Genomic DNA, 115,343 nt, shown 5'->3' on the forward strand with positions numbered 1-115,343 from the left:
ATATGATACAAGGTGCTTTTTCTTTGGCTTGGCGGAACAAATCGCGTACCCTTGAGGCACCCACACCCACAAACATTTCTACGAAATCAGAACCTGAAAGTGAGAAGAAAGGCACGTTGGCTTCACCTGCTACGGCTTTTGCCAACAAGGTTTTACCTGTACCGGGTGAGCCTACCAATAAAGCTCCTTTGGGGATTTTACCTCCCAATTTGGTGTATTTCTGAGGATTTTTAAGGAAATCTACAATTTCCATTACCTCTACTTTAGCTTCTTCAAGACCTGCAACATCGTTAAACGTTACATTCACTTGGGTGTCTTTATCAAACAGCTGAGCTTTTGACTTACCAATATTGAATATCTGTGAGCCGGGACCACCACCAGCACCACCCATGCGGCGCATAAAGTACAGGAATATTACTACGATAATAAGTATAGGCCCGAAAACGCTAAGGAAATCCCACAACAAGTTACGGCGGGTTTCTGCCTCAGGGTATACCTTTTCGGCATCAGAGAAACCTGTTTGTGTTTTATCCAAGTCGGCCTTAAAGGCTTCGTAGTTGGATATTTCCATTTGAAAATGGGCACGGTCTTCACCAAACAACCCTCCGGTTGATTTTAGTTTCTCTTTGTATTTTTCGTTTTTAAGCGCGTCTTCGGTAAGGTATATCTCTGCTATTTTCTCATTCACAACCACAATACGCTTAATATCATGGCTTTTCAGCATCTCAAACACCTCTTTAGGGTTGGTTTGTTTGGGGCTGTTGTAGCCGGGATAGAACAGCATTACTAATAGCAACGAAGCTACGATGGCGTAAATCCAGTACAGGTTGAAGCGGGGACCGCCACCGGGACCTACAGGAGGTTTTGGGGTTTTTGGCAGTTTATTGAATGGATTTGTGTTGCGATTTTTATTGCCCTCAGTTTTTTCAGGGCGTTTCACGTTTTCGTTATCCTGCATTATCGTTTTTATGACTTGTTAACGGTAGCTTTTGAGAAATGTTCGGATGTTTCTAAAAGCTCCAAAATTATCTAATATAATCCGGTTTAAAAAAATCAAACTTACAAAGCCCGATACACAAAAACCAATCCACGTGGCAGTATGTACCGATAAAAAGTGAAATTAAGCGGATGAAACGTTGCAATGGTTTGCCATTTGCTGCCATTGTTAAAAAAATCTGCAACTTTGGCAGTGTTTAATTATCTACCTGTTTTTGCGTAAACGTAAAAAGCCGGCTACTAATCCCGCAAATACCAATATTGGCAGCAAGTAGTTGAACAGCGGGCGAATAAAGGGTACGCGGCTTTCGTAGCGTATCATTGCCTTCTCTTCGGGCGCTATGGATGCCTGCATAGCATCAAACTCCTGTACAAAGTTTTCTTTATCGGTAAGCGGGGGTAATAAATACCATTTACCGGTTGGGTACTCTTTGCTGTTTTTGATGGTAAACTCAACGTCTTTATCGTTTATTATCACTACCCTATCCACTTGCTTGTTTTTAAGGAGTATAAAAAACTTGTCTACCCCTAACTTTTCAGGAGGTTTTGAACACGAAGTAAAAACCAATAACAAGGTAAAAAGGACAGAAAGGTATTTCATCGGGGGGCGAAGATAGGGTAAAGCCTTGTAGCAGTTTTGACAAAACTATCGACAGGTATAAAACCTATCGCTTTGGAATTATACAGCGCGGCAGGGTTTTAAACCCTGCCGCGCTGAACAACCTTCGCAGAACAGGAATTTATTTCCTGTTCAACTAAACGACAGGTTAAAACCTATCGCTTTTGTAATTACCTCCCCGCGGAGGACTTAAGTCCTCCGCGGGGAGGTAATTGTAATAGAACCGGATTTTAATCCGACTGAAAGCATTTCGCTTATGAGGGGCATCTTTCAGCGTTTTCGAGCTTCCTACAAAACAATCTTCAATATTTCCCCTCAAACCATTATACATTCCTTAAAAACAATAATTTTGTGCGCAATCATTAACAAGTAAAAAACGGCTATGTACGATACCTTAAAACCCATATTGGAGCAAGAACTGCAAAACATTAAAGATAACGGGCTTTATAAAAAAGAGCGCATTATTATTTCGCCACAAGGAGCTGATATTAAGCTAAACACCGGGCAAGAGGTAATAAACTTTTGTGCCAACAACTACTTGGGACTTTCTTCTCATCCAAAGGTAGTTGCTGCTGCTAAGCAGTATATTGATTCGCACGGGTACGGTATGTCGTCGGTACGTTTTATCTGCGGTACACAAGACATTCACAAAGAACTTGAGCAAAAGATTGCTAAGTTTTTGGGTACTGAAGACACCATTTTGTACGTAGCGGCTTTTGATGCCAACGGAGGTGTGTTTGAACCTTTGTTTAATGAGGAAGATGCTATTATCAGCGATGAATTGAACCACGCCAGTATCATTGACGGGGTGCGTTTGTGCAAGGCTCAACGTTTCCGCTACAAAAACAATGATATGGCCGACCTTGAAGCTAAACTGATTGAAGCACAAGGTGCGCGCAACCGTATTATTGTTACTGACGGTGTGTTTAGTATGGACGGTACTATTGCCCAGTTGGATAAAATTTGCGACTTGGCTGATAAATACAAAGCCCTTGTGATGATTGATGAATCACACGCAAGTGGTTTTGTGGGTAAAACCGGTCGCGGTACGCACGAGTACTGCAATGTGATGGGTCGTGTAGATATTATTACCGGAACGCTGGGCAAAGCACTTGGTGGTGCATCAGGCGGTTTCACCTCAGGTAAAAAAGAAATTATTGAGATGTTGCGTCAGCGTTCTCGTCCTTATTTGTTTTCTAACACACTTGCTCCCTCTATTACAGGTGCCAGTATTGCCGTGTTGGATATGTTGAGCGAGACTACTGAGCTACGCGATAAACTGGAAGAAAACACCAAATACTTCCGCGAAGAAATGACCAAAGCAGGGTTTGATATTAAACCCGGCGTGCACCCTATTGTGCCCATCATGCTATACGATGCGGTAGTGGCTCAACAAATGGCCGATAAGTTGCTTGCAGAAGGTATTTATGTGATTGGTTTCTTTTACCCTGTGGTAGCTAAAGGGTTGGCGCGTATCCGTGTGCAAATTTCAGCAGGACACGACCGTCATCACCTTGAGAAAGCCGTAGCTGCCTTTACCAAGGTAGGCCGCGAATTGGGTGTATTGAAGGCAACCGCGTAAGCAAAATATCTCCTTGAAGCCATGGGGTTAAAACCCCATACTGATACAATTACTGTTAGAAAGAAGACTTAAGTCTTCTTTCTAACAGTAATCACAAAAGCAACAGGTTTTAACCTGTTATTGTAAATGCTGTTTAAATGTAACCCATACCCTCCTGATAACTGATAACCACTAACCAATACCCTTTTGAAACCAACTGCCGAAGTCATTCTTTCGCCCGCTTTAGTGCCTTACTACGATTTACAGGGCAAAGTAGTAGTGGTAATTGATATACTGCGCGCTACTACTACCATGTGTTATGCGTTTATGAACGGTGCGGAGCGGATTATACCCATTGAAAGTATTGAGGAGGCTAAAACGTATTTAGGCAAAGATTATGTGGTGGCAGCGGAACGTGAGGGATTGGTAGCTGAAGGGTTTACACTGGGTAATTCGCCGGAAAGCTTTACCCCCGAGATTGTGAACGGAAAAACCGTGGTATTAACCACCACTAACGGCACTTATACCCTGCACCAGTGCAAGGCTGCTGATAAAATTGTTACGGGTGCATTTACCAACATAAGCGCGTTGTGTAATTGGCTGGTAGGCTGGAATCAGCCCGTTGTTTTGGCTTGTGCAGGCTGGAAGAATAAATTTAATCTTGAAGATACGGTGTTTGCAGGGGCGGTATTACATACCATCCGCGAGCATTTTAATCTTGAAAGTGACAGCTGCGTAGCTGCATTGAACTTGTTTTTAACAGCATCGCAAAACCTTGAGGGATATATGCGCCACAGCAACCATGCCCAACGTTTTGAAAAGCTGGGAATTGATGATTTACCCACTTGCCTTAAACTGGATGTAACGGATATTGTACCGTTTTATAGTGAGGGGGTGTTAGTGCCGTTGAAAGTTTAGTTTTGATCAAACAAAACTTCTATTTTATTTTCCTTTTGAGGGGCAAAAGGAAACAAAACCCTTCGTCCTGTTAGGCGTTTTGTCAGCACACAAACAGCACCGTTATAAAATTTGCTGTTGCTTGGTAATTTTTAAACAGACAAAGTTCTCCACCCATTATTAGCTCTTAAAAATTACGCTATGCAACCGGCGCACAAACCTACGCTCAATTTTATAACTGCACACGCTTTACAGGACGTTATGCTGAGGCGAAAGCATAGAGGGCATTTGAGAAATATTCTTTTAAAACAAGGAAGCAGGGTTGGGGAAAGACAAAACAGGTCTTAGCAGCGGAGGGTTAGTTTGTGCGGTTGGGCAAGTTGTTTTGTCGGAGGTTGAGGGTTCCGTAGTTTTATAGAAAATTTCTCACAGCCTGCCTTTTTTTGGTTCTTTTTTGGGCAAGCAAAAAAGAACAAATTAAACTAAAACCTCTTCAATACCGCCTTCTTTACCCAAGAAAGACCTGCAAAACGGGCAGCTGCATTTACAATCCAAGGTTGTTTGTTTAGCAGGCGCATTAAGCGGTAGTTACGGCGCAGTTCTGCACCGTATTTTGCGTACACGGTATCATCGTACCCTTTTATAAATTCTACTGAAAAATTATTGTTCGTAAAGCATTCTGTGGCTTTTTGCGCAGCAAACATTCCGCTATATACGGCTTTATCAATGCCGTGGCCTTGTAAAGGGTCAATCAACGATGCCGCATCTCCTGCCAGCATATACCCCTCCCCGCTAATAGGGGCATTTTTACCACCTATGGGCAGACCAAATCCTTTTACTTCACCGGTTTGTATAGCGTTTGTAAACATTGGTGCTACGGCAGACTCGTTGGCAATTATACTATCCATCACCTCGCGCAGTTTAATATTGTGCTTGGCCGCTTCGCTGGCTACAATGCCAAACCCTACATTAAACGTATTGTTTCCGAGCGGGAACACCCAAAAATAGCCGGGCAGGTAGTTATTAAACAGGTAAAATTTATTGGTCAGGTTATCGCTGATAATCCCTGTGTAGTAGGCTGCAACAGCAGTGCAATAACGCTCGCGGTTGATGGGACTGTTATCAAGATACTTTGCTAATACTGAATTAGCACCGTCGCACCCGATAACAAAACGGGCTTGGATGTTCTCATCACTGTTCCGTTTTTTCAGCAACCACAAGTTGTTTTCTTTGGTTATCTGCCCCACTTCAAACCCTTCAAAAACTTCGGTAGCCGTATGTTTTTTTACTTGTGAGAACAGGAAACCGTCAAAATCCAACCGCGGTGAGTTGTAGGCTTCTGCTTTCCATTCAATATCAATTACCTTGTTATTAGGGGCAACAATCTGGCAATATTTAATAGACTGCTTCAGTGTTAGCTGTTGCAGTTCTTCATTAAAATCGGGGATAATTTGTCGCAGTGCTTTAAGTGTCGGGCCGGGTATGGCATCGCCGCAGGTTTTGTGGCGAGGGAAACCTGCCTTATCTATCAGGGCAACTTTTAAACCACTGTTTTTCAGCGTCAATGCTGCACTGCTACCCGCAGGGCCTGCCCCCAATATTGCTATGTCAAACAAATTTGCCAACGCACAAACATACAATTGCAAGCACTTCTAATAAAAGCTACTTCACACATAAAAATCAGAAAATTTATTTTCATACTGCCGCCAAGGGTTAAAACCCCTCGCTTTTGCAATTACAACAAGGAGTAGGACTTAAGTCCTACTCCTTGTTGTAATTTTGATAAATATGGTTTCACCCGTATTTAAAAAAAATACCGTTACTTTGTGCTTAGTCACCCTTACACCCCTGCATGGACTATTATAGTAGTTGGCTTATAATACTTATCACCGTTGCCCTTTCGGCCTTCTTTTCAGGAATAGAAATAGCTTTTATCACTGCAAGCAAACTGCGCATTGAGTTAAAAAGCAAACAAGGCTCTTTTATAGCCCGCATTCTTTCGGTGTATGTTAAAGAACCTTCACGGTTTATCAGTACTACACTGGTAGGCAACAACATTGTGCTGGTTATTTACGGTATTTTTATGGGTGCTGTTTTAGAAGGTGCCATCCGCGGAATTTTACCTGTAAGCTACCAAAACGAAGCTGTGATACTGCTGGTACAAACCTTTATTTCTACCGCTTTTGTATTGGTATTCGGTGAGTTCTTGCCCAAAATACTTTTTCGCTCTAACCCCGACCAAATGTTGTTTGGTTTTGCCTTGCTGTTTCAAGGGTTTTACTATCTGTTCATTCCCGTTTCAAGGTTGGTAGAGTGGATTTCGGTAAACATCATTGCCCTTGTAACCCGTGTACGCCCGCAAAAACAAAAAAGCTACGCTTTTACACGACTAGACCTTGACCACTACATTACCGAGAGTGCTAATATGGATTTGGAAGAGGACGCCGATATTGATGCGGAAATGTTTAAAAACGCCCTCGACTTTGATAAGCTAAAGGCAAGGGATTGCATGGTGCCTCGCACCGAAGTGGTGGCTATTGAGTTAGAAGAACCGATTGACGAACTGTATAAACTTTTTTTAGAGAGCGGCCATAGCAAAATACTGGTGTACAAAGACAGTATTGATAACATTATCGGCTATGTGCATCAGGTGGATATGTTTAAACATCCTAAACAGATAAAGAACATACTTATCCCGATTATCATGGTTACTGAATCGGCACCGGCCAACGAGTTGCTGAAAAAATTTACTGCCGAACGTAAAAGTATCGCACTGATACTGGATGAATTTGGAGGCACAGCAGGGATTGTTACTCTTGAGGATGTGATTGAAGAGATTATTGGGGATATTGACGATGAACACGATGTGGAGGAGTTGCTTGAAAAAGAATTGGGCAACGGTGAGTATGAATTTTCAGCAAGGTTGGAAGTGGATTATCTGAACGAAAACTATACGCTTGAGATACCCGAAGGGGATTATGACACCTTGGGCGGGTTTATTATCTCGCACCACGAAGACATACCCGACGCAGGTGAAACCCTTACTATTGAGCATTTTGAAATTACCATTCTGAAAAAAGAAGGTGCCCGCATTGATGAGGTACGGTTAAAAGTATTAGAGCAAGAGGAGTAAGTCAAAATGCCTTTTGGTTAAAAATTCGCTACCTTTGCAGCGTTATGACAACCGACCAATATAAAGATTTAAAGGGCCGTGTAGAGGCCTTGAGGAGGTATCTTTGACGTTGATGCCAAGCTTAAATTAATTGCAGAAGAAGAAGAAGTAAGTCACCGTCCCGAATTTTGGGACGACCCCAAAAAAGCCGAACAACATCTTAAAGCCATAAAAACCAAAAAGGTTTGGACGGATGCTTTTGCCGCTGTGCAACAAAAACTTGACGACATGACCGTTTTGTTTGAGTTTGCCCAAGCAGGCGAGGCAGGGGATGACGAGCTTGACCCCCAATACAAAATTACACTTGATGCCGTTGAAGACCTTGAGTTTAGGAATATGCTAAGCGGAGAGGAAGACCAGTTGAGCGCCATTGTGAACATAAATGCAGGTGCCGGCGGAACTGAGAGCCAAGACTGGGCCGAGATGCTGATGCGTATGTATATTATGTGGGGCGAGAAAAACGGCTACAAAGTAACCGAGCTTGATTATCAAGCGGGGGAAGGTGCTGGTATAAAATCATGCTCATTACAAATTGATGGAGAATTTGCCTACGGTTATCTAAAGGGCGAGAACGGTGTACACCGTTTGGTGCGCATATCGCCGTATGATGCCAACGCACGTCGCCACACATCGTTTTCATCAGTATATGTGTACCCGGTGGTGGATGACAGTATAGAAATTGAGATTAACCCTGCCGATTTGGAAGTTACCACAGCCCGCTCAGGCGGTGCAGGCGGCCAGAACGTGAACAAGGTTGAAACCAAGGTAATGATGAAGCACATACCCTCGGGCATTGTGGTTGTTTGTCAGGTAGAGCGCAGCCAAAGCGCCAACCGCGAACGCGCATTGCAAATGCTGCGTTCACAATTATACGAGGTAGAAATTCGCAAACGCAACGAGGCAAAAGCCGCCGTTGAAGCCGGTAAGAAAAAAATTGAGTGGGGCTCGCAAATACGCAGTTATGTATTGCACCCATACAAACTGGTGAAGGATGTGCGAACCGATTATGAAACCAGCAACGCACAAGGGGTGCTTGACGGCGACCTTGACGGTTTTATAAAAGCCTACCTAATGGAGTTTGGCAGCAAAAAATAATGTTATTTTGCGTTGCAAACCTATGCATCGCATTTATAAACCACTGTTTCTGTGCAGCTTGATAGTCCTTTGCAAGGCACTATCGGCGCAACCTTTTAAGCGCGGCAACTTTGCTCTTGGCTAGGCACACCAAACCCAATTGCTCGGAAAAAGCACCGCGTTTGAAAATATCTACGGCATAAATGCCTCCTACTTTTTAACAGACAGATGGTCGATGGAGTACAGCATCTCGTACGTGGTAGACCCATTTGGACCTAATTATTTTAAGCTGTATGGTGGTGGGGCTGTAGCAGGCTTTGGTGCTATATATGCTTCTAACAACAACTTTGATGACGGCTATTGGGCACTGCTACTTCTTACGGCAGTAATTCCTGAAGGGGTAAGTTACCATATCCCCATCAACGACAATGTGGCGATAAGCCCCTATGTAAATTTACTTACAGTTGATTTATCAAGTACCTATTGGCGCATGAGTAACACCTTGGGTGCACGCGTTAATTTGGTTGTAAAAGATAAACTGAACCTTGCGCCCTTTGCCTACACCACTGTTCAATACAGAGGCAACTCAGTAGGCGGCAGTGTGGGTGGTTTTGGTGTGGGAGCTATGGCTCGCTGGGTGTTTTAGAACTTTACCCCAACATTTTCACAATACAATAATCCTTTAGATAAAGCCCTCACTTGAAATCAAGTGAGGGTTTTATAGGAATTAACCCATTGAGTGAAAAGCCACACGGTTACCTTCGGTATCCATAAATATGGCCATGTGTCCGTTTTCGCCAATAGATGTTTTTGGCATAAGTACTTTACCTCCTGCTGTTTCTACACGGTTTAAGGGAGTATTAAGATCATCACCGCCATTCAGGTACACCAAAGCACCTTCAGCGTTTGGTTTATTACCGTCGCCGTGAGTGATACAACCGCCAACACCTTGTTGGTCGCTCGGAAAAAATGCCATTTTAATACCTTGCATATCCATTTCTTGCATCTCGGTATTAAATACTTTGCCGTAAAAATCTTTTGCGCGCTCGAAATTGTTGGTGGGTAGTTCGAACCAGTTAATTGCGTTTGCCATAGTTTTTTTGTTTTAAAATTAGTTGTTTGATTTTGATGAAGCAAAGGTATTTGCCCGATAAATTGAATACTGTTAAAAAAAGTAAAAAACGTATATTTCAAAACTAACTATAAAACGTATATATAATTGATAAACAATATATTATTATTGAATTTTATATGTTTTAAATGGCTAAACATCAAGAGCTTTTTACCCTAATAAAGTCATTAAGTCGTAATGAAAAACGTTACTTTAAGCTGTATTGCGGCAGCATGGGCGATGGCAGCAATTACCTACGGCTGTTTAATTCAATTGACAAACAAGCACAATACAATGGCGCTTCGCTAAAAAGGGAGTTTGCAGGTGAAACATTTGCTAAACAGCTTCACACAACAAAAAACTACTTGCGGGTATTGATTCTTAAAAGTCTTCGAGATTTTCATGCAGGTATCTCTAAAAATGCAGAGTTGAAAGATTTATTGCGAAACGTTGAAATACTGTTTAATAAAGAGTTGTTCGACCTTTGCAAGAGTGAACTTTCTCGTGCTGAAAAACTGGCCGCTGAATATGAACTGAATGCCGGAATGTTTGAAGTACTGGAGTGGAAGCGCAGGATTGAGCAGCAGGCACACCCCAATAGTTTTGAACTGTTTGAAAGCACTTTGGTAAGACAACAACAGGCTATTGAGGCACTTTTTACAACAAACCGGTATTGGCAGCTTACCAACAACTTAACGGCGCGACTTTCGGCCGGAAAAACTCCCGATAGTCCTTATGACAATCTGCTGAACGATGCCTCCAATGCCCGAACCATTGAAGAAAAGGTGCTCCATTATAATTCGCTTTACTTTAAGCACCTCGTCGCAGGTAAACCATCCGACGCTGAAGCTTCGCTATTTACGTTGTTGGCTTTACTCGAAGAAAACCCCAAACACCTGCAACACAATATGAGTTTATACGCCTCATCGGCCAATAACCTTATTAGTTTTCTTGTGTTTATGAAAAAGTATGACGCTGCATTGCAACTAATAGCCCGTGCAAAGGCCAACTACCAACAATGGAAACTGGTGAGCGAGAACAAAACCTTGTTGAAGCAACTGCTGCGTACCTATAATATTGAGCTTGAAATATACCGCGATGGTAAAAACTACACCGCTCAAAAAGATTACCTTGAGAATATAGATGCCTTTATTATAGAAAACGAAGGCAAAATGCCGCCTGAATATTTGTTGTCGTTCAGCTTTCAATTGGCCTATATAAATTTTATGCGCAAAGATTACAGCCGGGCATTGTATTGGGTGAACAGGGTGTTGAACAATCGGTTTGAAGGGCAACGCTCGGATTTGCAAATACAAGTTCGCCTGCTAAATCTGATGATTCATTTTGAGCAGCAAAACATATTTGTATTACGCCACTTTGTTGATAGCACCAAACGGTATGTGAACAAAGTAGCCGTAATACAACCGCACGAACTGACATTGTTAAAATTCTTTTCTAAAATCGGGCAGGCATTCCCCAATCAGTACAAAGCCCTGTTTGCCGATTTGTATTCACAATTGTTTCCTGCAAATACCGATGCAGAAACACCTTCAACAGTGCTGGAGTTTATTGATTATAAAACTTGGATTGAAGAAAAGACAGCTTCTTGATTTAAGCAAAAGCCACCCCTCTGCGCATCGGGGGCTAATGATGACAGAGGGGCCTAAGGAAAAAGCTCTTAACCTAACCTACCTTAGTATTTCTAACCAATTTAAGAAGGCTTTTGCTTCATTCTTGCAAATGATACCTCTATGACCATTGAAAGAAAACACTTGTTGCATCGGCAAAATAATTTGACAAAAAAAATTCTATCTTGCTTGTAAACCTTTCACAAACTTTCCAGTCAAAAAAAACAAAACCACCCCAAGGGGTAAAACCTATCACCTATGAACAGACGGGATTTTTTAACCAAACACATAAAAACAGCTACAACTGCGCTGGCGGTGGATGGTAACCAGCCGGGTAAAAAGCCAGAGGAAATGTACCAAAACCAAACGCTACCAACCGACCTTGAGTTAGCAGCCACCGGTGTAAGTACGTTTACCGGAACTTGGACACCGGCACTGGCAGCCCATTTATTGCGCCGTGCAGGTTTTGGGTTTAATAAACAAATGCTGGATGCTGCGGTAACTGCCGGTATGAATGCCACGGTTGATGCCCTGCTGAATGTGAACACCACTCCCCCCTCTCCCCCGCTTAATAATTATAGTACTGCACAAAACAACGACCCCAATGTGCCTTTGGGGCAAACGTGGGTAACTGCCGCACCTGACCCGAATTTCAATTTCCAGCGTGAACAATCGTTGCGCTCATGGTGGACGGGGTTGATGCTGCAGGACGGAACAGTGCGGGAAAAAATGACCTTGTTTTGGCACAACCACTTTGCAACTGAGCTGAATATTTACGGCGATGCCCATTATGGCTATAAGCATCTTGCCTTGTTGCGCAGTTTTGCTACGGGAAACTTTAAAGATTTTGTGAAGGCAGTAACTACCGACCCTGCTATGTTGCGTTACCTGAACGGAAACGTAAATACAAAAACTGCCCCCGATGAAAACTACGCCCGCGAATTGCAGGAGCTGTTTACACTGGGTAAAGGACCCGATAGTAAGTACACCGAGGCTGATGTGAAAGCCGCTGCCCGCGTGCTTACCGGATGGCGAGACAGCCGCACCAGTATAAACTCGTTTTTTGATAATACCCGCCACGATACCGGAAACAAACAGTTCTCATCGTTTTATAATAACAAAACCATTACGGGTAAAACGGGAGCAGCCGGAGCGCAAGAAACCGACGAACTGATTGAAATGATTTTTGAGCACAACGAGGTGGCTCGTTTCATTTGCCGTAAGCTGTACAAGTTTTTTGTGTACTATGTGATTGACCAAGACATTGAAAACAATGTGATTATCCCGATGGCTACTGAATTTGTGGCTAATAATTGGGAAATAAAACCTGTATTGGCATTGCTGTTTAAGAGCGAACACTTTTATGATGCCTACAACCACGGATGCGTGATAAAACCACCCACGGATTTTAACATAGGCTTGCTACGCCAATTTAATGTAAGCATTCCCGCACCTGATGTGCCCACAGAGTACCAATTTTTAAACTACCTGTGGGGAGTGAATGCTTTGATGCAGCAAAGTCCGCTTGACCCACCTAACGTTGCAGGTTGGCCCGCTTACTATCAAGAGCCGCAATACCATGAGTTATGGATAAACAGCGACACCCTGCCCAAGCGTAACCAAATAAGCGATTTGATGGTGCTGCTGGGCTACAAACGCAACGGCCATACATTGATAATTGATTCAATTGCCTTTGCCGACCAGTTTACCGACGCTGCCGACCCTAATAAACTGATTGATAACACCCTGCTAATGCTGTTTAGCATAGGGATATCGCAAACACAGAAAGATTTTCTGAAATCGATACTGCTTTCGGGGCAATCGTCAGACCACTATTGGAGCGACGTTTGGAATACCTATAAATCTACTCCCGGTGACACCAATAATACCAACATGGTGAAAACCCGCCTGCAAACTATGTTTAAGTACCTGATGAATTTGGCCGAGTACCAGTTATCATAACCCACTTTAATACGCATTATCATTATGAAAAGAAGGGATTTTATAAAAACTACCGCCCCTGCTGCACTTGCACCCTTTGTGGTGAACGGGTTGCCGATGAAGGCTTTTGGAGCTTCGCCCCTATTGAGCCTGATGGCACAAAGCAGCAGTCTTAACGGACGGGTGCTGGTACTTATACAACTGAACGGCGGTAACGACGGTTTGAATACTGTGATACCGCTTGACCAATATAGCAACCTATCAAATGCCAGAGCCAACGTATTGATACCCGATAACAAAGTATTGAAACTTAGCGGCCACGCTGCTACAGGGTTTCACCCGGCTATGGCAGGACTACGCACGATGTTTGATAACGGCTTGATGAGTGTAGTGCAGGATGTGGGCTACCCCAATCCCAACTTTTCTCATTTCCGTGCCACTGATATCTGGCTCACAGGTTCAGAAAGTAACCAATATTTAGATAGCGGCTGGCTGGGACGTTTCTTAGACGGACAATATCCCGGTTTCCCTGATAACTATCCGAGTGTTGATATGCCCGACCCATTGGCACTGCAAATAGGCTCGGTGGTTTCACCCGGTTTCCAAGGGCCTGATGTAAGTATGGGAATGGCCATCAGCAACCCCGATAGCTTTTACCAACTGATAACAGGCACTACCGACCCTGCACCCAACACACCTGCAGGCCATGAGCTAACCTATGTACGGTTGGTTAATCAACAAACCCAAAAATACTCTACAGCCATAAAAGCTGCCGCCGATTTGGCAACCAATAAATCAACTCTTTACCCAAGCAACAACAGCCTTGCCGACCAATTAAAGATTGTGGCGCGGTTGGTTGCGGGCGGGCTAAAAACACCCGTGTACATGACCAGTATAGGAGGGTTTGACACACACTCAGCCCAAGTGAGTACCACAGGCGGTAACGAAACAGGGTTTCATGCCAACTTGTTGAAACAAGTATCTGAGGCCATTTTTGCCTTTCAGGATGATTTGAAATTGCTGGGCGTTGATGATAAGGTAGCCGGTATGACTTTTAGTGAATTTGGCCGCCGTATTAAGTCAAACGCCAGTTTGGGTACCGACCACGGTGCTGCTGCGCCTTTGCTGGTATTTGGCAAAGGAGTGAACCCCGGTATTGTGGGCAACAACCCCACTATTCCGGCCAGTGTATCGGTAAACGATAATGTGCCGATGCAAAACGATTTTCGTAGTGTTTATACCAGCGTGCTAGCTGATTGGTTCGAAATCAGCGCCGCGGACATAAATGCTGCTATGCTGCAAACGTTTCCCATATTGCCCATCTTCAAAAAATCGGGCAGTAACAGTGTACAAACCGCAGCACTATTCTCGGGTGGCTTAAAACTAAGCCAAAACTATCCTAACCCCGCCGTTACCGAAACTGAAATTGAGTTTTTTACGGAAGGGGGAGCCGCTTTGTTGAAACTATATGACAACATGGGGCGCGAGGTGAGCACGATAGCCGAGGGTACTTACGGGTATGGCAAGCACAAGGTGAGGCTGAATGTGAGCGACCTTGCACCCGGTAATTATTACTACCAACTGCGCAATGGGGGAGCGCAGCAAACCCGCCACTTGGTGGTATATCGCTAGTCTATTATTCTTTCAAATAATAGCGAGTTTATTGATTGAGGTTGTCGTACTAAGCCGCGGCAGCCTCTTTTCATTTTTACTGTTTAAGGGAGAGTTTGATTTAACCTTAAAGTGTATTGGTTGATTAACCCTTTGATGCCAACTCTTGTTGCAGTGTAGATACTTGTGCGGGCAATTCCTTTTCCATTTCGTGTACAATATTCAGCAACGCTTCGCTTTGCAGTAAATCCAGTTCAGGCTGAGCTGCCCGCTGCAATATGCGGTTGATAGAATATAAGAAGCTCTCGTCTTTAACGTAATACTGCATATACTGCGATTCCAGAAAACCATTCCAAAAATTGCTGAAACGGCCTTTGCCTTCTTTGCCGCTGTGCGCCAAAAACTCAATAACAGTATCAAGCTGCACATTTTGTAATGATGCGTAAAACTCATCCAGCTTTTGGGGGTGATGTTGTATCAGCACTCTATCCAGCAACACTTCAAACAAAATATGGCTTAGAAACCACAAACGTTGGTTATGCCGCGGAAAGTTATGCAGCGCAAACAACTCATCAAGGCGGGATGTTTGGTGCTTAAAAAATGTTGAATTGTGAAACCTTGCGTCGGTATGATAATGCTGTTGGCTGCCCTTGTTCAACTGGTGAAGCGTAGGGTGCACGTCGCTGTCAAAATCAAGGTGGATATTGATGCGTTTAGCTCCATCGGCCACCCTTGCAAAATCAGGCATCAGCAACCCTGCATTGTAATAATGATTTTCGGGCTGGTGGTCAAAAAAGTAATGGGCGAAGTAGTTCAATGAAGAGGGGCTTTTAGCAATTAGCTTCCGGCCTTTAGCAAACAGCTAAAGGCCAAAAGCAAATAGCTGTTAATTATGCAGTAGCCGTAAGTTTTTTGCGCAAGTTGGTATCCAACAAGCTCAAAAAGTCTTCGGTGTACATGTAGTGTTCAGGTTTGGTATCGTTACCGTAAATGCACATTGCCAAATCTTTGGTCATGTGGCCGGCTTCAACAGTTTCAACACACACTTCTTCAAGGGCATGGCAGAATTTCACCAACGCATCGTTACCATCCAACTGGCCACGGAACTCAAGGCCGCGTGTCCATGCAAAAATGCTTGCAATGGGGTTAGTACTGGTTTTGTTTCCTTTTTGGTGTTCGCGGTAGTGACGGGTAACTGTACCGTGTGCAGCTTCAGCTTCCATTGTTTTACCATCAGGGGTAACAAGGGTACTGGTCATCAAACCTAGTGAACCGAAACCTTGGGCAACAGTATCGCTTTGCACGTCACCGTCGTAGTTTTTACAAGCCCATACAAAGTTACCGTTCCATTTAAGTGCACTGGCTACCATGTCATCAATCAAACGATGCTCATAAGTAATGCCTGCAGCCTTAAATTTATCTTTATACTCTGCTTGGTATATCTCTTCAAAAATATCTTTAAAACGGCCGTCGTATTTCTTTAAGATGGTGTTTTTGGTGCTAAGGTATAAAGGCCATCCTTTGCGCAACGCTTGTCCGAAACAAGCGTGGGCAAACCCGCGTATTGATTCGTCGGTATTATACATAGCAAGGGCTACACCGTCTCCTTTGAAATTATATACCTCAAAACTTTGAGGGGCGCTTCCGTCTTCGGGTGTAAAAGTTAGGGTAAGCTTACCTTTACCCTTAGTAACCAAATCCGTAGCACGGTATTGGTCGCCAAAACCATGACGGCCAACGCAAATAGGGGCAGTCCAATTGGGCACCAAACGAGGTACGTTTTGGCACACGATAGGCTCGCGGAAAATAGTACCGTCCAAAATATTACGGATAGTACCGTTTGGCGATTTCCACATTTGCTTCAAGTTAAACTCTTTCACACGCTCCTCATCAGGGGTAATGGTAGCGCATTTAATACCCACATGGTGCTCTAATATAGCATGGGCTGCATCAACGGTTACTTGGTCGTTGGTAGCATCACGGTGCTCAATGCCCAAATCGTAGTACTTAATATCCACGTCGATATAAGGAAGTATCAGTTTGTCTTTGATAAACTTCCATATAATGCGGGTCATTTCATCGCCATCCATCTCCACCACGGGGTTGGCCACCTTTATTTTTTCCATGCTGTTTATATTTTTTACTTGGTTAAAAAATCTGTTTCGTAATTCCTATGCAAACTTATAAGAATAAGCTGTTATATCAAACGTTCAGGGCATTTCTTCGGTTAGTTGTTCATTCTTAAAGGGTATCCGCTTACCGTCTTTTTTTGCAACAATCCAAGCGTCCTTAAAGCCCATTTCGCGCACGTCTTTTAAAAACGTTCTAGCCATGTCCAGTTCTCTAAATCTTCCCAAGGTCATCTTAGCATACCCTTCGTCCTCTACCCCTCTTAAATCGGCCAGATTTTTTTTGTATTTCGCTAAATCAAAATTTTTAAAAGCACCAATTTGAACTTCGTAAAATACACCTGTAACTGTATTACTGTTTTCTAACAAAAGTTCGTTTGCTTTTACCAAACTATCATTTGCCTTTTTTAAACTATCAAATGCAACTGTGTTATGTAATTGTTTTACTTGAACAGAATCTACCCCTGCCCCAATTGTGATTTTTTTGAGTGCCGGAAACCTGTCTTGCAAAAACGGAAAATACAATACCGCCCCTACTACAGCCACCACAAATAAAAAAAGAGCAAACCGCCCCACTATACTTGGCTCTTTATCGCCTTTGGGGTGTTCTATTTCTCCTTCTATTTCAAATTTTTGCAGGTCCATGGGCAACGATTTTCAAACCTACGGTGTTTTGCCTTTAAAAACCAACCTCCGCTCTCCACCGTTTTGGCTTGCATTGTTGAAAACCAATGCAGTATATTGCTAAGCAGTACACACTTTTATTGTGGAATAGTTTTTGGAGGTATTACATAGATTAATGAAAAACACGATTAAAATAGTTGCCTTATTTGTAATGGCTGCATCAGCGGTTTCCTTTAATTTTAAAGAGGAGCCAATGGAAGAATTGAAGTGGAATACTTGGAATACAGGTTACCCTTTGATACGCAGCAAGGATAAAATAGGCTTAATAGATGTGTATACTGATTGGTGCGGTTGGTGCAAAAGAATGGACAAAGACACCTATGCTAAAAAGGAAATCATAGACAAGATTAACAAAGATTTTGTGCCTATTAAGTTTAACCCTGAAGCTCAAGGTGTTTATTACATCGATAGTACTGCATACAGTGGCCCGCAGCTTTACGCTATGTTATCAAATAACAGCCCATCGGGTTACCCTACTACGTACTTCTTAATCCCTAAGGATGACGTTACATACATCCAAATTGTGGCGGGTTACCACAATGCTGAAGGTTTCAGTAAAATTTTGGATCAAATAAAATCAGGCGCTACAAAATAATTTCGGTAGCCTCCCCCTCTATATAAACTTTTTATTGAGATTGGTTTTTCGGCATTGTGCCCTTAAATTAGCACTGTGTCGTTAGCTAGTAAAATCAAAAGCAATGCAAAACTTAAAAAGTTTGTGCATTGGATGCTTATTCCTACCAACCAGGCAAGACCTCGTTTGTGGGTACAATGGCTTGTAAATCCTTTTTATCATAAAAAGGGTAAGGGTGCCCGTATATGCCGATATGTGCGTATGGATGTACTACCCTTTAACCATTTTGAAATTGGCGAATACAGCACCATTGAAGATTTTAGTGTGGTAAACAACGGCGTAGGGCCGGTGAGTATAGGCAGCAATACGCGCATTGGTTTGGGTAATGTGCTGATTGGCCCTGTGAAGGTAGGCAGTCAGGTTATTTTAGCCCAAAATGTGGTATTAAGCGGCCTAAATCATGGATATGAAGACATCAATACACCCATACGCCTGCAAAAAGTAACTACTGCCCAAATAACTGTTGAGGATGAAGTTTGGATTGGTGCTAATGCCGTTTTAACTGCCGGCATTACTATTGGCAAGCACAGTGTGGTAGCAGGGGGCAGCGTGGTTACTAAAGACGTGCCCCCCTATAGCGTAGTAGGCGGCAATCCCGCCCGGATATTAAAACAGTACAATCCCCAATCTAGGCAATGGGAGAGAGTATAACCGTTTTTTTCATCAGGCAGCTTTTCTAAAGCCTGAATTTTAAAATAATGTTAAGCAATTTTATGACGGGGCTGCAAACACAAAGGCTGCTTATTTAAAAAAATAAACAGCCTAATTGTCGGTAGTTTTTAGCCTAAGCTAATGCAATTGAAGGGCGCACAAGTTGTTTTAACCATTCTTGTTTATCGCAAACAAGGGTATGGAAGTAGTGTTTAATTTACTTATGCAAGTAATAACTATCGTTTTTTAATTACCACAACTTATATTTGTAAGCAACTATTTAGGGTTGTAATACTATGGTTGTACTAATTGCAGAAGAAATAAGACGTTTACGAATGTCAAAATCGTTCAGTCAAGACTATATGGCGGAAAAGCTTGGCATAACCCAACAAGCATACTCTAAAATCGAAAATCAGGTATCAGAAGCATCGCTGAGCCGCTTGCAGCAGATAGCGCAGATACTGGATGTGCCTCTGCCGCACTTGCTTGGCCTGACTGAAGAAGAAATGAGTAACGGCTCAGTAACTCCCAGCGAGCGAAAGGTGTATCACGAGATCATTGTGAATCAACAAAAAATTATTGAGAAGCAGGAAGAAACTATCCGTACAATTTCGGCTTCGTTGGTGATACTGCAAACGGGTGGCAGTTTCAGACCCAATCATTAAAAATTTGAAATTTTTGTTATTTTAAGGCTATTTATTCTATCATTTGATATCAGTTGTAACAAAAACATGCTTTTCTTAAAAAAAACATAGGTCAAAACCAATTTTTTTAAACTTTCCTTCATAAAAATCAGTAACAGCTACTAAAAATGGTTGATTTTTACAGGATTGCAAAAAAATAAACCCGATTATTTTTTAACCGGGTTTATACTTTATAAATGAAAGGTTATTAGACTTATTTAAGGTTGCCCACCATGTCTTCAGGACGCACCCAAAGGTCGAACTGCTCTGATGTCAACAGGCCTAAGTCAATAGCAGCCTGCTTAAGTGTAGAACCTTCTTTGTGAGCTTTTTTAGCAATTTTAGCGGCATTATCGTACCCTATATGAGTATTTAATGCAGTAACTAACATTAGTGAGTTATCAAGATTCTTTTTAATGTCAGCAAGGTTAGGTTCAATACCTACAGCACAGTTATTGTTAAACGATACGCAGGCATCACCTATTAAACGTGCGCTGTGCAATACGTTTGCAGCAATAAGGGGTTTAAATACGTTCAACTCAAAATGACCGTTGCTACCTCCAATGCTCACCGCAACATCATTACCCATAACCTGTGCGCACACCATGGTTAATGCTTCGGGTTGGGTTGGGTTTACTTTGCCGGGCATAATTGATGAGCCGGGCTCGTTATCAGGTATCAAAATCTCACCAATACCGCAACGGGGTCCGCTACTAAGCATACGGATATCGTTTGCAACCTTCATTAAAGCCACTGCAGCACGTTTCAACGCACCGCTCAACTCTACCATACCATCATGGGCGGCAAGGCTTTCAAACTTGTTAGGAGCCGTTATAAACGGATAACCGCTTAGTTGTGCAATCTTATCCGCTACTTTTTCGGCATAGCCGGCAGGCGCATTCAAGCCTGTACCAACTGCTGTTCCGCCAAGTGCAAGCTCACGCACTGCTTCAAGGGCATTTTTAACTGCGCGGATGCTATTGGTTATTTGTTGTGCATAACCGCTAAACTCTTGTCCCAAAGTAAGCGGGGTTGCATCCATAAAGTGGGTGCGACCAATTTTTACTATATTTTTAAACTCCTCAGCTTTTTTTGTTAAAGTATCACGCAACATCTCCATACCGGGCAGGGTTATCTCAACCACTTGCTTGTATGCCGCAATGTGCATTGCTGTGGGGTAGGTATCGTTGCTTGATTGTGATTTGTTTACATCATCGTTGGGGTGAAGTACTTTCTTCTCATCCAAAAGGTTTCCGCCATTTACTACGTGGCCACGGTTAGCTACAACCTCATTCACGTTCATGTTGCTTTGGGTACCGCTACCGGTTTGCCAAATTACCAATGGAAACTGGTCGTCAAGTTTGCCTTCCAAAATCTCATCGCAAACTTTGCCTATCAGCGCAGCTTTATCAGTACCTAAAACACCTAAATCAGCATTAGTAAGTGCAGCAGCTTTTTTAAGTATGGCAAATGCCTTTATAATCTCAATAGGCATTTTATCGCCGGGGCCGCCAATTTTAAAATTTTGAAGTGAGCGTTGGGTTTGTGCTGCCCAATAAACGTTAGCGGGCACTTGTACTTCGCCCAAACTGTCGCGTTCTATCCTATAGTCCATCTGGTTTTTATTTGATTATGAAAAGATGCGCAAAAGTAAGAATTTGGTTTTGGTTATGGGGCAAAACAGGGGCTTTTTATAACATATCGCGTATGTTACAATTTATGTTTGCTGCACATTGAAAAACAGCCGATTAGAATATGCCAAAGATTTTTTTGCGCGGCTTTTTGATAAGAGTATTCAATACCATTTTGCGCTCGTAAGTGTAGGTAGAAGGCCAATTAAACGACTCTGCACCGGTTTTTACAGCAACTATACCATCAAAGTCGCCAAACTCATCGTAAAACACTAAACGGCCTGTTTTCTCTTCTATCAGCATACGACCCTGAACTTTGGCCGAGCCGCTATGGATGGCTGAAAGTCCCAGTGCCTTCATCATATTATCCGAGCCTGTAAAAGTGCCTTCGTGAGAACTGAAAAAGAGTTCGAAGCATTTTTGACCCAATGTATCCACACGATTACCGATGGTAACTTTAAACAAGTGGTTAATCACTAAATCAAACCCTGCATGGAACAGCGTATCGGTTCGCTTCATCATCGTATCACCAAGTGCGCTGTTTAAGTAGCCAATGTTAAACATCAGATTTTTGCTGCGGTTATACATGTACTTAAAATCACGGGTTTGTTGCAACTGTGCGTTTATCTCAACGGTTGGCCCTAAAAAGCCCCCCTTCCTGTCGTATTGAAATATCACCTTCACCAAAGGGGTTTTTCCCATGTTGGTCATGGTATCAATAATGCCGTTGGCTTTGCGTATTGAATCTTTACGGAAAAAGTTAAAAATCTTATAGTCTACCAACTGGTAGTCTTTCTTTTTTTCAAGAATGTCTTGCTCAATATCCAGTGTGGCGTCAGAGATTACCCACTCGGTTTCATCAATACTATCGTTGCCCTGTATTACTTTATACAGTTCGTCGACGCTACAGTTATAGGTAGCCGTGTATTTTTTTGACAGATTTATACGGCGCAACTTTATTTGTTGCGCAGTGGCATCGGCCAAAAAGCATAAAACAAAAAACAATCCCAATAAATACTTGAACATCACGGGCACAAAAAAGTCAAAAAAACGTTAATCAGCAAACGAAAGTTATACCTAAAAATTGCATTTGCAACATTTGGTTACAAAATAGGGTTATTCTATCACAAAAACCTGCCCTTTTTGCGGTATCTCAACATGGTTCAATCCTTCGGCCACCAAATTCTTTTGCAAAGCCATCATGCTGGTTTCTTCGCCGTGTACCAACAAAATCTTTTTAGTACGGGAACCATTCACCTGTTTTATATAGCGCATCAAACCTTCATTATCAGGGTGGGCACTAAACGCATCTGTTTTATGTATGGGTGAAAAAACAGGCAACTCGCGGTTCTTAATTGCAATAGTTGGCTGGCCTTGTAACAAACGGTACCCCAAAGTACCTTCGGCACAAAAGCCTGCAATCAAAATATGGGCTTTAGGGTTGCTTATGTTATCACGAATGTGTTGTTGAATACGTCCGCCTTCGACCATACCCGCCGCCGAAATGATAATGCAGGGGTCGTTGTGGTGTTTCAACCAATCACTGTCCTTTGCATCGGGTACAAATTCTAATTGGTCAAACTCAAACAAATCATTGTACTGCCTGTAAAACTCTTGTGCCTCAGCACTAAGGGTGTGTACAAATTTATGGTGGTGCTTGGCCGTTTTTATAGCCAAGGGACTATCAACAAATATCTTTACGCGGGGTAGCTTACCCTGCCTGAAAAGCTGGTGAAACGTAAATGCAATGGCATGGGTACGACCCACGCTAAATGCCGGAATAATTAACCTGCCGGGATAATCAACACAAGCAAGGTTGGTATAATGCAGCAGTTCATCACCGGGGGTGCGCTGGGCTATGTGCTTTCGGCCGCCATAGGTGCTTTCTGTAACCAGATAATCCACCTCAGGCATAGCTTGAGGGTCTGGCACCAATTGGCCGCCGTAATTACCCAAATCGCCTGTGAACCCTATGCGGGTTTCCTTCCCTCCTACCTCAACTTTAATAAAGGCACTCACCGCGCCTAATATGTGGCCGGCATTATAAAAGGTCAGTTCTGCCTCGGGGGTAATACTAAACGGTTTTCCCAACTCCACCGTTACCATACTGCCAACGGCTTGCTTAAGATGCTTAAGGGTGTAAGGAGTTTTAACCGTTGTTCTTTTCTTTCCCCTGCCGGTTCTCTTTTGCCTTTCCGACTCCATGATATTCAGGCTGTCGGCAAGCAAAAGTCCCGTAATATCAGCCGTAGCCGGTGTACAGATTATTTGCCCGTTGAACCCGTGCTTCACCAATGTGGGCAAATTGCCACTATGGTCGATATGGGCATGAGTAAGTATCACCGCATCAATCATTGCGGGAGAGAAAGGAAAATCTATATCGCTTAATGAGCCGAAACGCTTTTGCTGATCATAATCCAACCCACAATCCACCAATAAATTATAACCGCCGGGCAATTGTAGCAGGTGCATACTTCCCGTAACCTGCCTCGCGGCTCCCCAAATAGTCAACTTCATATTTTTGCAAAGGTAAGGTTAAACGGTGGTTATTACTTTACTATATAAAGTAAACCCGTATAATTGACATATTGATAACCTACTGAGGGCGGAATATTACCTCGCAGGCTTTTGATGCGGCTATCTGTTCAGCCTTCTTTTTAGAAAAATCTTCTCCCCTGCCAAACTCTTCTCCATCAATTACCACGCTAACCAAATAGCTTTTTTGCTTGCCTTGCCTGCGTTCTTCAAGAGCTTCAAAAGCAATGGTTTTACGGTTCTTTTGGCACCACTCAATCAATTTACTCTTAAAGTTAATCTCTTTATCGGCAAGGTGATGGATATCGATGTGCGGGTTGATAATACGTTTACTGATGAATTTTTTGGTAAAGTCGTATCCCTTATCCAAATAAATAGCTCCGATTAGTGCCTCAAAAGCGTTGCCGCTAATGGCACGTATAATCTGGCGGTTGCCGCGGATGCTTTTGTCGTACTCAAGATAATCCTCAATACCAATCTTGCGGGCAAGTTCGCACAGGTTCTCACGGCTTACTATTTTGGCGCGTAACTCAGTAAGAAATCCTTCTCCCTTAGTAGGATAGGTAGAAAACAGCACTTCGGCTATTATTGAACTAAGTACCGCATCGCCTAAGTATTCAAGACGTTCGTTGCTTATCCTGCCTTCTTTCACGTCGTAACGTGTTGAAGCAGAGTGATGCCTGAACGCTTGCTTATACAAATCGGCATTACGGGGCGTAAAGCCCAATAAATTTTTTAAGGATTTTACAAAGGGCTTGTCGTGGCTTTTTAACAGTTTAGAAAAAAGTACCAAGGAGCCTTACGATGTATATTTTTTGAGAATGACTGTGGCATTGTGGCCGCCAAACCCAAAGGTATTGCTTAGTGCATAGTTTACCTCGCGCACTTGGTGTGTGTTGAAGGTAAGGTTCAGGCCGCTGTCAATATCAGGGTCGTCGGTAAAATGGTTAATTGTGGGGGGGATAATCCCTTTGTTAATTGCCAACAAACAAGCCAATGACTCAATGGCTCCTGCTGCACCCAGCAAGTGTCCGGTCATACTTTTGGTGCTGCTTATGTTCATGTTATAAGCATGGTCTCCAAATACTTGTTTAATAGCTTTTAACTCGGCAACATCACCCAATGGGGTACTGGTACCGTGCACATTCACATAATCAATGTCTTGAGCAGTGATGCCTGCATCGGCAAGTGCGCTCTTCATTACCGCAATTACACCCAACCCTTCAGGGTGAGGAGCCGTAATGTGGTAAGCATCAGCGCTCATACCTCCGCCAACAACCTCAGCATAAATTTTGGCACCGCGCGCTTTGGCGTGTTCCAATTCTTCAAGCACAAGGGTAGCACTGCCTTCGCCCAATACAAAACCATCACGGTCTTTATCAAACGGGCGCGATGCTGTCTTATAGTCATCGTTGCGCTCGCTTAGGGCTTTCATTGAGTTAAAACCGCCCACAGCAGGTTCGTTCACACAAGCCTCGCTGCCACCGGTAATTATAGCATCGGCTTTCCCAAGCCTGATGTAATTAAATGAATCAATTACAGAGTGATTTGAAGTAGCACAGGCCGATACAGTAGCGTAGTTAGGCCCGCGGAAACCATATTTCATAGATATGTGTCCTGCTGCAATATCAGCAATCATCATAGGTATGAAAAATGGGCTAAAGCGCGGAGTTCCGTCGCCTTTAGCATAATCAACCACTTCATGAAAAAAACTGGTAAGACCGCCAATACCGGTTCCCCAAATAACACCAATACGGTCTTTGTCTACTTTTTCAAGGTCAAGACCGCTGTCTTTAACAGCTTCGTCACTGGTAACTACAGCATACTGGGTGTAAGGGTCCATTCTACGTGCTTCCTTTTTATCAATAAAGTTATACACGTCGAAGTTTTTCACCTCGCAAGCGAATTTCGTTTTGAATTTTGAAGCATCAAAACGGGTAATGGGGCCGGCACCGCTTACCCCGTTTTTTAAACCTTCCCAATATTCGGGAGCGCTATTTCCAAGCGGGGTAAGTGCACCAATCCCCGTAATAACAACTCTTTTAAGCTGCATACGGGCTAATAAATTTTTTTAATGATTACTTAGCGTTGTTCTCAATGTAAGTGATGGCGTCACCAACGGTCGAAATCTTTTCGGCTTGGTCGTCAGGAATTGAAATATTAAATTCCTTCTCAAATTCCATAATAAGCTCAACAGTATCCAATGAGTCTGCGCCTAAATCGTTCGTAAAGCTGGCCTCATGGGTAACTTCGCTCTCTTCTACACTAAGTTTGTCAATAATTATCGACTTTACTCTTGTGGCGATGTCTGACATTTTCTTCTCCTTTTTTGGTTAAATTTGAAGCTGCAAATAACTGCTTTTTCAAACAAAAACACAATAAAAAAAATATTGCCAAAAGCAGCCCCCAATCCCTTTGGATACGCCTAAGAACAAATATTTGTCTTTATTTGATGCCGGCACACCCCTACCGACTGAAAGCCTTTTAATGGCAGGGATAGCCTCTAATCAGAAGGGTTACAGGTTGGTTTGGCAAATCAACTCGCTGCCCGGTATACACCTGCAACGTATCGACGATTTATTCTACCGCCACAAGAAGGGCGAAGACATTTATATTCAGTGTTTTGAGTTTACGGATGAGGAGTACGGATATACCTACAGAGTGGTAGGCAACCGCACAAGTAACAATATTTTAATACAGGAACATAAAAATACTGACTATTTTTTGCTGGTGAAAGGCGGGTTGGAAGAAAATAGCTGGGTGAAGTTGCTGGCTGATATGAAAAAGCTGACATTTGCCCTTGCTGTTTATGCTATTGACTTTAATAAGCTTAAAAACAAAGACGTTTTATATTTTTAAAATACACACTTTAAACATTAATCATGAAATACAGGCCAAAGTTTAACCGTACCAAAATAATAGCCACTATAGGCCCCGCTACTTCGAGCTACAAAATGCTGAAAGAGATTATTGTGGCCGGGGTGGATGTGTGCCGCCTGAATTTTTCGCACGGTAAACACGAAGACCATGTGGGTGTTATCCAAAACATCCGGAAAATAAATACCGAACTAGGCTGCAATGTGGGTATACTGCTTGATTTACAAGGCCCCAAACTGCGCATTGGTGAGGTTGAGAACAATAAAATTACACTGGTTACAGGCAAAGAACTGATTATCACTACGCAAAAAATCATTGGTACGGCTGAGAAGTTGTTTATTGACTTTGAAATGCTGACCAAGGATGTGAAAAAAGGTCACAAGATTTTGCTGGATGATGGTAAGGTGGAGTTAAAAGTACTTGAAGTACTGAACCGCACTGAGATATTGGCCAAGGTGATACATGGCGGCGACCTTTCATCTAAAAAAGGCTTCAACCTGCCACAAACTGCACTATCTATTCCCAGCATTACTAAAAAAGATATTGAAGATATTGAGTTTGGATTGTCATACGATGTGGAGTGGATTGGTTTATCGTTTGTACGCAAGCCTGAAGAGATTCACGAGCTGAAAAACATTATTGCCCGCCACGAAAAACGCACCAAAGTGGTGGCTAAGATTGAAAAGCCCGAAGCCTTAAAAAACATTGATAAGATTATTGATGCTACGGATGCTATAATGGTAGCCCGCGGTGACTTGGGTGTTGAGATGCCGCTTGAAGAGGTGCCTTTGATACAGAAGCAAATTGTTAAAAAATGTCTTGCCGCTGCAAAGCCCGTAATTATTGCTACCCAAATGATGGAAAGCATGATTACCAGCCCTACTCCTACCCGTGCCGAAACTAACGACGTTGCAAACGCTGTATTGGATGGTGCTGATGCTGTGATGCTGAGTGCTGAAACTTCGGTGGGTGCATATCCTACTGAAACCATTAAAACAATGGAAAAGATTGTGCGCCACGTTGAGGAGCATGATATGATATACCACAAGGGTGACGGACCTGACAACTCTGAATCGCGCAGCTATATTACCGATGTTATTTGTTTTACGGCTACCCGTATGAGTATGCACATTAAAAGTGCTAAGGCTATTGCCTCTATGACCCGCTCAGGTTATACTGCGTTTAAGCTGGCCAGCTACCGCCCCCGTGCCAATATATTCATCTTTACCAACAACCCTTCGTTGCTTAATACATTAAGCCTTGTGTGGGGTATCCGCGGTTTTTACTACGATAAGTTTGTAACTACGGATGAAACCATCAGGGATGTAAACGAGATGATGAAAAAGGCAGGCTATGCAAAAACCGGTGATATTGTAATTAACACCGCCAGCATGCCTATCCACGATAAATCAATGACGAATGCCGTAAAGATTAGTAAGGTAGAATAACTTCTGTTCTAATACCAAGACACAGATAATAACCAAAAACACGAAAGGCGCAACAACTGTTGCGCCTTTCGTGTTTTATACATAACCCTAACAATTAATACCCGTACACATCTTGCAGGGTTAGTTCTATTACGGTTCCGTATTTTTTAAGTTGCTCTAAGTTTATCAAGTCTTTTGAACCTATCAGACAGATAGCAAAGTTTTGGTTGGCAAAGGCTTGCTTTTGCATTTCGGCAATTTTTTCAGCAGTTACCTTATCCAAGGTCTCATATACTAATTGGTTAACGGGTTTGTTAAGTCCCAGTTTTTGGGCGCGGTTGCTTTCTTCCAACAAACGTTGGCCGGTGATACGTTCTGATTCTATTTGCTTACGTACCGAGGCACGGGGTAAATCGGCCACAAAACGGTCGTTGGGTACAGAGTCCATAAGGGCTTTCATACCGTCCATAGCTGCCAATAGTTTATCAGCCTGTGTACCTATGTATGCACTTACAAAGGCAGGTTTATCGCTTGCAGCAGGGGTGGCCACATACGCATTGGCTGAGTATGCCAGTGCCTTAGACTCGCGGATGGTTTGGAATACCAAACTATACATACCACTGCCAAAGTACTCGTTGTAAACATTAGCCACCGCTATGTTTTCATTGCTAAAGTTTTTGATGGGGCGTTCCCATATAATTTCAGCCTGCACCATATCGTACGGTACAAAGTATATCACCGGTTTTTGAGGCTGCACGGCTTCAAACTTCTTAGCCTTTGGCAGTTTTTTAAGTTTCTTTTCTACCTTTAATACGCTTGCAGCTTTCTCGGCCAGTTGCTCTTGGCTCATAGGACCGTAGTACCATACGTTGTGTTTAAAACGCAACAGGCTGTTTAGCTTCTCTTGCAAATCGGCAGCCTTTTGTTTTTTAAGTTCGGCAATGGGTACCAGTGTAGTAAAAGGATTGTTTTTTCCGCCATAACGTGCATAGTTGCGCAATGCCCTGCGCAGTAATACATTTTTGTTGGTTTTAGCATCCTCGCGGGTCTTTTGTATATCAGCCACAAGGTTTTGCCAAGTGGTTTCTTCAACTTTAGCGGTAGTAAAAATTTCATTTAACAGGGCGTAAGCCTTATCAAAATTCTTGCTCAAACCGCGCAAGTATATGTAGCTTTCTTCGGCTTCGGCAACAAAACCAAACTCACAAGCAAGGTTAAAAAATTCACGGCTCAGCTGTTCATTGGTTTTGGTTGCAGTGGCTATGTAGGGCATATAATCTGCAAAGTGTTGCAACCATGGATCGTTTAAGGTACCCATATCAAACCTTATCTGCAGGTTAAAATAGTCAGTTTCAGCATTGGCAACGTAGTTCAGTTTCACCACACGTTTGCCTTTACCAAACGCGGTTACTACTAAATCTTTGGTAAAATCAGGGAATACTGCCTGCAAAGGGCTCACTTGCTCTGCATACAGTTTACGGGCAAAATGACTTTGTGCTTCGCGGTTCGTTTCGATAGGTGTAATTACAGGCTTAGGTACCTTTTGTATCGCGGTGTCTTTGCCCATTACCTTGTAAACAGTGGTACGTTTTTGCGGAGTATAGGTGCGGTTTGCAAAGTCAATAATATCCTGCTTGGTTAGTTTAGCCAATCGTTCAGGCATATCTACTACGTCTTTCCACTCTTGCCCAAACACAAAAGCATCTAACATTTGGTTGCAACGGGCATAGTTGTCGTTAAATGATGTAGCTCGGTTAAGCCTCAGGTTCTCAACAATGGCCGACATAATTGCATCGTCAAACTCGCCGCGCTTCAATTTCTCAAGCTCGTCAAGCAGCAAATTGCGGCAGTCTTGAAGGCTTTGCCCCTCTTTGGGGGTTGCCATAAAGTAGTGCATACTGAAATCGTTCATCAACAAGGGCGAACACACAGCATACTGTAGTTTTTGGGCTTTGTTAAGGTTAATATCCAACATACCCGCTTGCGAGTTGGCCAGTATCATATCTGTCATGTACAACAACAGCGCCTCTTGGCTGGATGCTTTTGAGGTACGGTATCCTAAAAATACTTTTTCTTCTTTAGGTCCAACAACGGTATACTCTTGGTCAGCGGGAGCCATTGCAAAGAGGTCGGCGCCTTCGGGTACCAGCATTGCAGTAGAGGCTGCCCCTGATGGAAGTTGTCCCAAATATTTGTCAATCAGTTGGATGGTTTGATCGGGGTCAAAATCGCCCGAAATTATCAAAGCCATGTTGTCGGCTTTGTAGAATTTATCGTAAAACTCGCGGATTTTAACCAACGAAGGATTTTTAAGGTGCTCAACCGTACCAATGGTGGTTTGTGTTCCGTAGGGGTGATTATAAAATACCCCTGCCATCAAAGCATCGTAGGCTTTGTCGTTGTCGTTATCAAGGCTGATGTTCTTCTCTTCGTACACGGCTTCCAACTCGGTATGAAACAGGCGGAACACAGGGTGCAAGAAACGGTCAGTCTCGATTTTCAGCCATCTTTCAAGCTGATTGGTAGGTATATTATTAATATACACCGTTTGGTCGGTGCTGGTAAATGCGTTGGTTCCGGTAGCACCTATGTATTGCATCATACGGTCGTACTCATTGGCAATGGCAATTTTAGAAGCCAGGTATGATACTGAGTCTATCAGCTTATACAACTCTACCCGCTTTACACTATCGGTAGTTTGGGCATACAAGCCGTAATACGCTTCTATCTTACTTAAGAAGAATTTTTCACCGCCGTATGATTTGGTACCGAAGCTTTCGGTGCCTTTAAACAATAAGTGTTCAAGGTAATGCGCCAAACCTGTATTGTCGTAGGGGTCGTTTTTGCTACCCGCACGCACGGCTATCATGGTTTGTATCTGAGGGGCGTTTTTGTTTACGCTCATCATCACTGTAAGGCCATTGGGCAATCTGTAAACGCGGGTTTTATAAGGGTCGGAAGGTAACTCGGCAAATCCGTATTGGCCTTGCGCCGCAAACGGCAGGGAAACTATAAACCCTATAACGATAACAAGTAGGTTTCTGATTTTCATAAATTTTTGATGTATCGGGTTTGCAAATTAGTGGTTTTAACGGTAGGCTTCAAACGCTTACGGTTGTTTATTGCTCAGCAGGTTTTGTTTTGGCTGTTTTTTTTACGTTGAACAGACATGCAAAAAATAAAAAAGCCCCCGCGAACACGCGGAGGCTATATGAAAAACTAAACACTACCGATTGTAGTCTCTTATTAATTAGGGGTGTAAATACTGCTGTTGTTGCGGTTACCGGGGTTGTTTGAATACCAGTTGGTAAATGAAGTACCGCCTGATACTGCCCAATCATCAAAGTAATTGTAGGCTGATGTTACCGATGAACGCTCAACAGGGTAGTTGAAATCAACCGGAAGTGATATTGCCCAAGGCATACCGTTGGCTGTTTTGTAGAACACATTACCACTTACATTGGTACGGTCTTGTGCGGTGCCGAACAAACTGGTGGTTGCCAAATCGGTTGGACGCATATTACCCAAGTGAACTTCGTATCCGCGACGTTTGTTAGTCATGATGAAGGGGTTAAAGTCACCTATCTCCAACTTGCTGTCTACTATCGGGGTTGAGAAGCTGATGTTCACACGCATGGTATCAGAAGTTCCTGTTCCGTTAGCTTGAATAGTGTTGAAGAATGAACCTGCTGCACGTTGCAACGATGGCTCAGGTGAATCAAAGCATACGATTACTGCTTTGCTTTGACCTGCTTCGGTATTGTTTGCATTACGGGTGATGTAGCTGCGTACCAATGTTTGGCCGGTTACGCTGGCAACATCTGAAGGAACCAATTCATCCAACTGGAAACCGAAACCGTTATCAAACGAAGCTCCGATAGCTTTTACTTTCATCTTCACTTTATAGTCAACCACTTTGTTGCTGGCATTCAATACTTTTTGGATGTTATAAGCCAACACAAGGTCGTTATAGTCATAGTCACCGGTTGCAGGCCACAAGTCTTCAAAAGCAAGGGTTGCAGTAGTGGTGGCTGATGGGTAGTAGCTGTTAAAGGCACGAGCCGGGTCGTTAGGGTATTCATCTTGAGCGTCAGCAACACCGTCGCTGTCAGCATCTTGAATAGCTGGCTGACCGAAACCACCGGGGAAACAAGTGCTGCTGGCAATATAACCTGTACAGCTAATTGCAGCAGGAGATGATACGGTACCGTTGTTGGTTTCAACACCGTTGCTATCGCAAAGGTCTAACTTACCTTTAAGCCTACCGCTGCTGTTAATGGTAGTGTTACCGGTAACTTTCAACTTGCTGCGGTTGGTTCCTGTACCTTCAATCTCATCGTTCACCATCAGGCTGGCAGCGTATAAAGCTGAACCGTTATCCAAGTACGTTTTACCGTTGTTGTTTACTGTGTATTGGCCACCTACTTTAACAAAGCTGTAGTTATACAATTTGTCGTTGTTGTTATAGGTTTGTTTCACCCACAAGAAACAGTAGTTTTTCACTTCACCGTTGTTGTTGTTGTTCATAATACCGTTAACAGTGGTGTAGTGGTAGTTTTTAAATTTCTTGTTTACGTTAAAGTTGCTGCTAATGTTCAAAGTACCGTAGTTCTTCAAATCACCATCAGAGTTAATGCTCAAATCACCGTTTACATAAAATTTACCGTGGTTCTCGCAAGTACCGTTCAATGCTATTGAACCTGAAGTACTCAAGCTGTCGCTCCAGTTTTTAAAGGTAACGTTGTTACTGTTACAGTTAATGTTGCTAAACTGCAGGATAGTGTTTTCAAGAATGTATGCAGCACCGCTACCTTCAATAGTAAGGCCTGAGCTGCTACCGCTTGCGCATATTTTGGCAACACCGCCGCCACGTACTGTAATACTACCGGTGATAGAACCAGTAAACGATACTGTTTCGCCGTTGTTTACAATCTCGTTGCTGCTAAGGTTGTTTACCACACGGGTATGGCCGCTTGAGCAGTTCATACCACTACCAGACTTTTGGAAAGTATATTTACCATCATCGGGAGCGCCTGTAAAAGTGGCTGCTACAAATTTGTTAGCTTTAACTTTTTCATATTCGCTGCTGCCATCTTCGTTTATTTTCTCAATAAAAATGTAATCTTCAGAAGCAGGTACACGTATTTTAGTGCTGTACTCATAAGTAGTAGCATCAGTAATACCGGTTGCTATTACAGCTTCTGTGCTAGGTACTTCGGTATAAATTTTCACTACATACCTTTCACCGGGGCGACTTGGATTTGCAATTGCCACACGAATGCTAAGTTCTTTCTCGGTTTCAAAGTTGAAGTTAGCGGGCACAACTAGGTCTTTGGCTTCGATTTTTACTTCGCCGCCTGGATTTGTAGTTTGGTTTCCGGGATTATCCTTCTTACAACTCATTAAACCCATTAGAAGCGCTATTGGCATCAATGAGAGTTTGGTTAATTTCATAATCGGTTTTTTTTAGTCTGATTTTACAATACAAATGTACTTTGCCTGATATTATATAGAGTGTCTTTTTAAACCAGTGGGGGCTTTTTTATGCGAACGGCGGATTTACACTTTTGAAACAGTACCTCCATTGATAACACTTATGCGAACCTATTTTATTAAATTTTAAATGGATTTATTTTTAATATCCCCTAAAAAACCAAAAGCCCCTAAAACAGGGGCTTTTGTATGATGAAAATTAAACACTGTACTACTATTAATGAGGGGTGTATATGCTACTGTTATTACGGTTACCGGGATTGCTTGAGTACCAGTTGGTATACGAGGTACCGCCTGATAATGCCCAATCATCAAAGTAATTGTAGGCTGATGTTACCGATGAACGTTCAACAGGGTAGCTATAATCTACAGGTAGCGATATTGCCCAAGGCATACCGTTAGCTGTTTTATAAAAAATGTTTCCGCTTACGTTGGTACGGTCTTGTGCGGTACCAAACAAGCTGGTGGTTGCCAAATCGGTTGGGCGCATATTACCTAAGTGAACTTCGTATCCGCGGCGTTTGTTTGTTATGATAAAGGGGTTAAAGTCACCTATCTCCAATTTGCTGTCTACTATCGGACTGGCAAAATTCACATTCACACGAATGGTATCAGAAGTACCTGTTCCGTTAGCTTGAATGGTGTTGAAGAACGAACCTGCTGCACGTTGCAACGATGGCTCTGGTGAGTCGAAGCATACAATTACTGCTTTGCTTTGACCGGCTTCGGTATTGTTTGCACTGCGGGTAATATAGTTACGGATAAACACTTGTCCGGTTACGCTGGCAACATCTGAAGGGACTAATTCATCCAACTGGAAACCGAAGCCGTTATCAAACGAAGCACCAATTGCTTTTACTTTCATCTTCACTTTATAGTCAACCACTTTGTTGCTTGCGTTTAGCACTTTTTGAATGTTGTAAGCCAACACAAGGTCGTTATAATCATAGTCACCGGTTGCAGGCCACAAGTCTTCAAAAGCAAGGGTTGCAGTAGTGGTGGCTGATGGGTAGTAGCTGTTAAAGGCACGAGCCGGGTCGTTAGGGTATTCATCTTGAGCATCAGCAACACCGTCGCTGTCTGCATCTTGTACTACTACTACACCAAAACCTTCAGTATTACAGGTTGAAACGGGTATTGTACCGGTACAGCTTAATGCTGCAGGTGATGATATTGTACCGTTGTTAGTTTCAACACCGTTGCTGTCGCAAAGGTCAAGTTTACCTTTAAGCTTACCATTTGTGTTTATGGTAGTGGTGCTGCTTACTTTAAACTTGCTGCGGTTGGTTCCGGTACCTTCCATTTCTTTATTAAGCGTTAGGTTTTTCACCGAAATCAAAGCACCGTTATCCAAATAGGTATCACCGCTGCTGGTTTGGGTATAGGTAAGCCCTACCTTAATAAATGAGTAGTTTGTCAGGTCTCCGTTGTTTGTAAGATTCTGATTAACCCACAAGTAGCAATAGTTTTTAAAATCAGCATTTGCGTTGTTATCCATCGTACCGTTAATGGTAATTTGATGGTAGTTGGTAAATTTCTTATCAACGTTAAAATTGCCGGTGGCTTTAATGATACCATAATTTTTCATGTCCCCGTTTGAGTTGATATTCAAATCACCGTTCACATACATTTTACCGTGGTTTTCAATAATACCGTTCATTGAGATGGTACCACCGGTAGTGATGCTGTCGCTCCAGTTTTTAATAGTGGTGTTGCTGCCATTTGTGTTTAGGTTTGACAGGCTGATAATGGTATTTTCAAGAATGTATGCTGTAGCGTTACCGTTCATAGTAAGACCTGTAATGCTTCCGCTACCGCATATTTTTATAGTACCGCCACCATTAATAGTGATGCTACCGTTTAGTGTTCCTGTAAAACAAACTGTTTCGTTATTACCCACCGTTGCGCTGCCGCTAAGGTTGTTTACAGTGCGAGTACATCCTGTATTACAGGTCATACCGCTACCTGATTTCTGGAAGGTGTATTTACCGTCATCAGGCGCACCTGTAAAAGTAGCCGCCACAAATTTGTTGGCTTTTACTTTCTCAAATTGGCTGCTGCCGTCTTCGTTTATTTTCTCGATAAAGATATAGTCTTCAGAAGCAGGTACACGTATTTTGGTGCTGTACTCGTAGGTAGTAGCATCAGTAATACCGGTTGCAATTACCGCACCTGTTGATGGCACCTCAGTGTACACCTTCACTACATACCTTGCCCCTTGATGGGTAGGATTTGCAATGGCTACACGAATGCTTAGTTCTTTTTCAGTTTCAAAGTTGAATTTGGCTGGTACAACAAGGTCTTTAGCTTCAATTGTAACTTCTCCTCCGGGAGTTGTGGTGTTATTATCGCCGGGGTTGTCCTTTTTACAGCTCATTAAACCCATAAGCAATATGGCAACAGGTAATGATGCGGCCCTAAATAGTTTCATCAGTATAGTATTATTAAATAGTAATAGCAAAGGTATTATGATGATTTATTTGAATGCGGAAATTTAAATAAATGGCCGTTTTTTTATGCGAGTGGAGGAGTTATGATGTTGAAATAAACCCCCGCTAAAAACACTTATCCGGGTGTCATTTTCTTCGTTTTCAATAGCGAAGCGTTAATATGAATGGTGGGGAGAAAAACAAAAAAAGCCCCTAAAAGGGGCTTTCGTAAAATTAAACACTATCTATACGTGGTGTTAGTTAGGTGTGTAAAGACTGCTTGTGTTACGGTTACCGGGGTTTTCAGTATACCAGTCTGTATGCGTAGTACCGCCTGATACTGCCCAATCATCAAAATAGTTGTAGGCAGTTGTTACTGATGTACGTTCAACAGGGTAGGTAAAATCTACAGGTAATGATATAGCCCAAGGCATACCGTTGGCTGTTTTGTAGAATATGTTGCCGCTAACGTTAGTACGGTCTTGCACGGTGCCAAACAAACTGGTGGTTGCCAAGTCTGTAGGGCGCATATTACCCAAGTGTACTTCGTATCCACGGCGTTTGTTAGTCATAATAAAGGGATTAAAGTCCCCAATTTCCAACTTGCTGTCAACCACAGGGCTTGAGAAGTTTATGTTCACTCTGATTGTATCCGATGTTCCTGTTGGGTTCGCTTGGATGGTATTGAACATTGAGCCTGAAGGACGTTGCAACGATGGTTCGGGTGAGTCGTAGCAGATAATAACAGCTTTGCTTTGACCTGCTTCGGTATTGTTAGCATTGCGGGTAATGTAGCTGCGCACCAAAACTTGGCCGGTTACGCTGGCTACATCAGAGGGTACCAATTCATCCAATTGGAAACCGAAACCGTTATCGTACGATGCTCCAATAGCACGAACTTTCATTTTTATTTTGTAATCCACTACTTTGTTATCGGCATTCAACACTTTTTGAATGTTGTAAGCAAGAATCAAGTCGTTATAGTCATAATCGCCTGTTGCTGGCCACAAGTCTTCAAAAGCAAGAGTAGCTGTAGTAGTAGCTGATGGATAGAAGCTATTAAATGCGCGGGTAGCATCGTTAGGATATTCATCTTGGGCATCAGCAACACCGTCGCTATCAGCATCCTGAATGGCAGGTTGTCCAAAACCTTCAGGATTACAGGTTGAAGGGGCTATATAGCCTGTGCAGCTTTGTGCCGCAGGTGAGTTAATACCGCCGTTAAGTGTTTCTATACCGTTGCTATCGCAGTAATCAATTTTGCCGTCAACATCACCGTTACTATTAATAGTAGAAGTAGTAGTAACTTTAATTTTGCTCCTGTTAGTACCTATACCTTCAATATTACCGTTAATTGTAATGTTTTTCACGCTCAACACAGCACCGTTATCCATTTCATGGGTACCGTTTGAGTTTTCGATGAAGGTTCCGCCCACTTTTATAAGTGAACTGTTATAAATATCTCCGTTGCTGTTTGTAAAATCACCGGTAACATTCAAATGGCAGTAGTTAAACAATTCAGCAGTAGAGCTAACTGTCATAGCACCGCCCACTTTTAGTAAATCGTAGTTGTACACATAATCTAAGAATGAACCGCTTCCACTTATATTAAATAGGCCATAGTTTTTAACTTTAGATTGTGAGTTGGCACTAAACGCACCACCTACGTATAATCTTCCATAATTATGGAATTCGCCGGTAATGCTAACTGAACCGGAAAAAATTACGCTATCGCTCCAGCTTTTAAAAATGTTACTTGAACTATTAGCAGTATAGCTAGTAATGGTTAGTGCAGCACCTTCTAATATGTACACTTTACCGGTTCCGGCAACTGTGATGCTTGATATAGTTCCGCTACCGCAAATTTTTGCAATACCGCCATTACCTACTGAAATTGTTGCGTTTGAAAGTGTTCCGGTATAACATTTTGTCTGTCCAGAACTGATAGATGAACTTCCGCTTAGGTTATTGGTAGTTGAAGTGCACCCTGAGCTGCAATTCATACCACTGCCTGATTTTTGGAAAGTGTATTTACCGTCGTTAGGGTCGCCGGTAAAGGTTGCAGCCACAAATTTGTTAGCTTTCACCTTTTCGTAGCGGCTGCTGCCGTCAGCATCTATCTTTTCAATGTAGATGTACTCTTCATAAGCTGGTACACGTATTTTAGTGCTGTATTCGTATGAAGTTGCACTAGTAATGCCTGTTGCAATAACGGCACCTGTTGAAGGAACTTCTGAATATATTTTAATTACAAAACGCTCGCCTGCAAAACTTGGATTGGTAACAGCTACTCTTATAGTAAGTTCCTTTTCAGTTTCAAAGTTGAATTTTGCAGGAACAATAAGGTCTTTAGCCTCGATAATAACCTCGCCGCCCGGATTGGGATTATTGTTATTATTTGAATTATTATCCCGCTTACAACTAGATAGTCCGGATAATAAAAGAACAGATAAAACCCCAGTAAAGATGATTGTTTTCATACGAAATAGTTAAATATAGCAGTTGCTTTGTTACGTTCAAATATAGTTATGCCCCAACCGCCACTCATCATTTTTCAATAAACGGCAGGAAAATTATATGAGTTGCTGTTTTGTGTGACGAATAGCTATATTCTATTGCTAAGGTACAACTATTATTTAAACCGCAACTCAAAGAAATGGAGTATTTTATATTTTTTTAGATTGGGTATATGCCTTACAAATTCGCTCAACACTAGTACTAAAAGGGGTGAACACAAACCCCAAATCATTCTTAATACTATTGCTTATATAAGTAAATTTTTTCTGGCTATTTCTGGCGGTTTCTTTGGTTACCAAAGGCTCTTTTCCAGCCAAGGCTTTCATGCCGTAATATACCCTTGCCAATTGGGTTAGTATGTTGCCCGCGGCAATGGTAGGGCCTTTCTTCCCAAAACCTCCTGCAACTCGGGTAAAGAAATCTTTAAAGGTTAAATTATCAGATACCATTACATACCGGCGGTTGGTTATAGGGCTCTCAACTAATTGAATCATAGCCCTGCACACATCCAATACATCCACATATCCGTTCTGCCCCTTAGTATAAAAGGCCATACCTTTATATGCAGTATCTATCAACCTGCACGAGCCTTTATTCCATAACCCCTCTCCTATTATAATACCGGGGTTCACAATCACGGCATCCAAACCTTCTTCTACCCCGCGCCATACCTCCATCTCAGCAAGGTATTTGCTCACTGCATACATTGTATTGTATTTACCATCGCGCCAAGGTGTGTTTTCATCTACTACGTCTCCATCCTTCTCCCTTCCTAAGGCAGCAATGCTGCTGGCATAGCAAAGTTTCTTTACGCCTGCTTCTAATGCACAATTCACCACATTTGCAGTTCCTTGCGCATTGGTTTGCATCATCTCATCACGTTTCTTAGTCCAAAAAGAAACCACAGCGGCAGTATGAAAAACGTAGTCAATGCCTTTCATAGCATCGGTTACAGCAAAAGTGTCTAAAATATCACACTCTTTCCATTGCAAATGTGCAAGAAGGTCGGTTTTTACCCCTCTCATTGCGCATATAGTATCAAACTCTAAAAGGCTTGAACCGGCTCTCTTTATAGCGGTTACAGCATATCCTTGTTGAAGTAAATTGATGGCTAAATGCGAACCTAAAAATCCTGTAGCGCCTGTTAGTAAAACTTTAACCCTGTTCGGTTGCATTATTGTGGGTGGGTTGTATCTTTGTTGCAACAAAAGAAGAAAATTCTTTGACAACATTATAAAGTTATTATTAAAAAATAAATTATATCTTTGCTCTATGAAAATGTTTAAAATAATTGCATCTGTGGGGTTCATGTTTTTGATAGCCGGCGTTGGAAGCGTTATGGCTCAGCCAGGTCCTGGACCTGTGTTTAACCCGGTTCCACTTGATGGCGGTATCACACTTTTATTAGCAGCCGGTGCTACACTAGGTGTTAAGAAAGCTATTGATGCCCGTAAAAATAAGTAAGTAAGCAGGTAGCTATACCTTAAACGATATATACACATTCTCTAAAAAGGGAATACTCTACGGGTATTCCCTTTTTTTATTGGCTCCGTTTAAATAATTATAATGTCCATTAATCACTGAAAAACTCCCGTTGCTATAATTGCATTATTTGCAACTACAGTTTATCTTCAAAAAGCGACGGTTTGTGGTAAAAAAAATCGCTATTGCAACTATTTAACTAAATTTGCGCGAAGTGAGTTTGAAAGTATCTAACGAAACCAAAGTAGGTGCCCTTGCCGCCATAGCAATTACCCTGCTAGTGCTGGGCTATAATTTTTTGAAAGGCAAAGACCTTTTTACACGTACCAAAGTATATTATGCCGTTTACGACAGAGTAGAAGGTTTGGCAGGCTCTAATGCAGTAACCATTAACGGTTACAAAGTAGGGCAAGTAACCAAAGTGGGCCTGATACCTGAGGATAATATGAAGGTGAAGGTGACTATTGAGATATTTAACGATATCGAAGTAGGAGACAGTTCTATTGCCCGCATTATCAATGCAGATTTGTTCGGCTCAAAAGCCATTGAGTTGGTATTGTCCGGAAAACCTAAATTGCTTGAAAGCGGCAGTACCCTTATCAGCGAAACTCAACCATCACTAACCAGCTCTTTGACAGAAATTGCCAAACCGCTAAAAGAGAAGGTAGAGAGTATCTTAATTTCAATGGATTCGATTTTCGGGGGCGAGAGCGGTGCCCACCTTCGCGGTACCATTGCCAACCTCGACCATATTACCCATAATTTCAAATCAACCTCTGATAACTTGGATAAGTTGGTGGCTGAACAAAGCCAAAAACTGGATGCCATATTTGGTAATGTTTTATCTATCAGCAACAACCTTAAAAACAACAACGAGAACATTAATGCTGTGATAGCTAACCTGCGCCGTGTAAGCGACACCTTGGCTGCATCAAATATTAAACAAGTGGTTGCTAATGCTGAAGCTACCTTGAAAGAAGTTGCCCTTATTACCGAAAAGATAAACAAAGGCGAAGGCAGCATTGGTTTGCTTATAAACGACAAGAAGCTGTACAACAATCTTGAACAGTCGGCCTCATCGTTGGATGCGTTGCTTAAAGACATGAAAGAGCATCCTAAACGCTACGTACATTTCTCAATCTTTGGCCGCAAGGATAAAAAAGAAGACAAGAAGTAACCTGCCGTAATGGCACAAGCCCCGTCGTTGCGCCATCTAACCACCGGCTTGGCAAGGTTTTGGCTATACATTCTACATTTTCAATATAATATGCCTATTTTTGCCAGCCTTTTTTGAAGGCTTTCCTATTACTATATATTACAATTAATAACATACCAAAGTGGACGCAAAATTTGCCAAAACCGACGATTTAAACGCGAAACTTTCTATAACCCTTACGCCTGAAGATTACAGGCCGGCTATTGAAAAAGAACTGAAAGAACTTCAACGCAAAGTATCAATGCCGGGTTTCCGCCCCGGAAAAGCCCCTATGGGGATTGTACAGAAAAACTATGGCCGCAGCGTGAAAGTGGATGAGGTAAACCGCCTTGCATCACAATACCTGTTTGATTACCTGCGCGATAATAATATTGAAATATTGGGTCAGCCTTTGATGAGCGATACCGAAGAAAGCAAAATTAACTTTGATGCTGACGAGGATTTTGTATTTGCTTTTGATTTGGGTTTGATGCCTGATTTTGAAATTAACATTGGCACACAAGACGTTCTAACCCTTTACAAAATAAAGGTAGATGAGAAAATGATTGATGAGGAGATTGCCAACGTACAAAAACGCTATGCTGAAATTAGCGATGTGGATGTGGCTGAGGAGAAAGATGTGATTTATGCTGATGTAACTGAACTTGACGAGGCAGGCCAACCGCTTGAAGGTGGTATTGCTAACCGTCGTGTATCGTTAACTGCTGAGTTGGTAACCAACGAAGAGTTGAAAAAACAATTGGTGGGCATTGCCAAAGACACTGAGTTAAAAGTGAACATTTTTGACTTGTTTAACGGCAACGAAACAGTAATTGGTAATGCACTTGGAATACCTAAAGAAGGTGTGAATGATTTGAACCCTACTTTTGATATGAAAGTGGTTGAAATTAAGCGTTACATTGATGCTGAGATAAACCAAGAGTTGTTTGACAAAATGTTTGGTGCAGGTGTGGTAACTACTGTTGAAGACTTTAGGCAAAAAGTTGAAGCTGAATTGGGCTTTTACTTTGAAAACGAAGCCAACCACCACCTTGAGCATGAAATAAGCCACTTGATTACTGACAAGCACACGTTTGATTTGCCTGATACCTTCTTGAAACGTTGGTTGATGGATACTCAAAACAAAACTTACAACGCAGACAATATTGAAAGCAAATACACTGCTGAAAAAGCAGGTTTGCGCTACTCATTAGTGCGCGATAAGTTTGAAAGGTTGCACAACCTCGAGGCTACACCAGAAGAGATTGAAAAAGCATCTTTGGGCTATACCTTCAACTTGTTTAACCAATACGGGATGTACAATCCAGACCCAAGCACAGTAAAAGCATTTAGCGATGAGCAATTGAAGAAAGACGATTACCGCAATCGTATGGCTGAAATTGCTATTAACCGCGCTGTAATTGCTACTGTGAAAGGTATGGTTACTATTGAAGAGAAAGAAGTGGGTACTGAAGAGTTCTACAAAATCATCAACGAGCACAACCACGCTCACCACAACGGCCACAGTCACGAAGGTCACGACCATGACCACGACGGACATGACCACGATCACGACCACGAGCATTAATAAGCTCTGCTTACAATATAACGCAAGCCGCTGTGTGATTCATACAGCGGCTTTTTTATTGCCTCAACCAAAAAGTACCACACTAATAGGGCATAATACAATAAGTTGCCGTGTAAGTACTTACGTAGTACCAAGCCAAAAGAGTATTTTTGCACCACACTTATACACTCGCTTTGCAATACGATATTCTTGATATACTGATATTAATAGCTGCCGGAGCTGCCGGTGGTTTCATGTCGGGCTTGCTGGGGGTAGGCGGCGGCATTATTTTCATCCCCATTCTCGATTTTGTGTTTACCCGTTATGGTTTCCCGCGCGAAGATTTGGCGCAGTTTATTATTGCCAACTCTTTGTTTATTATCATTTTCACAGGGCTGCTCAACAGTTATAAGCAATACCGAAATAAGAATTTTTTTCCGAGGCTTATCATATATACTGCAATTCCTGCCATTGTAACCGCATGGTTTTTTACATGGCTGATACAAAACGGTACCTGGTACAGTAAAGAAACTTTTAACCTTGTTTTTTTATTGATGCTAAGTCCCATGATTTTGCGAATGCTGTATACCCGCAAACGCGAAACACCTAAAGAAGCTGCTGAACCCAAGCCCTACCAGTTTGGACTGACGGGTTTACTGACAGGTGCTTTTACTGCCTTTTCAGGCTTGGGCGGCGGTATGATTATGGTACCCAGCTTTACTGATTTTTTGAAGCTGGACATTAAAAAAGCTACCTCCATATCAGCAGGGGTGGTGCCCTTAATCGCCTTAATGCTTGCCATAAAATACTTTACCTCAACCCCATCGGCTGATGTGGTGCTGCCCCACATCGGTTACATCGTATATTCAGTAGCACTGCCTATGATAGCAGGCACTTTTATTACGGTAGGATTTGGCGTAAATCTTTCACACAAAACCCCTTCGCCCGTTATAAAAACCATTTTTGCCTTATTTGCGCTATTGGTGATTATAAAACTGGTGATAGAGAATTACTTTTAATTTCAGATTGACTCACATACTTAGCATAGAAACCTCTACGGGCATTTGTTCGGTTGCTGTACAAACCAACGGACAAGTGGTATCATCACGCGAAGACAATCGCCGTAACAGCCATAGTGCCAACATCACCCTTTTTATTGATGAGGTGGTAAAAGATGCCGGCCTGTCATTATCGCAGATAGATGCCGTGGCGGTAGGCAAAGGCCCCGGCTCATACACAGGGCTGCGTATCGGTGTATCGGCAGCCAAAGGGCTGTGTTATGCCCTTAACAAACCGCTTATTGCGCTCAACTCGCTGCAAACAATGGCTTGCCATCCCGCTTTGCGTCAATACACCGCGGCCGATACCCTGCTTTGCCCTATGATTGATGCCCGCCGCATGGAAGTGTATTGTGCACTTTACAACCCCATGCTTGAAGTAGTAAAAGATACCGAAGCCCTGATAATTGACAGTACTTCTTTTGGCACTGAACTTGCCGAACATCAAATAGTTTTTTTTGGTGACGGGGCTGATAAATGTAAGGATACCATACAGCACCAAAATGCAGTGTTTGTGCCCGATATTTATCCAAGTGCCTTGCACAACGGAGCGTTGGCTTTAGATGCCTACAAACAGCAACGTTTTGAGGACGTGGCCTACTTTGAGCCTTTTTACCTGAAAGAGTTTGTAGGAACCGTGGCTAAACAGCCATTGTAACCTGCATACCAAAACAACTTTTTAACACTTACCTTTGAATTAACTAATTATCACCACTGTTATGTTTGTTGAACAACTATACACCAACTGCCTTGCTCAGGCTACGTATTACGTAGAGTCAGAAGGAGAAGCGGTAATTATCGACCCCTTGCGCGACGTAGATGCCTACATCGAAAAGGCGAACCAACGCGGGGCTACCATAAAATACATTTTCGAAACCCACTTTCACGCTGATTTCGTATCAGGGCATATTGATTTGGCTAAGAAAACCGGAGCACCTATAGTGTTTGGTCCTACCGCCAAAACCAACTTTGAAATACACGAAGCCAAAGACGGCGAGAAAATACAGGTAGGTTTGCTCACCTTTGAAGTGCTGCACACCCCCGGCCATACCCCCGAATCGTCGTGCTACTTATTGTACGATGAAGATGGCAACCCGCACAGCATTTTTACGGGTGATACCGTGTTTGTGGGCGATGTAGGCCGTCCTGATTTGCTGGACGGTGTAATGACCAAAGAAGAGTTGGCGGGCATGATGTATGAATCGCTGAACAAAAAAATTAAAACCCTTCCTGATAGCTTAATTCTTTACCCTGCACACGGCCCCGGCTCTGCGTGCGGTAAAAACATCGGTAAAGAAACTTACAGCACTTTGGGCGAGCAAAAGAAATTGAACTATGCCTTGCAAGACATGGATAAGGATGAGTTTATAAAAACCCTTACCGATGGCATTGCACCCGCCCCTGCCTACTTTTTTGCCGATGCTAAAATGAACAAGGCCGGCTACTTACCTATTGAAGACGTGATAGCCAAAGGCAACACCCACCTTACCGTGAGTGATGTTGAAAAAGCCCTTGCCGAAGGTATGGTGGTGATAGATTGCCGCAAGCCTGCCGATTTTGAGTTGGGTTTTATTCCAAAATCAATCAATATAGGACTTGACGGGCAGTTTGCCATTTGGGCAGCTACCTTGTTGGATATTAAATCGCCCGTTGCATTGGTTTGCAATGCAGGAGACGAAGAACAAGCCATTACCCGCCTTGCCCGTACCGGATTTGAAGACATTCGCGGCTACCTTGCCGGAGGCTTTGAAACTTGGGCTAATGCAGGTAAACCCGTTGATATGATAATTTCGGTTGAACCTGAAGAGCTTGAAATAGATTATAAACACGGCCAAATAGCTGTTTTGGACGTGCGTAAAGAAGGCGAGTTTAACGACGGCCACGTTAAAGATGCCCGTTGGATTACCCTGCAAAATCTTGAAAAAGAACTGAATACCTTACCCAAAACCGATGATTATTACGTGCATTGCGCAGGCGGTTACCGCTCAATGATTGCGGCATCCATCCTTAAAAAGCATGGCTTTACAAGGGTGCGCAACGTGTATGGCGGCTACGGTAAGATAAAAGAAACCGGCATTGCCTTAGAGAAACCTAAAGCGGCTACAGCCCACTAAATGTGTTTGTAATACCCGTGCAAAAAAGCGGAACCACATTATACATACCCGTTTTAAAATACATGGCAGCCTTAGGGCTGCTTATGCTTTTTTGCGCTACAGCAAAAGCACAGCACAACCCTTGGGATACCATTAAATATTATGTGGTAAACAAAAAACCATCGTTTGTGGTGGAGTTGGATGGGAAACACAGCTTTTTTAGGGAAGCTCCCGTTGTGGTTGACGGTTTGCGTGCAGGGGCTGATTTTGACGATAAGGTGCGCTTGTTTATCGGTGTGTACGGCAACCGTTTTAAAGTGTCGCGCACGTTTATAGAAAACCAGTACACCATTGCTGAACGCCGCATACAACAAGACTTATCAATGACGTATGTGAGTGCTACCTGCGAGTATGTAGTCCATAATTCAAAACATTGGGAATTGGCAGTACCCGTGCAGGTAGGCTACGGAATAGGCAAACGAACCCGTTACAATGCTGCAACAGGCGAACAACTTGAGCAAATACGCCCCGGTTTTGTACCCCTTGAGTTTAATTTCAGGGCCATGTACCGCATTACTGATTGGCTGAATGTGAGTGCGGGTTTGGGTTATCGTTATGCCTTGTTTTCGTCAATAGTCAGCGATGATTTTAGTGCCCCCAATTATACTTACGGTATTGGTATCTCGCCCATACGTATTCTTAAAAAAATAGGGGTATTAGAAGATAAAAAGGGTAAACTGCAGCTCAAAAAACGCAAATAGCTTGTACTGCTCAATAAAATACAAGGCTTCCATTATTTCGTATCAGGTATTTGGTAGCGGTAATGAGTTACTGCTGGCTTTTCCCGGCTATGGAAAGGATGCTACCTCACTAAGTATTTTGGGCGATACGTTCGGCAACCGCTTCAAAGTTATCAGCATTGATGTTTTTTATCACGGCCTATCTACTTGGGAAGAAAGCCAACTCCCCAATGCCGACGATTGGAAACAGATTGTAACCGCTATTTTAGTTGAAAACGGCAACCCCCAAAAGTTTTCGGTATTTGGGTATAGCATCGGCGGGCGGGTAGCTACGTTTACTGCCTTCCATTTTGCTGAACGCGTAAACCTGCTTTGGCTGGCTGCGGCAACGGGTATAGGCAACGAGGGCTTTTATACCTTTGCAGTGGGTACATCGTTGGGCAATTTTATGTTCAGCCGTTTTGTAAACCGTCCCACTCCCATTTTTGCATTTGCCAAGTTATTGGGCAGTACGCTACAGGGCTTCATCATACGCAAGATTGATACGTTTGAAAAACGCAACCTTTTGTATAAACGCTGGAGGGTATTAAAAAACTTCAGTTGCTCCAAAAAACAATTACAACAACGGCTAAATGCCAACGGCTGCCGAGTGGTATTGTTATACGGTAAAAAAGATGTGGTGGTAAACTATAAAGCGGCGATAGCCTTTGCCCAAAAACTCAATCACCCTATACTGTTATTGCCCGACGCAGGCCACCACCTGCTTGATAATACTACGCTTGAACGGATAAAAGGAGAGGCTGTTTTTAGTGAGCATTGAACATTTATCAGTAAGCATTAAAAAGTAAACTCTTCAACCACAGATTGAAGAAAATCGCTTGAGTACACGCATCCGTGGCAAACAGTTACCATCCCATACTTGTTCTCTTTCACAGACTTTATTAATCCCCTTTGCTTTTGTGTTAAAACATAACCGCCAAGTCTTAGTTTATAAAAACCTTCTACAGCATAGGCTTGTAATTCAGGCTGTAAAGCAATTAGCCAATTCTCCAAAGCAATAGTGTCTTTCCTTTCAACCAGTTCGTTTAGCTGTATTCGATAATGGGGAGCTTCACCTGTAAATCCACAATTCCTGCCATAAACATACTCCATTCTTTTAATACGCTCCATTTGTGTTGCCCCTTCTAATTCCCTCATCGCCAAACCGGTTGTAGCAGTATCCCAAAAATCGGAGGTAATAATTTCAAGTTTACCCGCCAGCTTGCGAAACTGAAACTTTAGTACACTATCCCCTTTTCGTTCTGCGTCATAGGAGTAGCTGCTGTCCCTAAAGTAAATACGGATTACTGAACACAATGCTGAGTCTTTTACCTCAAATGTATAGTGATGTGTACTTTCGTATTCCTTTGTATTAAATACATAGGCTAATACTTCAGAGTACTTACGCGTCTCAATCACCTTAAAAAGTTCAGCATCTGATTTCATCTGACCTTTTACCGGGACAAAAAGAATCAATACACACAGTACTGCGAGATACTTCATACTTAGATAACGATAGGAGTCACCCTGCGGTTGTAGCATAACCCCTAAATCAACCCGCGTGATTTTAGCTCAAGGTATTTGTTGATGGTATTTACCGATAGGTCTTGCGGCGGGGTAAGTATGCTTTGTATGCCGTACTTTAACAACTCTGCGACTATCTGCCGTTTTTCATACATCATCTTTTCGGCAATGGTTTTAATGTACACGTCTTCCAGCGTAAGGGCTGTATCTTGAGTAAGTGCTTCCAGTTCAGTGTTTTCAAAGAAAATCACCACCAGCAAATGGTTTTTGGCAAGTCCCCTGAAAAACGGCAAGTACCTGCGCAGTGATGTCATCGACTCAAAGTTGGTATAGAACAAAAGCAAACTGCGCTGCTTTATCTGCCTGCGTATGGTGGCATACAGCAGTTCGTGGTTGGCCTCAAGGTAGCGGGTTTTTTGGGCATACAAGGTTTCTAATATCTTGCCCATTTGGTCGGGTTTACGCTCAGCCTGCAAAATGCTCACCTTCTCCTCGGTAAATGTAATCAAGCCCGCCTTGTCGTACTTTTTAATGGCGATATTACTGATTACTAAACTTGAGTTGATGGCGTAATCCATCAAGCTAAGGCCTTCAAAAGGCATTTTCATCACCCGTCCTTTATCAATAATGCTGTACACCTGCTGCGACTTCTCGTCCTGATATTGGTTCACCATAAACCCGCCTTTGCGAGCGGTGGCCTTCCAATTTATCGTGCGAAAATCATCGCCCTGCACATAGTCGCGTATTTGCTCAAACTCAAAATTATGCCCTATGCGACGTATCTTTTTAATCCCTGCCATCACCAAACGGTTACTAATGGCCAGCAACTCGTATTTGTGCATTTGTATGTACGATGGGTACACGGGCACGGTTATCTCCGCATCAAACGTAAAACGGCGGTTCACCAGCCCCAGCAAGGTACTTGCAAACACATTCAGCTTATTAAAGGTGTATTCGCCGCGTTTGTGGGGACGCAACTCGTAGGTAAACTGTTTTTTAGCGTCGGCTTTGAGTGAAAAATACGATGTGTTTTTGCGGTACTGAAACTGCTCAGGAACTTCGTCAATCACCTCAGTATAGATAAGAAACGGATAACGGCTTTCTACCTCTACCAAAATGGGGTTCGGGTCGCCGTTACTTAGCTTATCGGCCATAGTACGCGAAGCATTGATGCCCGTTTTCCGCGAATACAGCATCAGAATATCAACTACAGCTATTCCGCCATACACGTACAAAGTGGCTTTACCCGCTGCAAACAGCACGGGCACGAAAAACCCTGCCACCAGCACAACGGCAATGATTGCCAACCCGTAGAAAAAACGGTTGGTGAGGTATAGCGATTTTATGTACTTGATGAGTAACAAGTTTTGTTTTGATGTTTTGTGGTTTCCCTTCGACTGGCTCCCCTTCGGCAGGCTCAGGGAGGAGGGGATTACCTAGGTACTTCTACTTTTTCAATCAGTTGTTTTACAATATCATTGGCGGTAGCGCCTTCCATTTCTTTTTCGGGGGTAAGGATAATACGGTGGCGCAACACGGGGTAAGCGGCCTCCTGCACATCGTCGGGGCTAACGAAATCACGGCCGCGTATGGCTGCAAAAGCTTTTGCCGCATTCATAATGTTTAGCGAAGCACGTGGCGAAGCACCTAAGTACAAGCCGTTGAAATTGCGCGATTGCTGCACCAAAGTGGCTATGTAGGTAAGCAGTTTCTCTTCGATAAAAATCTGTTTTACTGTTTTTTGGTGCGCCAATAACTCCTCGCGGCTGATAACGGGATTAACCAGTGCTACAGGGTTTGCAGCAGTTTGGCCGTTGAAATCGGTTAGTATTTTAATCTCTTCTTGTAACGAAGGGTATTCTATCTCGATTTTAAACAAAAATCGGTCGAGCTGTGCTTCGGGCAAGCGGTAGGTTCCCTCCTGCTCAATGGGGTTTTGGGTGGCAAACACGATAAACGGAGCTTCTAACACCGATGTTCTTCCGTCGGCAGTTATCTGGCGTTCTTCCATTACCTCAAACAAAGCGGCCTGTGTTTTGGCAGGAGCACGGTTTATCTCGTCAATCAACACAATATTGCTGAATATAGGCCCTTTTCTAAACTCAAACTCATGGGTCTTTTGATTAAATATAGAGGTTCCTATAATATCGCTGGGCATCAAATCAGGGGTAAACTGTATGCGCGAAAAACCTACCGAAAACGATTTTGCCAATAGTTTGCTGGTAAGGGTTTTGGCGATACCGGGAACACCTTCAAGCAGCACGTGACCGTTGGCCAACAGTGCCACAATCATTTGGTCTATCATGCGGTGCTGGCCAACTATTACTTTGGCCATTTCTTCCCGTATTTTTTCTATCGACTGCGAAAGGTGGCTTATATCCACTCTGTTTTCAAATTCTTCCATCAGTTGGCTTTTTTATAAAAGTTATCAATTACTTTACTTAGTTCTAACACCCTGTCAGGGGTAAGTCCGCTTGTTTTGCGAACGGTGATTATCAAATAGTACATAAACCGTACGTCCTTTTCGGCTACCCCGCTTTTTTCGGCCAGTAGTATTGCAAACTCAGGGTTCTCAAAATCAAAACGCAGGTAGTAACGGCTGTATATAAATTGTATCAGGTGTTGTACTTTCTTAGCGGCTATATCGGCGTGGTTGCCTTTATTGAAGTATAAACGGCCAATGGTGCGGGTAAACTCCAACGAAGTATTGGCCAGCGGTTCAATAACGGGTATGGGCCTTTGCCTGCGTTTGGTGCGGAACACAAAAAACAACCCCACGCCAAATAATGCAAGGTAAAATGCCCACCTAAAGGCAGGTTGGCTTAATACATATGTAAGCGGTGAATCTGTTTTAATAGGCCCGCTATTCATGCTTTTTTCCTTATAAAACTCATCCCAAAGTATGGTTTGCTGCGGCAGGTACGATAAGGTGTTAAACGTGTGTTTGTAGTTATTCCCCTCAAGCACATACATATTGCTGTACATTTTTGGGTTGGTGTGCAGTAGCATTTTACCCTTGCCGCAGGTGTACTGCACAAAGTTCACCAGCGAGTCGTTAAGCACACCTAATACTTTAAGGTTCTTATCCGGGTTGGTGTCTACTTCAAAGTAAGTAACGCTTTCCCTAAACGGGTAAGCAAACTTATCGGCCTTCAGTGTGGGGCTTACCAATTTGGCGTACAAAACAGTGTCTTTGCTAAAGTATTTAGGGTACTCCATTGCCTGTATGCCAATATCCTCAAGACTAAAGTTATTAAAATACTCGGATGAGATAAACACCGTATTGCCCCGCTTGGCATACTCTACCAGCTTGTCCCATTCGTACTCATCAATACTGCCGCCTGATGATATTATCACCAAGTTCGATTTTCCGCCCGCTATTTTCTCCGCTTCATCAATGTATAAGTACGGGGTTTTTTCTTGCCGTTTTATCTCTTTGCCCCCGTTAAGCTCCTGTAGTTGCTCAAAAATTATGTAACTGCCGTAGGGAATTTTATCATCAGCGTCATAAGTTTCTGTCCAGTCGGTAGGCTCGGGCGCACCTAACTCAACGCTAAGTAACAGCGCAAACAAAAGCACAACGGCTATTATGTATTTAGCTGTTCCTGTTCTCATTTGCTTTTAGTCTTTTATCGCTTTTTGTCAGCTCCAAGTAGGTTTCTCCGGCCTTTTTGAACAGGGCTTCGGTGGCTTCAAAATCACCGTAAAACACATATTCAAAATAGAAGGTAAGCAGCTTAAAAGGTGCCTTTACTGCACCTGTAGGAAGCTCGTATAAATACTGGCTGTTGGTTTTGTTAATGGTGAGGGTAATAAACCCGGCCGACGAAAGTTGCTTAAGCGTTAGCGTGTAATAAATCCGGATGGCTTCTTTATAGTTTTTTGCGGCAATGGCCTTTTGTAACTGGCTTTGTAAACTGCTTGTGCTGGCTGATAAATCAATGAAATCTGTACGCAAGCTTTGGCCTGTTTCTCCGGCATTGCCCCGCCTCCATAGGGTACGTACTTCGTTTTTCATAAAGAAATACACAATACCTATCACCACTAATCCAATGATAATCCATTGAATAGCTTTTTGTTGCTGCATGGTAAATTTTGCCAGTTTTGTACCAAAAAGCTTTTCGCCCAACCAGTTTAAAAACCGCTGCAAAGGGCTTTCGCCTCTCTCGTAGCTTTTCTCGTAATTAAAATCGCTGTTGTTTTTGTATTCCTCTATTTGCTTGCTATCGGGTTGTCTTGGGGTCACCGTGCTTTTATCAAACAAAGCAGTATCAACCACGCTGTTTGCTTGCGCCTGATAAGCCAGAGCACACAGTGTAACAAGGATAAAAAGTAATAGGGATTTTAGTTTCAAGGCTTAGTATTGCTCCTCAGGTTTTATATCGATGGTTTCATTCATGGCTTCTACTTTTTTGCGTAAGCCAATGTACTCCTTCTTTTCAATCAGTCCAAAGTAAGCAAATCCGCTGGTGCTAAACTGGAACAAATACCCGAAGAACAGCACAACGGGAGTTACAGTAAGGTAGATAATTAGTATGGTTTTTACAGTACTGACATCTACTTGTTCAGTACTTGTTTTTAATACTTCGAAAGATTGAAGTAAAGCTTGATATACAATCATCACCAATACTTGTACTACAATGGCCGAAACAAATGTAACTGCCATAGTTTGCCAAAAACTGCCGCGTAATAATTGAACTACGCGGCCTATTGAATCGAAAAAACTATCGTTTTCATAATATACTACCGGTAATAGAATGGTGATAAACGTAACCGATGCCAACATAAATACCAGAAATACACAAACCATTATTATTGGCCCAAGGACAGGAATGACGGATAATCCAACTAATAAAAAGGTTAGTATGAATGAAATGATAAAAAACCCTATGAACAGTGCAACAGAATAGCCCAATAAAAAGAAAAACAATCGAACAGCCCTACTGCGTATTTCTTGCCATACATCGGCAGGGGTTATGTTTTCCTTGTTTTCGCCATACAACTTAATGTACCCAAACACTACGCTAATAGCCAATACGATGGTAACAAAAGCCAATAGCATGGTTAAGAAAAAATTTCCGCCGAAAATTGCATCAAACGCTGCATTTTGTCTGCTTCTGCCATAATAAGTATCCGCTTGAGAAGCAGTATCAATTATCTTCATTGAAAACATCGACATCATTATCGAAGAAATAACATACAACGGAGCAACAATAACTACCAAGCTACGCAGTAAGCCCTTAAAATTGCGTTTTATAAAGGCTACGCTATCGGCAAATACCTGACTGAAATCTCGTTGTTTATATAACTCAACCTTGTTGTGCATATAATTTCTTATGAAGTTTTTTGGGAAGTATAATATAGTACCACACTATAAAAGGCAATGTGATACCAATGGATAAAATGCCCACTATGGGTTCTTTATAGTGACGGGTTACAAAGCTTTCTAAAAAGCCTGCCACAATAAACAAGGGAACTAAGCCTACAGCAATTTTAGCAACGGTTCGGGCATTGTTTTTTAACGATTGCATACGGGTATATGTACCGGGAAACAGAATACTGTTCCCCAACAAGATGCCTGCCCCGCCTGCTATTACAATGCTTGATATTTCAATTACCCCGTGTATCCACACTGTCATCATGGCCGTGCCCAGTACTCCTTCGTTAAACAAAAAAGTAAAAAACACCCCTACCATCACACCGTTGCGCAACAGTTCTATGCAGGTAAACACCGATGCTAATATGCCCAAGGCTATCACCCTAAACGAAACCATGATATTGTTGAACGTGATGCGAAAAAACATATCTGTACCCCCACTATCACCGTATATACCCATTGGATTGCCCGAAGCAATGTTATCAAGCGTTGTGTTCACATAGGCATTGCCCAAAAAGAACCTCGGAAAATCTTTATCAAAGTAGGTAGATACTATACCCGCTAATATTGCCAGCACAAATACAATCAGCGACACACGCATGGGTGTGCGCGCCTGCTGTATAGCCAGGGGAACTTCGTATGTCCAAAAGTTGAGTAAGCGGCCTTGTTTTTCTTTTTTATTGCGGTAAATGGTTTGGTGGGCTTTCACCGCCAAGCCATTTAGGTACTGCGTGGTTTTAGATTGCGGGTAATAGGTTTGCGCGTACGATAAATCGTCGGTAATTTCTACAAACAGCTCCGCAAGCTTATCAGGGTGTGTATTAGCCGTTTGCGCCATTTGGTCTTCAAACGCTTTCCATTTCTGATGATTTTGTTTTGTAAAGGCTGCCTCGCGCATAGATGTAAATACCCTGCTTACCCCTGCAAAATATATATTTGAACTGAGATATTGATTGCTGTTTTGCTATTTTTGACGAATACGATATTTAATAAACATTCTGTTAGCGTAAAAGTATGTCTGAAAACCTGATAATTAATACCACACAAAACGTCCGTCTTAATTTTGAGCTTGCCAGTTTGGGTGACCGTATTTTAGCCGGTGTAATAGATATACTGATACTTTGGGGGGCAGTTTTAGGTTTTCGTTTAGGGCTGCCGCAAACCATTCCAATACAAATTACCATGTATGCCCTTGTAATATTGTATCATCCCTTGTTTGAACTTTTTAACAACGGGCGCAGTATTGGAAAAATGGTAATGAAAACCCGCGTTATCCGATTAGACGGTACGGAGCCAACCATTGGTGATTATTCGTTACGTTGGTTGTTGGGTTTAGTTGAAGTGCTGATTTCGCAAGGCTCTATAGCAATGATTTCTTTTTTGTTTGGCGAAAAAAGCCAGCGTTTAGGTGATATGGCTGCCGGTACTACGGTTGCTAAACTTAAACCCCGTGTTACACTAGAACAAACCTTGTTTGAAGATACTGACGATAATTACGTGCCTCACTATCCGCAGGCAGGTGAGTTATCGCCTATTGATATTGAAACACTTAAAGAAGTAGTGGAAGCTATAAAGAAAACCTATACCGTAAGCACCATTACGTTGATTGAAAAAGCACGTTCAACGGTTGAGGCTAAGTTGGGTATAAAAGCGGTTGAAAAAGACACGCTGTCTTTTATCTCGCGCATTATAAAAGACTATAACTTTATCAGCTCAAAAGATTAATCGGCACTTATTGCTGCAAGCACCGTTTATACATTTGTACGGTGTTGTTTAGCCCCAAATACAAGGCATCACATATTAGTGCGTGACCTATTGAAACCTCCAGCAATCCTTCAATATTCTTGTAAAAGTAGTTCAGGTTGTTCAAGTCCAAATCGTGGCCTGCATTAATACCCAAGCCCAACGAATTGGCAATTTTGGCCGCTTCGCGATAAGGGGCTATTGCCTTTTCTTTATCGGTTAAATAACCGTGGGCGTACGCCTCTGTATATAACTCAATCCGGTCGGTACCCGTTTCTTTTGCACCTTCAATCAAAGCAGGCACAGGGTCGATAAAAATAGAAGTACGGATGCCGTGTTCTTTAAACAAGGCTATTATATCCTTCAAATACTGTTTGTGTTGTATAGTATCCCACCCTTGATTGCTGGTAAGTGCATTTTCAGCATCAGGTACTAAGGTAACCTGTGTGGGTTTAGTTTTCAGCACCAAATCAACAAAACTCTGTGTGCGGGGATTCCCTTCAATGTTAAACTCCGTTTTCACCACATCTTTCAGCGCATACACATCCGCATACCGTATGTGCCTTTCATCAGGTCGGGGATGCACCGTTATCCCATCCGCACCAAACATTTCACAATCAATTGCTGCCTTAACCACATCTGGGTTGTTACCCCCGCGGGCATTGCGCAAGGTTGCAAACTTGTTTATGTTAACACTTAATTTTGCCACTTTGTTACTCAAATAAACTTTGCCTGCAAATAAACAGCTAATTGCCCCGCTTGTAAAAGAAAACAGCAATAATTAATCTCAAACACCGTATTTTGTGGTATTTATCACCCGCGGTGAAAGTAGTTTTAGCCATAGTATGTGTCTTGCTAATTGGGTATGGATGCGGCAAAAAGGAAAGTATAACTAGCGAAAAGGTTGAAAAAGGAAAAGCACAATTAGACTCGCTAAAAGAAATTGCTTTTGAACTGCAATATAATGATCCTATGGCCAGTGATAGTCTGGCAGGGGTTATACATACTCTTTCGGAAAACCTGAGTTATACTAACGGGGTGGCGGAAGCATGGTTTTTAAAAAGCTCCGTTCAGCAACAACTCGGCAACTACGATTCGGCCATTCTGTTGGCTGAAAAATCACTCGCAATTTTTACCGAAACCGGCGACAAGCCGGGCATAGCCCGCTGTTATAACGATTTAGGGATTAACTATGATTTTAAAGCCTACTACGATAAAGCTATTGCCAACTATTTAAAAAGCTTAAAGCTGTTTGAGGAATTAAAAGACACCCGTGGGCAAGCGAATGCTTATAATAACATCGGCTTAATTCATCAAAACCAATCCAACTACCGTGAGGCGGCAAACAACTACCGCAAGGCCTTGGATATTTCGGTTCAATATCACCACGAAGACAGCAGGTTAAACACCTTAAACAACATGGGCAGCAACTATGTTGAGCTTAAAAACTACGACTCGGCGTTGCAGTGTTTTAAGGTGGTGCTTGAGGGGGATTTAAAATCAGGCAATAAGTCATACATCTCTTACTCATACAATAACGTTGGCGAGGCTTATTTGGGCTTGCGCGAGTATGACAAGGCTCTTGTAAATCTGAACAAATCCAAAGAGCTGAAAGAGGAGCTGGGCAATAGGCGCGCAACTGCTAATACACTTAAAAATCTTGGCCATTTATATCTTGAAACAAAAGAATACAGCACTGCTGAAAAGTACTTGCAGGAAGCTTTTGAGGTATCGGTAGAATTGGATTTACCTGAAATAAAAAAGAGCTGCCTTGAGCTGCTGCACCAATTGAGCGTTGCAACGGGAAAATACAAAGAGGCTCTTGATTACTATAAGCAGGCTGAGGAAGTAAAATATGCCATTAGTTACGATAAGAAGAATGCTGAGATAAGTGAGCTTGAAAAGGAGTTTGTGCTTGAAAAAGCTGCTAACGACCTTGAAACATCTGTGCAGAAGGGAAAAGTAAGCCGCATGATGGTGATTATTTACGGTACAGTAAGTATGTTACTGCTTGCCGTGCTGGGCATTGTGTGGTATTCGTTACGTCAAAAACAAAAAACCAATCGCCTATTGATTACCTACCAGCAACAGTTGGAGGAGAAAAACCGATTACTGGAGGAAAAGAATATCGAAATAAACCGTCAGAAAAAAGAAGTGGAAACTGCATTGGCTGCCCGCTCGCGTTTTCTGTCGTTTATGAGCCACGAAATACGCACCCCGCTAAACGGTATTACCGGCTTGGTGGACTTGCTGCAAACCATGCCGATGGCCGAAGGGCAAGACGAGTTTATCAGCGCGCTGAAACAATCGTCTGACAACTTGATGTTGCTGCTAAATAACGTGCTTGACCTTAGCCGTTTGGAAACAGGTAAAGTAGATTTGGAAGAAATTGGGGTGGACGTAAATAAAATACTACGCGACCAATTGCTGCTGTATAAAGGGAGTGCTTTGCTGCGCGAAACCGAGGTGGATGTTTTTGTGGGTGAAGATGTGCCTGAAAAATTGCAAGGCGACCCATACCGCTTGGCCCAGATTATATCTAACCTTATTAACAATGCAATAAAGTTTACCAAAGGAGGCAAGGTATCTGTGCGGTGCACATTAGTGCAACGCCATAATGATACCGCTAAACTGCTTTTTGAAGTGGTTGATACGGGTATTGGTATTCCTGAAGACCAGCTTAAAAACATTTTGCAACCTTTTGCACAGGCCGAAAGTTATACCACACGCAAGTATGGTGGTACCGGTTTGGGACTTACCATCATCAACCGATTGCTGGCACTGATGAACTCACAATTACAAATTAGTAGTAAGCTTGGCGAAGGCTCTCGTTTTTACTTTGAGCTAACCATGCCTGTTTACCGCGCTCCGCTGATTGCAGAACAAGGTGTACCTAAAACACCACAAGATGCAGGTCTTGAGGGGCTAAAAGTATTGGTAGTTGAAGATAACACCACCAACATTTTACTGTTTACCCGCATATTGGCAGGTTGGAAAACCGAGTATGATGTGGCAGACAATGGCTACAAAGCCCTTGAGTTTGTTGAGCAAAAGGAATATGATATTATTTTGATGGATTTGCACCTGCCTAAAATATCAGGGTATGAAACTGCCGAAAAAATAAAACACGGTACCACAGCCAACCGCACTACCCCTATACTTGCCATTACCGCTGCTGATACCAGCGAGGTAAACAACCACCCGCTGCGCAGCAACCTAAACCATGTAATGTACAAGCCGGTGTTGTATAAAGAGCTGATGGCGAATATTAAAAAGCTTACGCGAAGAGAGATTTAATTAGGACTGATTTTTCTCAGGTATTTAATCCTCAACCGATATAAACAAAAATGCCACCCTTTGGGGTGGCATTTTTTATTTGTAAGCAGGTATTGATTAATACCTGTATTCGTCGGTTTTGAAAGGACCTTCAACAGTTACACCAATGTATGATGCTTGCTCAGGAGTAAGAGTCTCCAATTTAGCACCTACGTGGTCAAGGTGAAGGGCAGCCACTTTCTCGTCAAGGTGACGGGGCAATACGTAAACTTTGTTTTCGTATTTACCGTGGTTGCTCCACAATTCAATCTGAGCAAGGGTTTGGTTACTAAATGAGTTACTCATTACAAACGATGGGTGACCTGTAGCACAACCCAAGTTTACCAAACGGCCTTCAGCCAATACGATGATTTCTTTACCATCTACATTGTAAACATCTACTTGAGGTTTAACAGTGTATTTAGTATCGCCGTAGTTAGCATTCAACCAAGCCATGTCAATTTCATTGTCAAAGTGGCCTATGTTACACACGATAGATTTATCGCGCATGTTTTTAAAGTGTTGCTCGCCTACGATGCGGAAGTTACCTGTAGCAGTTACTACAATGGTAGCTTCTTTAATGGCATCAGCCATAGTTTTTACTTCGTAACCGTCCATCACAGCTTGCAAAGCGCAAATAGGGTCAATTTCAGTAACAATAACACGAGCACCTGCACCGCGCAATGAAGCAGCAGAACCTTTACCCACATCACCGTAACCTGCAACCACAGCCACTTTACCGGCCATCATAATATCAGTAGCACGGCGGATAGCATCTACCAAGCTCTCGCGGCAACCGTATTTGTTATCAAATTTAGATTTGGTAACAGAATCGTTAACGTTAATAGCGGGCATTGGCAAAGTACCTTTGCGTTCGCGGTCTTTCAAACGCAATACACCTGTAGTAGTTTCTTCGCTTATACCGCGGATACCTGCAATAAGGTCAGGGTTTTTATCAAGTACCACGTTGGTAAGGTCACCACCGTCGTCCAAAATCATGTTCAAAGGTTCTTGGTTCTCACCAAAGTAAATGGTTTGTTCAATACACCATTCGTATTCTTCTTCAGTCATACCCTTCCAAGCATACACAGGGATGCCGGCAGCAGCAATAGCAGCAGCAGCATGATCTTGTGTAGAGAAGATATTGCAAGACGACCATTGTACCTGCGCGCCCAATTCAACCAAAGTTTCAATAAGCACCGCTGTTTGGATGGTCATGTGAAGGCAACCTGCAATGCGGGCACCTTTTAGAGGTTTGCTAGGGCCAAACTCTTTGCGTATGGCCATCAAGCCGGGCATTTCAGCCTCAGCCAAATGAATTTCTTTACGGCCCCACTCGGCCAGCGAAATGTCTTTTACCTTATAAGAAAGGTGGGTGGTTTTAGTTGTCATTTAAATTGAAGATTTTTAAAAGTCTGCAAAATTAAAACAATATTTTGGTTAAAAGTTTTACTAAAAGGTTAATATGACACAAAATCTGTGGTAAAAAACGCCTCTTTTGTAACCCACACCTGTGCAAAGAATTAATGCACGCCGCCCACACCTATTTTTCTATTTTTACCCCCTGAATATGAGCCCCTATTTAATCCTTGGCAGCATAGGCGGATATTTTCTGCTGCTGCTGCTTATAGCGTGGTACACCAGCCGCAAAACCAATGCACAAGGCTACTTTTTGGGAAACAAAGCTTCCCCTTGGTTTGCCGTGGCACTGGGCATGATTGGCGATTCATTGTCAGGGGTTACCTTCATTTCGGTACCGGGCAAGGTGGGCACGGCCTCGCATTTCTCGTACCTGCAACTGGTTATCGGGTTTTGGCTGGGCTATTTTGTAATTGCCTACGTATTGCTGCCCGTTTATTACCGCATGAACTTAACCAGCATTTACACTTATCTTGAGGAACGGTTTGGCAAAAGTTCACAAAAAACAGGAGCACTGTATTTTATGCTTTCCCGCTTGTTGGGTGCGGCGGCTCGACTATACCTTACCGCATCGGTAATCCAATACTTTGTGTTTGATAAATTTGGGGTGCCTTTTGGTTTATCCGTTTCTATCATCATCATTCTTATTCTGCTGTACACGTATCGGGGGGGTATACAAACCCTTGTATGGACAGATACTTTTCAATCGCTGCTGTTGTTAGGCGCAGTAATGTTTACCATCATCTCTATTACCAACAGCATGGATTGGAGTTTGAGTGAAATGATTGGAAACGTGTATAACAGCGAGTATGCGGATGTTTTGGTGTTTGACTGGAAGGGGAAATCGTTTTGGTTGAAAGATTTACTGGGCGGTATGTTTATCAGCATCACTATGACGGGTTTAGACCAAAACATGATGCAAAAGAACCTTAGCTGCCCCAACCTGCGCGATGCCCAGAAAAATGTGGTGAGTTTTAGTTTTGTGATGGTTTTGGTAAACGTATTCTTTCTTTCGTTGGGTGCGTTGCTATACATTTACTCTGCACACATCGGGTTTCAGATACCTGCCAAAACTGATGAGTTGTTCCCTCAACTTGCCCTCAACCATTTAGGGTTTGCGGCTGCCATCGCCTTTATTATCGGTTTAACAGCTTCAACCTTCTCAAGCGCCGATAGTGTGCTCACTACTCTTACTACTTCTTTTTATATCGACTTTTTGCGGTTAGATAAAAACGAAACACTTACCGAAGTACAGAAAAACAAGCAACGCCATAATATACACGTGGTGTTTGCCCTGTTGTTACTCGGGGTGATTTTGATATTTAAAGCACTAAACAAACAAGCCATTATTGATACCGTGTTTTTAGTGGCAGGATATACCTACGGGCCTTTACTGGGCTTATTTGGCTTTGGCTTGCTTACCAAACGCAGCCTGCACGATGCTTATGTGCCCATAATATGCGTATTGGCTCCCCTGCTCACCTACTTTATTGCCACCAATGCCCCAAACTGGCTAAACGGCTACCAATTTGGTTTTGAGTTATTATTACTTAACGGATTGCTCACTTTTATAGGTTTACAATTAATTGCCGATAAAGCGCATGAAAGACAAATACAATAACGAAACGGAAAAAAGCTGGCCGGTAATGAAGATTACCGACTCGTGGCAGATTTTTAAAATCATGGCCGAGTTTGTTCAAGGGTTTGAAAAACTATCGGTAATAGGGCCTTGCGTGTCTATTTTTGGTTCTTCACGTACCAAACCCGATAACAAATACTATCCCCTTGCCATTGAAGTGGCTGAAAAGCTGTGTGCGGCGGGCTATGGTGTAATGACGGGCGGCGGCCCGGGTATTATGGAGGCAGGGAACAAAGGTGCCAAAAATGTAGGTGGTAAATCGGTTGGGGTGAATATTGATTTGCCTTTTGAAACAAAACCCAACGACTTTATAGACCGTGACAAGCTGATACACTTTGATTACTTTTTTGTACGCAAGGTGATGCTGGTGAAATATGCGCAGGCTTTTGTGGTATTTCCGGGCGGCTACGGCACATTGGATGAGCTGTTTGAAGCACTTACCCTGATACAAACCCAAAAGATTGATAAGTTTCCGATAGTGTTAATGGGTACAGAGTACTGGCAGGGAATGATTGATTGGATACAGAAGGTAATGCTTGAGCGGGAAGGGAATATCAGCGCTGATGATATGTTTTTGTTTAAAACCGCCGACAAGGCCGACGAGGTAATAAACATCATTACTGAGTTTTATAAAACCGATGTATTGCAGCCCAACTTCTAAACGTTTGCTCAATACAAATAAAAAACCCTTGTTTGTTACCAAACAAGGGTTGTATTAAGTGGTTTATTAATAAGATTATTTGTTAGGGTTTACTACCGCTGGTGTAGGTTGTGAGGTTTTCTCAACCACATTACCTTTAATAGTAAGTGTTTGCACACCTGCGTTTGAGTTAACAGTTACTGATTTAGTAAAGTTACCCATTGAAGCAGCGTTGTAAACTACTTTTATAACACCGGTTTTGCCGGGCATAATAGGTTCTTTGGTGTACTCAGGAACGGTGCAACCGCATGAAGCGTTTGCGCTGTTAATAATCAACGGGGCTTTTCCGGTGTTAGTAAAAAGGAATTCGTGAGTTGCAGGTACATTTTGAGGAATGTTACCGTAATCGTGCATAATTTCACGGAATTTCATTTGTGGGCCGTCGGTAGGCTGGCTATCAGTACCAACTTGGGCGTTTGCAGTAAAAATACCTGCCAAAGCAATTGTGAGTGTGAGTAATAACTTTTTCATTGATTTGTATGTTTTTATAATTCCTTTTTTCAAATTTTATTCCAAAATACCAATACTACAAGAATTTTCTACAAGGCTATGCAAAAAAAACAGCGGGCAACACCATCGCAGGCATGGGTAAAGATACAGAAATATTGTGCATACCAAGAGCGTTGCCACCGTGAAGTAAGGGATAAATTATACGAAATGGGATTGGTAAGTGAAGACGTAGACGACCTAATAGTGCGGCTTATGGAAGAAAATTACCTGAACGAAGAACGTTTTGCCCAAGCTTTTGCAGGCGGAAAATTTCGCGTAAAAAAATGGGGGCGGGTGAAAATAGTTCATGAATTGAAGGCAAGGGATATTTCAGCTTATTGCATCAAACAAGCAATGAAAGAAATTGACGATGTAGTGTATTATGAACAACTGAAACATTTACTATACAAACGCTGGGAAGAGATGAAAAAGGAGCAAAATATATATGCCCGTAAAAGCAAAACAGGCTCGTACCTTATTGCTAAAGGGTACGAGCCTGTTTTGGTATGGGATATTCTAAAAGAACTATCCTAAGTATGATTTCAAGATTTTGCTTTTTGAAGATTTACGAAGACGGCGTAGTGCTTTTTCTTTAATCTGACGTACGCGTTCGCGGGTAAGCCCCACTTTTTCGCTGATATCTTCAAGAGTATGTGCTGGACCGCCATCCAAACCGTAGTAGTATTTCAACACATCACGTTCTTTTTCAGAAAGGGTGCTTATTACACGGTTAATCTCTTTTTGCAACGATTCGTTAATCAAATGCAAATCAGGATGAGGCTCATCGTTGTTATCCAACACACCTAACAAGGTATTGTCTTCACCTTCTGCCAACGGAGCGTCGATAGAAAGGTGACGGCCGCTGGTACGCAACGCATTTTCAACCTCAGCAGTTGGTATTTCCAACGCATTGGCAATTTCTTCGGCAGTAGGTTCGCGCTCAAGTTTTTGTTCCAACTCGGCAGCAATGTTACCTATACGGCCTATTGAACCCACTTTGTTAAGCGGCAAACGTACAATACGGCTTTGATCGGCCAATGCCTGAAGGATTGACTGACGAATCCACCATACTGCATACGAAATAAATTTAAAACCACGGGTTTCATCAAAGCGTTTAGCTGCTTTTATAAGGCCAAGGTTACCCTCGTTAATAAGGTCGCCCAAAGTAAGCCCTTGGTTTTGGTATTGTTTAGAAACTGAAACCACAAACCTAAGGTTGGCATTCACCAGTTTTTCCAACGCCACTTGGTCTCCTTCTCTGATACGGCGGGCAAGTTCTACCTCCTCCTGCGCATCAATCATCGGCACTTTGCTAATCTCGTTCAGATACTTGTCCAGCGATTTGTTTTCGCGGTTGGTAAACTGCTTACTGATTTTGAGCTGTCTCATTTATAAATGACTTTTGTTTTGTTTCGTGAAGGGAAAATACAATAATCTGACACTACTGCCAAAAAAGTTCGCAAATATCGTTGATTTGGGTATTAAAATCAAGATGTTAAGACAGTAGATTATACGTCAAAAATCCGGCCAAATATGCTAAAACTGCCAAATAAATAAACTGAATTGCGGGCCATTTTAGCCCCCCTGTTTCTTTGTACATTACCGCCACCGTACTTGAACATTGCAAGGCAAATGCATAAAACATTAATAACGAAAACGCAACGGCCACGCTAAACACAGGCTTACCTGTTTTGGGGTTAATTTCTTGCGCCATTTTTGTCCGTATCACGTCCAAATCGCTCTCATCACTACCCAAACTATACAAGGTAGCCATTGTGCCCACAAACACCTCGCGGGCGGCAAAAGAGCTTACCAAAGCAATCCCTATTTTCCAATCGTACCCCAACGGGCGTATCACAGGCTCAATAAACCTGCCTATCTCTCCTGCGTAAGAAGCTGCCAGTTTTTCAGCCGCCACAGCATTCTCAATCTCTTTTTCAGATAAGCCTTGGGTGTATTCCGTTTGGCCGTACTTCTGGTCTATTTTGGCTAACCTGTCGCCGGGGGCAAATGAAGCCAGCACCCACAACGATACTGATACTATCAGAATTATTACACCTGCTTGGCGCACAAACGAAGATGCCTTAGCAACCATTACTTTGGCCGTGTTTTTAAACTGCGGCCATTGGTAATCGGGCATTTCCATCACAAAATACGAAGGTGTACCATCCTTCAACACCAACTTAAACACCCATGCCACCAAAATGGCAAACACAATGCCCAATACGTACATTGCCATCAATGCCAAGCCTCTGTAATCCAGCAAAAACCCGCCGTTTCCTTCGGGTACGATAAAGGCAATCAGCAGTAAATATACGGGCAACCGCGCCGAGCAACTCATCAGGGGAGTTACTAAAAGGGTTATCAAACGGTCTTTTTTGTTCTCGATATTTCGGGCAGCCATCATGGCAGGAATGGCGCAGGCCGCACCACTAAGCAAGGGCACAACTGATTTTCCGTTTAACCCTACTTTGTTCATGAGCTTATCGGAAAGAAAGGCAACACGAGCCATATAACCGCTCTCTTCCATCACTGAGAGGAAAAAGAACAGAAACAAAATTTGCGGCAAAAACACAACCACCCCTGCTATGCCGGGTAGGATGCCTTGTGCCAATAAGCTGCCCCATAAACTGCCCTTAAACAGGTTGCTGCTTGCGTTGCTAAGCCATGCAAAGCCGGCCTCTATAGCATCCATCGGGTATTGGGCAAGGGTATAAATGCACTGGAAAATAATATACAAAGCCAGCAGGAAAATAAAAGGCCCTGTTATTTTGTGGGTTAATACCGCATCAATCTTGCGCGAGGTTTCGCGGTTTTTAACGGTTTTTATTTTTGAGGTGATGCTGCCCGCCAATTTAGCAATAGTATGTGTACGCTCTTCCAGTTCAGTTTCTTGCAAATGCAGAGCATTGGGCAACTGCCCTTTGTTTACTGTATTCACAAAAGCGGTGTACATATTCTCTATCGATTTGCCGGGGTTTTGCTGCAATATCCCCATGTGGGCATGTGCAGGCACCTTCCAGAATTTTTTGTACGACGGTTGGGCTTCGAGCAAAGCGGGAAATATATCACCGATGCCTTGCCCTGTGTGGGCACTGATAAGAAGTGTTTTAACCCCGAATATTTTCTCAGCTTCTTTGGCTACCGCCTGAGCGGCGGCAGCTTCACCCAAATCGGCCTTGTTAATCGCAAGTACAATAGGGAGTTGCAAATCGGCCAGTTGGCTAAACAGCATCAAGCTGCGTTGCAGTTGTCCGTAATCGGCAATAAACAACAAGGCATCAGGTTTTTCTGAGTGTTGCTCTTCTGTAAAGGCATTCACACTCACCCGTTCATCTTCTGATTTGGGATAAAGACTATAAATACCGGGAAAATCAGTAACCAACCACTCTTTGTCGTGCTTGCTTACGTGTCCGGATACTTTTTCAACGGTAACCCCTGTAAAGTTTCCCACTTTCTGGCTAAGCCCCGTCAACTGGTTAAAAACAGATGTTTTACCACTATTGGGGTTTCCTGCCAAGCCTATTTTAATGGGGCTGCCGCTCACACTAACCGTATTTTTATTGTTTTAGCTTCGTTTTTGCGCAGGCTTATTTTGCTGCCCATTACTTCAACAGCAATGGGGTCGCCCAAGGGGGCGGTAGCATATAATTGCACCTCGGCACCGGGCACAAGGCCAATTTCAAGAAATTTGAGCACCAAAGGGCTGTTTTCAAAGGCTTCAATGGCAGCGGTTTGTCCGGGTTTCAAGTCAGCAAGTACCATGCGGTATAAAGGCCGCAATTTAGAATATTTCTAAGTAACTTAATATGTCTAAAATCATGGTTTAGGGAATTATTACATGGTCGACGGGTATAAAACCCGTCTCTGTTGTGAGTAAAGGGTTGCCCAATTGGGTAGACGGGTATGAAACCCGTCACTATTGAGCATCTAGTATTTTTAAGATTTTGCTATTAAGGTAAAAGGGTTGCCCGAATATAAAATTCGGGCTTTGGGATGTAACGTTCCGAATGGTTTTAAACCATTCGGAACGAACCCTTTTAAAAGAGACGGGCTTTATGCCCGTCGAAGGTATCGGATTGAATGATTAGGCCGACGGGTGTAAAACCCGTCGCTATTAACACCCAACAAAAAAAGCAGCAAGTATTACCTGCTGCTTTTGATGATATTTGGTTTAAAAAGGGCTTATTTAATCTTAATTTTTAATGGAATGCTAACATATACACGCACAGGGTGGGCACCTTGGTAACCGGGATTCCAGCGGGGCATTTTGGCGGCTACTTTTACAAATGCTTCGGCAGCTTCGGGATAACCACCGTCTTTTACAACCTCAATATTGGTTACAGTACCATCTTTTTCAATCACACATTTAAGCGTAAGTGTAATTGTACTTTTGGTGGCTGTTTCTAACACAATGGCAGGGACAACATAATATTTACTAAAAAACTTTTGACGGGCTTCATCACCCCCAACAAACTCAGGGTATTTACTGGGTATCCAAATAGGTTGTTCATCAGGAAACACTTCGGGGCCATCATCAATTACAGGAGGTTTCCTGTTAAATACCTCTGTCCAATCGTTGGTTATTACCTTTTGTGTTTCGTCAATGCTTTTAATCACCTTGTCGTTGTCAACAATTTTAAGTTGGTTCGGGTCGGGATTAGGCTGCTCCAGTTTCTCAGTCTTAGTTACAATCTCCTCGTTTTGGTATTCAATAATTCTAATCTCGCCAAGGTCATACGCTGTGGTATCTACAAATCCCTCTTCTTTTACGTACACCGTCTCCCCTTCTACTGTCCATCTAAAAGCACCTAACGTAATTAATAATCCGATTAGCAAACCAATTTGGTAGAATACGGGGCGAAGGTTACGCACCCTTGCGGTAATTTCATGTCGTGCTGCCATAGTAGTAATTCTTTAAATGATGAATTACTTACTAAACGCATCCGCAAAAGACAAATAGTCACGGAAATGTCATTTGAATATGTATTGTTGCTTTTTTTTGATAGGGTTGAAACCCTATCCTGTTGAGATTACCGCATTGGGAAGGACTTAAGTCCTTCCCAATGCGGTAATTGTAAAAGCAACAGGTTTCAACCTGTTGTGTCGATGGGTATAAAACCCGTCGTTGTTGCAGGTTGCATTCGGAATGGTTTAAAACCATTCCGAACGACATAAAAAAAGGGGCTCGAGGCCCCCTTTGCAGTTATTTTAAATCGTTTCTCAGCAAAACTCTTTGTAAGCTTCAGTAAGATGGGTGGCAATCATATCAGCACTGCGGCCTTCAATATGATGCCTTTCGATAAAATGAACCAATTTACCATCTTTAAAAATAGCCATTGCAGGTGATGAAGGCGGGTAAGGCATAAAGTATTCACGAGCCTTAGCTACTGCATCGGTTTCCATACCGGCAAATACCGTGTACAGGTTGGCAGGTTTTTTATCACCACTTAGCGACCTAATGGCACCGGGTCTTGCTGTTCCGGCTGCACAACCGCATACCGAGTTTACAAGCACCAGCGATGTGCCTTGGCTGTTTTCTATTGCGCCTACTACTTCTTCGGGGGTTAAAAGTTCGGTAAAACCGTTATCGGTTAGCTCTTTGCGCATGGGCGCTACAAGCATTTCGGGATATGAAGCCATATTTTTGTTGTTTAAACGTTAATTATTGCGGTACAAAGTTACCACATTCACCTAAAAAGTGTGCCAAAGGTTTGAAGGGTTATTTTAATGCCAGCTCTACCTGAATCATTTTATGGTCAGAGCCATAGCTAAGTCCGCGCTTGTAGTTGTAGGACTTAAACGAGGGGTTGTGCAGTATGTAATCAATCCTGAATGAAGGATACGGACCTGAATAGGTGGCTCCCAACCCGCTTCCGCACTCTATAAAGGCATCGCGCAGGTTTTTTGTCATTTTGCCATAGGTGTAACTCAACGGGGTATCGTTAAAATCACCGCACAGAATAATTTTATACGGCGAGTTTTCAATTTCCATCAGTACCGAATCCACTTGGGGCACTCTGTTCACAAAACCGTTTCGCAGCCTGCGCACAATACTTTTTGAACCTTCCAGGGCCTTGTCTTTAGTATCTAATGAATCGAGTTTTACCTTGTTTAACAAAAACGACTGAAAATGAACATTGAATACCCGTATGGTGTCTTTGCCGATTAGAATATCAGCCCACATGGCTCCGTTGGTGGTACGTTTCTTACCGAAAGTAAACCCTTTGTGGCGTATGATTTTGTGCTTTGAAGCAATAATTAGGCTGTTGGTTACTTTATCCCGCTCTATGTAATTAAAGCCCTTCCCCATTGCCAGTTTAAGTTCTTCAAGCGAAGTGTTTTTTTCATTAATACCCACCCAACGGTTAAACTCTTGCATACACACTATATCGGGCTTTTCTTCTCCAATCGCCGTAAAATACTCAGGGTAAGGATTGGCTTGCTTCTTCCGTTCATCAAAGTTTTGGATATTAAAACTCACCACTTTAATGGTTTTTTCATCGGCAGGCTTAGTACTCCCTGAAATTTGGTAATAACGGCCAATAAAGGAGAACCCAAATACAATAGCACCCACGGATATAAATACGTGCAGTTTAGCTTGTACTAACCAATACACTACAAATACCATGTTTGCAATAAGCAAGGGGATATAGGCAAGTCCTAAGAAAGATACGGGCCAAAATGTTTGGGGGCTGATTACAGGCGAAAGGTAGCTGCCTAGTAAAAGGGCAGCTGCGATAATATTTAGTACAAAAACAATTTTGTTAACTATAAACATTAATCCTGCTTGCTGGCCTTGTATAGCAAATCTCGCTCTTTACGGGTGAGGCTTTCATACCCCGATTGGCTGATTTTGTCTAGTATAGCATCAATCACCTCTTGGTTGGGTTCGTACTCATCATCAAAATCTGTGATGGTTGTCGAACTATATACAGTGGTTTCTTTTTTAACCACCGTTAGCTTGGGTTTGCGTTTAAATAATCCGCTGATAAAATCGCCGATGTTCTCAATACCGCTGCCGAAGGTTGAACTGCGGCGCAGATGACGTCCATAAAAATAACCGAATATAATGCCCCCCAAATGGGCAATTTGTCCGCCTACGTTTCCGTGGGGTAGGTTTAGTAATAGTAATGTAACCACTCCCAAGGCCACCCAGCGAAGTGAAATGTAGAAGTTAAAAAATGATACCTCGTAGTAGGGTAAAAATGTACCCAATGCAACCACAATGGCCATTACACCGGGCGATGCGCCCAATAACTGTTGCCCTTGGTGGTTGGCAAGCATGGGCAGGGTGTTGTTTGCAACTACAAAAAATACCGCTCCAATAATACCGCCCCACAAATAGGTAGCAAGGGCTTTGGTATTGCCCGCATACTCGCGGTAAATATTGCCCAGCCAATATAAAAACACCATGTTTACTAACAAGTGTATAAGGCCGATATGAAAAAAGTTGTGGGTGATGATTGTCCACGGACGAAGCACAAATAATGAGGCATCGGCAGGAACAGCAAAAAAGGCAGTAAACTGAAGGAACATTGCATCAAAGTTCCCTCCTGATAATGCCCAAAGAGCAACAGAAGTAAGCGCAGCAAACAAAAACACCAACACGTTAATTATTACTAATTTACGTGCCATGTTGTTGCCCTCGGCATAGAAACGCTTAAAGTCGTCTATCGCTTTCATCCGTTTTTTAATAAAACGAGTTTCTGTTACTTTTATTCCAGTATTTAACTAAAATATATCCAAACAAAGCACCGCCGAGGTGTGCAAAGTGCGCCACGCTATCTCCGGGATTATTTTGGATACCCAAATATAACTCCATTGCCGCATAAAAGCCCACAAAATACTTGGCTTTTATAGGAAACGGAATAAAGAACATAAACAGTTCAGTATTGGGTTGGTAAAGCGCAAATGCAATAAGTACGCCAAACACAGCTCCTGAAGCTCCCACTGTAGGAATATTTGATTTCTTAACCAACAGTGCATTCAGTGATTGGGTAAACTCAGCTACTTCGGCTTTATTTTCTATAACACCACTCGTAAATATAGACCGCATTTCACCGATATATGTTGTATCAGGGGTGAAACCTGCGGCTTTTATTGCTGCTACAAAGTTATCTACGGTAGGGTTTGCTGTAAAAAAATCAATGGCTCCTTGAGCTCTGAAAATCTCAATTCCGGTAACGGTTTGGTGCAATATTGCCGCACCTAAAGCGGTAAACAGGTAAAAGAAAATGAAGCGTTTAGAACCCCATCGGTGCTCTAAAGTGGCACCAAACATCCACAGGGCAAACATGTTTGAGAACAAGTGCCCAAACCCACCGTGCATAAACATATGGGTGATTACTTGATGAGGTTTAAACTCAGACGATGTCCAGTAATGTAAGCCCAATACATCAATCAGGTTTACCCTAAAGCTGGCATCAAACACCATCGTTGCCAAAAAAAACAAGCCGTTTATAATCAGCAGGTTTTTTACTGCTAAAGGGATGTTGCTAAAAGGGCTTGGTCTGTAATTGTAGTAACTCATTACTCAAATCTTTTTGCCAGTTCAGGCGTTGCAAAGGTAATAAAAACGGGTTTTCCGGCAGGTGTGTATGCAGGCACTTCGCAATTCATCAACTGGTTAGCAAGTTCAGTTGCCTCTTTCGCCGTCAACACAGTACCTCTTGTAATGGCTGATTGTCTTGCCATAGCGCGCATCAATGCTTCACGGGGGCCAAGTTTCAAGCCTTGTAAATTCTCTTTATACTTTTGTAAAACGCCTTCTAATAATTCTTTGGGTTCACCTTTCTTAACATCGGCGGGAGTTCCGTTTACGATAAATGTATTATTACCGAACGGGTTTATATCAAACCCTAATAACCGCACTTGTTCAATTACTTCATCCAACAAGGCATAATCCATCGGTAAAAACTCAACCACACGGGGAAACAATAATTGCTGCGAGGGGAAACCGTTTCCGTCCATCGCACGGGCATACTCTTCGTACAGCACACGTTCATGGGCAGCTTGTTGGTCGGCAATAAAAAGACCCTTTTCAGTAGTAAAAACTAAATATGCCCCTGAATACTGAAATATACCCTGTACAAACTCTTGAGGTCGGTCTTCAGGTACTGTGCGCAGTTGCTCTTGTTTAAACAAATCGGGCGGCGGTATTACCGATTCTTCTTTGGCAAGCGGCGCGAAGATTTCTTGCCATTTGCCTAAGTTTTGTTTTTGACGGACTGTTTGTCCTCCAAAGGGATTGAAACTTCTATCTACCTTTATTTGCGGTTCTTGCGGCTGCTTATCAGAAAACACCGTTTGGCTTATTAAACGGTTAAATGCATCGTTTTCAGCCGCTGATGAGGTATCATCAGGCAATAACAAATGTTGACCCAATGCCTTGCGGCAAACCGATTTAAGTATCTGATAGAGGTACTTCTCGTCCTCAAACTTTATCTCCGTTTTGGTAGGGTGTACGTTGATATCAATTTTTGACGGGGGCACATCCATAAACACCACATACGAGGGATGGGTATCTTTGGCTATCAACTCGTCGTATGCCGAGGTAACGGCGTGGTTCAGATAAGCACTTTTAATAAAGCGTCCGTTCACAAAAAAGAACTGGTCGCCGCGGGTTTTCTTCGCCCACTGGGGCTGCCCTAAAAACACGCGGGTTTTCATCAAATCGGTATCTTCTTCATCGTATAGCAGTTGGGCAGGGTCTTTAATCCCCAACAATCCTGCTATGCGTTGCGCTTGTGTACCGGGTTTCAGGTTGTAAACCTCGTTATCGTTGTTTATCAGTGTGAAGCCAATGGCCGGATTGGGCATGGATACACGGATAAACTCTTCTAATATATGACGGGTTTCTACCGGGATTGATTTTAAGAAATTGCGCCTTGCAGGGATGTTAAAAAACAAATTGCGAACGCTGATATTGGTACCAACGGGTGCAGCAACACTTTCTTGCTTTTTCACCTCCGATGCTTCCATCAATATGTAGGTAGCTAATTCGTCATCGGTGCGACGGGTGCGCATCTCAACATGGGCAACAGCTGCAATGGAGGCCATTGCCTCGCCACGAAACCCAAAGGAGGTAATTTGAAATAAATCTTCGGCTTTACGGATTTTTGAGGTAGCGTGGCGTTCCCAACACAAGCGGGCATCGGTAGGACTCATGCCCTTTCCGTTGTCTATCACTTGTATCAGTGTGCTACCCCCTTCTTTTATTATCAGCTTAATATCAGTGGCTCCTGCATCAACTGAATTCTCCATCAACTCCTTCACTACCGATGCGGGCCTTTGCACCACTTCACCGGCGGCAATCTGGTTGGCTATCGCATCAGGCAAAACACTGATTATGTCGCTCATCAACGGGTATTACAAGTACTTGTATAAAAAATAAAAAACCAGCAGCAGTATGCCGCCAATAAACAGCACACGCACGTTGGTAAGCAAATCAGGACGGCGGGCATGTTTTGCCTGCGCCCTAAAGTCGATACGTTGACGAATGGCATCGCGGGAATATTCGGACTCGCCTTTCACTTCGTTGCGAATGGCATCCACACGGCGTTGTAAATCTTCCTTTTGCTCGTCGTAGTAACGGGGCTGGTAGTTAAACTGCTTGTTACGGGCTGTTTTGAAAAATTTTAAATTCTCTAAAAACATGGCTGAATTGATTTACAAAGGTACTTAATTAATTACTACAAGGATGGTGCCCTGTTATTGTTTTACGGGCAAAATGGCATACGTGAACCGTTAAAAACGCTTACATTTTATTGCTTTAAAGTTAACACTATAAACGTTTATTTTCCTTTTGAGGGGCAAAAGGAAACAAAACCCTTCGTCATGTTAGGCGTTGTCTTCTGCACAGGCTTACGTCCATTATAAAATTTTTGCTGTTGCTTGGTAATTTTTATCCTGTTTTGCTAAATAACATTTGACAGCATTTAAAAATTACCTAGGCAACTTTTCGCTCAGTCCATTTCTCAATTTTATAATGGCGCACGCTTAACATGACGTTTTGAAACACATTACATGGCTACCATTATAATGTCTTCATGTTTTACCATTAAACGATATTTTATTGCTTGAAGGTTGGATAGGGCTAAACGCGAAGCAACTTTTGGTTTGCCCAAAACTACAAAGGCGCAAAGGCAATGTGATGCCTATGCGCCTTTGCGGCTAAAGATTATAGCTAACTAATTAGCGTTCTATTACAAAGTCATTCATAAATGCAGTGGTAAAGTTACCCGCACGGAAGTTAGGGTCTTTCATTATCTGCATCTGAAGAGGTATGGTGGTTTCGATACCTTCAATGATAAACTCACTAAGTGCGCGTTCCATTTTTACAATAGTCTCTTCGCGGGTTTGTGCTGATACAATCAGCTTTGCAATCATACTATCGTAGTTAGGAGGTATTACATAGCCTGCGTAAATGTGGCTGTCAACACGTACACCGTGTCCGCCGGGTTTGTGCAGGTTAATGATTTTACCGGGGCTTGGGCGGAAGTTGTTGTATGGGTCTTCCGCATTGATACGACACTCCATGGCGTGTTTTTGAGGCAAGTAGTTTTTACCGCTGATGGGTACACCGGCAGCAATCAAAATTTGCTCTTTCACCAAGTCGTAGTTAATTACCTCTTCTGTTACGGGGTGTTCCACCTGAATACGGGTGTTCATCTCCATAAAGTAGAAGTTACGGTATTTGTCAACCAAAAACTCAACAGTACCCACACCTTCATAGCTGATAGATTCTCCCGCTGCAATAGCCGCAGCACCCATTTTTTCCCTTAGTTCAGGGGTAACAAATGGAGAGGGTGATTCTTCAATCAGTTTTTGGTGGCGGCGTTGCACTGAGCAATCACGCTCGCTAAGGTGACATACTTTGCCGTATTGGTCTCCTGCCAACTGTATTTCAATGTGGCGGGGTTCTTCAATGTATTTTTCAAGATAAATACCGTCGTTTCCAAAAGCAGCTTTTGCTTCTTGGCGGGCACTATCCCATGCAGCTTCAAAGGTTTTGTCTTCCCAAATAATACGCATCCCGCGTCCACCACCACCGGCAGTAGCTTTAATAATTACGGGGTAGCCTATTTCTTTGGCCAGTTTCATGCCCTCTTTAGCATCTTTAAGCAAACCGTCGCTACCGGGTATGGTAGGTACGCCCGCTTTTTTCATGGTATCTTTAGCATTCGATTTATCGCCCATCGAGTTAATCATTTCAGGCGATGCCCCAATGAATTTAATACCGTGGTCGCGGCAAATGCTTGAGAATTTTGCGTTTTCAGAAAGGAAACCGTAGCCGGGGTGTATTGCATCAGCGTTGGTTATCTCAGCAGCAGCAATAATATTGGGCATGCTAAGGTAACTTTGCGGGCTGGGTGCAGGGCCTATACAAACAGCTTCGTCGGCAAAGCGCACGTGCAGGCTATCCCTATCGGCAGTTGAATATACCGCAACGGTTTTTATGCCCATTTCTTTACAGGTGCGTATAATACGCAAGGCTATTTCGCCACGGTTAGCTATTAATATCTTTTTAAACATTTCAGAATTTGGGATTAATTAATCTGAAATTTCAAATTCGAAATTTGAAATCAATTACGCGGGCTCTACTTCAAATAGAGGTTGGTCGTACTCTACAGGTTGGGCGTTATCCACCAATACCCTTACGATACGGCCTGAGATTTCTGATTCAATCTCGTTGAACAATTTCATTGCCTCAACAATACACACTACTTTACCAGGAGCAATCTCATCACCTACGTTTACAAACGCAGGTTTATCAGGAGATGCTGAACGGTAAAATGTACCTATCATTGGTGATTTGATGGTGATGGTATTGCCTGATTTTGCAGGAGCAGCAGGTGCAGCGGGCTCTTCAGCTCTTGGAGCAGCAGGAGCAGCAACGGGTGCAGCCGGCAAAGCAGCATGAATAATTTGAGGCTGTGCAGCAGGTGCCTGCAAAATAGTAGGAGCAGCCTTTTTTATAGAAAGTTTAAAATCTTTTTTCTCCAATTCAACCTCATCAACTCCTGATTCAGAAACAAATTTGATAAGGGCTTGTATTTCTTTTAATTCCATATAAACAATTATTCTATGGGTGGGTAATTTAGACTATCAAAAATGAAAAAGATTTGGGATTAAAACAAGTAAAGAAAATCAGCCGTTGTATGCCCATTTAACATACATCGAACCCCAAGTGAAACCACCGCCAAAGGTGCTTAGGATAAGATTGTCTCCTTTTTTAAGTTGTTTTTCATAATCCCACAAAAGCAACGGTAAGGTACCGTTGGTGGTGTTGCCATAGCGTTGGATATTAGTCATCACCTTTTCGCGGGGAAGATTAATACGTTCGGCTGTGGCATCTATAATGCGCAGGTTGGCCTGATGGGGCACTAACCAAGCAATTTCTTCGGGTTGCAGGTTGTTGCGGGTAATTACCTGATGGGTAACATCGGCCATGTTGGTAACGGCAAACTTAAACACCACTTTACCATCCTGATACACATAATGCTCGCGGGCATCAATGGTTTCGTGGCTGGGTGGTTTTAGCGAGCCGCCTGCTTTTTGGTGCAGGAATTGGCGACCTGAACCGTCAGATTTAAGGATTGAATCCAATACACCGTATCCGTCGTAGCTGGGTTCAAGTAATACTGCGCCCATACCATCGCCAAATATAATGCAGGTGTTGCGGTCGGTATAATCAATAATAGACGACATCTTGTCGCCTGCTACCACCAATACCTTTTTGTATTTACCGCTCTCAACCATTTTGCTACCTACTTCCATACCGTACAAAAATCCTGAGCAAGCAGCGCTAAGGTCAAAGCCCCATGCATTTTTAGCCCCTATTTTATCACAAAGTATGTTTGCAGTTGCAGGGAAAATTAAATCACCGGTAATTGTACAGCATACCACCATGTCGATTTCTTCGGGAGTAATCCCGCGCTTATCAAGCAAGTTATGGATGGCACCAACGGCCATGTCGCTGGTTGCTTTTCCCGGTTCTTTAAGAATATGACGCTCGCTTATGCCGGTTCGGGTGCGTATCCATTCATCAGATGTTTCAACCAATTTTTCAAGATCGAAATTGGAAAGCACATCGGGGGGAACATACCCGCCCACGGCAGTAATAGCTGCGGTAATTTTTTCCATGTTAATGTATTACACAGACATTGAAAACGATGTCCTGATTTTATCTGTCAGTTTAGTTTCGGCAACATCGCGGCCAAGTTTTATCATGTTGAAAAATGCTTTTTCGCGTGATATACCATGACCTATAATAACGGGTGCATTTACACCCAAAATGGCGGTGCCGCCATAATTTTCATAATCAAAACGACCCAAGAACTCGTCTTGTACGCCGCGTTTAGTAAGCAGGTAGCACATAGATTCGCAAGCTTTAAGCACTGCGTTTCCGGTGAAACCGTCACACACAATCACATCTGATGTATCTAAAAACAAATCGCGACCTTCAGCATTACCTACAAAGTTGTAAAGGTTGGTACCTTCCATTAACTGGTAAGCTGCTTGGGTAACAATGCTCCCCTTTTCTTTTTCTTCGCCAAGGTTTAGCAAGGCTACACGGGGGTTCTCGATTTTATAAACGTGTTGTGCGTATAATGAGCCTAACAGGCCAAATTGAAAAAGCACATCGGGCTTGCAATCAGCATTGGCACCCACATCAAGCATATACCCCAAACCGCCTGTGTATTTAGGCAGTATTGTACCAATTGCAGGGCGCATAATGCCTTCGATGGTTTTAACGCTATACATAGCACCCACCATCATTGCACCGGTGTTTCCTGCACTGGCAAAAGCATCAATCTGTCCGGCTTTTAACAAACCAAAACCAATTGCTATGCTAGACTCTTTCTTTTGGGTGATTGCCTTAACCGGTGATTCTGACATGCCGATGGTTTCAGGGGCATGTACAAAATTAAACTGGCTGATGTTGCTGCCCAATTGTTCAAAAACAGGAGCAGCAGCGTCTTTATCGCCAATTAACACCAATTCTGTGCCGGGTAGTTCGGCAGCAGCTTTTATGCAGCCTTTAATGGCCTCAAGGGGGGCATAGTCGCCACCCATAATATCTATCCCAATCCGCATGTTGCTTTCGGGCCTTATTCGTCGTTTTTACCCTTCATCACCTTAACGCCCTTGTACATACCGGTTTCAACGTTTACACGGTGGTACAAAGATGCTTCGCCGGTGGTAGGATCTACAAAAATAGGCCTGCTATCCAATTTATGGTGTGTCCTTCTTTTGTCCCTGCGGGTTTTCGAAATTTTGCGCTTAGGATGTGCCATTGTTCTATTGTTTTATCGTCTTTAAACTAAAGTAAATCTTTCAATTTGTCCCACCGCGGGTCTTCGGCTCCGTCATCGTCGTTGCCATACTCCACACGGTTAAGTTTTTCTATCACCTTGCTGTCGCACCCTTCGGGTACTCCTGCTTCCTCGCAAGTTTTGCGTATCGGCAGTGCCAAGTAAATACAGTCATATATATGCTGGGTAGCGTTAAACACGCCTTCACCCATTGGTACATACACTATTTCGTCTTCGTCTTCTTTGTGCCCCTCTATCAACTTCACCACCAATTCAAGTTCACCCTTCACCGGAAAATCAATCAGGTTAAGGCATCGGTCGCACTCTACCTTTACAGTTCCTTCGGCAGTAATGTGTGTGTCGAAAGTATTGGCAGTTTTTTCAATCGAAACGCTAACAGTAATGTTGCCTTCTTTAATCGTACTCCCCTCAAAACTCTCAAAAAAACGATTACTTACTTCAAACCTGTAGTCATCAGCTATGTGCTTTATTTTCAGCAGGTCTATCGTATATTTTTCTCCGGCAGCCATATCAGTGCTTCACAAAAATAGTCGGCAAAAATACGGTAAATGAATGAGAATAAAAAATGCTAACAATTATTTGTTGGCTGGGCTGAAAATTAGACACCGCGTAAGTGCCGCAAACATACCGCTTTTTATAACTCAATCGCCCTATTAAAACTCCATGCGGAACCGCTCCTTTTTAAGCGGCATAAATTTTAACGGATTTTGGCTGATTTCATTCTCGTGGCGGCGTGTACGTAATAAATCCAACGCAAGGTATATGGCAGCTCTCATAGAGCCTTCATCAGCGCGGTTTTTACCCGCAATATCGTACGCCGTTCCATGGTCGGGCGATGTACGAATAATGGGTAATCCTGCTGTAAAATTCACTCCGTATTCTTTTTCCATGTACTTAAACGGGATAAGTCCTTGGTCGTGGTACATGGCAAGTACCGCATCGTATTTGCGGTGCTGGCGGGCTGCAAAAAAACCATCGGCAGCATAAGGGCCAAAAGCTAAAATGCCTTCGTTTTTAGCCTGCTCAATGGCCGGTGCTATAATGGTGGTTTCTTCGTCGCCTATCAAACCTCCGTCGCCTGCATGCGGATTAAGTGCCAATACGGCTATACGCGGTTTGGGTATCGAAAAATCGTTTTGCAAACAGGTGCGCAAGGTGTGCAGTTTTTCTACAATCTTGGCTACTGATAAGTTGGCCGAAACGTTTTTAACAGGTACATGCCCCGTAACCAATCCTACCCTTAGCTCCTCTCCTACCAATAGCATCATGTGCTGTTCAGCACCAAACTGCTCGGCCAGATATTCAGTATGACCGGGGAAACGGAAATCGGGGTTTTGAATGGTATTTTTATCAATGGGGGCAGTTACAATAGCATCCAACAAACCATCTTTTGCGGCTTTAACAGCAGCATCTAATGATTTAAAGGCATACCCGCCTGCTGTTTCTGTAGGAATACCGGGTTTTATCTCGGTTTCTTCTTCCCAGCAGGTAACCAAGTTAAGGCGCTTGGCATTTACTTGGTCGGCCGATTTTATGTAGTTAAAGTTTATCTCGTTCATCTCAAGGGTTTTGCGATAGAACGATATTACCTTAACCGAACCAAAAACTATGGGCGTGCAATATTGCAGCAAGCGAGTATCGGCAAGGGCTTTTAATATAATTTCAACACCTATGCCGTTATAATCGCCCAGCGTGATGCCTATTTTGGGTAGTTGGGGTTGGCTCATAATGTATAAGGGTAGTTTAAAAAACGATTAAAACTACGGTTTATTTTTTGCTGCCGTAGTTGCTTAAATAATCAAGCACCAAACGCACACCAATACCGGTACCGTTTTTCACTCGGTATCCGTCGCCGCTGTGCAAAAATGCACCACCGGCAATGTCAAAGTGCATCCAAGGGTAATCGGTAAAATACTCAAGGAATTTTCCGGCGGTGATGGCACCGGCTATAGGACCGCCGATGTTTTTAATCTCGGCAATGTCTGATTTAATAAGGTCTTTGTATTCATCCCAAAACGGAAACTCTACCAAACGCTCGTACACGTTATCACCGCTGTTTTTAAGGGCTTTTTTGGTTACCTCAGGAGCAGTACCCATACACACAATACCTTGTGGGCCAATGGCTGCTGCTGCTGCACCGGTAAGCGTAGCAAAATCCATCACCAATTCTGGCTTGAATTTTTTAGCGTACGAAAGTGCATCAGCCAATATCATGCGGCCTTCGGCATCGGTATTCAATACCTCAACGTTCAAACCACTGTGCATGGTTATTACATCGCCGGGAGTGTATGCGTTTTCGCCGGGGCGGTTATCGGTAGCAGGTATTAACGATATGATATGTACAGGCAACTTCATTTTTGCGGCTGCATATATTGAGCAGGCTGCTACTGCGGCACCACCCATATCGCTCTTCATGTAGTCCATGCTGTTAGGTGTGGGTTTCAAGCTTAAACCGCCTGTATCGTACACAACACCTTTACCTACTAATATTATCGGGTTTTTGTTGACTGCCTTGGCAGGTTTGTACTCCATAATAGTAAATGTGGGCGGAGTTTGGCTACCCATATTTACAGCTAACAAACCACCAAATTTTAGTGATTCTATTTTGGCTTTGGTAAGTACTTCTACTTTTATACCGGCATCTTTTCCCAGTTTTTCAAACTCTTTTGCCATTTGCACGGCATCAAGGTATGATTGGGGCTCGTTTACCAAAGTACGAGCAATGCAAGTAGCCTCAACAACGGTGTTAAGGTTGGCAGCATCGTCGGCCTTTACACCCTCAGCAACTATATTAATAGTAGCAAGGCTGTTTTTTTCTTTTTCGGCCTCTTTGCGGTATTTCAAAAACTGGTAGTTGGCAAGTGCCAATCCCTCGGCCATTGCTAAATACACGGCTTTGTTTTTTACATCGCCCGAAATAGTAACGGCTTCTTTTTTGTTGGCATTTAGTGCTGTGCAAATTTTTGCACCTGCCTGGCGGTATTTTTCTAAGTTCTTAGCATCGGTATCCATACCCGGCTCTAATACAATAAATGTAAGTTGACCAAGGTTGTTTACCGTTATGGTTTTATCGTCGCCTTTTAGTTTTTCTTTAACAAATGCTATTTCGCCTTTGTCTAGGCCGAAATCTTCCCATTTGGTTTTTTTAGTACCAATAATTACAAGGGGTAACTTATTATCAATGCTTTTTGCTTTGTGAACGGTAGCAGTAGTCATAATACTATACAAGATGGGTTTAAAAGCAGCAAACCTACGCTATTTAGCACAGAAACGCAAAACGGTGCATCCTGTGCTTGCTTAGCAGTGTAAAAGACAATCCGGCTTTTAATTTTGATGCGTGGTTGTAGTGATGCGTTAGTAAATAGAAAATATCCCCTATCTTGCACAGCATATTTGTGAGACCGACCCTCGACCAAATTAAGGCCCCCATTGAGCAAGAACTTGCTGTGTTTGAAACAAAATTCAGACAGAGCATGAAAAGCAAGGTATCTTTATTAGATACCATTATGACGTATATAGTGAAACGTAAGGGTAAGCAAATGCGCCCAATGTTTGTACTGTTTACGGCTAAGCTGAACGGTGGGATTAGCGAGGCTACCCACAGAGGGGCTGCCCTTGTAGAGCTATTGCACACGGCCACGCTTGTGCACGACGATGTGGTTGACGACTCGTATCAACGCAGGGGCTTTTTCTCCATCAACGCCCTTTGGAAAAATAAGATAGCTGTTTTAGTAGGTGATTATTTGCTTAGCCGCGGGCTATTGCTGGCTGTTACCAATAAAGATTTTCATTTGTTGGAAATTGTAAGCGATGCTGTGCAAAAGATGAGTGAGGGAGAGCTGCTGCAAATTGAAAAAGCCCGCAAACTGAATTTGGTAGAGGATATTTATTTTGACATTATCACCAAAAAAACGGCTTCGCTAATTGCCTCGTGTTGTGCCATTGGTGCTGCGAGTGTGATTGATGATGCGGAAAAAATTGAGCAAATGCGCGATTTTGGCGAGAAAATAGGTATTGCCTTCCAGATAAAAGACGACTTGTTTGACTACGGTGCCGATGATATAGGTAAGCCTACCGGCATTGATATAAAAGAGAAAAAACTTACACTGCCCCTTATATATGCACTAAACAATGCGCCCAATGATGTGAAGCGTAAACTGGTGTATATTATAAAAAACGAAAACACTAATACCCGTAAGGTGAAGGAGGTAGTGGATTATGTGCACAAAAGCGGCGGTATTGAATATGCTACTACGGTGATGAACCGATACAAAGCGGAAGCCCTTGAAATTTTATCGAAGTTTCCTGATAACGAAGCCCGCACCAGTCTGCAACAATTGGTTGATTATGTAATCGACCGTAAAAAGTAATTTTTTTATTTAGCGATTCTTTTTCGACGGGCATAAAGCCCGCCGCTGTTTATGGTTTTATCCCGACTGGTTTTGAAATTACAATGGGCAAAGAGACGTAAGCCCCTTTGCCCATTGTAGTTTTAACAGAATAGGGTTTCAATCCTATACTTATTACATATAAAGTTTATAATGTTTGTATTACACGCCCCATTTATCGGGAGCCTCGCGCCATTTGCGCAAGCTGTCAAGGTCAGAAGGCTCAACATAACCTTCTTGCTTGGCTGTTTTAATCAACACCTGATAATCGGCCAGTGAAAAGAATTTGCACTTAGCATTTTTAAAATTTTGCTCGGCCAACTCAAATCCGTAGCTGAAAATACAGCCCAGTCCAAGTACTTTCACACCTGCATCGCGCAATGCTTCAACAGCTTTCAAGCTGCTTCCGCCTGTGCTTACAAGGTCTTCAACCACTACTACTTTTTGGCCTGTTTTCAAATCGCCTTCAATCATATTCTGGCGACCGTGCTTTTTAGGCTCGGGGCGTATGTATGCAAAAGGAAGGTCGAGCACATCGGCTACTAAAGCTCCCGGAGCAATACCGGCAGTGGCAACACCCACAATAGCCTCTACATCGGGGTAGGTCTCTTGTATTTTTTTTGCAAGTTTTTTCTTGATATACGTTCGCACATCGGGATGCGATAACGACAAGCGATTGTCGCAGTAGATGGGAGACTTCCATCCTGATGCCCAAGTAAAAGGTTTGTTTGGGCGTAGTTGGATGGCGTTGATTTCTAAAAGGTATTGTGCTATTTTCGCACCTGTTTTGCTGGCAGCCATGGGTGCAAACCTATACCAAACCAAAAATATTTGCAAACTAACTGTCGCATTACTACATAAAAGATGCTTATTTAGTTTTGTGCTTTTCCGTTCAGCCTGATGATAAAGATATTTATTAACGAACACCCTTTGGTGATTTCCGATGATAGCGAAGACCTCTTCAGGCTTAAAAACCTGCGGCTGATGGACGACGATGATAAGTCGTTGATGAGGGCGGTTGAAATGCTTGAAAACAGCGATCGCCAGCTTGCCAATTTTGGCATTTTTGTCCCTACCGTGGATGAAAAAGACACTTTTAAACGCTTTAAAAAATACTACAAAGAAATACAGGCAGCAGGCGGTGTTGTGCTGAATGATAAGGGCGATGTGCTGCTGATAATGCGCCAAGGAAAGTGGGATTTGCCCAAAGGCAAAAAAGACGACGAGGAAAAGCTGGAAAGTGCCGCAGTGCGTGAAGTGAAAGAAGAATGTGGCGTAAAAAGCATTAAGCTGGGCGATTTTATCACCAAATCTTACCATACCTACCAACTTGACGGCGGCAGGGTACTAAAAACCACCCATTGGTTTTTTATGCATATCGACCATCCCGAAGAGTTTACCCCGCAACAAGAAGAAAATATTACCCAAGTACAATGGTTTAGTATTTCTGATTTGAATTTAGGCCAATTAGACACCTACAATTCTATCCGCGATGTGATGCACGTAGCATTGCAGAAGTAATATTCAATTTACGTGGCTTACTAAAGCTGTCTTTACAAACAATATTGTTATTTGAATAGGGTTAAAATCCTATTCAGTTAAAATTACTGTCCGAAAAGGGACTCAAGTTCCATTTCGGACAGTAATCATAAGAGCAGTGGGTTTCAACCCGCTGTAATTACAAACATCTGCATTCATTACACCCACTCGCATCTTTTGTGGCTGTAATAAAACAAGAACGGCTGCCCTTGGGCAGCCGTTCTTGTTTATACGGGGTTCGCTTGATTAAAAATCATCCTCGTCTTCGTCATCTTCATCGGCAAATTGGTTTTCCATCTGCTCAATAAAAATAAAATCAACCGCTTCGTCATCAGAAGGTAGGCTGTTAATTCCTGCTTTTTCCATCAGTTCGGCATTCTCGTCGCTCAATTCGGTAAGGATAATGCTTCCTCCTGCTTTGTTAGCCAGTGCATCAATTGACGATAACAAACTTTTTTGGTCTTTATCAATTGTTGCAAGTGCCTTTCCGTTAAAAATTAAAAAGGGGGTAGTTTTCACCAATTTAGCACACTCAGTCTTCAACGCATCAACATTGGCGGCACTTAGCGCAGCTTCTTCAAGTTTAATCAGGGAGTAATTTTCGTTCTTCTTTACCGTAAAGTTCATAGGTCAAGTATATTCTTATTCGTCCGACAAAATTCTTCACTTTATTTTCGCAATTCAAATAAAAGGTTTTTAATTTTTTACACCCCATTGTTTATTACTTATTTATGAAAACTGCATTAATTACGGGCGCGACAGCAGGCATAGGCGAAGCCTGCGCAAACATACTGGCACAAAACGGTTACCGTCTTATACTTACAGGCCGTCGTAAAGACCGTTTAGAAAATGTTGCCGCCCAATTGGTTGCCAAACACAATGCACAAATACATACCCTTAATTTTGATGTTCGCGACCGCGCGGCAGTGAATGAAGCCATTGGCAATTTGCCCGATGAATGGAAGAATATTGACTTGCTGGTGAATAATGCAGGACTTGCCATGGGGCTTGCCCCCTTTGAGGACGGAAACATTGACCACTGGGAAACTATGATTGACACGAACATAAAGGGACTGCTGTATGTGAGCAAGGCTGTATTACCACAAATGATAGCCCGCAATACGGGGCATATTATCAATATCAGCTCTATTGCAGGTAAAGAGGTGTATAGCATGGGCAATGTGTATTGTGCAAGCAAACACGCTGTGGATGCCTTAACACGCAGTATGCGGTTGGATTTGGCTAAATACCCGGTAAAGGTATCAATGGTGTGCCCCGGAGCGGTGGAAACTGAATTTTCGATTGTACGGTTTGAGGGGGATGTGGAGCGCGCCAAAAAAGTGTATGAAGGTTTTGAGAACCTTGTGGCCGATGATATTGCTGACGCTGTTTGGTACATAGCCAGTCGCCCGCCGCACGTGAACGTAAACGATATTGTAGTGATGCCCACCGCACAACCCATGGCAGGGTTGATTGTGAGGAAACAAGGATGATTTACTAATAACCTGCTAAATTAGTCTGAATGTAAAAATTCAGGCCTTTTGGGAGTAACGTTCCGAATGGTTTTAAACCATTCGGAACGGCTCTTTGAAATAACGGCGGGCTTTATGTCCGCTGGTACGACAGGTATAAAACCTGCCGCTTTTGAGACCGCCCCATATACAAAGCACTATTTCCAAACACCGATAATAGCGCCCATCACCATAAAAGTAACGGCATTGTAACCTGCATTAATCAGGAACAACGTGAACGATTTGCGCTCGAACAGGTAGTTAACACCAAACGATAACCCTACCCAGCCAATACCGGCCAATGCTCCGGCAGCAATACCCCAACCTAAATCAGCAGGGCCTGAAAGAAAAGCGGCAAGATTGTAACTCATTATCAATGATAAAATGAATGACAGCCCAAAAATTTTGGCCATGTTCCCTTTCTTCAACTCATCGGCAGTTAAACCTGCCTCCCGCATCCAAATATTGCCAAACAACACAGGCGAGTACCAAAGTCCGCCGATAATAAATGCTGATAAAGCCGCTACGATAGCAGCAAGGTGGTTAATCTCAATGTTCTGCATAAAAAAGTGTAATTTGTAATTGCAAAACTTAGCCGCGCTTATCCGAAAATGAAAAAAAATACCCCGAAAACGGATATTGAAGAACTGAAAACGGAAACCCTGTTACCCAAACCCTCCGTTGATGGGGAATTGAATGACACCACCATCCGTTTGATAGGGATACCCTTTTTCGGGCTGGTAATACCCAATATCAGCGGTTTAATACGGTTAGAGCTGTATAGCTTCCCTGAAATTGTGCTGGGGCAACTTTACTTCATTTTCATTGCATTTTGTATCTGGCAAGGCAACCGTTTCCTGTTATTCAAACTACGCAGAATGTATTCTTGGCTCAATAATCCGTTCCAAAAAATCATCTCGCTGTTTATGGCCAACTTGTTATATACCGTGCCCCTTACTATTGGCCTGTGCTGGCTGTGGTACACTTATTTGGCTACAGACGCTATCAACTGGAATATTATTACCAATGTTACCCTCATCTGTGTTATCTGCGTGATATTCATTACCCACGTGTACGAAATGGTGTTTTTGGCAAAAAACTGGGAGGCTAACAAACAAACCAACGAACAGTTACAAATTACTCTTAACAAATACCTGATTATCAACACGCCCCCTGTCACTGAAGATTTAGCTCTGCTTGAGGAAAGACCTGCCGCAAAAACACGCATTTTGGTGAAAAAGGGCAGCGATTATACGTACCTTACTGCACAACAAACTGCTTATTTTTATACCCTCGATAAAATTGTGTTTGCTATAAACACACAGGGCGAACGTTTTATGGTGGATTATACCCTTACCGAATTGGAAAGTATGCTGCCCCGAAATGAGTTTTACCGGGTGAACCGCCAATACCTCATCAATATTATCGCAATACAAAAATTCAGACCCTCGTATAAAGGCAAACTGCTGTTAAAAATAGTCCATTGTGCGGATGAGATTACCATCAGCCAAGAAACTTCAAACGGTTTTAAACAGTGGATTGAAACCTGATTTTACACTTTAAGACAATTAACCCCGTTAAATGTTAATGATGAAAGCCTACAAAACGTTAATTGTCGCTGTATACAGCCTGATAGTGCAAGGTTGCTATTCACAACCGAACCAAGCCGACAGTATACTTGAAAAGCAAACTGTAAACCAAGTTACAGCATACGATACCATTATAAAAACCATTCATGTATATGTGGCATTGTGTGATAATAAATACCAAGGCATAGTACCGGTACCTAAAAAAATAGGAAACGGGCAAGACCCTTTTAATAACTTGTATTGGGGCTGCGGGTACGGTGTAAAAACCTATTTTAAAAACAGTGCCGATTGGAAACTTATACGTACAACAAAGGATAGTGGCTATGTGCTTGAGCGCTGCGTTTTTAAAAGCAAAAAACACGCTAACGTTTATTTAATAGCCGATGCCTACGATGGTGCCTACATAAAACAATGTACCGTTGATTTTTTACGCGGTACGGCAGGTATTGAAAAAGATACGGTACAAATTGACGGTAAAATAATAGGGATAAAAGGTAATGCCCTACTTACAGCATACATTGGCCACAACGGGCTTATGGACTTTAGCATAGGGCTTGATTTTGAAAATACCGATAACAAGGAAAGAAAAGCCATTATGTTGGCTTGCATCAGTAGGGATTATTTTAAAGGATTTATTAAAGAGGCGGGGGCTTACCCGTTGGTGTGGACTACGGGGTTGATGGCTCCTGAAGCATACACACTGCACGATGCAGTTGGCGCATGGCTGAATAATGAAACCAATACCAATGTGCGGCTAAAAGCTGCAGCAGCTTACCATAAATACCAAAAATGTGGTGAAAAAGCTGCCAAAAACTTATTGGTTACGGGCTGGTGATTAGTCTTCGTAAATGCTTGATTTTTAAAATTTCTAATACCTTTTTTATTACTGTTTTTTATTAGATTTGTTTATACCGGTGCTGTGCTAATCCCTGATGTGCTATGAATACCTATACCGCGACTAAAATCACCATTGCCTACCTTGTTGTGGGCTTTATTTGGATTATTGCCGGGGACTCAATAGTTGAGGTATTTGTAGAAACCAAACATCTTAGCCAAACTTCAATTTTCTACATCAATATAGCTAAAGGGCTGGCCTATGTGCTACTAACCGGGCTGGGGTTGTATTTGTATACACGCAGCACTATCAGCAAATTAGCCTCGTTAGAAAAACAATACCGCGGCCTTTTTGAAGACAACCCAAACCCTATGTGGGTATATGATGTAGAAACCCTTGCTTTTTTGGCGGTAAACAAAGCGGCACTAAAATGTTACGGCTATACCCACAACGAGTTTTTATCGCTAACGCTAAGGGATATTAGACCTGTGGAAGAAATTCCCGTGCTGGAGCAGCAAATAGCCTTTCACAATGATGAAATATCTAACAGCGGTACGTTTAAGCACAAACGCAAATCGGGCGAGGTGTTTTATGCTAACATTTACTCGGCAACAGCTTCGTTTGGTAAGCGAAAAAGCCGCATGGTGCTGGCCGTTGATGTACATGAAAAAATACTGGCCGAACAAAAAATTAAACAACTAAATAACGAGTTAATAGCGTTTAAAGACCGACTTGATGAAATTCTATTAAACGTAAATGATATTGTTTGGGCCTGTAGTGCTGATGATTTCAAAGTAACATTTATCAGTAGTTCAAGCGAACGTGTGTATGGCTATACCCCTCAGGAGTTTTATGACGACCCGAGTTTATGGTTCAGTCTTATTCACCCCGATGACAATGTAAATGTACAGGAAGAGTTTAAACAGCTTCTTGAAGCGGGTAACTCTGAAAGTGAATACAGGATTGTTAACCGACAAGGGGAAACCAAGGTAATGTACGATAAATCGGTGGTAAAGTATGACAGTGACGGAAAACCCAAAGAAATACATGGGGTAGCTACTGATATCACCCAGCTAAGGGAATCGGAACAAAAATTTACCGAATACGCCCAAAGTGTTACAAAAATACTTGACGGTATTACAGATGGTTTTGTAACAGTAGATAAGCAATGGCGGTTTACTTATGCAAACAAGGTTTTCCAGCAAATTACCCAGCTTAAAAAAGATGATTTAATGGGTAAAACAATTTGGGAAATGTATCCCGTATTGTTAAACACTCCCTTTCAAACAAACCTTACCAAAGCGGCCGAAGAAAATATAAGTGTGAGCTTTGAAAGCCAATACCCGGGTGCAAAAAACTGGTATTTATGTACCGCCTATCCTAACCCCAACGGGCTTGCCATATATTTTGCCGATGTTACCCATACCCACCTGATGCGTGAAGAAATTTCACGCACAAAAAACAACCTCAATGCGCTGATAAATAATACCGAGGATATAATATGGTCGGTGAATACCTCCTTTGAGCTTATGGCGGTAAACGATGCGTACAAAGATTTTATCACAAATTTACTGGGCAAAAACGCCGATGTAGGCGAAAAGGCTGTGTTTGAACATTTGCCTGATAACCGGCCTTTTGCTTGGAAAAGCTATTACGAAAGAGCGTTTAAAGGTGAGTCGTTTCTAATAGATGACATGTATGAATTACCCGAAACCGGTCCTGTGTACTACGAGGTGAATTTTAACCCCATATACAACGAGAACAATGAGATTATAGGCGCGGGTTGTTTTGCCAAAGAAATAACCCAACGTAAGAAAAACGAACTGTTTATTGCCGAACAAAATAAACAACTGCTTGAAATTGCCTGGATGCAATCGCACGAGGTGCGCGGACCGTTAAGCACGTTGATGGGGCTGGTAGCATTATTTAACAAACAAGACCCTGCCGGAGCCGACAACATTAAGATTTTGCAGATGATGGAAATTACAGCCAAAAAACTTGACGAAGTAGTGCAACGTATTGTAACAAAAGCCAACAATGTGCGTAGCATAAACGATAAGGCAATTGAACAACACGGAGTGTAATCTTAAAAAATTTCAGCACTATAAACTTTCTTATTTATCTTCGCCCAATTTTTTAGGTAACACACCTACTACTCCACTATGCCCAAAGACTCCTCAATTAAATCAGTACTTATTATCGGAAGCGGCCCCATTATCATTGGTCAGGCATGCGAATTCGATTACTCAGGCAGCCAGGCTGCACGTTCGTTAAAAGAAGAAGGGATTGAAGTTACCCTTATCAACTCAAACCCTGCAACTATTATGACTGACCCCGTAACGGCCGACAATGTGTATTTGTTGCCCCTTACCGTTCAGTCGATAGAGCAAATCTTAAAAGAACGCCAGATAGATTGTGTACTGCCTACTATGGGTGGGCAAACAGCACTTAACTTGTGTAAAGAAGCTGATGAAATCGGTCTTTGGGAAAAATACAATGTTCGCATCATAGGTGTAGACATTGCAGCGATTGAAAAAACCGAAAACCGCGAACAATTCCGTCAGTTAATGGTGGACTTGGGTATCGGTATCGCCCCTTCTAAAGTAGCTAACTCTTTCCTTGAAGGTAAAGAGATAGCCCAAGAAATAGGCTTCCCGCTGGTTATCCGTCCCTCATATACATTGGGTGGTACAGGCGGTGGTTTTGTTTGGAAAAAAGAAGAATTTGATGCCGCCCTTAGTCGCGGTTTGCAAGCCTCTCCTACCCACGAAGTACTGGTTGAAAAAGCAGTTTTCGGGTGGAAAGAATATGAGTTGGAGTTGCTGCGTGATAAACACGACAACATTGCAGTAATATGTACCATTGAGAACTTTGACCCAATGGGCATACATACGGGAGACAGTATCACCATTGCACCTGCAATGACTTTGAGCGATACTTGTTTTCAAGAGATGCGTAACATGGCCTTTAAAATGATGCGCTCTATAGGCACATTTGCAGGCGGTTGTAACGTACAGTTTGCTGTGAACCCTGAAGACGAGGCCATTATTTCGGTAGAAATAAACCCGCGTGTATCACGTTCATCAGCCCTTGCATCAAAAGCAACCGGATACCCCATTGCTAAAATTGCCTCGAAACTGGCCATCGGTTACACACTTGATGAGTTGAAAAACCCTGTAACCAAAACCACCTCGGCCTTTTTTGAACCTGCAATTGACTATGTTATCGTAAAAATACCCCGTTGGAACTTTGATAAATTCCGCGAGGCCGATACCCGTCTTGGTTTGCAGATGAAATCTGTAGGTGAGGTAATGGCGATAGGCCGTAGCTTCCAAGAAGCGTTGCAAAAAGCCTGTCAGTCGCTAGAAATACGCAAAATAGGCTTGGGCGCCGATGGTTTGCACGAAACCAACCTTGAGAAAATTATCGCCAAGCTTGAAGTTCCGTCGTGGGATAGGTTGTTCTACATAAAAGATGCGTTGGCACTTGGTGTACCCATTACCACCATCCAAAAAATTACCCAGATTGACCGTTGGTTCTTGAACCAAATACAAGACTTGGTAAAAACCGATAACGAAATACGCCGCTTTAGCTTGGGTAATATCCCTCGTGAGTTGTTGTTGGAGGCTAAGCAAAAAGGCTACAGCGATGCACAAATAGCTTACCTGATAAAGAACTGCACCGAAGATGAGGTGTATGAAAAACGTAAAGAATTAGGCATTAAGCGTGTGTACAAAATGGTTGATACCTGCTCGGCTGAGTTCCCAAGCAGTACCAACTATTTCTACTCAACGTTTGATGGTGAAAACGAATCAGTAGTAAGCGATAAGAAGAAAATAGTTGTTTTAGGCTCAGGTCCTAACCGTATCGGTCAAGGTATTGAGTTTGACTACAGCTGTGTACACGGCTTGCTGGCTGCTAAAGAATGCGGCTACGAAGCCATAATGGTGAACTGTAACCCTGAAACAGTTTCTACCGACTTTGATATGGCTGATAAGCTATACTTTGAACCGGTGTTTTGGGAGCATTTGATAGAGCTGATTGAGATGGAGAAACCCGAAGGGGTGATTGTGCAGTTGGGTGGCCAAACCGCATTGAAACTATCAGAAAAACTGCACGAAAAAGGAATAAAAATCATCGGTACATCGTATGACAACATGGATATTGCCGAAGACAGGGGACGTTTCTCAGACTTGTTGAAAGAACTGGATATTCCCTACCCTGATTACGGCGTGGCAATTGATGCTGATGAAGCGATTGAAATTGCACACCGTGTGGGTTACCCTGTGTTAGTTCGCCCCAGCTATGTATTGGGTGGACAAGGGATGAAAATTGTAATCAACGACGAGGAGTTGGAAAATGCAGTTATCGGCTTGTTGGGCGATTTGCCCGGTAACCGTGTGTTGATTGACCACTTTCTTGACCGTGCCGAAGAAGCCGAAACCGATAGCATTTGCGACGGTGAAGATGTACATATTGTAGGCATGATGGAGCATATTGAGCCTGCGGGTATCCATAGCGGCGATTCATCAGCCGTGTTGCCACCGTTCAATCTTTCTCAAGCTGTGAAGGATAAAATGGAGGAATACAGCAAAAAACTGGCAATGGCTCTTAACGTAAGGGGCTTGCTAAACATACAGTTTGCCATTAAAAACGAGAAGGTGTATGTGATTGAAGCCAACCCGCGTGCCTCTCGTACCGTTCCCTTTATTTGCAAAGCCTACCAAATACCTTACGTAAACATTGCTACCAAAGTAATGTTGGGCGTAAATAAACTGAAAGACTTTACGTTTGAAGAGAAACTTGACGGATACGCAATCAAGCAACCGGTATTCTCGTTTGATAAATTCCCCAACGTGAACAAAGAACTTGGACCTGAAATGAAATCAACAGGTGAAGCAATCTTATTTATCAAAGATTTGAACGACCCTGTGTTCCGCCAGTTCTACAAAGAAAAATCGATGTTCTTGAGCAGGTAAGATGTTTTTAAGAAGCATCATAGCAATTATTGCTTTCACAATATTGGCAACGGCCCCCAAGCTATTGGGGGCTTTTGTTATTACAGGGCAAGTGCCCGGTGTAGCAAAATGCTATTACCCGCGCGTTTATCTTGCAGCTATTGATGATCTTGGGAACATTTCAGGTATCTCAAGCCGTTTGATTGTAGCACAGTCTGAACTTGATAGTACCGGGGCTTTTGAAATATCGGGTGATTTTTTACCCGCCGATAAACGTTTCTATCGCTTATACTTTACCCCCGAAAAGGATATTAACGCCCATATGTCTGTGGGTGAAAACGAGAATTTTGTATTGCTGATACTGAACAACGCAACGGTAGTACACATTACCTGCTACAACATTTGTACAAGTTTCCCTGACTTTGAAACAAAAGGTATGCCCGAAGGCAATGGCCTTTCAACGTTAAAGGGGTGGGAACGGGAGTTTTACCGATTTAATAACGATAGTACCAGCGAAGAGAAACGCACCTTATTGAGAAATAAGCTGTTAAAAAATTATAGAGGCTTTGCTGATAGCTCGTCGATTTTACTATCAACCTTGGTTGCTACAGTGCTTTTGAGGGAAGAGGGTTATGCCGCAAACAAAGACTTTTTTGAGGCATTTTTATCGCGCTTGAAAAAGGAATTGCCCCAATCGCCTTATCCTGCCCAGTTTGAAAAGCTAATAAGCAAAGTTCAGTTTAATGAAAACGGGAAACAGCCAACCAGCAGCAGCTATATTGTATGGTTTATTATAGCATTGATTCTGTTGTTGATTTCAGCAGGGATTAATGTGTATCTGTACCGAAAGCTGAAACAACGAACCGGTAATCAACAACCCATAGAAAATGAAGCCGACATAATTTCAATGCTTACTATCAAAGAAAAGCAAATATTACTGTTGGTTGATGATGGACTGAGCAATAAAGAAATAGCCGAAAAACTGAATATAGAATTGAGTACAGTGAAAAGCCACGTGAGCCGCATTTACCAAAAAACCAATATCCAAAACCGCAGTCAGGTAGCCAAAATAGCCCGTCTGCTGCGCTAAAAACTCGAGTACTAATTCTTTTTTACATCACTTTTACTACTGTTTTCATTCCTTTAAGCAGCTTTTTTACGCCGTTGTTTGAGGCATGAAAAACATACTATTTATCCCCCTGTTTTTTATTTCATTAACGGTATTTCCGCAAACCGAGCTGCTAAACAATACCTATCCGCTATTAACTTTTAACGCTCTTTTGCAAAGCCCCGTTAAAAGTGCTACTGCTGAATATTTTGACGGTAAAACCGTCGTGCTTGAGTTTTGGGCCACTTGGTGTTCGCCCTGCTTAGCCAATGTGAAACATTTAAACGAACTGCAATCGCATTTTGCCGACTCGGTACTCTTTATCTCAATAACCGACGAGCCGAAAGAAAAAATCGAAAAGTTCCTTGAAAAACGAAAGATAAACGGTTGGATAGCCTGCGATACCGCTAAAAATATGCACCAAGCTTATCACGTGCAAGGAATTCCCCGCACTGTTATCATAGATAAGAACGGTATTGTTATTTATGACGGAAGGCCTGAAAACGTGGACACCACGCTGTTATCATCCATTTTAAATGGGGGTTATGTCCCCGAAAAGAAAAAACAGACAACCGCCGCAAGGCTTTTTGGTGCCTGGAGCGGTGGCGACGACCCTGTGTTTACTGCTAATTTTAGCACGCCCAATCGCTCGCTTGTACCCTACCAACATATTATAAGACCCACTGTGATGCCGCAAGGTGGTGGTAGCGCCTGGCGGGATTTCAACAACAGTGTTGGGGTTACTATCATAAATGCAGGCATACCAAAAATATTTTCTTTATTAATGAAGCTTTCAAGTCCTGTGAGAGTGATAAATCACTCAAAAGTTAATGACACTGCTTGCTTTGATATTATTTTTTCAAGAAGTAACGGCTATACACTTGAGGCTGCAAAAACGGAGATATTAAATTCTATTGGGAGTACTTTTGACATAAAATGGCGCGATACAGTAATTAATACATCAGTATTAACCGCAAAGGTTACTGATGAGCAGCATTTAATGGCCAAGAATGCTATTAATTGGAACGACCCGTCATCAAAAAGTTATTATCCCCTGAGCGGATTACTAAAACAACTCGAAAATAGCGTTGGCAAGCCTGTTGAATATGAAGCAGTGATGGATACCCTGTATATTGATACGTTTGAAATATTTGACAGCTTGTACACCATGCCTGCCAATGATTTGCAAAGTTGGTTAACGCAAAAAGGAGTTCAGTTTCAAATTGCCGCAATACCTGTAAAAAAAGTATGGCTGTATTAGTCTGCTTTAAATAACCGTTCATCCGTTTGTTTTTAATGGCTACAGGCATTAATGATTATATTTGCCCCAAGCTAAATAGCAGCATACTATGTTTAAGTTCATATTATACCTGATACTGTTTTACTTCGTTATCCGTTTTTTGCGTGGGTTATTCCAAACCAACGTGGTAATTAAAAACTACCATTACCACACTAATAACCAGCAGCAAAAAGAGGAGAAAGACGGCAAAATTAAAATCATCAAAGGTCCTGATAACGGTAAGCACAAATCAGACGGTATGGGCGAATACGTGGATTACGAAGAAGTGAAGTAAGGGTTGAGACAGCTCCAGAATTTATCATTCAATCTTTTCTATGGCTACCCGTGCAAACATGTGGTAATCGCTTTTTGTTCCATCTATCTCATACACCGATAAAAATATAGTGTTTTTTAAATCATCGCCTACTTGATGGCCAAGGCAAATAGAGGTTGTTTCATCACATTTGTAGTACACATCCACTAAACTGGCAGTAGAATTTAGTGCAATCCCCAAACTGCCTATACAAATGTTGTTTTTTAGCACCTCACCCATATTGCTTTCATACTTTTTAGGATATAGTATACAATAGCCCGGGTAATTTTGGCTATCGGCAGGGTATACAGGGGCGGCCATCACATCCTGCATGGTAACCAGCGAAAAGCCTGTGATACGGTAAGTTCCCTTTTGCAGGGTAATGCTTCCGTCTTTCTCCAAGGTAATGTCTTTCCCTTCTTGAGCCTCAGTAGTGTTAAACACCCTGCGGTTCAGTCCGTTTTTCATCACCACATTAGAATCGTGGGCAAACTCAGCATACACAGCGTAAGACCTTTTCCCGTCATTGCAACTCTTTTCACCGCCACAAGCGGCCGTCATTAGTATAACAAGAGTAACAGATATAAATGCAACTATAGATTTCATAGCCAATTGATTTTATGCAAGATATAGAAATTAATCCGGCAGAAATACAATAGGTCGTCTAACACGTTCCTGCTTTAGAATTATATTTTCCCTAATTTCGTTCTGCATGAAAAAAATACAGGAAGTAGCCGCCCGTGTGGGCATTACTGAAGAGCAACTAATTCCCTACGGACACTATAAAGCCAAAGTTTCACCCCAATGGGACGAAGCCAAAATAAAACAAGGCAAACTGATTTTGGTTACCGCCATTAGTCCCAACAAAGCAGGGGTGGGCAAAACCACCACCTCAGTTGCGTTGAGCATGGGCTTAAACCGCATCGGTAAAAAAAGTGTGTTGGCCCTGCGCGAACCCTCGTTAGGCCCTTGCTTTGGTATGAAAGGCGGAGCCACGGGGGGCGGTTATGTAACCGTTGAGCCTTCTGACGATATTAACCTGCATTTTAATGGTGATTTTCATGCCATCACCTGTGCTAACAACACATTAGCTGCACTGGTAGATAACCACAACTACTTTAACAAAGGAGCTGCCAACGGTTTGCGCCAAGTGGTTTGGAAACGGGTGCTGGATGTGAACGACCGCAGCCTTCGGAACATCATCACAGGGCTTGACGGCAACGGCATCCCTACTGAAACAGGGTTTGACATTACGCCCGCCAGCGAGATTATGGCCATTTTTTGCCTATCGAAAGATTTGGACGATTTACGCCGCCGCATCGACAATATTTTGGTGGGTTATACCAACGATAAAAAGCCGATGTATGTGCGTGATTTGAACGTAGGCGGGGCTATTGTAGCCTTGCTCCGCGATGCGCTGATGCCCAACTTGGTGCAGGATGTGGACGGCGGAGCTGCGTTTATACACGGTGGTCCGTTTGCCAACATTGCCCACGGTTGCAACAGCATTATTGCTACCAAAATGGCTTTGCAACTGGGCGATTACGCGGTAACCGAAGCCGGTTTCGGGAGCGATTTAGGGGCTGAAAAGTTCTTGAACATAAAGTGCCGCACCGCAGGTTTGCAACCCGCACTAAGCGTATTGGTGGCCACTACCCTATCGCTGAAACTGCACGGCGGAGCTAACGAAAAAGAGTTGAAGCTGCCCAACATGAGTGCCCTGCAAAAAGGGATGCACAATTTGGAAAGGCACTTGGATATTTTAAAGTCCTTCGGGCAAACGGTAGTGGTGGCAATTAACCGCCACCCTTCTGATACTGATGATGAGATTAGCTACATAGCCAACTGGTGTGCCGAGCGCGGTGCAAAATGTGCTACCCACAGCGGCTTTGGCGACGGTAGCGCAGGGGTAGAAGAGTTAGCCAAATTGGTGGTTAGCGAGGCTGAAAACAACCCCTCAAAACCGATACAACACACTTACTCGCTTGAGGACAGTATCGAAACCAAGCTGAACAGCATTGTAACTACTATTTACAAAGGCAAAGGCGTTTCATTGAGCAAAAAAGCTCAAACCGCTCTGAAAAAGATAAACGAAATGGGGCTAAACAACCTGCCCGTTTGTATTGCCAAAACCCAATACACCTTTAGCAGCAATGCCGATGAACCTTCGGATGTAAAGGATTTTACCTTGTTTGTTGAAGACTTGGTAATAAACACAGGAGCAGGTTTTATTGTGGCTGTTTGCGGCGAGATGATGCGTATGCCCGGTTTACCCAAAGAACCCCAAGCCATGCACATTGATGTGGTGCAAGGTGAAATTGTTGGAGTAAGCGAAAAACCACCCTTACGTGCCACACAGATGATGGAAACTTAGTTAAATAGCTATGGCAAACTGTTATTGTTGCAAAAAAGATATTGCCGAAATTAATACCTCTGACGAGCATGTTATTCCCAATTTTTTAGGTGGTGTACTCAAGTTAAAAAACAAGTTATGTAAGATTTGTAATGAGACATTAGGATCAACAGTTGATAAAGAACTTAATAATCAACTAAAATGGGCGGCAGATACCTTGTCTTTTAAACGAGATCGACCAAAAAAAAATAAGCGAATCGACTTCGCCGCAGCCGATGGACAAAACATACCCGTTGGTGAACACCTTCAACCTTTGCCATTTCTCCAAATGGAACTTCCTAAAGAAGAAATTCGCATCTATGTTAGCAACCAAGAGGAGTTAGACTCTCTAACAAGAAGAAAAGTTAAAGAATTAGAAAAGTCTGGTAAATACAAAAACATCAATGTATCAAAGCTAACAGAACATAAGCACGAAGGTTTGTATTATTTTCAGAATAACTTATCAAGAACTACCGGAGAAATGGGGTTCGGAGGCGTTGTTTACTTTCGTGCACTCACTAAAATAGCTTTAAACTATGCTTTATATAATAATGTTGACTTCGAAGATATCTCACACAATGTAATATCATTTGTAAAGGATAGCAAAGCAGATAAAAAATACTGTTGGTTTTACTACCCAACTCATTATAAGATTCATGAGTTAAAGGATAATGAAATCTCCCATTTGTTATACCTGTATGGTTGCCCTAAAGAAAATGTTCTATATGCTTATATAGAACTTCTAAATTTTGAATGCTGCATTGTTCTATTAAATGATAATTATACGGGGCCAAGAATTGAATCAACATATTGTTACGACCTTATTGAAAGCAAACAATTAAATAAATCTGCGAAAACCTTACTACGAAAATTCCACATTCTAGAGTGTTTGGAAATTACTTCAAAACTCAAAGTCACTGTTGATATGCACTCAAAAAAACTAAATACATTTATTAGTAAAGTCGAGTCAACACAGTAAATCAAAATTATCTTAGTAAACGATATGTGAATGAGTAGCCCTCCAATGGACTTATTTTAAGTATTTTTGGCAGCAAATCACCCGCACTTGAAAGAGTTTCTCACCAAAAACCTTAAGTGGCTTGCCGCAATGCTTGTATTTGCTGCCGTGTATGTAGTATACACTGGCAATATCATGCTACAGCCTGATAGGTATCTCATAGGCCGCTTAGATATGCAAAGCGATGTGCCTGTGTTTTATAACAACATCTACCTGTTTGAAAAAAAGGTAACCGCAGGCCAAAGCCCGCTGCACAACGATATGGAAATGTACCCCGCAGGGTTCAGCATGACCATGAATTCGCACAATTTTATCATGGGGGCGTTTTGCCTGCTGTTTGATGATAACACCATAGGGTTAAACGTAGGGCTGTGGCTCTCCTTCATTCTTTCGGGCTTGGGAGCGGCGTTGCTTTGCTACCGCTTTGTGCCCAACTATTGGGCAGCGTTGCTGGCGGGGTTTATTTTTGCCTTTTCACCGTGGAAAATGATAAAGCTGCAAGACCACCACTGGTTTGCGCTGACAGCAGCCATGCCGTTTTATATCTACCATTTTATTGATGTATTTACCTTTGAAGGCCGAAGGTTTTTGCCCGCCATTGCCAGCTACAAAAAACTGGTGTATTGCTTGCTGCTGGGCATTGTTACTGCACTTTCAGAGTACTATTTAACGTTTTTCCTGCTCTACTTCTCAGGTTTTTATATTGTTATTAAGCATTATGTACAGCCGTGGCGAATTGATTTTAAAAAGCTACGCCCTTGGTTACTGATTGCCCTTATTACCGGCATTGCCAGTACCGCGGTGAGCCTTTTAGATGCGATGGGCTGGGATGACAAAGGGGCTTTCTTTTGGGGTGGTGATTTGGCTGCCTATTTTTTGCCTGTTTACAGCCCGTGGGTTACCAACCTATTGGGCAGTGTCGGGCTTGAAATTCCTGCCTATCAGGAAAACTTTTTCTTCCTCGGTTTTTCGTTCATTGCCTTTACAGTAGCCACTGTATTTATCGCCCGCAAACAAGAAAACAGCACCCCGACTGAAGTAAAAACCTTTGCTTGGTTATCGCTACTGTTTGTAATGCTTAGTTTGCCCGTGCTTAAGGTATTGGGGCATTTTTTGTTCTACCTGCCTACCGCCCTTATCCATTACATTCCGTTTGTAAACAATGTGCGCGTAATCACCCGCATATTTGTGTTGTTTAGCTTGTTGTTCCCTATTGTGGTGTTGTGGTACTTTAATAATTCCATCAAGAAACAAGTAGTTACTGCGGTTTCAATAGCATTGCTGGTAGTATTGTTTATTGAGTTTAAACCCAACCCTTATCAAACTATTGATAAACAAAGCATTCCCAAAGAGGTGTACGAGTTAAAACCCATGAAAGGCGATGTGGTGCTGCCCATCCCCGCGGGACTTCGCGACGGGTTTACCCAAATAGGGCTTAACAACTCTGATATGCTGTATTTTCAAACCATTTTTGATAAGAAGATGATTGGGGGTTATACGGCTCGTTTGTCAAGTAAGGTGAAACAACTGTACCTTATCGACCCTGTGATGCGGGATATATTGAAACTGTCTGAAAACCCCAACCAAGAACTGCCTAAACCTACACCACAACAGGTGGATGCGTTTTTTGCCGCCTTTGCTCCCGATATTATTTTTATACACCCCAAATACAGGGCAACTGCCGCTGAAAGGTATATATTTGAAATAGCAGGCCGCAAGGGTTTCCGCCTTGCCAATGCCGGAGAATACCTGATAATGACCCGACACTAATGCCCCAAAAACCCCTATACAGTTTAACCGCCTTTTGGCTGATAGTAGTATTGTATGTTTTGCTGTTTATGAACGGCAAAGAGTGGCTGAAACAGGATGCCTTGCGCCACGATATGACCTCGTACTATGCCTATTTACCGGCTGTATTTATTGAGGACGACATTACGCTGAACAGCGACTCAGCAAGGAAAAATATGTATTACTGGTGGAGTGTGGAATCGCCCCAAAGGCCGGGGCGCATCATACGCATGAGCATGGGCGTAAGCTACCTGCATCTCCCCTTTTTCTTAATGGCACACGCAACGGCAAAACCGTTGGGTCATGCCACCGATGGGGCAAATGCCCATTATTTCTTTTTCATCATCTTGGGCAGTATGTTCTATGGGTTGGCCGGTTTGTGGTTGTTGCGTAAACTGCTGCTGATGTATCACAGCGATAAAGTTACCGCCATCACGCTGGTACTGATTGCCGCCGGAACCAATTTGCTGTACTACACCCTTTCAGAAGGGCCGATGAGCCACGTGTACAATTTCTTTCTCATCATTTGCTTGTTGTACCTCACCATAAAATGGCACCAAAAACCCGCAATAGGTAATACCGTTTTGTTGGGTTTGGTAATGGGTACAATTACGCTGGCAAGGCCGTTAAACGTGCTGCTGGCATTGCTACCCGTTTTGTACAATGTGCACTCAAAAGATAGCTTGCTGCAAAAACTGCAATTAGTGAAAACCCGCTGGTACTTGGTGTTGTTGGTCTGTGCCTGTGCTTTTCTGGCATTGCTGCCCCAACTGCTGTACTGGAAATACATGAGCGGTAAATGGATGTTTTATACCTACGGCGAAGAAGGCTTCTTCTTCACCAAATCACAAGTACTAAACGGCTTGTTCAGTTACCGCAAAGGCTGGTGGTTATACACCCCTGTAATGGCACTGGCTACCGCAGGTTTATTCGTTATAAAAAAATATTCAAAAGAGTGGGCGTTGGGCTTGTGGGTGATGTTGCCCATTTTTGTTTGGTGCGTATATAGCTGGTGGTCGTGGTGGTATGGCGGCAGTTTCGGCTCTCGCCCCATGATTGATATTTACGGAGCGATGGCACTCCCGCTGGCCTCATTGTTTACTTGGGCATTGCAACGTAAATGGACGGGTGCAACGTTTTTGGTACTTGGCGCATTCTTTGTATATCTAAACGGGTTTCAGACATGGCAATACAAAAAATCGCTGATACACTGGGACAGTATGAGCAAAGCCGTGTACTGGAAGGTGTTTTTGAGCAAGAAATGGCCGGATGATTACGGCGATTTGCTAAAACACCCCGATTACGAAAAAGCCATAAAAGGCCAAAAAGAATATTAATGATGGCAAAAAAAACGCTGTTTGTACTGTTTCTAGTATTGTGTATCACTCCCCTGCTTGCCATTGAAGGGCGATTGGCAGTTACTACCTACGCTAATTTTTTCGACCGCTGGTACAAGAGTAACGCAGAAGTTCCGTTGGGAGCTATTCCGCAAACTACCCACATTTATAAAAGGCAGGCATTTTATATGCTACCTTTAATCAGCGGCTTTGGTACGGATGCAAAAAAGAAAGCCAACATTACTTATAACTTAACGATTAAAAAGGGTGCTATTGTTTTGCTTGACCGTAAAAGCGTTAAAGGACTTACCAAGGTAGTGAACGATACATCGGCGGTGTTTTTGTGCGAAACAGTGCTGAATTACGAATTTACCGCAGATGCTAAAGAGGGCGAATATTCAATAGAAATTACCATTACAGATAATACCAACGGCCAAAAAGCCACGTTTGGGCAAACGATAACTGTTAGTACGTATAAATACATTCCCCGTAAGTTTGCTGTGCCTGACAGCTTTTTTGTGTGGCAAAACTACTGTTACGAAGGGCTTGAGCCTGACAGGGAAATTGACGGCTTGCTCTTCTTTTCTCAACCTAAGGTGCAAACCGACCCTGAAAAAACACTACCCATGTTGGGCTTTTTTGCAGAGTTGTTTAAAGGTAAGTTTTACTTACTAAATGCCGTGGAAGAGCATTTCACCAAAATGGATACCAACGAGCGGCTTACCACCATTCATATTTTGAATTTGGTGAGCTATGCCCCGCAAAGCCTGCAAAAGAAGTTTAATGCCGATGAAAAACAGTATTACCAAAGTGTAAAAGGCTACGGCTTGCCCATAATACCTGATAGCACAGTAAAAAACCCTTATTTGCTGAATTTACTTTGGGCGAAGTTTTTTGCTTCGGGGAGTTTTGAGCATGCCAAGAAAATTGCCGAAACGTTGGAATTGGGTAAATACGAAGGTGCCATGGCCCGATATAATGAATCAGGGAAAACGGACCGCGACCAACAAGAAGCTTTTTGGGAAACCATTTACCAGAAAACAGTGCAGGATTTATTGCAGCGTTTGCCTAACCATCCTTTATTTAACGGGTATTGCTTGTATATGCTCACCGCTAAAGAAACTGCCCCCGACGTGGTTATCCAACTGGAACGTGTGGTAGTTCGCTAACTTGCTTAGAATGTAAATTGCACTTGGAATTTTACCCCGAACGGACGTGCCGCAGGGTTGTTCAGATGCGTAAGACGGTGTACAAAATCAACCCGCAATACACGGAATATGTTTTCTAAACCATATCCAACTTCAATATAAGGTTCTCTGTTAATCTCACCAAAACTAGATACAGGACGACCAAGCATATCAACTTTGGGCAGCATTGCTAAGTTTTGCGGTGTAACAGAACCCCACACCCCTTTACCGGTTGCAAACAAACGCAGTTTCCACTTTTTAACCAAGGGCAAACGGTTGGTAAGCAAGCCTTCAAAATGGTGCTCATAATTCATCGATACGTATTGGTCGGTTACAAACTCAAAAAAGTTCATAAGGTTGTACGCACTGCGGCTGCTCACTATAGCCTCATTACCGCGTTGTACAAACAACAACGGATAAGGCAATGGGTCAAACACCTTACCTGCGCTAAATATATAATCACCTTGTCCCAGTGTTCCAAATACAATGTACTGGCGTATTTCAATCTCTGCTTTGTTGTAGTTGAAACCACTGCCCAACACATCTTTAAAGCCGCGGGTGTATGAAAATTTGAAACGGGGCGCATTGGCATTGCCAATACTTACCCGGTCGTTCCCATCAATAATAAACAGCTCTTTCATGGCTATGCGGGCTTCCAGCGTAACCGATGAGTTGATGAAATCAGTTGATATAGAAGAGTTAGCAGGGTCTTCGGGGTTTTGGTAATACGCAAAGTTAAAGTTGCGTATCGGGGTAAAACTGTACGATTTGTTCTGTAATGATATTTTGGCCGTAATGCCCTTTTTCAATTCTCGGCTGGCCCATGCTTTGTACTCAATAGTACGGTTCAATTGGTCGGCTTGGAAAAGCGATAACTGCGTAAACAAATTGCTGGTTGAGTAATCTTGATCACTCACCCCAATTTGTTCCACATCGTTCTTATACTTTAGCCCTAAAATTGTCCAACGCCTGCGTGATAAAATCCTTTCTACCTGTCCGCTGTATTTAAAACGGCCATCCAATGTACCGTAAGCACCGTACCCGCGCAGCGTCCACTTCTTACTGAAATATTCGTTGGTTTTAAACCCAACTCTAAAACGGTTTCCTTCAAGGTTGTTATATCCGTAAAACAAGGCATAAGGGCCTATCTCTACCTTGCCGAAATCTTTAAAGCCGTTAATGGCAATATCCACGTATTCTATCCACGTTTTAACGGCAGGCAGGTTACGTAGCGTATCCACCATTTTGTAAACGCGTTTCTCGCTTTCACTTATTTTCTCGTGTCGGTTTTCATTCCAAAACTGGTCGTCAAACTGGGTAGCGTCTTCAGCTACTTCCAACCTGTTTTCGTAAAACTTAACAGGTTTGGGGTCGTTCACCACAAAATCTTTGTTAGAAGTGTAGAACAACGCCACCATGCCGGGGGTGTTCTCACTAATCTCTTGTATGTTTATCAGTACCCTTGTTTTTGATGGCAGCCAAGGGCCTGCGCTTGTCATCTCAAGCTCTTGCTGAATTTTCAGCTTATCAATAAAATTAAGGTTGGCTTTGCTGCTTATCTCAAGCATTACCCGCTTTAGCGCATAGGTTGAATCTTGTATCCAAATTTTGCCTGTAAAAGCCAAATCCCCTTCCCGTTTCGGGTTCACTTGTAATTCAAAACAGGGTTTGCCCTCAATCTCTACGGTATCGCGTATGGTAAATACATAATACATTAATGCAGAGCCTGCTATGGGCGATATAAAGTTCTTATCAAGTATGTTTACCCAGTTATTGTAAAAATTGTACTGTTGAAAGCTGGAGCCAATAATTTGTGAAGTAAGGCTACCGTCTGTTACACCCACACCCACCACTTTTGTGGCTTTAATATACTCGCGGGTATGGTAGGGGTTCATCAGCACGTAATAATCTGATAAGCTTTCAGAGATAAAAACCGGTAAGATGGGTTTGCCACCTTCTGAAAGGTGGGCAACGGTATCAAACAAGGGCAAAATGGGCTGAGCCATTTTCTTGTTCTTAAACTTCTCAGAGAGGTTATCTACCGCTAATTGTATTTTGGTAAAGCTTTCGTATTGATAAGCCTTTAATGATTTAAACTCGTTGAAATCTCTGCGCTCATCTACTTTACGGATGATTTTATTGGCAGGATTTTCACCCGGGGTAACCACTACCTCCGATACTTCTGAGACAGTTTCTTTAAGCTGGAAATCAACTGTTTGAGTAATTCCTCGCTTAATGGGTTTTGCAATAACATCATAGCCCATAAATGAGACTATTACAGAATCCACCTTAACTGCGGTGGAAATACTGTAATAGCCATCAAAATTGGTGCTTGCTCCAATGGTTGTCCCTTTAAAAAACACGTTTACATACGGCATGGCTTCACCCGTAGCGGCATCTGTTACACGCCCGCTAACCACAGTCTGTTGTGCTTTTGCAGCAATAAACTGCATACACAGCATCACCAAAACATATATAAAGTGTTTTACCATCTAAGCTTTATTCTTTTACCAGTGTAATAGTAAATTTAACGTCTTTCATCGGACGGTCGCCGGGCATGGTTTGTACTGCTGCTATCGCGTCAATTACTTCCATTCCGCTTACTACTTCGCCAAATACTGTATAGTTCATATCCAAAAACGGAGTACCACCAATGGTAGTATATACAGCTATTTGCTCAGGTGTGTAGCTAATGCCGTTTTGCATACCTATCATTTGTAAGCGTGCACTGTCAAGCACTTGTCCTTGGACAATATAAAACTGGCAACCGCTGCTGCGTTTTTGCGGGTTAACCATATCGCCCTGACGTGCTGCTGCCAACGCGCCTTTTTTGTGTATCAATTTATTATTAAACTCAGCGGGTATGGTGTAGCCAATATCTCCGGCGCCTAACTGCTGGCCCGGTTGAGCATTTTTAGACTGTGGGTCGCCGCCTTGTATCATAAAGTTACGTATCACCCTATGAAATAACAAATCGTGGTAAAACGTATCGTTTACCAATTTAATAAAATTGTCCCTGTGTTGGGGGGTTTCGTTATATAGCTTCAACACTATATTCCCATACTCTGTGCTTACCTGCACTCGTTGTTCTTTATTTTCCACTTTGGTATTGGTAGTTGGTGTTTGTTTTGATGTTCTGTTCTTTGGCGAACAACCGATTTGCAGGCCGGTTGCTACACACATAAGTACGATAATTAGTTTGCTTGCGGTTTTCATTTGTATTTGAAACATGCTATATTTTTAATGCTACAATAGTTTTGCCGTTTTTAATCTTTCAGTTTTATAGTGAAACGTATATCGCCAAAGGGACGGCTAAAGCCATCAACCGATTGGTTTGCAATAGCGTCAACAACATTCAGCCCGCTTACTACTTCGCCAAAAACAGTGTACTGACCATCCAATGATGGGGCACCGCCTTTTTCATAGGCTTTTAGCTGCTCAGGCGTGTATTGGTAACCGCGGTAATAAGCCATGTTTTGCAAATCATCGGGGTTAGTATGCTGGCCTTGTACGATATAAAATTGGCAACCGCTGCTGCGTTTTTCAGGATTCTCAGTCCTTGCGGCAGCCAATGCACCTTTTTTATGTATCAGTTTGTTGTTTATCTCAGCAGGTATGGTATAACCAATATCTCCGGCTCCTAATTGTTGTCCTGCCTTAGCAGTTTTAGAATCAGGGTCACCGCCTTGTATCATAAAACCTTTAATCACCCTGTGAAACAACAAATCGGTATAGTACCCGTCTTTCACCAGCTTAATAAAGTTATCGCGGTGTTGGGGGGTTTCGTTGTACAGTTTCAGTACTATTTTCCCCGCGGCCGTTGTAATTTCTACCAATTGCTCTTTTTGGCCTGCGGTATCCACAGGCTGTTCTACCACCGGTGTTGTTGCGGCTTGAGTGTCTTGTGCTGGGGTTTCTTGTGTGTTCTTGGTTGATGGTTTACAAGCTGCCCAAGTAAGCAGGGCGCTAAACGCAATAAAAACTGTCTTTTTCATCTGTGTCGTCTCAAACAAAAGTTACTATAAAGTGCTAACATACAAAATTTGTGCGTTGCATACACCCTATAGAGGTGTAAAGTTACACATACGTTTGCTTACATGGCATCAAAATACTCAATAATGTGTTGGCGTAAATACACCTCTTGCTCAAAAATGTTAATGAACGGCGGGTTTTTAACCAACTTCCAATGCGGCCAACCGTCCTGGTCAGTGCCCTCCAACTCGTAATAGCCTGATTGGCTTAGCAGCTTGCATACCGCTATGTGCATCAAGGCTACTTTTTCTTCTTTGGTAAACTTTTCTTTCACCTTGCCCAGCTCACGTATCCCAATCAGCAATAAAAAAGCATTTAAATCTGGCTTTTTGCCGTATTCACCGGCAATTTTCTCTTCAAGTTCCTTCCAGCGGAGTGTTATATCTTCAGTCATACAATATTTTTAAATTTAAGTGATAAACGGTTATGAATTACCCACATTTAGCTTGCAAAACTAGCGGGATTTCTAATTTTATGTAACTTGCAAGTTTAATAAAAACGTTGAGTTAGATGGGGATTATTAAATCCATAGTACAAAAGGGGATTGAAATTAGGCAGCGGTTTGATGCAAACCAGCCTATGGCGTATGATACACAAGCAAAAGTTTTGCGCAAACTGGTTGACAAAGCAAAAGATACCGAGTTTGGCAAACACTATGGTTTCGACGAGATTTTTTTTAGCCCGAATATAAGTGAAGAGTTTGCCAAACGTGTTCCGGTGGGCGATTACTCTACTATGTTGCCTTGGTGGGAACGTGCCCGCGCAGGCGAAGCTGATATTGCTTGGCCCGGTAAGGTAAATTACTTTGCCCTTAGCTCAGGAACTTCTGACGGGGCAAGTAAATACATACCCGTTACCGGCGAAATGCTGAAAACTATTAAACGTACCAGCGCCCGCCAGCTATTAAGCGTTGCCCGCACCGAAGGATTACCCAAGGATGCAATGACAAAAGACTCACTAATGGTGAGCGGCAGTACTGATTTAGAGTTTAACGGGATTAACTATAGCGGCGACCTTAGCGGGATTACCACAGGTAATTTGCCCTTGTGGTTTCAACCGTTTTCTAAGCCCGTGAAGGAAACCCGTAAAAAACGCGACTGGCAGGAGAAGATAGATGAAATGGTGCGCGATGCGAAGAAGTGGGATGTGGGTATGATTGCAGGCGTGCCTGCTTGGGTGCAGATTTTGTTTGAAAACATTATTGATTACTACAAGCTGAATAACATACACGATATATGGCCTAATTTTAGGGTATATGTGCATGGCGGGCACTCGTTTGACCCTTATAGAAAAGCGTTTGAGAAGTTGCTTGGCCAACCGGTGTTTTACTTTGAAACTTACCTTGCATCTGAAGGTTTTATGGGCTTTAAAACATCCCCTGATGCTTTAGGGATGCGCCTGCAAATAAAAGGCGGACTATACTTTGAGTTTGTTCCTTTCGACTCTACCAACTTTACCGATGAGGGGGTGATGAAGCCCGAAGCAAAAGCCTTAACCCTAATGGATGTGGAACTGGGTAAAGAGTATGCTTTGCTGGTTTCTACTTGTGCGGGAGCTTGGCGATATATGATTGGTGATGTGATAAAATTTGTTGATTTTAAAAACCTTGAGGTAGTTATAACAGGCCGCACGAAACACTTTTTGAGTTTGGTGGGTGAGCACCTTTCGGTTGATAACATGACCAAAGCTGTGGCCATGCTTAGTAATGAACTGAACCTTGAAATGCGTGAATTTACCGTTTGCGGTGAACGTTACGACTCGTTGTTTGCACACCATTGGTACATTGCCTGCGACGGCAGTATTGATAAGGCTTATGTGAAAACCCGTTTGGATGAGTTGCTAAAAGAGCTGAATGATGATTATGCGGTGGAGCGTAAGCACGCCTTAAAAGAAATTATTGTAGATATTGTGCCCACTGATTACTTTATCCGCTGGATGGATAAGATGGGTAAATTAGGCTCGCAAAATAAAATACCAAGGGTACTGAAAGGTAGGATGCTTGACGAGTGGAAAGCATTTTTGGCCGAGCAGCCTATGGCTATGAAATAAGCGCTATTACTTGCCGCTTTGTTTGATACGCTGCCAGCGACGCAGCCAAAACATACCGCCTGCAATAGCAGTAGTTATAAGATACACCCATGCTTTTCCTGCAACAAAACCTTCGCTGATAAGCAGGTAAAAAAACACGGCTATACTTGCTATGGCTATCACCAGCCACATTATTTCAATGAATCGAGTCAACATGGGTACTACTATCGGTTTTAATATCTTTAAGGCTTAGTATGCCCCTTATTTTAAAAATCTTATACTCTGTAAAGTTTTGGTTTGATTCAAAACCGTCTCCGTAAATTACTTCATCGGGGGTGGTTATTTTCACAAACTGGTCGGTATATATCTTCTTACTTGCCTGATTCCACGTTAGCTTTTCAGTATTCAGGCGTTCTCCCTTCACATTTTCAAGGCGTACATCGTTACGCACCTCAATAATTTTTTCGTTTTCGTGGCTAATGGCGTAGTTAGCATCCAATTGGTTCTCCTTCACCCCTTGTTTGTTAAAAAACAACGCCCTCACCCCCTTCTTCATCTCAAGGTAGGGATTTTTGCCACTATACCTTTCCATTAAGGGCGAAAGTATTTGTGCAATGTGGTGACCTGAATCTGTGATGTTAATCTCAACACCCGTAGCCTTCTCAGGATACACCGTATCGCTTTGCAATTGTTTCACTTTTTGCCAATCGCCAGTTTTAACACACGATTGCATTGCAAAAAACAAAACTGCAAAAGCAATTAGGGCTATATAATATGTGTTGTTTTTTATCATGAAACCCAAAGGGTTGTTGTTTTACAGCAAAGGCACCAAGGTGAACAACAAGTGCTTTATTCCCTAGTGCCTTTGCAGTAGAATTATACTGTTTATTGTAACAAAATTATTGCCTTACGCGCAAAGTAGTGGTTTCGCCAATCCAGCAGCCGGTGTTTACAGTGGCGCCTTCGGTTTTGTTTTCAAAGAAAACATCTTCGCGAACTGGCCAACGGGCAGCGGCAATTGCCATACGTGCATTGGCTTTGTCAGCTATTGATGGGTCTACGTTTTTAGCTTGTACAAACTTATCGTATGCAGCCAAATAAGGATATTGGCTTTCTACCTTACCTGCTCCGCAACCGCCTGCGCAAGCCATGTAAGCGTTACCGATTATCATATAAGCTTCGCCGCTTTTTGGATTGTTCTCAAGGGCTTTACGTGCATAAGTGCGTGCGCTTGAGCAATCGTTGGTACTTAATTCTAAGCTTGCAAGCATTACATAATAATCAGCTTTTGCCAATTTATCAGTTTCTAGCTCAGCAGCTTTTTCGTAGTAGTTTTTAGATTTTGCCGAGTTGCCTTTTTCTTGGAATGCCTTAGCAAGGGCAGCAGCAGCAGCAGCAGACGGACTTAGTTTAAAGTTCTGCTCAGCTACTTCTAAATAGAAATCAGTTTTAGCGCAGTTTGAAGCACGCTTCAACAATGCTATAATTTTCTCTACCAACGCAGGGTCTTCAGGAGTAGCCTTAAACTTAGGCTGGTAAAGCTGTGTAAGTTTTTCACAAGTAAGGTAAGGGCTACCCATGTCAACTACAGCAACTTCAAGCCATTCCCACAAACGCATAGCCTGTCCGGTACGGGCAGTATCTTTTGTAGCGGGGTCGTTATACTGTGTGCGTTTTTCTTTAAGGTTATAATCGATAATGGCCGATAGTTTATCAAACCAGTTAATTACTTCATCGTCAGCAATTACGCCGCCGTTTTTATTTTGCTGAACAGTTGCCGACATCAAATCGAATATCACCATTTCAGCACTTTTATTACCTTCAAGTTCAATAGATTCACGCAACAACGCAATAGCATCCATCGCTTTTTCAGGGTAGTATTTAAACATATCCCTGCCTTTGCGGCCTACTACGTTTCCGTTGCGACCAAATAAACGCAAACGGGTATCGTACACTTGCATCAAAGTATCTGCGTATGCTTTAACAGTTGCGGTTTCTTTAGGATTAGTTTTGCTAATCATCACCGCCATTAAGTAAGCACCGTCGGCAGTTATATACTCTTTAAAGCAAGGAGCATTTTGATACGCATAGCGCCAAAAAGGCAAAGCCTCAGCGTATTTTTTGTTTTGAAATTGCTCGCGGTAAAGTGATACATTCTTACGGGTTTCAATACTGTCTGCACCCAATAGGTTTTGGCACTCGGGCTCGGTACCGCCGTTACCGTCTTTTTGTGGAGTTTGGTCTACTGCTACTGCTTCTACAGCGGTGTTTTCAACTGTTGCAGCAGGAGATGCCGCATTAGCAGTGGCCTTGCACGCCAATCCTAATGAGCCTGCCAGCAAAGCTGCTGATAAAATGAATACTTGTGATACTTTCATAATTGCTGATTTACTCATATTTATACTTTACAAACCATTTGTCGGTTATTGATAATCCTAAAAAGAAACGAAAATAATTCTCTCTTATTAAGTCATCTTTAACAAGCCCTCTGCTATTGTATTCAACTCCAAAGTTTATGTACGATACAAAGCTGTTAAATGGCTTTACTGGAAAACCTAAACCAAAATTGATACCATACTCGCTAATCTGTGTATTTTTATATACAATTTGAGTGTTTGAATAGCGTATCCCGGCCCTGTATTGTATGTGTTTAAGGTATTTTTTTGTGATATCTACTGATTGGCTTGCCATTAACGGTTGGTAAGTGGCTCCCAATGAAATGCTGGTTAAATCTTTTAACCCAGCATTTTGACCAAACGAGGTATATGACGACCACTGTTGGCTATGATACTCAGCACCAACAAACCAAAGGTTTTTGCGGCCTGTTTTTGTGAACCCGATACCTGCTGAAAAACCAGCAGGAATTGAAAGAGTACCTTTTTGCCCTTCTAAATATTGGGCAGTATCGCGGCGGTAATCGTTGTTAAGGTATTGGTAAACGGTGCGGGCGTATAGTTCTTGTTTAGTAGCAAGATTAGAACCCATGTGGTAAGTAGCTCCAATGTTCAATATCCATTTATTCTCGTTACTACCCTTGCTGCGGTATATGGTATCGTGGTATTGCAAGCCGATATCAAAATTAAAACCGCCCACAAAACGGGTACGGTCTTCACGGTAATCAAGGTACACCGAGTCAGGATTGAAATACACTTTTTCGGTTGAAACTAACTGTCCGAAGATGTACGAAGCATTAAACCCTATTGATACGTTGTGAAACAAGGTTTTACCCATACCCATGTAAAAGCGGTTAAGGCCGCCGCTACCTTCTTGTATGTTAGTGTAACTTCCTGTGGTAGTATCAGTTGTGCTGGTAGATGATTTAAATCCGATAGCACTGTACGGAGTTAACCCGAAAGCACCGCCCCAACCGCGCTTTGGGTTGATGGGCAAGCCTAACGAAAAGTAACCTAACGCTACAGTATTTGTTTTTTGTGATACCGTACTATTCTCAATTGTACCCAGCGAGGCATTTAAGCCCGCTTGGTAAGAAGTATATTTTAAAGCTGAATACGAAGCAGGGTTGGCAATGCTGTAATCAGCAGTTCCGCGCAAAGATTGCGTAATCCTTCCCATTGCCTGCTGGTGTGCAAAGCCGTAAAATTGCAAATCGCCCGTTCCAAACCCTGAATAGGGCGAACGGGTGAGGTTTTGTGAAAATAAATTTCCTGCGGCACCTATCCCCAGCAACATCCAAATGGCTTTACGCAACATGCGGTAAATTGTATATTAAAATTTCGTTCAAGCCTGTGATTACCAAATCAGAGGCGGCAAATATCTCACTTTCGCACCGTTTCGCCAAAAAATCTGTATCTCCTCCACACATTAACACCTGCAAAAGGCCATGCCGTTGTTTATAACGGGCAATAAAGCCGTTTATTTCATTCACTGCACCATAAACTGTACCCGCTTGCAACGCAGTTTGGGTGCTGTTTCCTGTAAAATCTTCCGGCCATTCTAAAGAAACCAGCGGTAATTTTCCGGTAAAATGCTGCATTGCCTTTAGGCGCATTTCAAGGCCGGGACTTATACTACCGCCGTGATAATTTTTTTCGGCATCTATAAAATCATAGGTAATGCAAGTGCCTGCATCTATCACCAAACAATTTTGTCCGGCAAAATATTTCAAAGCCCCGCAAACTCCCGCTATTCTGTCTTTCCCTAAGGTTTTAGGGGTTGCATACAAATTGGTAAAGGGTAGGCGGCAATCGTCGTCAAAAAAAACAACTTGGATACCTATTCCTTCAAAATGGGGCTTTAATACTTCATAATCATGGCGTACACTACTCACCAGTATTGCTCGCAGGGGATGATTTTGTACCAACTGCTTCACCACCGCTGTGTCAAAATTAGGAGTGATTGTTTTGTGCACCACTTGGCCTTGCACTGATACTACAGCGTATTTTGTACTGGTATTCCCTTGGTCTATTATAAGATTCATGCGAGGTAGTGTTTACAAAACGAAACTTATCTCTTTAAAGTTGTAAAAAATTTCGGAGCCGTTTTCTTCTAGTATCAATTGGCCTGCCGTGTTCACTCCTTTCATTATGCCTTGCATCGGTTCGCCTTCTTTGGTATAATTCACTACGGTATTTAAACCCCAAAGGCGTTGCAAGTACGCGGTTTTTAAATCAAAAAAGCGACCTGCCATCAGCAAATCATAACGGGCTTGCATACAAGAACACCACTGGCGCATCAGTTCTTCTATATCATACGTGCTGCCGTTTTCTAACGCCAGCGAAGTAGCCGCCAATCCCTCAAACACCGTTTGGTTGATGTTTATTCCTATACCTATAATAGAGGATTGCAGCTTGCTGCCCATCAGACTGTTTTCAATCAAAATACCGCAAATTTTGCGACGGCCTATGTAAATATCGTTCGGCCATTTCATTACCGCCCCTTGTGCATAGCTATCCAATAAATCAATTACTGAAAGCGAAACAGCCATGTTTAAATAAAACTGGTCGGCAGGGGCTAAAAAGTGCGGATACACCACACAGCTAAATGTTAAATTAAGACCCGCCTGCACTTGCCACACATTGCCGCGTTGCCCCCTACCCTCGTACTGATGACCTGTGCGCACCACCAAGCCGTTTGGCGGTTGCGGTTCATCGTTAAGTAGGTTGCGGCAGTAGGTATTGGTAGATGCCGTTTGGGGCAAATACAAGTATGCTGAACCGATAACACCGTTATTTGAAATGGTTTGAAACAAATGCGCTATTTTTGCCGACAAATTAAGCGATTAAAATTTGATGAGTAAAAAAACAACGGTTGATGAAGGCTTGGTGCTGTGCGATGTGATAGTAAAAGGAATGGAAGAAAAGAAGGCACACGACATTGTGGTGCTGGATTTGAGAAAAATAAAAAGTGCTGTGGCTGACTTTTTTGTGATTTGTCACGGGGATAGTGATACGCAGGTAGAGGCGATAGGCCGCTCTATCGACGATGAAGTTGAGAAGGCATTAAATGAACGCCCTTGGCACAAAGAGGGTTATGAAAATGCTGAGTGGGTATTGCTGGATTATGTGAATGTGGTGGCACACGTGTTTTTGAATGAAAAGCGTGAGTTTTATGCCATTGAGGAGCTGTGGGGCGATGCTGTGATTACCCGCTATTAATAGCACCGCGGAAAACCTATATCGTTTTTTGAAGTTAGTTACTAGGCCATACGTATGGATTACTTGCTGTTTATAGCCGGATTCTTCTTGGTAATTTACGGAGCCAACTTTTTGGTTGATGGTGCTGCTGCTGCCGCAAAAAAACTGCACGTAAGCAGCTTGATTATCGGGCTTACTATTGTCGCCTTCGGTACTTCAGCACCAGAGCTTGTGGTAACTGTGCTAGCCAGTTTAAACGGTAATAACGACATTGCTTTTGGAAACGTAGTAGGCAGCAATATCCTTAACGTGTTGCTTATACTTGGGGTTGCTGCATTACTATCTCCACTTACGGTACATAAAAATACGGTTTGGAAAGAAATTCCTTTAGCACTGTTAGCTGCGCTATTAGTGTTTTTGCTGGGC

General features: G+C 42.7%; 102 protein-coding genes and 1 pseudogene (1 of these 103 running past the window's edge). 43 read left to right on the forward strand and 60 right to left on the reverse strand.

Translation table 11 applies throughout. The features are described from left to right. Both F9K23_05120 and F9K23_05125 read right to left on the reverse strand, forming a co-directional pair. Positions 1-784 (reverse strand): AAA family ATPase (locus tag F9K23_05120; protein ID KAB2917343.1); only part of this gene is annotated, 784 nt, incomplete at its 3' end. Between the two features lie 417 nt (positions 785-1,201). After that, positions 1,202-1,597 carry a hypothetical protein gene (locus tag F9K23_05125; protein ID KAB2917138.1) on the reverse strand — a complete coding sequence of 132 codons (396 nt, stop codon included), beginning with the start codon at positions 1,595-1,597 and terminating at the stop codon, positions 1,202-1,204. 400 nt (positions 1,598-1,997) lie between these two features. On the opposite strand from F9K23_05125, the gene kbl reads away from it, so the two are divergent. Continuing rightward, positions 1,998-3,197 (forward strand): glycine C-acetyltransferase, encoded by a 1,200-nt coding sequence (gene kbl, locus F9K23_05130; protein ID KAB2917139.1) that lies wholly within the window; start codon positions 1,998-2,000, stop codon positions 3,195-3,197. A 186-nt stretch (positions 3,198-3,383) separates the two neighbouring features. Beyond that, positions 3,384-4,094 (forward strand): 2-phosphosulfolactate phosphatase, encoded by a 711-nt coding sequence (locus F9K23_05135; GenBank protein ID KAB2917140.1) that lies wholly within the window; start codon positions 3,384-3,386, stop codon positions 4,092-4,094. Positions 4,095-4,555: 461 nt separating this feature from the next. Here the strand turns inward: F9K23_05135 and F9K23_05140 are convergent, their stop codons facing one another. After that, entirely contained in the window at positions 4,556-5,719 is a 1,164-nt protein-coding gene (locus tag F9K23_05140) for an NAD(P)/FAD-dependent oxidoreductase (GenBank protein KAB2917141.1), read from the reverse strand. Positions 5,720-5,925: 206 nt separating this feature from the next. On the opposite strand from F9K23_05140, the gene F9K23_05145 reads away from it, so the two are divergent. The 3 genes from F9K23_05145 to F9K23_05155 all read left to right on the forward strand — a co-directional run bounded on the left by F9K23_05145 (position 5,926) and on the right by F9K23_05155 (position 8,965). Next, a complete protein-coding gene (locus F9K23_05145) occupies positions 5,926-7,206 on the forward strand; it encodes an HlyC/CorC family transporter (protein KAB2917142.1) in 1,281 nt (426 codons plus the stop codon). 44 nt (positions 7,207-7,250) lie between these two features. Then, positions 7,251-8,340 (forward strand): peptide chain release factor 2 gene (locus tag F9K23_05150; GenBank protein KAB2917143.1). Its coding sequence is split into 2 segments (ribosomal slippage): positions 7,251-7,310 and positions 7,312-8,340, totalling 1,089 coding nucleotides; the frame shifts between segments, so codons are not numbered across the junction. Positions 8,341-8,479: 139 nt separating this feature from the next. Beyond that, positions 8,480-8,965: a hypothetical protein gene (locus tag F9K23_05155; GenBank protein ID KAB2917144.1), complete on the forward strand. Its 486-nt coding sequence runs from the start codon at positions 8,480-8,482 to the stop codon at positions 8,963-8,965. 81 nt (positions 8,966-9,046) lie between these two features. Here F9K23_05155 and F9K23_05160 read toward each other — a convergent pair whose 3' ends face one another. Next, positions 9,047-9,412: a VOC family protein gene (locus F9K23_05160; GenBank protein KAB2917145.1), complete on the reverse strand. Its 366-nt coding sequence runs from the start codon at positions 9,410-9,412 to the stop codon at positions 9,047-9,049. 167 nt (positions 9,413-9,579) lie between these two features. On the opposite strand from F9K23_05160, the gene F9K23_05165 reads away from it, so the two are divergent. From F9K23_05165 to F9K23_05175, 3 genes and pseudogenes are all read left to right on the forward strand, one after another. Next, a complete protein-coding gene (locus tag F9K23_05165; GenBank protein KAB2917146.1) occupies positions 9,580-11,040 on the forward strand; it encodes a hypothetical protein in 1,461 nt (486 codons plus the stop codon). 276 nt (positions 11,041-11,316) lie between these two features. After that, entirely contained in the window at positions 11,317-13,020 is a 1,704-nt protein-coding gene (locus F9K23_05170; GenBank protein KAB2917147.1) for a DUF1800 domain-containing protein, read from the forward strand. 24 nt (positions 13,021-13,044) lie between these two features. Continuing rightward, positions 13,045-14,322: pseudogene (locus F9K23_05175) on the forward strand (DUF1501 domain-containing protein). A gap of 433 nt (positions 14,323-14,755) precedes the next feature. Here F9K23_05175 and F9K23_05180 read toward each other — a convergent pair. The 3 genes from F9K23_05180 to F9K23_05190 all read right to left on the reverse strand — a co-directional run bounded on the left by F9K23_05180 (position 14,756) and on the right by F9K23_05190 (position 17,384). Next, on the reverse strand, positions 14,756-15,427 hold the full coding sequence (locus F9K23_05180) for a hypothetical protein (GenBank protein KAB2917148.1): 672 nt from the start codon (positions 15,425-15,427) through the stop codon (positions 14,756-14,758). A gap of 73 nt (positions 15,428-15,500) precedes the next feature. After that, positions 15,501-16,736: an NADP-dependent isocitrate dehydrogenase gene (locus tag F9K23_05185; GenBank protein ID KAB2917149.1), complete on the reverse strand. Its 1,236-nt coding sequence runs from the start codon at positions 16,734-16,736 to the stop codon at positions 15,501-15,503. 84 nt (positions 16,737-16,820) lie between these two features. Next, positions 16,821-17,384 (reverse strand): hypothetical protein, encoded by a 564-nt coding sequence (locus tag F9K23_05190; protein KAB2917150.1) that lies wholly within the window; start codon positions 17,382-17,384, stop codon positions 16,821-16,823. A gap of 154 nt (positions 17,385-17,538) precedes the next feature. On the opposite strand from F9K23_05190, the gene F9K23_05195 reads away from it, so the two are divergent. From F9K23_05195 to F9K23_05205, 3 genes are all read left to right on the forward strand, one after another. After that, positions 17,539-18,018, forward strand: a complete 480-nt coding sequence (locus F9K23_05195) for a DUF255 domain-containing protein (GenBank protein ID KAB2917151.1) — start codon at positions 17,539-17,541, stop codon at positions 18,016-18,018. A gap of 75 nt (positions 18,019-18,093) precedes the next feature. Further along, on the forward strand, positions 18,094-18,708 hold the full coding sequence (locus F9K23_05200; GenBank protein ID KAB2917152.1) for an acyltransferase: 615 nt from the start codon (positions 18,094-18,096) through the stop codon (positions 18,706-18,708). Positions 18,709-19,004: 296 nt separating this feature from the next. Continuing rightward, positions 19,005-19,373 (forward strand): helix-turn-helix transcriptional regulator, encoded by a 369-nt coding sequence (locus tag F9K23_05205; protein ID KAB2917153.1) that lies wholly within the window; start codon positions 19,005-19,007, stop codon positions 19,371-19,373. A gap of 232 nt (positions 19,374-19,605) precedes the next feature. Here the strand turns inward: F9K23_05205 and fumC are convergent, their stop codons facing one another. The 6 genes from fumC to F9K23_05235 form a co-directional block, all read right to left on the reverse strand. Further along, positions 19,606-21,006 carry a class II fumarate hydratase gene (gene fumC, locus F9K23_05210; protein ID KAB2917154.1) on the reverse strand — a complete coding sequence of 467 codons (1,401 nt, stop codon included), beginning with the start codon at positions 21,004-21,006 and terminating at the stop codon, positions 19,606-19,608. A gap of 133 nt (positions 21,007-21,139) precedes the next feature. After that, a complete protein-coding gene (locus F9K23_05215) occupies positions 21,140-22,048 on the reverse strand; it encodes a hypothetical protein (protein KAB2917155.1) in 909 nt (302 codons plus the stop codon). 90 nt (positions 22,049-22,138) lie between these two features. Then, on the reverse strand, positions 22,139-23,539 hold the full coding sequence (locus F9K23_05220; GenBank protein KAB2917156.1) for an MBL fold metallo-hydrolase: 1,401 nt from the start codon (positions 23,537-23,539) through the stop codon (positions 22,139-22,141). A gap of 79 nt (positions 23,540-23,618) precedes the next feature. Beyond that, entirely contained in the window at positions 23,619-24,350 is a 732-nt protein-coding gene (gene rnc, locus F9K23_05225) for a ribonuclease III (protein ID KAB2917157.1), read from the reverse strand. A 6-nt stretch (positions 24,351-24,356) separates the two neighbouring features. After that, positions 24,357-25,610, reverse strand: coding sequence for a beta-ketoacyl-ACP synthase II (gene fabF / locus F9K23_05230; GenBank protein KAB2917158.1), 1,254 nt, complete (start codon positions 25,608-25,610; stop codon positions 24,357-24,359). Positions 25,611-25,635: 25 nt separating this feature from the next. Continuing rightward, complete coding sequence (locus tag F9K23_05235) at positions 25,636-25,872, reverse strand: acyl carrier protein (protein ID KAB2917159.1); 237 nt, start codon at positions 25,870-25,872, stop codon at positions 25,636-25,638. A gap of 124 nt (positions 25,873-25,996) precedes the next feature. Here F9K23_05235 and F9K23_05240 point away from each other — a divergent pair, with 124 nt between their 5' ends. Continuing rightward, positions 25,997-26,416 carry an IPExxxVDY family protein gene (locus F9K23_05240; GenBank protein ID KAB2917160.1) on the forward strand — a complete coding sequence of 140 codons (420 nt, stop codon included), beginning with the start codon at positions 25,997-25,999 and terminating at the stop codon, positions 26,414-26,416. 23 nt (positions 26,417-26,439) lie between these two features. Further along, complete coding sequence (gene pyk, locus F9K23_05245; protein KAB2917161.1) at positions 26,440-27,882, forward strand: pyruvate kinase; 1,443 nt, start codon at positions 26,440-26,442, stop codon at positions 27,880-27,882. Between the two features lie 94 nt (positions 27,883-27,976). On the opposite strand, the gene F9K23_05250 is transcribed toward pyk, so the two are convergent. From F9K23_05250 to F9K23_05270, 5 genes are all read right to left on the reverse strand, one after another. After that, positions 27,977-30,913, reverse strand: a complete 2,937-nt coding sequence (locus tag F9K23_05250; protein KAB2917162.1) for an insulinase family protein — start codon at positions 30,911-30,913, stop codon at positions 27,977-27,979. A 194-nt stretch (positions 30,914-31,107) separates the two neighbouring features. Further along, positions 31,108-33,315, reverse strand: coding sequence for an LruC domain-containing protein (locus F9K23_05255; GenBank protein KAB2917163.1), 2,208 nt, complete (start codon positions 33,313-33,315; stop codon positions 31,108-31,110). A 256-nt stretch (positions 33,316-33,571) separates the two neighbouring features. After that, positions 33,572-35,785, reverse strand: coding sequence for an LruC domain-containing protein (locus tag F9K23_05260; protein ID KAB2917164.1), 2,214 nt, complete (start codon positions 35,783-35,785; stop codon positions 33,572-33,574). Positions 35,786-36,040: 255 nt separating this feature from the next. After that, positions 36,041-38,263, reverse strand: coding sequence for an LruC domain-containing protein (locus tag F9K23_05265; GenBank protein KAB2917165.1), 2,223 nt, complete (start codon positions 38,261-38,263; stop codon positions 36,041-36,043). Positions 38,264-38,449: 186 nt separating this feature from the next. Continuing rightward, on the reverse strand, positions 38,450-39,610 hold the full coding sequence (locus F9K23_05270; GenBank protein KAB2917166.1) for an NAD-dependent epimerase/dehydratase family protein: 1,161 nt from the start codon (positions 39,608-39,610) through the stop codon (positions 38,450-38,452). Between the two features lie 377 nt (positions 39,611-39,987). On the opposite strand from F9K23_05270, the gene F9K23_05275 reads away from it, so the two are divergent. The 7 genes from F9K23_05275 (at position 39,988) to F9K23_05305 (ending at position 47,255) form a co-directional block, all read left to right on the forward strand. Then, positions 39,988-40,959, forward strand: a complete 972-nt coding sequence (locus F9K23_05275; GenBank protein ID KAB2917167.1) for an MCE family protein — start codon at positions 39,988-39,990, stop codon at positions 40,957-40,959. A 160-nt stretch (positions 40,960-41,119) separates the two neighbouring features. Then, positions 41,120-42,565, forward strand: coding sequence for a trigger factor (gene tig, locus F9K23_05280; GenBank protein KAB2917168.1), 1,446 nt, complete (start codon positions 41,120-41,122; stop codon positions 42,563-42,565). A 173-nt stretch (positions 42,566-42,738) separates the two neighbouring features. Then, positions 42,739-43,563: a sulfite exporter TauE/SafE family protein gene (locus tag F9K23_05285; protein ID KAB2917169.1), complete on the forward strand. Its 825-nt coding sequence runs from the start codon at positions 42,739-42,741 to the stop codon at positions 43,561-43,563. A 7-nt stretch (positions 43,564-43,570) separates the two neighbouring features. Then, positions 43,571-44,260 (forward strand): tRNA (adenosine(37)-N6)-threonylcarbamoyltransferase complex dimerization subunit type 1 TsaB, encoded by a 690-nt coding sequence (gene tsaB, locus F9K23_05290; GenBank protein KAB2917170.1) that lies wholly within the window; start codon positions 43,571-43,573, stop codon positions 44,258-44,260. 61 nt (positions 44,261-44,321) lie between these two features. After that, on the forward strand, positions 44,322-45,716 hold the full coding sequence (locus F9K23_05295; protein KAB2917171.1) for an MBL fold metallo-hydrolase: 1,395 nt from the start codon (positions 44,322-44,324) through the stop codon (positions 45,714-45,716). A 62-nt stretch (positions 45,717-45,778) separates the two neighbouring features. Next, positions 45,779-46,456 carry a hypothetical protein gene (locus F9K23_05300; protein ID KAB2917172.1) on the forward strand — a complete coding sequence of 226 codons (678 nt, stop codon included), beginning with the start codon at positions 45,779-45,781 and terminating at the stop codon, positions 46,454-46,456. Next, complete coding sequence (locus F9K23_05305; protein KAB2917173.1) at positions 46,419-47,255, forward strand: alpha/beta hydrolase; 837 nt, start codon at positions 46,419-46,421, stop codon at positions 47,253-47,255. The genes F9K23_05300 and F9K23_05305 overlap by 38 nt, the downstream gene beginning before the upstream one ends. Before the next feature lie 17 nt (positions 47,256-47,272). On the opposite strand, the gene F9K23_05310 is transcribed toward F9K23_05305, so the two are convergent. The 7 genes from F9K23_05310 to F9K23_05340 form a co-directional block, all read right to left on the reverse strand. Further along, positions 47,273-47,977 carry a hypothetical protein gene (locus F9K23_05310; GenBank protein ID KAB2917174.1) on the reverse strand — a complete coding sequence of 235 codons (705 nt, stop codon included), beginning with the start codon at positions 47,975-47,977 and terminating at the stop codon, positions 47,273-47,275. A 44-nt stretch (positions 47,978-48,021) separates the two neighbouring features. Continuing rightward, positions 48,022-49,353 (reverse strand): DUF58 domain-containing protein, encoded by a 1,332-nt coding sequence (locus tag F9K23_05315; GenBank protein KAB2917344.1) that lies wholly within the window; start codon positions 49,351-49,353, stop codon positions 48,022-48,024. A 77-nt stretch (positions 49,354-49,430) separates the two neighbouring features. Further along, on the reverse strand, positions 49,431-50,402 hold the full coding sequence (locus tag F9K23_05320) for a MoxR family ATPase (protein ID KAB2917175.1): 972 nt from the start codon (positions 50,400-50,402) through the stop codon (positions 49,431-49,433). Then, positions 50,402-51,613, reverse strand: a complete 1,212-nt coding sequence (locus F9K23_05325; GenBank protein ID KAB2917176.1) for a DUF4350 domain-containing protein — start codon at positions 51,611-51,613, stop codon at positions 50,402-50,404. Before F9K23_05325 ends, F9K23_05320 begins: the two co-directional genes overlap by 1 nt. Next, positions 51,594-52,352, reverse strand: coding sequence for a hypothetical protein (locus F9K23_05330; protein ID KAB2917177.1), 759 nt, complete (start codon positions 52,350-52,352; stop codon positions 51,594-51,596). Before F9K23_05330 ends, F9K23_05325 begins: the two co-directional genes overlap by 20 nt. A gap of 3 nt (positions 52,353-52,355) precedes the next feature. Continuing rightward, positions 52,356-53,324 carry a hypothetical protein gene (locus F9K23_05335; GenBank protein KAB2917178.1) on the reverse strand — a complete coding sequence of 323 codons (969 nt, stop codon included), beginning with the start codon at positions 53,322-53,324 and terminating at the stop codon, positions 52,356-52,358. Continuing rightward, a complete protein-coding gene (locus tag F9K23_05340; GenBank protein KAB2917179.1) occupies positions 53,308-54,273 on the reverse strand; it encodes a stage II sporulation protein M in 966 nt (321 codons plus the stop codon). The genes F9K23_05335 and F9K23_05340 overlap by 17 nt, the downstream gene beginning before the upstream one ends. 116 nt (positions 54,274-54,389) lie before the next feature. On the opposite strand from F9K23_05340, the gene F9K23_05345 reads away from it, so the two are divergent. Further along, a complete protein-coding gene (locus F9K23_05345) occupies positions 54,390-55,100 on the forward strand; it encodes an RDD family protein (protein ID KAB2917180.1) in 711 nt (236 codons plus the stop codon). A 7-nt stretch (positions 55,101-55,107) separates the two neighbouring features. Here the strand turns inward: F9K23_05345 and F9K23_05350 are convergent, their stop codons facing one another. Next, positions 55,108-55,827 carry a pyridoxine 5'-phosphate synthase gene (locus F9K23_05350; GenBank protein KAB2917181.1) on the reverse strand — a complete coding sequence of 240 codons (720 nt, stop codon included), beginning with the start codon at positions 55,825-55,827 and terminating at the stop codon, positions 55,108-55,110. 113 nt (positions 55,828-55,940) lie between these two features. Between F9K23_05350 and F9K23_05355 the strand changes: the two genes are divergently transcribed. Continuing rightward, complete coding sequence (locus tag F9K23_05355; GenBank protein KAB2917182.1) at positions 55,941-58,415, forward strand: tetratricopeptide repeat protein; 2,475 nt, start codon at positions 55,941-55,943, stop codon at positions 58,413-58,415. A 96-nt stretch (positions 58,416-58,511) separates the two neighbouring features. Here the strand turns inward: F9K23_05355 and F9K23_05360 are convergent, their stop codons facing one another. Continuing rightward, on the reverse strand, positions 58,512-59,825 hold the full coding sequence (locus F9K23_05360) for an adenosylhomocysteinase (GenBank protein ID KAB2917183.1): 1,314 nt from the start codon (positions 59,823-59,825) through the stop codon (positions 58,512-58,514). Positions 59,826-60,003: 178 nt separating this feature from the next. Between F9K23_05360 and F9K23_05365 the strand changes: the two genes are divergently transcribed. Next, positions 60,004-61,473, forward strand: a complete 1,470-nt coding sequence (locus F9K23_05365; GenBank protein ID KAB2917184.1) for a sodium:solute symporter — start codon at positions 60,004-60,006, stop codon at positions 61,471-61,473. Beyond that, entirely contained in the window at positions 61,454-62,152 is a 699-nt protein-coding gene (locus F9K23_05370) for a TIGR00730 family Rossman fold protein (protein KAB2917185.1), read from the forward strand. The genes F9K23_05365 and F9K23_05370 overlap by 20 nt, the downstream gene beginning before the upstream one ends. Positions 62,153-62,227: 75 nt before the next feature. Here F9K23_05370 and F9K23_05375 read toward each other — a convergent pair whose 3' ends face one another. Beyond that, entirely contained in the window at positions 62,228-62,662 is a 435-nt protein-coding gene (locus tag F9K23_05375) for a DUF1573 domain-containing protein (GenBank protein KAB2917186.1), read from the reverse strand. A 78-nt stretch (positions 62,663-62,740) separates the two neighbouring features. Here F9K23_05375 and F9K23_05380 point away from each other — a divergent pair, with 78 nt between their 5' ends. Then, positions 62,741-63,214, forward strand: a complete 474-nt coding sequence (locus tag F9K23_05380; protein ID KAB2917187.1) for a RecX family transcriptional regulator — start codon at positions 62,741-62,743, stop codon at positions 63,212-63,214. Here F9K23_05380 and F9K23_05385 read toward each other — a convergent pair. The 18 genes from F9K23_05385 to F9K23_05470 form a co-directional block, all read right to left on the reverse strand. Continuing rightward, on the reverse strand, positions 63,206-64,069 hold the full coding sequence (locus F9K23_05385) for an RNA polymerase sigma factor RpoD/SigA (protein ID KAB2917188.1): 864 nt from the start codon (positions 64,067-64,069) through the stop codon (positions 63,206-63,208). The two genes, F9K23_05380 and F9K23_05385, sit on opposite strands and share 9 nt — an antisense overlap. A 106-nt stretch (positions 64,070-64,175) precedes the next feature. Continuing rightward, positions 64,176-66,227, reverse strand: a complete 2,052-nt coding sequence (feoB, locus tag F9K23_05390) for a ferrous iron transport protein B (GenBank protein KAB2917189.1) — start codon at positions 66,225-66,227, stop codon at positions 64,176-64,178. Beyond that, entirely contained in the window at positions 66,224-66,445 is a 222-nt protein-coding gene (locus tag F9K23_05395) for a ferrous iron transport protein A (protein ID KAB2917190.1), read from the reverse strand. The genes feoB and F9K23_05395 overlap by 4 nt, the downstream gene beginning before the upstream one ends. Positions 66,446-66,865: 420 nt before the next feature. Further along, on the reverse strand, positions 66,866-67,585 hold the full coding sequence (locus tag F9K23_05400; protein ID KAB2917191.1) for a hypothetical protein: 720 nt from the start codon (positions 67,583-67,585) through the stop codon (positions 66,866-66,868). Positions 67,586-67,903: 318 nt separating this feature from the next. Next, positions 67,904-68,323, reverse strand: a complete 420-nt coding sequence (locus F9K23_05405; protein ID KAB2917192.1) for a BrxA/BrxB family bacilliredoxin — start codon at positions 68,321-68,323, stop codon at positions 67,904-67,906. Between the two features lie 79 nt (positions 68,324-68,402). Further along, entirely contained in the window at positions 68,403-69,461 is a 1,059-nt protein-coding gene (locus F9K23_05410) for an endonuclease/exonuclease/phosphatase family protein (protein ID KAB2917193.1), read from the reverse strand. Then, the gene (locus tag F9K23_05415; protein ID KAB2917194.1) at positions 69,461-70,366 is read right to left on the reverse strand and encodes a rhomboid family intramembrane serine protease; all 906 of its coding nucleotides are present in this window, start codon (positions 70,364-70,366) and stop codon (positions 69,461-69,463) included. Before F9K23_05415 ends, F9K23_05410 begins: the two co-directional genes overlap by 1 nt. A 7-nt stretch (positions 70,367-70,373) precedes the next feature. Further along, the gene (locus tag F9K23_05420; GenBank protein KAB2917195.1) at positions 70,374-71,213 is read right to left on the reverse strand and encodes a rhomboid family intramembrane serine protease; all 840 of its coding nucleotides are present in this window, start codon (positions 71,211-71,213) and stop codon (positions 70,374-70,376) included. Continuing rightward, positions 71,213-73,042: a DNA mismatch repair endonuclease MutL gene (gene mutL / locus F9K23_05425; GenBank protein KAB2917196.1), complete on the reverse strand. Its 1,830-nt coding sequence runs from the start codon at positions 73,040-73,042 to the stop codon at positions 71,213-71,215. Before mutL ends, F9K23_05420 begins: the two co-directional genes overlap by 1 nt. A 9-nt stretch (positions 73,043-73,051) precedes the next feature. Continuing rightward, positions 73,052-73,339, reverse strand: a complete 288-nt coding sequence (locus tag F9K23_05430; protein KAB2917197.1) for a hypothetical protein — start codon at positions 73,337-73,339, stop codon at positions 73,052-73,054. Between the two features lie 537 nt (positions 73,340-73,876). Beyond that, positions 73,877-75,217: an acetyl-CoA carboxylase biotin carboxylase subunit gene (accC, locus tag F9K23_05435; protein ID KAB2917198.1), complete on the reverse strand. Its 1,341-nt coding sequence runs from the start codon at positions 75,215-75,217 to the stop codon at positions 73,877-73,879. Positions 75,218-75,271: 54 nt separating this feature from the next. After that, on the reverse strand, positions 75,272-75,754 hold the full coding sequence (gene accB, locus F9K23_05440) for an acetyl-CoA carboxylase biotin carboxyl carrier protein (GenBank protein ID KAB2917199.1): 483 nt from the start codon (positions 75,752-75,754) through the stop codon (positions 75,272-75,274). Between the two features lie 78 nt (positions 75,755-75,832). Beyond that, the gene (locus tag F9K23_05445) at positions 75,833-76,828 is read right to left on the reverse strand and encodes a ketoacyl-ACP synthase III (protein ID KAB2917200.1); all 996 of its coding nucleotides are present in this window, start codon (positions 76,826-76,828) and stop codon (positions 75,833-75,835) included. 9 nt (positions 76,829-76,837) lie between these two features. After that, entirely contained in the window at positions 76,838-77,782 is a 945-nt protein-coding gene (gene plsX, locus F9K23_05450; protein ID KAB2917201.1) for a phosphate acyltransferase PlsX, read from the reverse strand. Positions 77,783-77,796: 14 nt separating this feature from the next. Next, entirely contained in the window at positions 77,797-77,982 is a 186-nt protein-coding gene (rpmF, locus tag F9K23_05455; protein KAB2917202.1) for a 50S ribosomal protein L32, read from the reverse strand. Between the two features lie 26 nt (positions 77,983-78,008). Beyond that, positions 78,009-78,530: a DUF177 domain-containing protein gene (locus tag F9K23_05460; protein ID KAB2917203.1), complete on the reverse strand. Its 522-nt coding sequence runs from the start codon at positions 78,528-78,530 to the stop codon at positions 78,009-78,011. Positions 78,531-78,674: 144 nt separating this feature from the next. After that, the gene (pdxA, locus tag F9K23_05465; protein KAB2917204.1) at positions 78,675-79,748 is read right to left on the reverse strand and encodes a 4-hydroxythreonine-4-phosphate dehydrogenase PdxA; all 1,074 of its coding nucleotides are present in this window, start codon (positions 79,746-79,748) and stop codon (positions 78,675-78,677) included. Between the two features lie 40 nt (positions 79,749-79,788). Then, complete coding sequence (locus F9K23_05470; GenBank protein ID KAB2917205.1) at positions 79,789-81,237, reverse strand: leucyl aminopeptidase; 1,449 nt, start codon at positions 81,235-81,237, stop codon at positions 79,789-79,791. Between the two features lie 179 nt (positions 81,238-81,416). On the opposite strand from F9K23_05470, the gene F9K23_05475 reads away from it, so the two are divergent. Then, positions 81,417-82,391: a polyprenyl synthetase family protein gene (locus F9K23_05475; GenBank protein KAB2917206.1), complete on the forward strand. Its 975-nt coding sequence runs from the start codon at positions 81,417-81,419 to the stop codon at positions 82,389-82,391. Between the two features lie 180 nt (positions 82,392-82,571). Here F9K23_05475 and F9K23_05480 read toward each other — a convergent pair whose 3' ends face one another. Beyond that, positions 82,572-83,210 (reverse strand): orotate phosphoribosyltransferase, encoded by a 639-nt coding sequence (locus tag F9K23_05480; protein KAB2917207.1) that lies wholly within the window; start codon positions 83,208-83,210, stop codon positions 82,572-82,574. Positions 83,211-83,309: 99 nt separating this feature from the next. Between F9K23_05480 and F9K23_05485 the strand changes: the two genes are divergently transcribed. After that, positions 83,310-83,930: an NUDIX domain-containing protein gene (locus F9K23_05485; GenBank protein ID KAB2917208.1), complete on the forward strand. Its 621-nt coding sequence runs from the start codon at positions 83,310-83,312 to the stop codon at positions 83,928-83,930. 264 nt (positions 83,931-84,194) lie between these two features. Here F9K23_05485 and F9K23_05490 read toward each other — a convergent pair whose 3' ends face one another. Next, positions 84,195-84,575 (reverse strand): hypothetical protein, encoded by a 381-nt coding sequence (locus F9K23_05490; protein ID KAB2917209.1) that lies wholly within the window; start codon positions 84,573-84,575, stop codon positions 84,195-84,197. A gap of 104 nt (positions 84,576-84,679) precedes the next feature. Here F9K23_05490 and F9K23_05495 point away from each other — a divergent pair, with 104 nt between their 5' ends. Then, a complete protein-coding gene (locus F9K23_05495) occupies positions 84,680-85,441 on the forward strand; it encodes an SDR family oxidoreductase (GenBank protein KAB2917210.1) in 762 nt (253 codons plus the stop codon). 176 nt (positions 85,442-85,617) lie between these two features. Here F9K23_05495 and F9K23_05500 read toward each other — a convergent pair whose 3' ends face one another. Continuing rightward, positions 85,618-86,022 carry a DUF1761 domain-containing protein gene (locus tag F9K23_05500; protein KAB2917211.1) on the reverse strand — a complete coding sequence of 135 codons (405 nt, stop codon included), beginning with the start codon at positions 86,020-86,022 and terminating at the stop codon, positions 85,618-85,620. A gap of 48 nt (positions 86,023-86,070) precedes the next feature. Between F9K23_05500 and F9K23_05505 the strand changes: the two genes are divergently transcribed. The 7 genes from F9K23_05505 to F9K23_05535 all read left to right on the forward strand — a co-directional run bounded on the left by F9K23_05505 (position 86,071) and on the right by F9K23_05535 (position 95,523). Continuing rightward, complete coding sequence (locus F9K23_05505) at positions 86,071-87,009, forward strand: LytTR family transcriptional regulator (GenBank protein ID KAB2917212.1); 939 nt, start codon at positions 86,071-86,073, stop codon at positions 87,007-87,009. Positions 87,010-87,133: 124 nt separating this feature from the next. Then, the gene (locus F9K23_05510) at positions 87,134-87,883 is read left to right on the forward strand and encodes a hypothetical protein (GenBank protein ID KAB2917345.1); all 750 of its coding nucleotides are present in this window, start codon (positions 87,134-87,136) and stop codon (positions 87,881-87,883) included. 104 nt (positions 87,884-87,987) lie between these two features. Next, the gene (locus F9K23_05515) at positions 87,988-89,967 is read left to right on the forward strand and encodes a PAS domain S-box protein (protein ID KAB2917213.1); all 1,980 of its coding nucleotides are present in this window, start codon (positions 87,988-87,990) and stop codon (positions 89,965-89,967) included. Positions 89,968-90,045: 78 nt separating this feature from the next. Continuing rightward, positions 90,046-92,862 (forward strand): carbamoyl-phosphate synthase large subunit, encoded by a 2,817-nt coding sequence (gene carB, locus F9K23_05520; GenBank protein ID KAB2917214.1) that lies wholly within the window; start codon positions 90,046-90,048, stop codon positions 92,860-92,862. A 1-nt stretch (position 92,863) separates the two neighbouring features. Further along, entirely contained in the window at positions 92,864-93,931 is a 1,068-nt protein-coding gene (locus tag F9K23_05525) for a response regulator transcription factor (protein ID KAB2917215.1), read from the forward strand. Between the two features lie 85 nt (positions 93,932-94,016). Next, positions 94,017-95,210, forward strand: a complete 1,194-nt coding sequence (locus F9K23_05530; GenBank protein KAB2917216.1) for a TlpA family protein disulfide reductase — start codon at positions 94,017-94,019, stop codon at positions 95,208-95,210. A gap of 88 nt (positions 95,211-95,298) precedes the next feature. After that, a complete protein-coding gene (locus tag F9K23_05535; protein KAB2917217.1) occupies positions 95,299-95,523 on the forward strand; it encodes a hypothetical protein in 225 nt (74 codons plus the stop codon). Between the two features lie 24 nt (positions 95,524-95,547). Here the strand turns inward: F9K23_05535 and F9K23_05540 are convergent, their stop codons facing one another. Beyond that, positions 95,548-96,147 carry a hypothetical protein gene (locus F9K23_05540; protein KAB2917218.1) on the reverse strand — a complete coding sequence of 200 codons (600 nt, stop codon included), beginning with the start codon at positions 96,145-96,147 and terminating at the stop codon, positions 95,548-95,550. A gap of 106 nt (positions 96,148-96,253) precedes the next feature. On the opposite strand from F9K23_05540, the gene F9K23_05545 reads away from it, so the two are divergent. The 5 genes from F9K23_05545 (at position 96,254) to F9K23_05565 (ending at position 103,245) form a co-directional block, all read left to right on the forward strand. Continuing rightward, the gene (locus F9K23_05545) at positions 96,254-97,915 is read left to right on the forward strand and encodes a formate--tetrahydrofolate ligase (protein ID KAB2917219.1); all 1,662 of its coding nucleotides are present in this window, start codon (positions 96,254-96,256) and stop codon (positions 97,913-97,915) included. Between the two features lie 10 nt (positions 97,916-97,925). Beyond that, positions 97,926-98,912 (forward strand): HNH endonuclease, encoded by a 987-nt coding sequence (locus tag F9K23_05550; protein ID KAB2917220.1) that lies wholly within the window; start codon positions 97,926-97,928, stop codon positions 98,910-98,912. A 66-nt stretch (positions 98,913-98,978) separates the two neighbouring features. Next, positions 98,979-100,721: a hypothetical protein gene (locus tag F9K23_05555; protein KAB2917221.1), complete on the forward strand. Its 1,743-nt coding sequence runs from the start codon at positions 98,979-98,981 to the stop codon at positions 100,719-100,721. Beyond that, positions 100,721-102,076, forward strand: coding sequence for a hypothetical protein (locus tag F9K23_05560; GenBank protein ID KAB2917222.1), 1,356 nt, complete (start codon positions 100,721-100,723; stop codon positions 102,074-102,076). The genes F9K23_05555 and F9K23_05560 overlap by 1 nt, the downstream gene beginning before the upstream one ends. After that, positions 102,076-103,245, forward strand: a complete 1,170-nt coding sequence (locus F9K23_05565) for a hypothetical protein (protein KAB2917223.1) — start codon at positions 102,076-102,078, stop codon at positions 103,243-103,245. Before F9K23_05560 ends, F9K23_05565 begins: the two co-directional genes overlap by 1 nt. A 5-nt stretch (positions 103,246-103,250) precedes the next feature. Here F9K23_05565 and F9K23_05570 read toward each other — a convergent pair whose 3' ends face one another. The 4 genes from F9K23_05570 to F9K23_05585 all read right to left on the reverse strand — a co-directional run bounded on the left by F9K23_05570 (position 103,251) and on the right by F9K23_05585 (position 107,689). Next, the gene (locus F9K23_05570) at positions 103,251-105,755 is read right to left on the reverse strand and encodes a carboxypeptidase-like regulatory domain-containing protein (protein ID KAB2917224.1); all 2,505 of its coding nucleotides are present in this window, start codon (positions 105,753-105,755) and stop codon (positions 103,251-103,253) included. Positions 105,756-105,762: 7 nt separating this feature from the next. Further along, complete coding sequence (locus tag F9K23_05575; GenBank protein ID KAB2917346.1) at positions 105,763-106,446, reverse strand: peptidylprolyl isomerase; 684 nt, start codon at positions 106,444-106,446, stop codon at positions 105,763-105,765. Between the two features lie 83 nt (positions 106,447-106,529). Next, positions 106,530-107,258, reverse strand: coding sequence for a peptidylprolyl isomerase (locus tag F9K23_05580; GenBank protein ID KAB2917225.1), 729 nt, complete (start codon positions 107,256-107,258; stop codon positions 106,530-106,532). Positions 107,259-107,356: 98 nt separating this feature from the next. Next, positions 107,357-107,689 carry a hypothetical protein gene (locus F9K23_05585; GenBank protein ID KAB2917226.1) on the reverse strand — a complete coding sequence of 111 codons (333 nt, stop codon included), beginning with the start codon at positions 107,687-107,689 and terminating at the stop codon, positions 107,357-107,359. A 116-nt stretch (positions 107,690-107,805) separates the two neighbouring features. Between F9K23_05585 and F9K23_05590 the strand changes: the two genes are divergently transcribed. Continuing rightward, positions 107,806-109,344, forward strand: a complete 1,539-nt coding sequence (locus F9K23_05590; protein KAB2917227.1) for a GH3 auxin-responsive promoter family protein — start codon at positions 107,806-107,808, stop codon at positions 109,342-109,344. A gap of 6 nt (positions 109,345-109,350) precedes the next feature. Here the strand turns inward: F9K23_05590 and F9K23_05595 are convergent, their stop codons facing one another. The 6 genes from F9K23_05595 to F9K23_05620 form a co-directional block, all read right to left on the reverse strand. Further along, positions 109,351-109,539, reverse strand: coding sequence for a hypothetical protein (locus tag F9K23_05595; protein ID KAB2917228.1), 189 nt, complete (start codon positions 109,537-109,539; stop codon positions 109,351-109,353). Continuing rightward, positions 109,520-110,116 (reverse strand): LPS export ABC transporter periplasmic protein LptC, encoded by a 597-nt coding sequence (gene lptC / locus F9K23_05600; protein KAB2917229.1) that lies wholly within the window; start codon positions 110,114-110,116, stop codon positions 109,520-109,522. The genes F9K23_05595 and lptC overlap by 20 nt, the downstream gene beginning before the upstream one ends. 106 nt (positions 110,117-110,222) lie before the next feature. Continuing rightward, positions 110,223-111,719, reverse strand: a complete 1,497-nt coding sequence (locus tag F9K23_05605) for a hypothetical protein (protein KAB2917230.1) — start codon at positions 111,717-111,719, stop codon at positions 110,223-110,225. Continuing rightward, positions 111,712-113,034 carry a hypothetical protein gene (locus F9K23_05610; protein ID KAB2917231.1) on the reverse strand — a complete coding sequence of 441 codons (1,323 nt, stop codon included), beginning with the start codon at positions 113,032-113,034 and terminating at the stop codon, positions 111,712-111,714. The genes F9K23_05605 and F9K23_05610 overlap by 8 nt, the downstream gene beginning before the upstream one ends. Beyond that, on the reverse strand, positions 113,024-113,761 hold the full coding sequence (locus F9K23_05615) for a type III pantothenate kinase (protein KAB2917232.1): 738 nt from the start codon (positions 113,759-113,761) through the stop codon (positions 113,024-113,026). Before F9K23_05615 ends, F9K23_05610 begins: the two co-directional genes overlap by 11 nt. A 12-nt stretch (positions 113,762-113,773) precedes the next feature. Beyond that, complete coding sequence (locus F9K23_05620; protein KAB2917233.1) at positions 113,774-114,553, reverse strand: biotin--[acetyl-CoA-carboxylase] ligase; 780 nt, start codon at positions 114,551-114,553, stop codon at positions 113,774-113,776. Between the two features lie 19 nt (positions 114,554-114,572). On the opposite strand from F9K23_05620, the gene rsfS reads away from it, so the two are divergent. Both rsfS and F9K23_05630 read left to right on the forward strand, forming a co-directional pair. Continuing rightward, entirely contained in the window at positions 114,573-114,938 is a 366-nt protein-coding gene (gene rsfS / locus F9K23_05625; protein KAB2917234.1) for a ribosome silencing factor, read from the forward strand. A gap of 54 nt (positions 114,939-114,992) precedes the next feature. Next, positions 114,993-115,343 carry the 5' end (the start) of a calcium/sodium antiporter gene (locus F9K23_05630; protein ID KAB2917235.1) on the forward strand. The gene runs 654 nt beyond the window's last position, so 351 of the gene's 1,005 nt are visible here — the first part of the coding sequence; the start codon lies at positions 114,993-114,995; its stop codon lies beyond the right edge, outside the window.

This window comes from Bacteroidota bacterium (assembly GCA_008933805.1).
Classification (GTDB): Bacteria; Bacteroidota; Bacteroidia; order UBA8524; family UBA8524; genus SB11.

Bases quoted from the DNA above. Each gene is read 5' to 3' on its own strand.
- F9K23_05360 (KAB2917183.1), bottom strand. From the start codon at position 59,825: ATGACAACTAAAACCACCCACCTTTCTTATAAGGTAAAAGACATTTCG.
- F9K23_05605 (KAB2917230.1), bottom strand. From the start codon at position 111,719: ATGAGTAAATCAGCAATTATGAAAGTATCACAAGTATTCATTTTATCA.
- lptC (KAB2917229.1), bottom strand. From the start codon at position 110,116: ATGATAAAAAACAACACATATTATATAGCCCTAATTGCTTTTGCAGTT.
- F9K23_05295 (KAB2917171.1), top strand. From the start codon at position 44,322: ATGTTTGTTGAACAACTATACACCAACTGCCTTGCTCAGGCTACGTAT.
- F9K23_05500 (KAB2917211.1), bottom strand. From the start codon at position 86,022: ATGCAGAACATTGAGATTAACCACCTTGCTGCTATCGTAGCGGCTTTA.
- F9K23_05265 (KAB2917165.1), bottom strand. From the start codon at position 38,263: ATGAAAACAATCATCTTTACTGGGGTTTTATCTGTTCTTTTATTATCC.
- F9K23_05165 (KAB2917146.1), top strand. From the start codon at position 9,580: ATGGCTAAACATCAAGAGCTTTTTACCCTAATAAAGTCATTAAGTCGT.
- F9K23_05235 (KAB2917159.1), bottom strand. From the start codon at position 25,872: ATGTCAGACATCGCCACAAGAGTAAAGTCGATAATTATTGACAAACTT.
- F9K23_05535 (KAB2917217.1), top strand. From the start codon at position 95,299: ATGTTTAAGTTCATATTATACCTGATACTGTTTTACTTCGTTATCCGT.
- F9K23_05595 (KAB2917228.1), bottom strand. From the start codon at position 109,539: ATGTTGACTCGATTCATTGAAATAATGTGGCTGGTGATAGCCATAGCA.
- F9K23_05490 (KAB2917209.1), bottom strand. From the start codon at position 84,575: ATGAACTTTACGGTAAAGAAGAACGAAAATTACTCCCTGATTAAACTT.
- F9K23_05325 (KAB2917176.1), bottom strand. From the start codon at position 51,613: ATGAGAACAGGAACAGCTAAATACATAATAGCCGTTGTGCTTTTGTTT.
- F9K23_05400 (KAB2917191.1), bottom strand. From the start codon at position 67,585: ATGGCAGCACGACATGAAATTACCGCAAGGGTGCGTAACCTTCGCCCC.
- F9K23_05460 (KAB2917203.1), bottom strand. From the start codon at position 78,530: ATGGCTGCCGGAGAAAAATATACGATAGACCTGCTGAAAATAAAGCAC.
- F9K23_05615 (KAB2917232.1), bottom strand. From the start codon at position 113,761: ATGAATCTTATAATAGACCAAGGGAATACCAGTACAAAATACGCTGTA.
- F9K23_05375 (KAB2917186.1), bottom strand. From the start codon at position 62,662: ATGAAAAAGTTATTACTCACACTCACAATTGCTTTGGCAGGTATTTTT.
- F9K23_05560 (KAB2917222.1), top strand. From the start codon at position 100,721: ATGCCCCAAAAACCCCTATACAGTTTAACCGCCTTTTGGCTGATAGTA.
- F9K23_05420 (KAB2917195.1), bottom strand. From the start codon at position 71,213: ATGAGTTACTACAATTACAGACCAAGCCCTTTTAGCAACATCCCTTTA.
- F9K23_05170 (KAB2917147.1), top strand. From the start codon at position 11,317: ATGAACAGACGGGATTTTTTAACCAAACACATAAAAACAGCTACAACT.
- F9K23_05365 (KAB2917184.1), top strand. From the start codon at position 60,004: ATGAGCCCCTATTTAATCCTTGGCAGCATAGGCGGATATTTTCTGCTG.
- F9K23_05395 (KAB2917190.1), bottom strand. From the start codon at position 66,445: ATGGTACTTGCTGACTTGAAACCCGGACAAACCGCTGCCATTGAAGCC.
- F9K23_05310 (KAB2917174.1), bottom strand. From the start codon at position 47,977: ATGAAGTATCTCGCAGTACTGTGTGTATTGATTCTTTTTGTCCCGGTA.
- F9K23_05300 (KAB2917172.1), top strand. From the start codon at position 45,779: ATGGCAGCCTTAGGGCTGCTTATGCTTTTTTGCGCTACAGCAAAAGCA.
- F9K23_05470 (KAB2917205.1), bottom strand. From the start codon at position 81,237: ATGACTACTGCTACCGTTCACAAAGCAAAAAGCATTGATAATAAGTTA.
- F9K23_05260 (KAB2917164.1), bottom strand. From the start codon at position 35,785: ATGAAACTATTTAGGGCCGCATCATTACCTGTTGCCATATTGCTTATG.
- F9K23_05590 (KAB2917227.1), top strand. From the start codon at position 107,806: ATGGGGATTATTAAATCCATAGTACAAAAGGGGATTGAAATTAGGCAG.
- F9K23_05480 (KAB2917207.1), bottom strand. From the start codon at position 83,210: ATGGCTGCCAGCAAAACAGGTGCGAAAATAGCACAATACCTTTTAGAA.
- F9K23_05405 (KAB2917192.1), bottom strand. From the start codon at position 68,323: ATGGCTTCATATCCCGAAATGCTTGTAGCGCCCATGCGCAAAGAGCTA.
- pdxA (KAB2917204.1), bottom strand. From the start codon at position 79,748: ATGAGCCAACCCCAACTACCCAAAATAGGCATCACGCTGGGCGATTAT.
- F9K23_05570 (KAB2917224.1), bottom strand. From the start codon at position 105,755: ATGGTAAAACACTTTATATATGTTTTGGTGATGCTGTGTATGCAGTTT.
- accC (KAB2917198.1), bottom strand. From the start codon at position 75,217: ATGTTTAAAAAGATATTAATAGCTAACCGTGGCGAAATAGCCTTGCGT.
- F9K23_05530 (KAB2917216.1), top strand. From the start codon at position 94,017: ATGAAAAACATACTATTTATCCCCCTGTTTTTTATTTCATTAACGGTA.
- kbl (KAB2917139.1), top strand. From the start codon at position 1,998: ATGTACGATACCTTAAAACCCATATTGGAGCAAGAACTGCAAAACATT.
- mutL (KAB2917196.1), bottom strand. From the start codon at position 73,042: ATGAGCGACATAATCAGTGTTTTGCCTGATGCGATAGCCAACCAGATT.
- F9K23_05380 (KAB2917187.1), top strand. From the start codon at position 62,741: ATGCAAAAAAAACAGCGGGCAACACCATCGCAGGCATGGGTAAAGATA.
- F9K23_05550 (KAB2917220.1), top strand. From the start codon at position 97,926: ATGGCAAACTGTTATTGTTGCAAAAAAGATATTGCCGAAATTAATACC.
- F9K23_05145 (KAB2917142.1), top strand. From the start codon at position 5,926: ATGGACTATTATAGTAGTTGGCTTATAATACTTATCACCGTTGCCCTT.
- F9K23_05545 (KAB2917219.1), top strand. From the start codon at position 96,254: ATGAAAAAAATACAGGAAGTAGCCGCCCGTGTGGGCATTACTGAAGAG.
- F9K23_05495 (KAB2917210.1), top strand. From the start codon at position 84,680: ATGAAAACTGCATTAATTACGGGCGCGACAGCAGGCATAGGCGAAGCC.
- rpmF (KAB2917202.1), bottom strand. From the start codon at position 77,982: ATGGCACATCCTAAGCGCAAAATTTCGAAAACCCGCAGGGACAAAAGA.
- F9K23_05410 (KAB2917193.1), bottom strand. From the start codon at position 69,461: ATGTTTATAGTTAACAAAATTGTTTTTGTACTAAATATTATCGCAGCT.
- carB (KAB2917214.1), top strand. From the start codon at position 90,046: ATGCCCAAAGACTCCTCAATTAAATCAGTACTTATTATCGGAAGCGGC.
- F9K23_05565 (KAB2917223.1), top strand. From the start codon at position 102,076: ATGATGGCAAAAAAAACGCTGTTTGTACTGTTTCTAGTATTGTGTATC.
- F9K23_05540 (KAB2917218.1), bottom strand. From the start codon at position 96,147: ATGAAATCTATAGTTGCATTTATATCTGTTACTCTTGTTATACTAATG.
- fabF (KAB2917158.1), bottom strand. From the start codon at position 25,610: ATGCAGCTTAAAAGAGTTGTTATTACGGGGATTGGTGCACTTACCCCG.
- F9K23_05205 (KAB2917153.1), top strand. From the start codon at position 19,005: ATGGTTGTACTAATTGCAGAAGAAATAAGACGTTTACGAATGTCAAAA.
- F9K23_05250 (KAB2917162.1), bottom strand. From the start codon at position 30,913: ATGAAAATCAGAAACCTACTTGTTATCGTTATAGGGTTTATAGTTTCC.
- F9K23_05385 (KAB2917188.1), bottom strand. From the start codon at position 64,069: ATGAGACAGCTCAAAATCAGTAAGCAGTTTACCAACCGCGAAAACAAA.
- F9K23_05190 (KAB2917150.1), bottom strand. From the start codon at position 17,384: ATGGACCTGCAAAAATTTGAAATAGAAGGAGAAATAGAACACCCCAAA.
- F9K23_05370 (KAB2917185.1), top strand. From the start codon at position 61,454: ATGAAAGACAAATACAATAACGAAACGGAAAAAAGCTGGCCGGTAATG.
- F9K23_05160 (KAB2917145.1), bottom strand. From the start codon at position 9,412: ATGGCAAACGCAATTAACTGGTTCGAACTACCCACCAACAATTTCGAG.
- accB (KAB2917199.1), bottom strand. From the start codon at position 75,754: ATGGAATTAAAAGAAATACAAGCCCTTATCAAATTTGTTTCTGAATCA.
- F9K23_05415 (KAB2917194.1), bottom strand. From the start codon at position 70,366: ATGAAAGCGATAGACGACTTTAAGCGTTTCTATGCCGAGGGCAACAAC.
- F9K23_05215 (KAB2917155.1), bottom strand. From the start codon at position 22,048: ATGTTCAAGTATTTATTGGGATTGTTTTTTGTTTTATGCTTTTTGGCC.
- F9K23_05525 (KAB2917215.1), top strand. From the start codon at position 92,864: ATGTTTTTAAGAAGCATCATAGCAATTATTGCTTTCACAATATTGGCA.
- rsfS (KAB2917234.1), top strand. From the start codon at position 114,573: ATGAGTAAAAAAACAACGGTTGATGAAGGCTTGGTGCTGTGCGATGTG.
- F9K23_05580 (KAB2917225.1), bottom strand. From the start codon at position 107,258: ATGAAAAAGACAGTTTTTATTGCGTTTAGCGCCCTGCTTACTTGGGCA.
- F9K23_05220 (KAB2917156.1), bottom strand. From the start codon at position 23,539: ATGAAGTTGACTATTTGGGGAGCCGCGAGGCAGGTTACGGGAAGTATG.
- plsX (KAB2917201.1), bottom strand. From the start codon at position 77,782: ATGCGGATTGGGATAGATATTATGGGTGGCGACTATGCCCCCCTTGAG.
- F9K23_05125 (KAB2917138.1), bottom strand. From the start codon at position 1,597: ATGAAATACCTTTCTGTCCTTTTTACCTTGTTATTGGTTTTTACTTCG.
- F9K23_05445 (KAB2917200.1), bottom strand. From the start codon at position 76,828: ATGGAAAAAATTACCGCAGCTATTACTGCCGTGGGCGGGTATGTTCCC.
- F9K23_05485 (KAB2917208.1), top strand. From the start codon at position 83,310: ATGATAAAGATATTTATTAACGAACACCCTTTGGTGATTTCCGATGAT.
- F9K23_05340 (KAB2917179.1), bottom strand. From the start codon at position 54,273: ATGCGCGAGGCAGCCTTTACAAAACAAAATCATCAGAAATGGAAAGCG.
- F9K23_05515 (KAB2917213.1), top strand. From the start codon at position 87,988: ATGAATACCTATACCGCGACTAAAATCACCATTGCCTACCTTGTTGTG.
- F9K23_05505 (KAB2917212.1), top strand. From the start codon at position 86,071: ATGAAAAAAAATACCCCGAAAACGGATATTGAAGAACTGAAAACGGAA.
- F9K23_05320 (KAB2917175.1), bottom strand. From the start codon at position 50,402: ATGGAAGAATTTGAAAACAGAGTGGATATAAGCCACCTTTCGCAGTCG.
- fumC (KAB2917154.1), bottom strand. From the start codon at position 21,006: ATGGACTATAGGATAGAACGCGACAGTTTGGGCGAAGTACAAGTGCCC.
- F9K23_05345 (KAB2917180.1), top strand. From the start codon at position 54,390: ATGTCTGAAAACCTGATAATTAATACCACACAAAACGTCCGTCTTAAT.
- F9K23_05335 (KAB2917178.1), bottom strand. From the start codon at position 53,324: ATGCACAACAAGGTTGAGTTATATAAACAACGAGATTTCAGTCAGGTA.
- F9K23_05255 (KAB2917163.1), bottom strand. From the start codon at position 33,315: ATGAAATTAACCAAACTCTCATTGATGCCAATAGCGCTTCTAATGGGT.
- F9K23_05430 (KAB2917197.1), bottom strand. From the start codon at position 73,339: ATGTTTTTAGAGAATTTAAAATTTTTCAAAACAGCCCGTAACAAGCAG.
- F9K23_05195 (KAB2917151.1), top strand. From the start codon at position 17,539: ATGAAAAACACGATTAAAATAGTTGCCTTATTTGTAATGGCTGCATCA.
- F9K23_05185 (KAB2917149.1), bottom strand. From the start codon at position 16,736: ATGGAAAAAATAAAGGTGGCCAACCCCGTGGTGGAGATGGATGGCGAT.
- F9K23_05610 (KAB2917231.1), bottom strand. From the start codon at position 113,034: ATGTTGCGTAAAGCCATTTGGATGTTGCTGGGGATAGGTGCCGCAGGA.
- F9K23_05575 (KAB2917346.1), bottom strand. From the start codon at position 106,446: ATGTGTGTAGCAACCGGCCTGCAAATCGGTTGTTCGCCAAAGAACAGA.
- F9K23_05270 (KAB2917166.1), bottom strand. From the start codon at position 39,610: ATGAACCCCACAGATGCAATTATTTTAAACATTTTCATAGAGCAAAGA.
- pyk (KAB2917161.1), top strand. From the start codon at position 26,440: ATGAAATACAGGCCAAAGTTTAACCGTACCAAAATAATAGCCACTATA.
- F9K23_05585 (KAB2917226.1), bottom strand. From the start codon at position 107,689: ATGACTGAAGATATAACACTCCGCTGGAAGGAACTTGAAGAGAAAATT.